Source organism: Paenalicyclobacillus ferrooxydans, assembly GCF_001399675.1.
Classification (GTDB): domain Bacteria; phylum Bacillota; class Bacilli; order Alicyclobacillales; family Alicyclobacillaceae; genus Alicyclobacillus_B; species Alicyclobacillus_B ferrooxydans.
Genome location: NZ_LJCO01000014.1, coordinates 1 through 115,343, shown reverse-complemented (window position 1 = coordinate 115,343; position 115,343 = coordinate 1). Strand labels below are relative to the sequence as shown.

The following is a 115,343-nucleotide window of genomic DNA, read 5'->3' as shown; positions in this document are numbered from 1 at the left end:
AAAGCGCGATCGACGTAGTAAAATTGCAGGATTTGAATATAATTGCGACCGCGTTCGGCCCAGTACTCAGAACCCCATTGAGCCATTTTTTGTGCGTTTCTGTACTGCCAGTTGGCACTATCCCGGTATCCAGCCCGATAATTCAGCTCAATAATGCTGCCATCAGGCATTGTAAAAGCCTGATTCCGAATCGCGTCGACGGCTTGGTTTGTTTCGGGCTGTCCTGACAGGTAGCGGAACGCCTGGAAGTTCGTCGTGTTGTCGACGTCAAACGTAAAACCGTCAATCGTGACAGGGTGCAGATGGTGATACCATGCAAACATCTTGACGGCCATAGCGCCTGCTTTGAGTGACTCAGGACTCCACGATGGCATCCACTCGTTCGGCAAAACATCTTTGCAATAGGTTTCGAATGGGACGGTCTGAACCCAGACGATTCTGCCGCGGGGATCCGGTTCCCCATTCGGATTGTTCTCGCGGATAGCCACGCGAACGGCCCCCGGTATTGCAGTGTTGAAAATGGTTTGTGCAGCCTGTGCGTGTACCGGGTGTTCAACGAAGACACCGGCCGCAATGGCTGCCGCTGTGAGAAGGATTCTTTTCATGGAGACCTCCCCCTGTACTGTCGAGTATGTCCTTGTGTTACCATTCCCTGATTTCCATGTCGCATGCATAAAGCAGTGGCCCAAGGCCAAGCGCCGCATACCGCACCAAACCGCGTCAGCAAGTCGTGTGCACCGGTGTCACGCCACAGCCACAGCCACGCCACACCACACGTATCGCACATGAGTCACCTTGCGCTTTTATCCCGTGTGACATCTACCAGAGCTCGCGGTACAATATGGATGATTCGTTTACAGGAGGCGGTGTCGTGGAAAAACTGAAACTTACAGGCAAGTCGAACCATAGTACAGACGATGCGATGAAGGGCCTGTCCGCAGTGTTTATCGATGGGGATCGCGTGTATATAGACAACGGTGCCATTCACGGGAAGAGCCATCTTGAGCAGGGGATGCAGTGGGTCAAAACCAAAGAGGAAGTGCCTACGCCGCGGGAGATCTGGGTGGTCTGGGTCACACTAAAACGGAATTCCGACATGAAGCAGGGTTATCATGGCGTCATGCCCTTTCAATTATGGATTGACCAACAGGCTAAAGTAGGGTACAAATCTCTTGCAGATCAGGTTAATAAGATGGACAAAGCGGTCAAAGGTCAAATTGACGTGACGAACGTACCAGGTGAAGTACTTGAAAAGCTGACGCGGTTCCTCAAAGGTGTACGTGATGATTTGTGGGAACAGGCGTGGCCAACCTTTAAGGACATTTTCGGAGAGCCGCAAGGGTAGTCCTCGAACAGTGCAGGGGGTAGATCATTGAACCAGTCGGATACACCACTTTTCCAAACACTACTACAACACGCTGCCCGCAAGCCGGTGCAGTTTCACATCCCAAGTCACAAGCGCGGACGCGGGATGGATACAGAGTTTTCTTCTTTTATTGGAGAGAACGCATTGTCCTTGGATCTCATTAACATCGCTCCACTCGACGACCTTCATCACCCGACTGGCGCCATTAAGGCAGCTCAGGAGCTGGCAGCCGAGGCCTTCGGGGCCGAACACACCTTTTTCTCTGTACAGGGGACAAGCACAGCCATCATGACCATGGTGCTCGCAACCGTGGGACCTGGGGACAAGATTTTGCTCCCGAGAAACGTGCACAAATCCGTTCTGACGGCCGTCATGCTCGCCGATGCACGGCCTGTCTTTCTGCACCCGGAAATGGATACGACCCTTGGCATTATGCACGGTCTCTCGGTTGAAACCGTAACTGAAGCCTTGGAGCGGCATCCCGACGCAAAGGCACTCGTTGTCATCAACCCAACCTACTTTGGGATCTCGGCGGATCTCAAGCGGATCGTCGAATTGGCCCATGCGAAAAGAGTCCCCGTACTGGTCGATGAGGCCCATGGCGTGCTCACCGGATTTCATCAAGGACTGCCCATGTCGGCTATGGACGCGGGGGCCGATATGGCTGCGACGAGTGTGCATAAGCTTGGCGGATCGATGACACAATCGAGCATTCTGAACGTCCAGGGAGACCTGGTGAATGCCCGTCACGTGCAGGTCGTTATGAGTATGTTGACCACCACTTCAACGTCCTATCTGTTGCTCGCGTCACTCGACGTCGCGAGAAAGCAGCTGGCTCTTCATGGGAATGAGAATGTAGAGCGGGCGATCGCGCTTGCGAACGAGGCGCGTGCGGAGATTAACGAGATCGCCGGACTCTACTGCCCAGGCGAGGAGATTCTGCACAGCAGTGCGACGTTTGCGCTCGATCCGACGAAGCTGACCGTCAGTGTCAAGGACCTTGGCGTGACAGGCTACGACGTGGAGCGGATGCTGCGGGAAGAGTTCAACATCGAGGTCGAGCTGAGCGATTTGTACAACATCCTCTGTCTGGTCTCGTGGGGGGATACTAAGGAGGATGTCGATAGGCTCATCGACGGGCTGAGGAGGATCTCGGAGGCGCATCAGCACCAGATCGACAAGCGTCACCCACAGGTGCGCGTGCCGACCATGCCACGCCTTGAAATGTCACCTCGGGCGGCCTTTTACGCCCCGACAGAGACGGTCCCGCTGAAGAGTTCGGTCGGACGCATCATCGCGGAAATGATCATGGTCTACCCGCCAGGCATCCCCATTTTGCTGCCAGGAGAAGAGGTCGATCAGTCGAACATTGATTACATCGAAGAAAACCTCCGCGCCGGCCTGCCTGTCCAAGGTACGGACGATCCGGAGATCCGGTTTGTCAAAGTCGTCTCACGGTGACGGAAGTTGCATCAAGGGCAAACGCGAGAGTCGTATCCCGGTGATGGTAGCCGCATTACGGGCAACGCGAGGCGCATCGCGCTTGGGGTGGGCCGGAAGCGGCTTGAGCGCCTGGTTAAGTCGGTGAGACCGACTTAATGTCAGCCGGAACTGCCCTGAGCGCCCGGTTAAGTCGGTGAGACTGACTTAAGCCATCGGATCGGGGGGAGCTAAGTCGGTTTCAGCCTACTAATGGTGTCCGGAAGGGCATTTAAGTCGGTGAGACCGACTTAATGTCAGCCGGAACCGCTCTGAGCGCCTGGTTAAGTCGGTGAGACCGACTTAAGCCATCGGATCGTGGGGAGCTAAGTCGGTTTCAGCCTACTAATGGTGTCCGGGAGGGCATTTAAGTCGGTGAGACCGACTTAATGTCAGCCGGAACCGCTCTGAGCGCCCGGTTAAGTCGGTGAGACCGACTTAAGCCATCGGATCGGGGGGAGCTAAGTCGGTTTCAGCCCACTAATGGTGTCCGGGAGGGCATTTAAGTCGGTGAGACCGACTTAATGTCAGCCGGAACCGCTCTGAGCGCCCGGTTAAGTCGGTGAGACCGACTTAAGCCATCGGATCGTGGGGAGCTAAGTCGGTTTCAGCCTACTAATGGTGTCCGGGAGGGCATTTAAGTCGGTGAGACCGACTTAATGTCAGCCGGAACCGCTCTGAGCGCCCGGTTAAGTCGGTGAGACCGACTTAAGCCATCGGATCGTGGGGAGCTAAGTCGGTTTCAGCCTACTAATGGTGTCCGTGAGGGCATTTAAGTCGGTGAGACCGACTTAAGCCAGCGGATCGCCGCCACATAAGTCGGTTTCAGCCTAAAATGACGAATGGAGGGACCAAAATGCCGGAAGAAGGAACTATGGCACCAGATTTCACACTGGAGAATCAAGATGGACAACCCATCCACCTTGCAGATTACCGAGGGAAGGTTGTCGTGCTCTACTTTTACCCGAAAGACAACACGCCAGGATGTACGAAGGAAGCGTGTTCGTTTCGCGATGCGAGTTCTGAGTTGACCGATGCAGGCGCAGTGGTTCTCGGTGTATCGAGAGACACAGCCAGCTCACACCGCCGCTTTGCGGACAAGTTTGAGTTGCCGTTTCCGCTCCTCGCAGACACAGAGGAAGAGGTCTGCAACGCCTATGGCGTTCTGCAGGAGAAGAACATGTACGGAAAGAAGAGCATCGGGATTGTGCGGTCCACCTTCGTCATTGATAAGGATGGCAAGATCGTGAAGGTGTTCCCAAAGGTCAAGGTCGACGGTCACGTGGACGAGGTCCTCGAAGTCGTCCGTCAACTCGGCTGACCCTGCCTGGCCCGTAGACCCTGGGGCGTTCAACTCGGCTGCCCCTGCCTGGCCCGTAGACCCTGGGGCGTTCAACTCGGCTGCCCCTGCCTGGCCCGCAGACCCCGGGGCGTTCGACTCGGCTGCCCCTGCCTGGCCACCAGCCCCCGGGCGTTCGACCCGGCTCAATGTCACTCGTCGGTCGTCAAGTCCGGCTGTATCCGTTATAATGAATAAAGAAGAAAGGGGTTGATCCGATGGTGACACTCACAGACAGCGCTGCGGAGAAGATCGCAGAGCTCATCAAGCAGAACGACGATAAGGTAGAAGGCCTTCGCATTTACACAAAGCCAGGTGGATGTTCAGGGTTCAGTTACGGTATGGCCCTTGATAACGCTCAGGCATCCGATAAGATTCTTACCATCAAAGGCGTGCAGGTGGCTCTCGAAACGGACAGCCTCGAACTCATTGAGGGTTCTGAGATTGACTACGTCAGTGATTTCTCTGGTGAAGGGTTCCGTATTTGGAATCCAAACGCTGTGTCGACTTGCGGCTGCGGCTCAAGCTTTCGTACCGCTGCTAACGCAGGCCAACCTGGCTCTTGTGAATAATTGAAAGCACCGAGGTCCCGAAGGTGATACTGCCTTTCGGGACCTTTTTGTAAATCATGATGTTTTTATCCTCTGGATTTATACGGACGGAGTGGTGGAATGTCGTTCTTTCAAAAGGTGTTAAAGGATCCGGTGCACGACGAAATCGTCGTCGATGACCCCTGGATCTGGCGGATCATCAACACCTCCGCTATGCAGCGCCTGCGCAGAATCAGACAGCTTGGCACCTCGTACTTGACCTTTCACGGAGCTGAACACAGCCGCTTTACGCATTCATTAGGCGTATATGAGACGATGCGCCGCGTACTGTCCTACCTCGAAAAGGAATTTGGCTGGCCGAGGGATGACCGCGAGAGGAAGCTCGCCCTTGCAGCAGCTCTGTTGCACGATGTCGGGCATGGCCCCTTCTCACACACGTTCGAAACCGTCTACCCCGTGCATCATGAGGAGTGGACCAAGCGGATCATGCTCGAAGATGACGAAATGGCCACCCTGCTGGCTGAAATTGATGACGAGTTCGGACCAGATCTTGTCGGGATATTGAACAAAAACGGCAAGCATCGCACGATTGAGCAACTGATCACCAGTCAGCTTGACGTGGATAGAATGGACTATCTTCTGCGCGACGCCATGAACACAGGCGTCAATTATGGCCGGTTTGAATTGGGGCGTCTGATCCGATCGCTCGCCCTAGCCGACGGATCGATCATGCTAAAGGCAAGTGGAGTGCACACTGCAGAACAATACATACTCGCGCGGTACTTCATGTACACGCAGGTGTACCTTCACCCTGTCACGATTGGCAGCGATGTGCTGGTGGGCAACATTTTGCGTCGGGCTGGAGAGTTGTGGAGCGCAGGCAAACTTCAGGATATGCCGCACTTTCTCAAGGCCTTTTTCGTCGAGCAAAGCACCGTTTCCGTCAAGGACTATTTGGCCATCGACGAGTCGACCTTGTTGTACGCGTTTCGGATGTGGGCATCGACCGACGACGTGGTGTTGTCCGATCTCGCTGAGCGTTTCCTCAACCGCCGCCTGCTGGCGCCGATTGTGCGTGCGGAACCAACGTCGGAAGAGTGGGCAGCGCTGAGGACGTCTGCTCGGGCGATGGGCTTTCACCCGGAATACTACATTAGCGGCCGGACGTCGGAGATTTCGGCCTATGTGTACCGGGGCAGCGGCATCCCTGTCCTGCGGCAGGATGGCAGCAAGTCCGAGTTGAGCATGGAGTCGAGGATTGTGCGATCGCTGATTCCAGATACCGAGTATCGCCTGTTTTTGCCGAAGGAAATGGTGGAGGGCGATCATGCGGTTGCAGAGCGCGTCCGATCAATCATTTACCAGGAAGGCTGAAACCAAAGCGAAAAGCGAAATCAAAAGCGAAACCAAAGCGAAAAGCGCAATCAAAAGCGCAATCAAAAGCGAAATCAAAAGGGCTGCCCAGCGTCGTGCTGGTCAGCCCTGTGTTTCATCACTTGTTGGTGGACGACTGTTTGCTGTCCGCTCTGCGGCGAGCAAACCAGAACCACAGTACCGCAATCACGAAGAGCACAATGCCGATGTCAGTAATGGGCTTGACATGCTTGTCAATCGTACTCCAGTGTGCGCCGAGCTGATAGCCGGCAATCATGAGGACCAGGTTCCAGGGAATCGATCCGAGAAATGAGTAGGTCAGGAACCGACCAAGCGGCATCCGGGCTACGCCAGCAGGCAGTGAAATGAAAGTCCGGAATGCAGGCAGCAGTCGAGCGACGAATACGGTGACCTCGCCTCTCCGTGCGAACCATGCATCAGCACGCTCAAGATGGTGCGGATTCAAGAGGATGTAGCGGCCATATCGCCGTATAAAGGCGCGTCCGCCGGTACTGCCGACCAGGTAGGCGATCCAGCCGCCAAACACGTTCGCTGCTATGGTCACGACGAGACCCGCCCAGAACGGGATGCTGTGTTGGAAGGCCAGATAGCCGGCCAGCGGTACAACGACCTCACTGGGGATTGGGATGCAGGCGCTCTCGAGGGTCATGAGAATGAAGATGGCCAGCAATCCGTAGTGGGATACGAACGTCGTAAGATGAGCGGACAAGGCTTTGTCTCCTTCCTTCGCCACATTGTGGCAAGTGCGTGATACCTCGGTGTTTTTCTCACATCATGGACATGAAATCATCATGGCATGTAGAGACAGTTTGTCAAGGTCTTGTTGTTTGATGATGGTTAGTTTTGTGAAATACGAGGTCTTCGTTTCGTTGGTGCTCTAAAGGGGAACTGTTAGAATGGAGAGAGGAACAGCTTGTCCCAGCTGCACCGCAGACGCAATTTTATCAGAAAGTCGGGGGATTCTGTCGATGTCCCTTGTTCATCTTTGCATCAATATTCTGTTCCTTGTCATGCAGGTTTTCACGGGTGTTCTTGGTTTGTACCAGGTTGCGGTTGCCTTGTTTGGCATTTGGCATCTGCGCCAGCCGATCCGATACGATCCGCAGAAACGCTTTGCCGTCGTCATCGCTGCTCACAATGAAGAGCGTGTCATCGGTCCCTTGATTGACAGCATCATGGCGCAGGAATACCCACGGGCAATGTTTGACGTGCACGTCATTGCGGACAACTGTACAGATCACACCCGTGAAGTTACAGAACACCACGGCGCCATCGCACATCCTCGGTTTGACGAGGAACAGCGAGGAAAGGGCTACGCAATTGAGTGGATGATTGATAAACTAGAGCGGTGGCCGGCCAAATACGATGCAGTGGTCATGTTCGACGCAGATAACCTTGTGGCGCAGGACTTCCTGCGGATCATGAACGATAAATTATGCGAAGGTCACCAGGTGATTCAGGGTTATCTCGACGTGAAAAACCCGTTCGATACCTGGATCAGTGTATCGATGGCCATCTCGTATTGGTTCAGTAATCGCATGTGGCAGAATGCGCGTCAAAACCTGCGACTCTCGAGCTCACTCGGCGGCACAGGGTTGTGTGTGGATATGGGGCTTCTGCACGATATCGGCTGGGAAGCAACCGGGCTGACAGAAGACCTTGAGTTTGGCGTGCGCTGCGTAGAGCGCGGCATCATCCCCATCTGGGCACACGATGCGAAAGTCTACGACGAGAAACCCATGACCCTGCTCGCTTCCATGCGGCAGCGTCTGCGCTGGATGCAGGGGCACTTTCACTGTGCGCATCACCATATGATCCCGCTCATCAAGGCAGGCATCGTGGAGCGCAACTTCGTTAAGTTTGACGCCGGCGTCTATCTCTTTCAGCCGGTGCGCTTTTTGATTCTATTTCTGACGTCACTGATGATGGTTTTGCAGGTCTCAAAGCCGCATGACACCATCATGTCGCACATCGTCGGCTTCTTGCCGACAGACTTTTGGGTCGTCGTCAACGTGCTTCTCTATCTGCAGATGCCACTTGCATTGTTTTTGGAACGCGTGAACTGGCGGGCGTACTTTGGGCTCATCTTACTGCCATTCTTTCTGTGGACCTGGGGCCCGTTGGTATTTCAGGCCTACTTCACCAAGACAAATCGCGAGTGGGCGCATACAGTGCACAAACGTTCCATTCGCCTAGACGAATTGCGCAGCCGTTAACAAATGATGTTCTGCCGTGTGACCACTGCGAGCGAATCCGTCACTACGGGTGAATCCGCCACTACGAGCGGACTCGTTCGGCCTCGATCATTTTGGTCAGCGCATCCTGCACAGCCATGCCGGCATGAATGCCAATGGCTTCCGCCGCTTGCGTGCAGGACTCAATCGTGCCGTTCCACAAGTCGTCCATTGTCCGCACACCAACGGCACGCGCTGCAATAACGCCGCGCTCACGTAGTTTGGTGCGAAGCAGACCAATGTCCAATGCGCCGCACATCACGTAGCCGGTTTGCGTCGAGAAAACGAGCAGGTTGGTTTTTGGCAGCTTGACTTCGATGGAAAGTACGGTGTCTTCACCGAGTTTTCGCGGTTCCACTTTCACCATCATGCATCGACTCCTTTCATACGCTTAGAATATGGTCTATTGTTTGAATGGTGCACGGCCCATCTGTTCGTAACGCGGCGAAACGTCCGCAGCAATAACGTGGGCAAGTGTGGAGGGGTTGCCGCAGAATACAGTGAGACACTGCGCGTGCTGCGCGTACTGAGCACACTGAGCACACTTGGGACAAACTGTGCACCTGACAGTTCACATTACAACAAGGGAGATGGCGGGTTTTGAGTAAATCTCGAGTCGAGATCATCAAGGAACTCTGTGAAGCATACGGGGTATCCGGGCAAGAGGCGGAGGTTCGCAAGCTGTACGAAACCTACCTTGCACCGGTCTCGGAGGAGTTGGAACACGACAACTTCGGCGGCGTTGTCGGAAAGAAAACGGGCGATGCCAACGGTCCACGCGTACTCATTTCAGGACACCTCGACGAAATTGGCATGATGGTCACATACATAACGGATGAGGGCTTCATCTACTTCCAGACCGTCGGCGGCTGGTGGAACCAGGTCATGTTGGCACAGCGCGTTGTCATCCAGACCCGGAAGGGGAACATCACCGGGATCATCGGATCGAAACCACCCCATGTCCTGCCTGCCGAAGAGCGCAAAAAGACCGTGCCGTTTACGAGCATGTTCATTGATATCGGCGTGACGAGCAAGGCGGAGGCAGAAGAGGTTGGAGTTCGCCCGGGCGATCCGATTCTCCCATGGAGCCCCTTCGTCCAACTGGCCAACCCGAAGTTTTACATGGGCAAGGCACTCGATAATCGTCTCGGCTGTGCAACCGCTCTAGAGGTATTGCGTTCCTTGCAGGGTGTGTCCCACCCGAACATCCTTTACGCTGGCGCAACCACGCAAGAAGAAGTCGGACTGCGGGGTGCACAGACGATGGTGCAGCACGTGAAACCGGACATCGCCATCGCGCTCGACGTCGGCATTGCAGGAGATACGCCGGAAATGAAGAAATCAGAAGCGCTCAGTAAGTGCGGAGACGGGCCGATCCTTCTGTTGTATGATAGCAGCATGATCCCGAACCCGAAATTCCGCGACTTCGTCATGGACACGGCTTCTGACGCCGGAATTCCGCTGCAGGTAGAGGTTGTCGCTGGCGGGGGAACGGATGCAGGGCGCTTCCAGACTTTTGGATCCGGTGTGCCATCTGTCGCGATCGGCTACCCAACGCGTTACATTCACAGCCACGCCGCCGTTTATCACCAAGACGACTTCGATAACGGGGTTGCGCTGTTAACCGAACTCGTGAAGCGGCTCGACTTCGCAACTGTGCGAGATATTCAGGCACACTAAAGCGTAACGCGCGTCGCATTGGCGGGGCCCGGAGAGGCTTCGCGACGTTGTGTAGCAGGGAAGCGGCAGCCGGCAGTTCGGAGATGCAGCGCGGACGTTGTGCAGCACGGAAGGGCAGCCAGAAATAGCAATGCGCAAAGGCTGCGCGGAAGTCCGGAGAGGCAGCTAGAAATAGCAATGCGCAAAGGCTGCGCGGAAGTCCGGAGAGGCAGCCAGAAATAGCAATGCGCAGAGGCTGCGCGACGTTGTGCAACACCAAAGGTGAATATTGATGTACACTGAAGCGTGACATTTAGAAACACTGAAGTAAAATGGTAGTTGGGTAATTTGCGGATGAGGTCTGTCTTTCGGCTGGTTCGCTGATATGGCGATCCAAAGACCCGCCGAAGGACAGGCTTGTGTGGTACCTGCAATGACTGAGGATAGTGGAGGCACAAATGAATACCGTCTTTATTCATTTTTTGATTGGGTTATGGCATAACGTCCCGTTGATTGCGGCACTCTGTGCGATCGGGGTTACACAAGTGCTCAAGATCCCGTTTCATTTTGCGTCGCACAAAAACTGGGATTTCCATAAGGTTATCGATGCTGGCGGTATGCCCAGTTCCCATGCAGCAGGCGTAATAGCGTTGGTGGTCGCCCTGCTGTTTGAAACAGGGACAAGGTCTCCAACATTCGCGACGGCGGTGGTGTTCGCTGCCATCGTATTGTATGACGCAGGCGGTATTCGCCGACATGCTGGGGAGCATGCGGTGTTGCTCAATCGTATTGCCATGGAAATCAACCGTATGAATATGAGTATGGACCTTGAGACTTCCGCCACAACGGAAGAAGGTGAGCGTCTGAAGGAGATTCTAGGGCACGAACCACGGGAGATCCTGATTGGCGCCATCATCGGCCTGGTAGTGGGCGTTGTGTTTGGCAAGTGGTGGCCGTAAGGTGGTAGGACGTCGGCGGCAGGCGACCGTCGGGGGGCCTAGGTGGGCCTTTGGTGGTTGGCGTAGGGCTTAGGTGGCTTAGGTGGCTTAGGTGGCTTAGTGGCTTAGTGGCTTAGTGGCTTAGTGGCTTAGTGGCTTAGGTGGGCCTTGAGGTTAGAGCATGAAGGGCAGCAGACCTGGGTTTTAGGTTTTGGCCTGCCCGTGCAGCCCCGCCGCCGCAATTCCTAGTGAGTATGGAGTAGGAGAAGGGAGGCCTGGGCCTCCCTTTTTGATAGGCGCGCCGTAGGGCGCGCTCCATTTGATGAGATTTTCTGCTTTGGTCTGTGGTCTCCGTGTTGTACAGTCCAGCTCGAGACGACGATAACGGTAAATTGTTCCCTTGTTGCCTCACGTTCGAGAATCCCGCCTCAAACAACGTACAAAAGTTCCGCAATGGGGCCAGTCAGGCTACATTCAGCGATGAAATTGGGGCACAGCGGACAAATTTTCCCTTATACAAGCCCGGTAACCTCGGAAACCGGGCATAGAGGACAAAACTTCCCTTGTTGGCCCGGGACGGCCAGCCATTTGGCACCTCAGCCCAGCCACCCCTGCACCTCAGCCCAGCCACCCCTGCACCTCAGCCCAGCCACCCCTGCACCTCGGCCAGCCACCCCTGCACCTCGGCCCAGCCACCCCTGCACCTCAGCCCAGCCACCCCTGCACCTCGGCCCGGCCAGCCCTACCACCTAGCCGGCGCCTCAGCTTGGCACCCCAGCTCCCCCCCAGCCCACACCCTTACTTGTCTTCATCGTCAGCTATCAGGCCTTCTTCGTCTTCCGCCTCTTCCGTAGACTCATCTTCCACGGCAGGAGGCGTCGGGTCTCCGAATAGCTGGTCCATGCCCTCCCGCCGGATCTTGTCCACCAGAGCCTGCAACGCGTGCTGAGCCGATGGCAACACACTCGATCCATACACCACAAGCCGCTCACTATCCTGCGGCACCGCGATAGCGTACCACGTGTCATCTGCGTTTTGGAACAACTCCACGCTATATGCATACCCAGGGGTTACATAGTCAAAGGTCTCCTTGCGGCGCAAGCTGCAACCTTCCGGCATACGCAGTTGTGCCATCACAGCAGCCATGTTCGTGTGGTTCGGTGAGTCAGACATTTCGCTCCACTCCTTTTACTCCGTAGTATTTTTGTATGGACGATCCGGCGCTTACGATCCGCTGTGGCGAACTGCCGTTCACCGGCCGCTTTACGCCGCCACCGGGTACGTCCATCGGGCACGCTCACCAGGCACGCTCAGCAGGTACGCCCACCGGGTACGCCCCGGGGCTGGCAGTCTACCGCTCCCGGTCGTTGCACCCGGCCCCATCCTCGGCCGCTGCCTACCCTGACCGAACCGCCAGCTCCCGCGTCTGCAAGCCCTCAGGAGCACAGGCGAGGCGGTAGCGTCACCGTTCCCGCGTCTGCACGGCTGGAGCATCGCCCTTGTTACCTCGTCAGGCGAGGCGGTAGCGTCACCGTTCCCGCGTCTGCACGGCTGGAGCATCGCCCTTGTTACCTCGTCAGGCGAAGCGGTAGCGTCACCGCCATCGATATCAGCACCAAGAACGCGCAGACCATCATAATGAGGTCGAACAGCATCGAGATCCCATGCCACATACCGAACTTCTGCACCATCGCCGCGGACGCCGATTGGATCGGGCCCATGACTCGCTCAATCCGCTGAATATGCGGTAACATGTAGAGTAGGTTGATAAGCGCAAACACAGCGCCGACAATCGCGCTGCCCATTCCGAACTTTGCAGACTTACGACTCAGCGGCAGTACATCCCGCAGCCATACATACAGCACCACAGTCAGGACGCTGAAAATACCCGAGAGCAAAAAGTAGGTCGGGAACAAGGCTCCAACAGCTGCAGCCGCCGCGTTCTCGGACAGCTGTGCAAACAGCTCGTTCGCCGCGAAGGCAGAAAAGTAAATCGATGAGCCTAACCAGAGAGACTCAACCAGCAGTAACAAAAACAGTACGAAGCGGGACATGCACCAGGGTCTCCCTTCTGTCAATCGTGATCATCGTATAACAGATTGTACCATAGACATGCTGGCCGAACCTGTACTCAAAGCCAGAGCTGCATAAATCGCCAACGTGGGAGGAATCCAACTTGACCGTCAGCATCGTTCGCACCGAGCCATCCAACGAGAAACCTTTCGCCGTTCTGGTGTTTCCTATCTTCGACGATCACGTTATCTGGGTCCAACATCCCCGCCGAGGGTGGGAGGCCCCTGGTGGCAAGGTCGAGCCGGATGAAACCCCGATTGAGGCCGCCCATCGCGAGGTATTTGAAGAGTCGGGCGCGCTCATTGAGAACCTCGAGTGGGTGGGGGAGTACCACATGGACAACGGGAACCTGAAGTGGATTTACTTTGCCGACGTTGTTGACGTCAAAGCCCGCCCCGCCGATTCGGAGACCACCGATGTGATGGTACCTAGGCCTATGTGGGATCCGGATGTTGCCCGCGCCCGATCCGATGTTAGTTACATCATGAAAGACGGCGTGTATCAGACCATTTGGCCGCTCTTGCAGGATCGGATCAAGAAGGGAGAGAGCTGACCCAGGCTGTCCCAAGCAGGCTCCCAGTTGAGCCAACGTGCTCTTCGCGGCACGATGCTCAAGCGGTCAAGCTATGATAGGCCAAGGTTTGCCGCCAGTCGTCCAGTCGTCCAGTCGTCCGTGAGCCGTGAGCCGTGAGCCGTCCGCAGTCCAACGCGATGCCCCAAGTCGCCTCCAAAATGGCCATTCTCACGAAGGAATGGAGCCCACAATCATGCCCGACTCAGCTCACCAATCGCTGACGGTCGGGCTTCAGAAAAACATTGCGGAAAATTCAAATAATTTAACAAAAAATACACACGGATTTTATATGATGGATCTAAGCTTGTGGTGAGGACGACAGAGTCGTCATAGCTCAGGATCGCCGGTAGGAGTACTGAGCAGCAAGCAAGCGAGGTGATCCTAAATGACCATCATCATGGTCTGTATCATGCTTGTGGCAACCCCGTTCGCCGTGTATTGGAATTACCGGATGAGCATGAAAGAGCCGGGAACCAGTGACGATTTCCTGTGGACGTTTCACGATGACTATTTTTCCGTGTTCCCCGTCAACGACGACATGTTTTAGCCTGCTTGCCGCTCCTCTGTTTGCAGCAGCAACAATCTCTCATGACAATAAAGCAGCGTGCCAAGTCGAAAGACCAGGCACGCTGCGTGGTTCCTTACATATTGGGATGGGATTGCCCACCTCACGAGGTTGCATATGCAGTGCACTACAATCCCATTCTGTGGCGCCCTTACGGGATCGCCTAGATAACCTTCAGCGATAGACGACAGACGACCGCCCACGCAGTACTCCTGCGGATTCACCCTGCTTCAGGCCTAGACTAGGCTTTGACTCAGGCCTAGACTCAATCCTTGACTCTGGTTTACGCTTACGCGTACTCCCGGAGCGCTGCCGTGAAGATGTCGTCGCTTACCTGCAGGTCTGCCTGGGAAATCGGGGTTTCCTGATAACCCGGGATTTGATCCTCATAAGCCACCTTGTTGTCGTTCCGGTAGATGAGGCCAGTTACGAGACCATCGTGCTCGGTGATGGCGCGTTGTGCTGCCAAGAAGTCAGTTGGGTCATAGCCTTCAACCTTATCCAGGTTGAAGATGTTGTCGCGGAAGTAGTCATAGGTGTTGATCTTGTTGTACGTCACACATGGGCTGTAGACGTTGACCAGTGAGAAGCCCTTATACTGAATGGCCTGCTCAATCAACCCTACCAATTGATTGACATCACTTGAGAACCCTTGTGCCAAGAAGCCAATACCTGCGGAGAGGGCGACCTGCGTTGGTACAAGACCTTCTTCAATGTTGCCGGACGGAGTGGTCTTGGCTGTGAAGCCATGTGCACTCGTCGGAGAAGTTTGGCCCTTGGTGAGTCCATAAATACGGTTGTCCATCACGATGTAGGTGATGTCCATGTTACGGCGAACCGCGTGCATGAAGTGGTTGAGACCGATACCAAAGCCATCTCCGTCACCACCGGAAGCGAGAACCGTCAGATCACGGTTGGCCAGCTTTACACCCTGAGCTGTTGGCAGGGCGCGGCCGTGTACGCCGTGGAAACCGTAGGTGTTGACATATCCAGAAATACGACCCGAGCATCCGATACCAGAAATGAGCGCAACCTCGTGCGGCTCTTTTCCGAGCGAAGCAAGTGCACGTTGGATGGAAGCTTGTACGGAGAAGTCTCCGCAGCCAGGGCACCAGTTAGGGCGGATATCATTCCGAAAATCTTTTACCGTTGCCATGATTAGAACATCCCCTTGATCTTTGCATGAATTTCAGACGGCAGGAATGGCTGTCCATCATACTTCAAGAGACTTTGAACGTCCGGGTGGCTGACACCAAAGAAGTTCATCAGGTGTTTGATTTGGCCGGTTGCGTTGTTTTCGACAACGACAACCTTCTTGCCATCATGAATCGCGTCTTGCAACATTTGTACCGGGAACGGGAGAATTGCATGCAGTTGAGCGTGTGCCACTTTGTAGCCGTCTGCACGAAGCATCTCGCTCGCTTCTGTGATTGCACCGACATTTGCGCCGATACCCACAATCACAACATCCGGGTTCTCGTCGCCAGTGCGAACAACACTGCCTTCGAGTTCCACGTGTGCGAGCTTGCCGAGGCGCTTATCCATCATCTTTTGACGATTGCCTGCTGGCTCAGCCGGACGGCCATTTTCAAAGTGCTCGTTACCTGTCACTTTGTGAATGCCGCCTGGTGTACCTGGGAAGATACGGGGCGATACACCGGACTCGGTGAACGCGTAGCGCTTGAATTCGCCTGAAGCCTGGTTCGCTGCAGCCTCTTCGCTTGTTGCAATGAGACCTCTATCAATCTTAACGGCCTTGTTATCAAGTGCATCAGTGGATTGCTTACTAAGGGATAATTGCAAGTCTGTCATGATAATAACTGGGCACTGATATTGTTCCGCCAAGTTGAATGCGTCGCCGACAACGTAGAAGCACTCTTCCGGAGTTGCAGGAGTCAGGACAATCTTCGGAATCTCACCGTGCGTTCCAAACAGAGCTGCAAGGTAATCAGACTGCTCTTGCTTCGTCGGGAGACCGGTCGAAGGACCGCCGCGCTGTGTATCGATGATGACCGTCGGGGTTTCCGTCATACCGGAAAGACCGATGGCTTCCATCATCAGCGAGAGTCCCGGGCCAGACGTACAGGTCAGTGCGCGAGCACCGCCGTAGTTGGCACCAATCGTCATCGTCATGGCTGCGATTTCATCCTCAGTCTGCACGACAACGCCGCCGACCTTCGGCAGTTTCTTGATGAGGTATTCCATCACGTCGGACGCTGGTGTGATGGGGTATGCCGGCATCACGCGGACACCTGCTGCAAGTGCGCCAAGACCGAGGGCATCGTTACCCATCATGAAGTAGCGCCGAGTTCCATCCGCCGGTTTCAGGGCCAGCTCTGGATCGGCTCCACCGAGATCCTTCATATAATCGTATCCACGCTGGATGGCTTCCATGTTCTGGTCGACCACTTTCTGTCCCTTGCGGCGAAAGCGCTCTTCGATGACTTCGGTGAAGATGTCAACAGGCAGTCCCAGTGCACACGCTGAGGCTCCGAGGGACACCATGTTTTTCATAATGGCCGATCCGGACTCCTCCGCAATCTTGGTCAGCGGAACCACGAACAGTCGAACATGGTCCGGTGCGGTGGGTTTGAACTTTTCATCTGCGATGACGATACCGCCTTGCCGTACTTCTCCTACATTCAAATCGATGGATTCCTGATCAAATGCAAGGAGCACATCTGTGTAGTCGTTGCTCGCCCGAAAACGCTTCAGGCTTACACGAACCTTGTCGTTTGAGTGCCCGCCCTTGATCCGGGACGAAAAGTGGCGGAATGAGTACACATAGTACCCTTGACGGTTCAGAGCGACAGCAAAGGTTTCACCCGTACTCTCGACACCTTCGCCCTGTTGACCGCCCACTTTCCATGAAAGCTGATCTAGCATGGTGTTTCCCACTCCTCTGATTTCCTCTGCCTCTCCTACTCTCAGAGGATGTCTCTGCGTCACAACTGGTGCCGACTTTCTGGCAGAAGTCTCGCACAAACATCTCTGACGCCAGGGTTGCGTGTACGTACACGTAAACCTAAGCAGATACGTCATACATACGTGGCCAAATAGGCACGAGTGTAAACCGTGTGTACATCGCCGCGTACGTATTCCATACGACACTTGCTCACGATTGGGTAGAGGTTGTAGTTGGCGGCGTTTGTTTGACCCGCTTATCTTTAATTATACTGTAGTCAATTGAGTCATGGAAACGCTCTTTTCTGATTCATCATCAATGTTTGTCCATTCTTTGTCTAAAAATACGTTTATGGAAGGTGCTAACACTGTGTTTGTAACTACGGAATTGCGCGCGGCTGTGCAGAAAAACCTGTTGAAGGTGGATGAATACGCTTTCTGGCTGGAGGATTATGAGACTCATCTGGGTGAAAGCGGGATCGGCCAAAACACAGCCTCAAATGGGGGAAATGCAGGCGGGGAAGACGTCCTGACCGGTAAACTTGCCGCCGAGCGGGCCCTGCACGTGGCGATTGAATGTACGACTGACGCAGCCAACCTCGTCATCGATCAGCTCGTCATGCGCGAACCCGGAGGCTACGCAGACATCCTCCGGGTTCTCATGGAAGAAAACGTGGTCACGAAGAATTGGTTCGCCAAATTCGAAGGTGCACTTGCCTTTCGCGACCGTCTCGTGCATCACTACGCCGAGCTCACGGCTGACGAAGTCAACCAGGCGGTAGAAGCCTATGCAGGCCTCTTGCCCGAGTACACGGCCGCACTTCGGAGTTATCTCGACATCGTGTAAACCTTGACTCCGTGCTTGATACCAAACTTGAGCGCCTTGCTGTCAGACGGCAGCAAGAGGTCAATGTGGTGGCCCTTAATCGCACCTCCCGTATCTTCTGCCAGTCGCCAGCCGACGCCGGGAAGGTCGATGAAGATGAGCGATCCGATGGGAATCACCGTCGGATCGACCGCCACCGTGCGACCCACGTGTGCGTGGCTGCCACTCGCCGTAATGCCAAAACCGGGCATACCGGGGCTCTTGCCGGTGGATTGCACCGTCAGTGCGTAAGCAGTCACTGTGAAATGCCCGAGCGGCTCCAAGTCGGCTGAGCTGTCGGACTCTTTCTGCACCGTCTCAAAAGCTGCCACCGCCTCCGGACGCAGGACAAGCCCGTGCGACGGACGGTACGTCACCGGTTTGGATGAAGAAATGCTGTGGTGGACGACCGGGTGCACCTTGGCCGTTGCCGGTCGTGCCGGCAGTTGCTGGATGTGCGCGTGCTGTACACCGAGCGCTCGTGCTCCGTGTACGGTTGACCGGGCGTCATGCGTCACCGACCCAATTGTGTCCACGACCGCCTTGGGGTCGCGGATACTACTAAGGGGCGTCGCTTGCCGTGATGCGTTCTGCTGCTGGACTGCCGTTAAATCCTGCAGTCCAACTTTTGAAACTTTATTGTCACCTGCCTGTATAGGTTGTTGGTTCACGTCTTTTTGATTTCCATTTTGATTTCCATTTTGAGTTCCATCTTGATTGACATCCAATTGATTTACATCAGTTCTGATTCGTACTTCGGTGTTGCGATTCAGTTGTGGTTGCACAAACGGGGCATCCCCAAGTTGTGCCTCTTCCAAGGTTGGCAGTGCTGCCGGCCCAAGCGATTGCAACGGTCTGTCCTTCGCTGGACTCTCCGCGAAAGCCAGGTAACAGACGGCCAATGCGGCAACAGAGCCAATCCACAGACTTCTAGGGTATGGTTTCATGGCGTATATCTTTTTCAGCATGGCTTCGGTCTATACTTACAACCTCACAAACTCGTGAAAACTGAGAGCAGCGCGGATTTGAACACGGCATGCGTATAACCGATTGGTGCATGATTTGAACTGATTCAGCGAAGTATGGTAAAGTGGGTACACGCGAGCCATTAGCTCAGTTGGTAGAGCACCTGACTTTTAATCAGGGTGTCGCTGGTTCGAGTCCAGCATGGCTCATTTTCTATGCATTTTTTTGGACATGCATTGTTGTGAAAACGCGCTGTCCATGTATCTGTCGCGCGGGTCTTCATTACAGTTGTTGATCTCACTGATTTCTACGTGATGAGATCGTCTGGGGGAGGGTTGTTGCAACATGGAACAAAAAACGGTCTATGAAATGATTGGTGGGGCGGATACCATTGGTGATCTCGTTGACGCCTTTTACGCCCGAGTCGGGGCACATCCTGGACTCATTCCACTCTTTCCAGAGGACCTCACACCGGTTCGCAACAGACAGTTCAAGTTCCTGACCCAGTTGTTCGGGGGACCACGACTGTATTCCGACCTATACGGTGCACCCATGCTGCGTGCCAAACACCTGCCGCATCCCATCACACCGCAGCGCGCCGTCGAGTGGCTCGAATGCATGCGGGGCGCAATGGATGAGATTGGCCTCCAAGGACCGGTTCGCGACTTCATGTATGAGAGATTACAGCAGACCGCGTATCACATGGTGAACAGCGAAGATTGATGGCGCTTGTGGTTGCCGCTGCGGCACAAACGACATTAAGGCAGCAGAGAACATCAACCTCTAAACATCTTGACAGAATGTCCGAGCCGTAATACAATGGCCTTCGTCGCCGCTCATCTCAGGGCTTCGAAAATAAAGTGCGGAAGTGGCTCAGGGGTAGAGCATCGCCTTGCCAAGGCGAGGGTCGCGGGTTCGAATCCCGTCTTCCGCTCCATACTTTATGTTTCTGACGAAGGTCAGACAGATGTCTGACCATTTGTTGGAACCACCACCGTGGAGAGGTGGTCGAGTGGTTTAAGGCAGCGGTCTTGAAAACCGCCGAGTTCGCAAGGGCTCCGTGGGTTCGAATCCCACCCTCTCCGCCAAGAAGAAGTCCGCCAATAGTGCGGGCTTTTACGTTTTATCGACTTTTTTACCACTCTTGTATAAGGACTTTACAGATCGCACCAAATGCCAGCCTTTGTGATAGTTTGCCGGGACACCCGGTCTACAGCGCAGACGAGTTAGCCTGGGGCGCATCGGGTACATAATGATGTTCACTTCGTGGTCCTTCCGTCTATCGGTATTGGGAGGAACTTTAACAAGGACAAAAGAGTGGACAACTCAAAGCGGAGAAAATGTAAGTTTTAGTATTCTGGTATGGTTTGCGTTATTACTTCGTTTGTGCCATAGAGGCGACGGGATTTCATGAATATCTGGTGGATCCGCTTGCTGATGCGCTTGCGCCGCTATTCAATCGCTGACTCTCAGGTCGCTACGCCATGCATAATTGCCGCTCCGAGATACACCCAGGACTTCGCACATCTTCTCAACCGAAAAGTTGGGGCGGTGTCTGTCGATGAATGGGTACCTTACTTTCGGTCGTTTGTGAAGATGAGCAGAGCTTTTTTTAGATTGCATTCTCCTCTAGCAGTTCTCGAATTTCCCGTTCCAGATCCCGTAGTGCTTTGGCATCCGCCTGAGATTTCCGCTCCCCACAAAGGGGGGAGACTGTGCAGCAGAAAGGTGTTCAGTGGCTGGAACCGACACTCTGCTGCCGAGTACAGTATCTTGAACGAACGGAGAATCAACATCTACGTACAGTCTCATTTAAGGGATTCTAATTCAAAAAAGCTCCAGAGGAAGCTCATGTGTTAGTTGGATCATCGCTACTCTTTCGGATCTTCAGCGGAAGATTTTTCAGTTAATATTTATTCTCAGACTCTCTATTGACAAATTCCTCCCCCGGTAGAATGTGCATTGCATAAGTCGCTAAACTTTGGGCTTTCACCACTTCGTTTAGCTCCTCGTAATAGTCAATAGCCCACTGAATCATATCTACGAGCGCCCGTTCAACAACCCACCAGTAGGCTAAAATGGGATGATAGTCTAGTGAGGAGAGTAGCAGTGGGGTGGGGAGTCCGGTAATGATGGATTCAATTTTCTCGGCTCGGGTAATTCCCGTTAAGGCAAGTAATCCACGTAGCTCACGTCGCAGTTCCACTACATCGCATCGGATGTTACCCATCAGGTAAACGTGTTCATGATCTGTCACAATTAGACTTGCAGATGATGCCTTTGTGGACAACAATGAACGAAGATAATTGAGCGACACTCGAAGACGGTTTTTCGCACGAGTCGCATCTAACTCTGGCCAGAGTAACTCGCACAATTCATCGCGTGTTGCCCCCTCATGCAGCGTCATGTACATCAGAAGTGCTTTTGCATTACGTTGATTCCAACCGTCTATGACCGCTTCACCCTGCACCCAAACGCGAAAGTCGCCAAGACAACGGATTTCCACATCAGGAACTAGGCGGCGGGTAGGATTCATGATGTGCTTTATGTAGTTTTTAGCCTCTGAAAAGTGGGGGTCCTCGTTTTTCATGCGAAATGATTGGATGAATTCAATGACAGTTCGTGCGGTAACAAGTGGCTGATCTATCTGCACGCAGTTTGCCGCGTTGTGAAAGGGAATAATTTGTACGTTGGGCAGCTGTTCCCTGATGTATTCAGCAGCTTCAAAGGGCGTCAATGGGTCTCTTGTTCCCAACAATATCTGAGTGGGCGTTTTACTCACGCGGACGTCTTGTAACGACGCCGTATTCCTCACTAATTGCATCAGTCTTAAGTAGACTGATGCTGTGAGTCTTTGGTACATGTCTTCTATCTGATCCATCTGGTAGTCGGAGGGGGTGAAGCACAGAATTCTCTTCAGGACTCGTCCAATCGGACCGGCGTTTCCATGCTTCCGAATCTCCGTAAATAAATCCTCTGTATTCGGGGTTGCACTCGCGTAAAACGTGGCGTGCGGCGATATAATAGTCAACGTTTTTGCAAGATCCGGATACCTTTTAGCGAGTTGCAATACCAGTGCCCCGCCGAAACCGTGGGTCACAAAGTGAACGGTCGGTTCATTTGCAGTACGTCCCACCAAGGTATAGAGAACTTTTTCAAGGTAGTTCCATGTGAGTTCAACGGTTGGGTCCTCACTTAAACCATGACCAGGTAAATCGTAGCGAAGAATGTGGAATGATTTAGTGATATACGGTAACAGTTCATCCCAGACGGTCGAATCCATACCAAGACCATGTATAAGTACGATGGTTTGGTCAGTCGGATTAGGACATTTTAGATACTGGTAATGGATATGGTCCAATGATTCCATGGTAGATAATATCTCCCTAATATTTTCTAGTTATGTTGATAGTTTAATGGCCTCCTCAACAAATCTCAAATATTGTGTATTTCGGCGTTCATTGACGTGGGAACCTTGTTTTGTAACGATTGCGTAATGCTACACACGTAAAGTAAACATGGATTACGAGATATTCCGGATGTCGGATGTTTTAGGTTCGCATATTGGGGGTGTCACGATGAATTCGAGTCAGTTACGTGAGTTTTTGTATCGTTCTCGTGATTGGTCAAGGGTAAACCGTGGAATTGATTTGTTGCGGTCGGCAGCGAACGTCTTGATGGAAGTAGCACAGATAGACTCTGGCTTCTTTGTATATAAGAAAAGACTACCCTCAACTGAAACGTCCCGATTAAGCGTGTACCATCCTTGGGGTGAGTTTAATGGGCGAGAGACACAATTACAGCTACTTGCAGATGTCATTGTCGATCAACTAAAGGATTTCCCGCAGCTTGGCCAAAGATGGTTTCCAGAATCCCAAGCACCGTCCTTCGCTAAAATCCTATTTGGGAATTCTGGCTTTGGTGAATATGGTATCTGGCCACTCGTATCGAACGAGGAGATAATTGGGGCGATTGTGGTGTCGACGACACGCCTGGTATCTGAAAGCCGGTCCGACGACATGAGTGTTGCTCTGCTCGACGTGTGTGCTGCCCAGATTTCATTAGCGTTGGATTTAGTATTGACGTGCCGAGTCGCTGAACAAAAAAGTGAACAGGACGCTTTAACCGGGTTGCTAAACAGGCGTGGCATAGAAGCGCGAGTTGCGAGGTTTATAGAGAAAACGCAGAATGCAGGAAAACACGTTGTGTTCGGTTTGATCGACATAGACGAGTTGAAGGCTGTAAACGACACTCATGGTCATCCGATGGGAGATCAAGCCTTGCGCGAGGTGGCTAACGTCATCAGGCACAATGTTCGCTCCATTGACCTCGTAGCTCGGTTCGGAGGCGATGAATTCTGCGTGGTAATTGAGGCGGACAAGCCAGATGTTCTTCAAGTTATGGAACGAATAAGACAGACTGTTCAATTGCAATCGGGATACTCTGTCAGCGTGGGTGGCGCTATTTGGGGGATTGATGGAGAGTCGTTGGAACGGTGTTATGAGGTTGCTGACATGCGCTTATACGAATGCAAGCGATATACGAAGAGTATTTCACCATAACACGATCACTTTCGTTTTACCTTCTGGGACTTTAGAAGGTACGTCGCGTCGAAGCAGGATACAAAGCATATCGACGAAACAGACCAGCAGGCCGATGTGGAGTATGACTGCTTCCCGGGCATAACGGCGGATCGCGTGTTCGCTACCTTCCACTGTCCAGCTAATCGGATTTCTATACTACTATCTCCTAACCACCAAATGCCCTTGGCACAAACTCAAGATGACTTCACATATGCGTTTCGTCCAGCCCCAATGCCTGTTATCAGCATGAGGACAACGGAGGCCACTAAGACAATCAGTGGAACTTGCCAGGCACCCGTTAGGTCATGCAAGAAACCGATTAAAATGGGGCCGATGGCTGCCAGCAGATAACCGATGGATTGCGCCATGCCGGACAACTTGGCGGCCTCGTCGACGGTTTGTGAACGCAGTCCGAAGAGTGCCAGGGCGAGGCTAATGGATCCACCACCTGCGAGGCCGATGAACACGACCCACAACCAGTCGAGCGTGTTGATACCGCTGAGAAGACCTATGTAACCAATGAGAAATAAGATGACAATGGAAACGATGAGTCCACGCTGGTCGCGCAGTTTGTCTGCAACGACGGGCACGATAAAAGATGCAGCGAGACTGACAATCTGCATCAGCGACAGCATAAATCCTGCCATTACCACGGACATCCCCCGGCTTTGCAATAGGGAAGGCAACCAGGCTACGTTCACATAGAAAAGGAATGACTGCAGGCCCATAAAGAACGTCACCTGCCAAGCAAGGAGGGATTTCCACAGCGTGCCGACACCCTTTGCCTGCCTTGGAACGTGGCGTTTACGGAGTTGTGGTAACCACACGAGCAAGCCAATGACGGATAAAATTGCCCAACATGCTAATGAGCCTTGCCATCCGATGCCTTGAATTTTGGCTAACGGCACGCTGATACCAGATGAAACAGCAGCCCAACCACTCATAAATAACGTATACATGCCGGTCATGAGCCCGACTTGACTTGGAAAATCACGTTTAATGAGCCCCGGCAACAGTACGTTCCCCATCGCAATGCCAACCCCGGCTAAAAGCATCCCCGTGAGGAGTGTCAGTTGCAAAGGGATATAGCGCAACAAGATACCGATGGTCAGCACCAGCAGGCTGGCGCCTAAGGTCCGTTCGATACCAATCTTCCGTGCAATCATCGGAGCTAGCGGAGAAAAGGCGGCGAATGCCAACAACGGCAGTGTCGTGAGCAACCCTTCCATGGTAAAGGATAAGCCTGTTCCTTTAGATATCATATCCATCAAAGGGCCTACGCCCGTTATGGCCGTACGGAGATTCGCGGCGACGAGCATTATGCCCGCGAACAACAGGACTTTACTCATCGTAGACGCGCTCTGGCTCAGTTCTATGTTCTGACTGCTCATGAAGCCCCACACCTGCCTTACACGGATTGTTCCGTCGATTACGTCAATATAAGGTTATACTGACTGTCAAGTTTATCGACAGACTTCCTAACCTGCATGCAGGTAGTGCAGTGAAATGGCGACCTGCTAGGTCAGCATACCATCACGTGGGAGCTGGGTAGGTGGGCTGCAGCTGAACTCAATCTGCCGTTACTTTGGCTGCACCAACGGGCGGTTTGGACTTCGGTCAAAATGCAACTCTATTTGTAAATTAGGAATAGGAGGAATATATTGTTTAGTGTGCGTGTTTACTGATATGTTTCGTGGTTACTGATATGTTTATTGAAAGGACTGTCCCGCTCTAATATTGGGCACTTATTGGGCACTGAGGCTGCAACATCTGCTGTGCCATCCAGTGTTCAGAACCTGTCTCAGGGAATAATGATGTGTACTTAATGAATATTGGCCAATACCTGAAGATTCGAAAGCGGCAGATTGTAATCAGCGATTTATCTCACTGCAATCTACAATTGACCGAGATAGTCATCTCGCCTACATCCGGGCATTGGACAGCTAGAGGAGCGTGAACAGCATGAAACCTCTTGAAGGTATTCAAGTCATTGAATTAGGTGCATTTATCGCAGGGCCATTTGCAACTCGGATTCTGGCCGATTTTGGAGCCCAGGTCATCAAAGTTGAATCGCCGAACGGTGACCAGATCCGCACGTGGGGTCTGAGCCAAGACGGCGGTGACTCATACTGGAGCCGAGTACAGATGCGAAACAAGCGCTCCATCGCGATTGATTTGCATCAGGAAGCAGGGAGAGAGGTCGTTCGCAAACTCATTCGCTCTGCGGATGTGGTTATCGAGAACTTCAAGCCTGGGACCCTGGAGAAATGGAATCTTTCGCACGATGAGATGAAGGCGTTGAACCCACGCTTGATTGTAACGAGCGTAACGGGATATGGACAAACAGGACCCTACAGAGAACGCCCCGGCTTTGGCAATATTGCAGAATCCATGGGAGGACTGAGGGCTGTAACCGGCTTTCCAGACAGGCCCCCGGTGCGCGTTGGTCTATCCATTGGCGACTCGGTCGCCGCACTTTACGCAGTCATTGGGACACTGATGGCGCTCTACCACCGAGACGTGAAGGATGCGAAGGCGGGTCAAGTCGTTGACGTGGCACTGTATGAATCCGTTTTCAGCTTGATGGAGGGATTGTTGCCAGAATACGTCCACGAGGGTTCGATTCGGGAGCGGCAGGGCAATACCTTAAAAGCGGCAGCGCCATCCAATGTCTACCCGACTTTGGATGAGAAATGGTTGGCGATTGGTGCGAACAGCCATACGTTGTTTCAAAAACTGATGCGGTTAATGAACCGCGACGATTTGGCTGCTGACCCTGCTCTTAGCGACAATCCGGGACGCGTAGCGAACGTGGATCGCTTGGATGCAGCTATCTCTGAGTGGACGAAACAGCACACATGTGCCGAGCTCGTTGACGCGCTTGCCGAGGCGGGGATACCAGGCGGCCCCATATATGACATGGCAGACATCTACGCAGACCCGCACTTTCGGGCGCGCGAGATGTTTGTTTCCGTTTCAGGGCAAAACGGGAAAGAGCTGGTGATGCCAGGTGTCGTGCCGAAGCTGACACAGACACCGGGGGGGATTACGTGGGCAGGTCCCGACTGCGGAGCTGACACGCATGCCATTATGGGTCAGCTTGGCTACTCAGACGAACAGATCGACGAACTTGACAAGCTGGGGGCGATTCACTGTGCAGTTTCCTAAACATGTCGAACTTCGTGACGTAACGCTTCGCGATGGTCTGCAAAATGAGTCTGTTTTTGTTCCTACCGAAGAGAAACTCCGTCTGGTATCTGAGCTTGTTCAAGCGGGTTTCAAGTCACTAGAGGTCACATCATTCGTGCGTTCTGACCGGATCCCGCCGCTTCGAGACGCGGACGAGTTTTGCAAACTGCTGCCAGAACTTGAAGGCATCGAATATCGGGCTTTAGTGCCAAACCAGACGGGTCTGAGTCGTCTCCTCGAGACACCTGTCCGTACAGCAGTCGTGTTTCTCTCTGCCAGCACTGCCCACAATGAAGAAAATGTGCAGCGAACAACGGACGAATCGCTCGCGATTGTCACGGATGTCGCACACCGTGCGCAGTCGCACGGTGTGAAAGTCGTCGGAGCCATTGCAACCTCTTTTGTTTGTCCTTTTATCGGTGAGGTTCCATTTGAAGAGGTCCGCCGTGTCGCCGCAAAACTGGTGGAAGCCGGGGTGAGCGAACTGTCCATCGCTGACACCATCGGCCGTGCAACGCCTCGCATGGTCTATGAACGCTGTGAAGCGCTGAAGTTGCTGTTTCCAGACGTGCGGCTCGCTTTACATTTACATGACCCGCGCGGGTATGGGCTCGCCAATGTCTACGCGGGCATCCAAGCCGGCGTGTACGACTTTGATGTCGCCCAGGCTGGCCTTGGCGGCTGTCCGTATGCGCCTTTGGCTCCTGGGAATCTGCGGGCGAGCCTTGTTCAGGCCTTCCTCGAAGACCAGCACATCGATACAGCTCTGGACGCCGAGCGGCTTGTTCAACTCGATGCATCTTTTCAAAAGGCGGTCCGTGAAGGGCAACCGTTGTCATCTCACTCGTAAGCGGACTTGGCGTACTTGGCGGACTTAGATTCCCTTGAAAGGGGGGATGCTCGGACAGGTTGGAGGCATCGAAGGAAAGGTCAGTTGAAACACCGTTTTGCAACTGGGAGGAGGGCTCTTACGTGAACAAGAAATGGATTATGCTTTTTCTAGTCTGGTTAATGATGTTTGTGGCCTATTTGGACCGGATCAACATTTCGATAGCCGGCCCAACGATTCAGAAGGCACTGCACATTAGCCCGGTGGCCTTCGGCGCAGTCTTATCGGCGTTTACGTTCGGTTACGCCATCTTACAGATTCCGGGCGGAATTCTCGCAGATAGGATTGGTGCTAAGAAACTGCTTGTGATTGCCCTTGTTTGGTGGTCCATCTTCACCGGTATGACCGGTATGGCCATGTCCATTGGCTTTCTGATTGTGGCTCGTGTCCTGTTTGGCGTTGGGGAAGGATTGGAAAACGGCGCTCAGTTCAAGCTGATTGGCGACTTTTTCCCATCGAAACAGCGATCGGCTGCAAACGGGCTGTTCTTGACATCGATTGCCCTTGGCCCGGCGATTGTGGCACCGTTGGCCGTGTGGTTGCTCAAAATCGCTGGTTGGCACGGCATGTTCTACTGGTTTATTATTCCTGGCGTCATCATGGCCGTCTTGATTGGCTTCCTCATTCCGCACAAGCCTATCGAAGGTGTTGTTCATACCGAGATCACAAATCGTAAAGGGCTGCGTGCAACATGGTCCGATGTCTTGGCACATCCAATGATTTGGCTCGCCTTCTTTGCCTATTTATTCTTTAATATCGCATTCTGGGGATTCCTTGGTTGGATGCCATCCTACCTGAGTCAGGCACGCCATATTACGCTCAGCGCGCTCGGCATGGACGCCTCTTTGCCCTATTGGTTTGGCTTTTTAGGACTCGTCATTCTTGGCTTCCTTGGCAACAAACTTTTATACCGCTTCCGTGCGAGCTTGATTGCCATCAGCTATTTATTAGCGGGCGTGTCACTGTACATTGCGTATACAACCGGTACTGTTGCCGGAAGTGTCGCTGGCCTCTGTGCTGCTGCGTTCTTCCTGTACGGTGGTTTTGGCCCAATCTGGGGTGTCGCACTTGACCTGTTGCCGGACAATTTGCGCGGTACATTTACCGGCTTTGTGAACTTCGGCGGTCAGATTGGAGGATTTATCGCACCACTTATCATTGGCGGCATTGTTTCCGCGACCCATTCGTACAACGACGGTTTTCTGTTCATGATCGGCGGTGTTGTGCTTGCGGCCATTGCACTGTTCTGGCTCCAGGGCGTGTGGCTTAGGACGCGACAAGCGACGGCCGAGAATACCATGTCAGCAGGTGCCTGATTGGTTACAACACAGAAAGACTCCGACCGGTTGCTATCGACCGGCCGGAGTCGTTTTCATGAGGAGGAGAGAGCATCCATGGAGAGCGCAAGTGTTGGAAGCGCAAGTGTTGGAAGCGCAAGTGTTGGAAGTGCAAGTGTTGAAAGTGCAAGTGTTGAAAGTGCAAGTGTTGAAAGTGCAAGTGTTGAAAGTGCAAGTGCTAAAAGTGCAATGGTTGATACAGTGCTTGAACAGATCGTCGATTATGTCCTGTACGCAGACGCAGCGACGGACGGCGCACTGGCTACGGCGCGCTATGATTTGCTGGACGCGCTCGGCTGCGCCATGCAAGCGCTCAATTACTCCGCCTGTACAAAACTGATGGGTCCGCTTGTACCAGGAACTGTCGTTCCAGGTGGTGCACGCGTACCAGGAACGGCGTACGTGCTCGATCCGGTTCAAGCTGCCTTCAACACCAGCCTCGCGATTCGGTGGCTGGATTACAGTGACACTTGGCTCGCGGCGGAGTGGGGCCACCCTTCGGATAATATAGGGGGTATTTTGGCGGTTGCGGATTATGTGAGTCAAAGGCGGTGGCAGCAGGGGGAACCGCCTCTTGTGATGCGGGACGTGTTGATTGCCATGATTAAGGCGCACGAAATTCAAGGTGTGCTGTCGCTCTCGAACAGTCTCAATCGCAACGGCTTTGACCATGTCCTGTTTGTCAAAATTGCGACCGCTGCCGTAACCTCACGGCTGCTCGGGGCAACGAGAGAGCAGGTTCTATCAGCATGTTCGAACGCGTTTATAGACGGTGTCAGTCTGCGCACCTACCGACATGCGCCGAACACCGGATCGCGCAAGTCATGGGCAGCAGGCGACGCATCGAGTCGCGGCGTTCAGCTGGCATTTCTCGCCATGCGCGGCGAGATGGGGTATGAACATGCACTCACGACACCGAACTGGGGCGCGGCCGATGTGATTTTTGGCGGCCAGGACATCACACTCACACGTCCGCTTGGTGCCTACGTAATGGAACATGTTCTGTTTAAAGTGTCGTACCCAGCGGAGTTCCACGCGCAGACGGCGTTAGAAGCTGCCGTTCAGCTTCATCCACAAGTTACGAGCAGACTGGATGAGATTTCTGAAATCCGCATCGAAACCCATGAGTCGGCAATGCGCATTATCAACAAGGAGGAGCGAAGCACTGCCGCTGCTTAAGGCCAAGGCTCGCCAGAACCTGCGAGCCCAGTTTTCAGAGGCACGCACTGCGCAATTGATGGAGATGCTGTTGGACGAGCATCAGTTGGACAATCTGCCCGTGCATCAATTCATGGAACAATGGAGCAAATAAAAATTTGATCCATTTAAGCACGAAACCGGCGTTCAGCGCAGTGGGCTGCAAGACTCCTGTGTCCACCTGAGGCACCGGGAGCCAGAGAAGGTAAGAAAGTAACCGCCTCTCCTCGGTACCTGCCAGGTTACCCCGGCGGGCAGATGACCTCTAGGACCTCTAGTTGCCAAATGGTTCAGGTTTCGAAGTTGTTCACTTATTTGTACAATGGGGAGGACAAATATCTGATTCCGGGTGGCTGAGTGATGCAAAACCTGTTCGACGTCGTATCCCCGAACCTCTTTTCTATCCTGGCAGCACCGAACCGAGTCATCTATTTCCGGGCGCTCATGGTGCTGCGGAGGTGTTACCAACGAGAGCTGACGATTCATAGGTCGGCCCTTGTGACGTATCTCGTCAGTGAGATGGAGCGCGATCTCTACGATTTTACAGACGAAGACGCCCTCGTTGAGGCGGGGGAAGAGGCGTCGGAGGAGACCGACTTTGGCTCCCTGTCCGGGCGGGCGCATGCCTTGATTCGGCGCTTTATCGAGACGGGGTGGTTGCAGCCATCGACGGACGCCGTTGAACTCGATGAAACACTGATTGTTCCGCCGTACGCCAGTACCCTTCTCGATGCGTTTCAGAGCATTGTCGATCCGGTCCAACAACGCTACAACGGCTTTGTCTACAGTGTCTATTCCAACCTGCGCACAGCGAATGATGATCGAGATGAGTTCATGTTCCAGGGCCTCGAGGCAGCGTACGAGAATACCATTTCACTGCGGGAGAGTCTTAGGTCACTCTTACATAATATCCGCTCCTACTACCAAAACCTCCATCACCGTCAGGAGATTCGTGAGCTCCTGGCTGAACACTTTGACAGCTACCAGTTATCGGTAGCGATTGCGGCCTATCATCCCTTAAAGACCTTTGACAGTGTGTACCGGTTTCGGCCCCGGATCCTTGAGGTCTTGCGGAACTGGTTGACCATGCCCTCCTTGCTGACCCAGATGGCGAAATCTATCAGGCAGCAGCGTAGCGATCTCGATGAGTCCGCGGCGCGGGGTGAGGTGGTGCAGCGGATCACCTTTATCACCGACACCTTTGAGTCTCTCGATGACCTGTTAAAGGAAATTGATAAGCGTCACACGAGCTACAACCGAGCCTCTGTGGAGCGGCTGCAGTACCTGCTGAACACAGACAGGGACATCAAAGGGAAGCTCGTCCAACTGATGCGTGCACTGCCTAAGGCGCAAGACAGCTCGACCTCTCGTTTATTGGAAGAGATGCGGACGTTGCCCGTCTATCAGGTGAAGTACCTCGACCCGGAGGCCCTTTACACCGAACCCAAGAAGCGTGTGCGCGGTACACCGCAGCCCATCGTGCGGCAAAAGACTGATGACGCCCTGTTTCGTGCCGAGGCGCGTGAGCTGATGGAGCGAATGAATGCGCTCTATTCACAGAAGCAGATTGGTGAGTTTATTCTCAAGCAAATGAAAGACCGCGAGCGCCTCGACTCAGGGGAGATGACCCTTCAGGAATTTGACGACTTTCTGCGCGTGATTGTCGCCGTCGTCAAGGGTGATGAGCCAGAGATGCCGTATGACATCGTTTGGAGCGAAGACAGGTCGAGTGTGACGGTAGCAGGATACCAGATTCCACTGATGACGTTTGTGAAGAAGGGGGCCGCAAGATGAGTGGGGACGAGCAGTACACAACCTTAACAGAACGGGACAAGGAGGACTTCTCTCGTCTCGTGAGCCTCCTCTATGAACAAACGTTTCTCGTGCGAGATGTCTGGGATCTGAAGGAGCACCGCATGACAGGCAACCGCGATTACCGGTTTGCTGAGCGAAACATGGCCCTTTTGAAGGGATACCTCTCGGTCAGCGGGTTCGAGATTCAAGTCGACGGACGCCGCGGCGTGATAGCCATCTATAACAAGCACAACCGCAATCGCATGAAGGTGGACAAGTTTACCACATATATGCTGTACGCCCTGCGGCTGGTCTACGAGGAACAGATGGAAACAGCATCCATGCGCCGTGAAGTCGTGGTGCCGCTGCGGGAGATTATCGGCAAACTCTATACCATCGGGGTGATGGATAAGCGCATTGCGCTGACCCATCTCCAATCCACCCTCAACCGCCTCCGGAAGCTGTCCATCATCGCGCGGGTGGAAGGCACCAGTCAGGACATGGAAAGCCGGTGGATGATTTACCCCACCATCACCATCGCCGTGTCGGATGACCGCATTAACGACCTATACGCGCGGCTCATCTCCGGAGAGCTGAAAGGCGGCGTCTTTGACGAGGATGAGCAGAGCGGGACAGGCACGGACAACGGCGGGGCGGATGAGAACGGAGACGGCGGCCTGGCAGACGACGGGGCTGAAGATGATGGAACGGACGACGATGAGACGAACCTGGCAGCGGACGACTTGGTAGAGGATGACTTGGAAGAGGATGACTTGGAAGAGGATGACTTGGAAGAGGAGGAGACCGAATGAAGCTCTTACGGCGAGCGCTGCTTGTGAAATGGCACTACATTGAACACGAGCTGATTGACTTTGCGCCGGTGACGTTCCTGACAGGAAAGAATGCGGCAGGTAAGTCAACTATCCTCGACGCGTTGCAACTGGTTCTCCTTGGCGACACGACGGGTCACTTCTTTAACAAGGCAGCGAATGACAGCTCAAGGCGGACCTTGAAAGGATACCTGCGCGGTGAGGTGGCCGAAGACGAAGGTGTCGGGGTCATCAACCTGCGGGACGGTCAGTTTTCCTCTTACATCGTGCTCGAGTTCGCAGATGAACGAGGACACAAGCCGTTCTGTATGGGCGTTGTGTTTGACTGTTCACCGGACGGATCGGTTGAATGGCGGTTTTTCTCGCTGGCAGAGGGCATCCCCGACTTCCACTTTATCCGCGATGGTGTGCCGCTTGACATCAAAGGATTACGGTCCTGGGGACAGACGCGCAAAAACCGCTTTGAGATGTTTGAGAGCAACAAACGGTACCAGGAAGTCTTTCTCGCGCGCATGGGAAACATCAACCAGAAGTTCCTGCGGCTGTTCCGGAAGGCGGTGCCGTTCTCGCCCATTATGGACATCGCCGGCTTCATCTCGGAGTTCGTCTGTGACGTGAAGGTCCATCTCGACATCGATGACATGCGCGAGAACATTCGTCACTACCGTCGGATGGAGGAAGAACTGCACGGCGTCGAGTCACGCGTCGAGGCCTTACGTGAGATGGATGGCACCTACGATGCCATGGAATCTGCAGCGGATAAGGTCAAGCTCTATGAATACCTGCTCGACAGGGCAGAGTTGACCGCCAAGGAGCAAAGCGTGGCGGCCGCGAAGACGCAGGCTGACGAACTTGAGTCGGAAACGAAGCGGATCGACGGGCAGATTTCCGTCCACACAGACACACAGAACCAGGTTCGGGCAGAGCGGGATGCGCTGGTCGAGGAGCGGGCCAACTCGGACGCCTATCAGCGCCAGCAGATGCTCGAGCAAAACAAACGGCTCCTCGAGAGTGAGTTCAGCCATATGCGGCGGGATGGGGAGCGGCACGATAGGATGCTGGCAGACAACGGTGAGCGCTGGCGTGCCGTTTCCCGCAGTCTCGGGGAAACGGACATCTGGTGGACAGACCTAGCGGGACGCGACGGCACAGGGCATGGGGCCGCGGAGCGGACCTCGGCGGGTGGCATGGGGTATGCTACGGCGGGCGGTAGGGCGGATGCTGCTACGGCTGGCACGGCCAATGCTACGGCGGGCGGCACCACGGATGCTGCTACGGCTGGCACGACCGATGCCGGCTTCGCCAAGGCGGATACGCCGGAGTGGAAACTGGCGCAATCGGCACCCTTGTACAATGATGCCATTCGCGCCATTAACGAGGGTCTGTCAAAGTGGTCGCGACCGGCCGGTTGGCAGTCGCACCGGCTGCTCGATGAGGAGTTAGCAGTTTCGACGGACCTCGATGCCCTTCGTGGTTCAGCCGATGCCCTGAAACAGGCCTCTGAGCTGCTTCGTGAAGGCCACGTGATTATGCGTGATGCCATCGGATCGTGGGAAGAAGAATCGAAGTCCCTCGAGCGGGCCATCAGTGAGCTGAAACGGGGCATTAAGCAGTACGATCCGAAGGTGCTGACCCTGAAACAGGCGCTTGAACAAGGGTTGTCTGCGGACGTCAACATCTTTGCCGAACTGCTCGACATTCGCGATCCTATGTGGCAAAAGGCGATTGAAGGGTACCTGCATACACAACGATTCTATCTGCTGGTTCCACCAGAGGCGTTTTCGCAGGCCTTGCGCATCTACGACGACACAAAGCAGTCCCAGCGGCTGTTTGACGTCGGCCTGGTCGACATCGCGAAGATCATGGAGGAGAAGCCGAGGGCGATGAGCGGATCGCTCGCAGAGGAAGTCATCACAGATAACCCTTATGCACGCGCGTATGCCGACTATCTGCTCGGGCACGTGATGAAGTGCCATCATGTGGATGAACTTCGCAACCACCGCACGAGCATCACAAAGGACGGCATGCTGTATCAGAACTATGTGGCGAGACAGATCAATCCGGCCCGTTATGCGACACTCTACATCGGGAAGATGGCGATTCAGCATCAGCTGGCGCAAAAGAGCCTTCGGTTCGACCGGGTGCAGACCTTGTTGCATGCTTTCCGGCCACGTCTGGCGCAAGTGGCAGAGTGGGCGGCGCAGCCGTACCCAACCTCATCCGATCTGACCGCCGCAGAAGAGTTCCTCCAGGTGCTGACAGGACTTCCGAAGCTGCGGGCGGATTACAAGGCCATCCTCGACGACATGGGACGCCTCGACTTTACCCGGTTGGACGAGATCAAGAAGGAGATTGCCCGCTGTGACGCGGTGTTGGCTGATGTGGCCCACCAGATTCGCGAGCTGACCAGCAGGCAGGGAGCCCTCAAGGGACAGCGAGATCGACTGGTGGAGCAGGACATCCCACATCTCGAGGCGGAGGCGAGGGATAAGAAGCATGCCATCTCCTCCCGTTACAATCCACTTGAGGCAGCCGACATGAGTGGCCGCTATGAGCAAGAGTTGCAGCGCCTTGGCGCACCCGAAACCGTCACGGCCAACTTTGGGCGTCAGCTCTCGACGGAGAGAAACCGGGTCATCGAATCGTGGGACAAGCTGGTCCGCCAGCGAGAGACGTACAACCGGACCTTTGGGGCTGGGTTTGACATCCAGCGCCGGGACAACGATGCCTACAGGGCGGAGTTGACGGCATTAGAGCAGTCGGGGCTGACGGACTACGCCGCCCAGATTAAAGACGCCAAGGAACGGGCGCAGATTCAGTTCCAGGAAGACTTCATCAACAAACTGCGCAGCAACATTGACACGGTCGAGCAGCAGATTAAGGCGCTCAACTTCGCTTTGCGGGAAGTCTCCTTCGGCGGCCGGGAGCGCTATCAGTTCAAGGTCTCCCCGAACGCACAGTATCAGCCGTTTTACACCATGATCATGGACGACATGCTGCTTGAGGGGCGCAGTCTCTTTTCGGACGCCTTTATGGACAAGCATGGCGCGGTGATTGACGAGTTGTTCCGGCAGATTGTCGATGTTGACGAGCGTGACCCTGCCGTCCAAGCCGAACTCGAGAAAAACCTGCAGACCTTTACCGATTACCGCACCTATTTGGATTTCGATCTCGTTGTCAAAGACGAAGAAGGCCGCGAATCGAGACTGTCTCGGGTGATTGCGAAGAAGTCAGGCGGCGAGACGCAGACGCCATTTTACATCGCTGTGTTGGCATCGTTTGCGCAGACCTATCGGATCAACCAACCCGGGTTTAACAACACCCTCCGCTTGATGATGTTTGATGAGGCGTACAGCAAGATGGACCATCAGCGGATTCGAGACAGCATCAAACTCGTCCGCGACATGGGACTGCAGGTCATTTTGTCGGCGCCGACGGAGAAGATTGCCGACATCGTGCCCCTGGTCGACAAGACCATTGTCGTGCAGCGGATTAAGTCGCAGACCCGTGTGGCCCCATTTGAACCGGACCCGGTGGGGGTGAACTGAGGTGGGCGGAGTTGGCAGGGACGTGAAGACTGGCATGGGCGGAGAGTCACTGGCACGAGGCGTCTTGTCCGCGCTCCTCGACAAGTACGAGAACAGCGAGGCCTTCCGCAAAGGAGAGCCTACGCAGGCACGCATCCAACTGCGGTTTACGGATTCACTCGTGCCAGGGTACGCAAGTGGCCGGCTCGATCCCGATGATCGGTCTGCCCTCCACACTGCCCTGGTGACCATGGCTGACGGCGGTTTTATCGACCTGAAGTGGGTGAAGTTCGAAGAGGGTAACATCCTCGAGCGGGTGTATTTGAAGTGGGAGCAGATTAACGATATCTATGAGTACCTTGGTCGCACATCCCAGCGCCAGAAATTGTCCGCGTTCACGGTGGAGATGGAGCAGTGGCTGAGAGGTCTGGTGGGCGTGGGACTGGTGGACAGCGGCCTGCTTGGAGAAGGCGCGGGCGGCAAAGTCCGACTTGGAGCAGGCGAGGCCCTGCTGGATGAGGGTCTGGCTCCCGGGGGCGAGGGCATGCCTAACGGCAGTTTGCCGGAGGCGTGGCGCTTCTTACTGAATTGGGCGGACGATATACTTTCGTTTGTCCATGAACGCGGACGCATTCCAAGCAGCCTGATTCCCGATGAGGACGGGACCCGAGCGTTGCTCCTTCGGGCCTTGGCAGGTTTGGTTCGGGCGCGAGGGCAATCGCTGCCGGTTCGCCTGTTCTCAAAACGGGAACTTGGGAACAGCAAGGTGTTTGAAAGGCAGGTTCAAAGCCATGTGATTCGACTGGTTCGCCGCTATTGGTCTATCGGACATCCACTCGACGTCGAAGCCCCGGACGATAACGCGACCCTCCTGCGCGAGCTTGGCATCGAGTCCGGACACGAGGACATCACGTTCTGTGGACCAATTCGGTTTCGCTACCAGGGAACTGTGGCGGCAGAGGATATTGACGCGAGTGTCTTTCCATACGGACTGGCTATCGACGCCAGCGATGTGCATCGAATTGCAATCACAGAAGCATCCATCTCGCGCATTTTAACCATTGAAAACAAAGCAAACTACCGTGCTTACGTGCGTGGCCATCGTCAATCAGACGAGCTAGTCGTCTATCTTGGTGGATTCGCGAGTCCAGCACAGAGGGCGTTCCTACGGTTGCTGCGAAATTTCTTGCGGGGGACGGCAAGCGAGGTGGGCGAAAAGTCGGCCACTTCAGACATGGCGAGTATACGTGAGTTAGATAAGGCTGGATTGGACAAAGGCGTGTCCAGAGCGGATGTGAGTGACCAGCCTACGGTTTTTCATCACTGGGGAGATCTGGACTACGGTGGCATTCTGATTCTGCAAAACTTGCGGAATAGCTGCTGGCCAGAGGCCATGCCCTGGCGCATGGAACCAGAGGTACTCGATGAATACATAGATTACGCAGAACCGATAGATGATGCTTACCGTACCAAACTTACGCGTCTCCTCGAATCCGATGTCTACGCCTGGGCGCATCCTTTGATACAACGGATTCTGACGCTTGGTGCAACGTTGGAGCAGGAGGCATTGTTGCTGGGTGATTGATAAAGCCTTGGCAGTCCTAGAAAGCTAATGCTTACAACAGGTCATCTGTTGTCAGTTAAGACTCCAAAACTGAAGAATGGGCGTTTGTAGTTGATTTTTGGCAAACCCGGGGATGACATTGTTGTAGACTTGATTAAACATGCTTTCAAGTTTGTCTTGTGGAGTATAGTTCTCGTTAATATTCTGTATAAAGATTGAGTTGATAGCTAACACCATTGTCTTGGCTTCTTGTTGGGTGATTGTGTATTTTGTTCCGTCCTGCATATTATATACAGCATTCTCGTTGATTAACGAACGGGATAGAAAAGATAAAAAGTTTGCGATGGATTCCGCGTTGGGTGGGTAACCAACGATTGACGTTTGGTTGTTGACCATTTGCTCATACTGCGCGAGGGCATTTAATTCACTGCCAGCTGCGGCAATCTGAGCAGATGCTTTCTGATAATCCATTTGAGCATTGTGGTAACCGAGTGAAGTCGCTGCATCGAACACATAAAACTTAAATTGACGAACCATAGATTGTACATACTGATTCTCTCGCTGAACTCTCCTGTGGTAGTTGTAGTTGAAAACGAGTGAAATCAACAACACAATCGTCAGAATTCCTACGACACCTTGGTAAATACGTTTACGAGTAATCATAAAACACCTCGGTTTCCTAATCCTTCTAATTATGACTATTGTACTTCATGAGACTGAGATGATGTTCAAATTAGTAAAGGAAGGCGATCACGCGCGAATATGCGGAGTTAAAGTACGTAACTGGGGCCCCTCGAAAAAACGCCCCACCAAAGAATAGTTGCTGACGGAAATCTTTGAAAACGCTTGCAAAACATTCTATACTTTGGATAGGTTCTCTTTCTGGAGAGTGCCTGACGAGAAGTCGGCCCGTGGCCATAGGAGGTCGGGATGACAATGGTAAGAGTCATTGACGGGAAAAGGTATGATACGAGCAAAGCAACGGAAGTAGCAACCTGGACAAACGGCTTTGACCCAACGGCTTTCAAGTATCGAGAACAGACCCTGTACCGTACGTCAAAAGGCAATTGGTTCGTTTCTTATGACAGTGGACCAATCTTTGACTCCACCTACCATTCTGAGAGAAACCTCCATTTTGACCATAGCAATATCGAGGTCATTGATGCAGACACGGCTCGCAACCTTCTGGAAAAATGGAATGAAGTAAATCAACTCGAAGAATACTTCCCAAACTATATTGAGGAAGCTTAACACCTGAAGTTTTGTGATCGTGAAACGTACCAGAATCGACCAAGAAGCTTCTTGGGAAATGTGTCACTGGTTCCGTTCTAAAGTGTCAAATAAGGTATTTTGCAAAGGGAATGGCGTCCGAATGGTAATCAATTTGGCACGCCATTTTCATTGGATAAAACTGCCCCGAAACCATTCTCCGCTGGCTGCTTCGCCGCAGATCTCAATCATGGGGCACAGGCCCTATCCTTGTTGGACTCACTATTGGCAAGCGGACGATTTGACATGAACGACTTTTGATTGAAGATCTCATCAACAGTCTGTCGTCACGCACGGCCACGTCACGAATCAGGTCTGTTGCGCGCTCTACTGCCTGTGGGCCCGCCAACTCGGGCAGGTGTTGGCACTGAGTAAACTTTTTAGAACCAGTAACGAACTAGATTGGAAAGACGAAGAGGGTGTGGTGGGGGCCAATCCTGTTGGCACTGGCGAGACCACTCAGCCGCTGGCTGACTGACGTCCAAACCCGCAGGGGGTTCGGGTTTGTCCACACCTATAGTCTGACGGAGCATACACTAAACTATGCCACATCAAAGGGGTGAGAAAATGGATGTGATGAGCATCTTAAGAACCCTTACTCCAGGTTCGCCAGTCTCTGTATGGTTTAGTAATTCAAACTTCCTCGACACCAACTTTCAGTTCTATAAAGATAATCAGGTTGCCTTTTCAGGCGGAGACTTGAGTGGTTTAACCTACATCAATGTGGGGCAGATCAAGGCCATCCGGGTTCGCTAACCAAACGAAAGGGATCCAAGTGGTCTGGATCCCTTCTTATCGAGACTAACTTGTTGCTCCCCTGTCACAGTTGCTCGCTGTAATCCGTGATTTCACCAGGGGGGGGCTTACTGCTCGAGCACTTGCTTCATCAGTTCCAACCCTTTGCGGATGTTCTCACGCGAAGTCGCATAGGAGAGTCGGAGGTACTCTTCTTGCTCTCCTTCGTTTTTCGATCCGAACGCGGTTCGAGGCAACACAGCCACACCTTCGTGCAACAGATGCTGCTGCAGTTCCTTCGCGGTTGTAAACCCAAGATTCCTGCAGGCCTCGGTCACGTTTGGGAATACGTAAAAAGCCCCGCTTGGCTCCCTGCACGTGACTCCGCGCATGTTTCTCAACGCTGAGACTACGATGTCTCTTCGGGCGCGAAACTCCTCGACCATCTCATGGACAAAGTCCTGCGAACCTGTTAATGCTGAAATTCCTCCGTACTGTACAAACGTGGTCGTACAGGAGTTTGAGTTTGTAACGAGGCGCGCGGTAAGGTCAGCAAGTCCACGGTTCATGACACCATACCCAAGTCTCCACCCGGTCATAGCGTAGGTCTTCGAGAAGCCGTCGAGGATGATGGTCCTTTCCTTCATACCCGGAATCGAGGCAATACTGTGGAACGCCCCGTTGTAGATAATGCGACTGTAAATCTCATCCGTCAGCACCCACAGGTCGTGTTCGATGGCGAGCCGGGAGACTTCAATGAGATCGGCCTCCGTCAGTACACCACCTGTTGGGTTTTGCGGTGAGTTCAGAATGATGAGTTTCGTTTTATTAGAGATCAAAGTGCTTAAGTGATCTACATCAAACCGGAAGTCCTTCGCCTCGAGCAAAGGAGCGGGAACCGGAACCGGTTCAGCTCCCACCTTCCCTATTGGTGGCAAAAAATATACGGCTTTGCTGGTTTGCCACGAGACGCATCTTGGGGTGGCGTTAGTGGTAGGAATGAATAGCTTTTGTTTGACTTCGTTCTTTACAACGAACGTCTAGTATATTATTCAGTTAACTGGGGACTGTGCCGGAATTAACATTCACATTGGGCCATTCATACTGAATGTCAGCACTAAGGCGGGGGGAACGGTTGTGCTAAGCACCTCCTAAGCCGGTGTGCTTGGCAGTGGACCCCCAAGGCCATAACCGGAACGTGTATTCAGTGACGTGGCTTGTCACTGGCGGATGTCATCACATAGCCAAGATGGAGAAGTCGCTGTATGGGTGATCCACCACTTTTAATTACAGAAGGCGATGTGTACGGCAAGGCAACCAGGATCAACTGCCAACGGGTACGGGCGAACTGCAGGTATTGGGGCGGGAGAAGGGACATCAACTGCACGGCAACCGTCTTTAAGGTCTTGCTTGGTATTAAGCCAGGCGGCCATTAGGCAATCGCATGCTTATTGAGGAAACGTGGTTTCCAATAGACGACTATCTCGCATGACAAGTGAGTGATTAGGTTGTCAAAGTACGGTGAACGGATCGACACTGGGTGTTTCACAAGTTGCATTTACCATGGTGAATGTTTGTGAAACCGTGTTAATGTTGCGTGTATGTGCAATATGCTGTATAATCTGATTCGCACGGGTGAATCCGAGAGAAACAATGAGAAAGGTTGTGGATAATGTGGTGTGGACGGCAGACGATTCAGTTAACCTACAACGAATCGCCATCGCACTTGAACGTCTGGTGAGTGCTTATGTAGACGGTCAGCCATCGACAGCTTCGATTGTGGAAGACCTGCAAATTCGAGCCAAGACACTCGAGGCAGAATTGTTTACGCGGGTGTTGCAGGTTTATTTCGAGGAAGAACAATTGGTGCTAGAGCGGGGGGGCGGTAAGAAATCGTCGATTCGGGTATCTAACAATCTCGCTCGGGTCTTCACTGAATTCTTTTCGGATCAGGTACCCGATGTTGAAATAAATGTGGAAAAGGGCAACATGCTCGTTTTTTGGAGAGATGAGAGACCTCTTTGTGCTCTTAAGGTATATACGGACTTAGGTTACGGAAGCCGTGGTGAGCGTTGGTATGGCAGCATCGACGAATTCGTAAGAGAAGCACAGGGCTACGGGATCAAGCCCAGAAATGTTTTCTTTTTAGTTATGTCAATGCGCAACGGCTTGGATAATGAACACGTGCAACAGCTTCTTGGACGTGAAATGTCCAACAAAGAACTGCTTGATCCGAAAAACCGCTCGTACCTTGAGGAGTTCCTCAGAGAATACGTTTCCAAAGCTAGAGGACACGTCCCCGACCCACGCAGTCAGTTGTATTTTCTGGCTGCTGCGTTACATCCAAATGTCTTGGAAGAAGCGCTTGCGGAGGACATCGAAGGCTATGATTGGCTTCAACCTTCCGTTTCACAGCTAGTACATCAGATACAAAATCTATAGTTTTTCGGCTAAATGGTACAAATAGTCAGTTTAACAAGTCCTCTCGGAAGAACGTTTCCAAAGTGCGTAGTGAATGGGGTGTAGCCTAAGATGTCTAGAAGTCCAATGGTTGTAAAGTTCTATCATCCAGGTTCTGAATGGACCCCTGTCCGAGATCCTCAGTCTCCATCGATGTGGACACCACTTTCCCGAGAACACACGCGGAAATACTTCCACACTCAAGGCAGGGCGATATCCTCCGTTCGTAACCCAGTCGTTCATGATGGGCCTATTGGCTTTTGGGGTGAGTGGGAAGCCGAAACGGAGTTCTGGATGAGCAAAAACACGAAACCTATCGCCCAACGAAGTCGCAATCAACTGCCTAGCCGCGTGCATGTACCAATCAGACCGTGTATGCCACCCACAGGTGAACTTCAGAACACAGATCCTTGTGTGTTTGGAAACGAATTCATCTACTCATTATGCAAACAGCGAAGAAAGAATGGCTCCGAGACATACCTGTCCCGGTTGATACCTGGTGATGTAGTTTTGTTTGGCTCTTATTTCAAAGACGAATCGAGGCATGGTCGTTTTATGCTCGATACTGTTTTTGTAGTTGGAGGCAAGATACCGTATCGTCGGGACCACAGCCATCAAGATAAAGGAGTAGTGGAGAGAGTACCAGACTGGTATTTTCCGTTAACTATTGACCGCATCCTCGATGAGGACTTGGAGTTCACTCTGTACACTGGTGCCACATATGAGAATCCAGTGAATGGGATGTTTAGTTTTTTTCCGTGCCTCACCGAAGGCAGTCGTGCAAAATATCACGGATTTCGGCGCCCTTCGTTCTTGTCGCCATCGCTATCGTCCCTTTTTGACTCGTCGCAAAACCAGGGTAGCAAAGGGTACTACAACAGTGTGAGCCCATACAAAGTATGGACGGAAATTACCGCTGATTTGACCGAACGCAGTGAGCCGTTGTCTCTGGGGATTAATGCCTTCGTCTAAATATCACTTGTTAGATTCAGTTTCTTAATAGGGGAGGAAGGACTATGACTTATTTGGATAACGTGATTTACCGAAGATTAAACATGACACCTCCTGAGAACTGCACGGTTGTTCCTCGGAGTACTCCGGTCATTGCCTTTGGACGATACAAAACAGCTCCCATCGCTACTGTCAGCTTGAATCCGAGTTATCGAGAGTTCCAGCTGGTGGGCGGCCAGCATCGGTTTCAGACACTAGATACCTTAGACGTTTGCGATTATGGTCAGCTTCAAAAGGGAGACTGTAAGAAGATCCTGGACTACTGCGAACGGTATTTTGAACGTCCCGGTATTCCTCTCGATTGGTTCAAGCGGTTGGGGGACCTTTTAGGGTCCATCACCGGTAAGTCATATGCCGACGGCATAGCGTGTCACCTTGACATTTCTCAGTGGGCTACTCGCGAAGTCTGGGCAAACCTGAACGAAGACCAGAAACAGGCGTTGCTTGAACACGATCTAGAGGTACTGAAGGACTTAATTGTACACGGGCCGTATCGGGCGATTCTTCTCAATGGATGGAAGACCGCAAAAGAGGTTTTCCGAATTTTGAACCTTCGTCCAACGCGGGTTAGTTTGCGAAAAACTTACACCACCGATGAAGGAACACGGAAGCCTAAGGTGGATGGTTACTACGTCGAGGTTGACTCTCTGCTTGGCGCTCCACTCAACCGAAGGCTCCAGGTATTTGGTTGGAATGTCTATGCGAAATACGCAGGCAAGGACAGTCTGGAACTCATTGCAAACTGGATTCGCGAGCAACTACACGACCTCAACCATGTGGAGGCGGAGGCTAACTGAGGTAGTAAGTTTGGGATACCTCTGAATGTTTAGCACTGCAGCATAAATATAAACAGTCATAGCCTTCGCATCGATATAAGCCGAGCCGTTGATTGGAACTGCAGGGGTACGGTATGCACTGAGCCTGTTATGTGGACGGGGGGTATTTTAATGGGAGAGATAGGATATGGATACGGCAGTGAGTGGCACCTGTTGAGGTTTATGGGACGTCACAGGGACTTCCTTGACCGTGAAGTTCTGAAGAGTGTTGGGACTAATGGCCGAATTGATTGGGTGGATTTCTGTTTCAAGACGAACGAGCGTTGGCCTGATAGAGAGCGTAGAGGATTCGATTTTCTCGACCCTGAGTCTGAGACGGCGCGGAGATATAACGTCAAGTGGCCGCAGAGCGGAACACCGCCAACGTGGGATGCGATTGCTTGGCTAAATCGGCATGATGGAACTCGTGAGTTACTACTTTTCGAGGCCAAGTCACATCCAGGAGAACTGAAGGGGCAGGTTCGCGCAAAAGGCGAAGGGCTATCGCAAATTACGAAGGCTGTCGATTGTTTGAAGAGCGCATTGGGTGCAGATCCGGCTTCAGACTGGCTGCACACGTATTATCAGTACGCCAATCGCCTGTTCATGCTTTGGTTAGCAAATAAGACGGGAACACCCGCTCGTTTGGTAAATATCTATTTTCTCAATGACACCTTTTATAAGTGTAAAGATTGTCAATACACGAAGCAGCCTGGTGTCGAGACCGTTCACTCGATAGGTGTTTGGAAAGATGCCATCGAAACGAGACTTGCGCACCTGAGCCTGAGCGAGGACCACTACCTGTCCGACCGGGTTCCTAGCGTGTTCATTGATGTTCGGGGTTAAGATATCCCATTTGATAACTGGTCTTGAGTGCAAGAGAAAGAGGTATCAGAGGCTCATTTACGTCTATCGATGAGTCGTGACACGGCACCTAGACCAAGGTATAAGCACAAGCTCGCACAACCTGCCAGTCCGTGTGAACTGCTTAATGGGGCGACTGAGACCTTGTCCCTTTTATAGGTCAGGTCTCGGTCTGTTGCGGTCGCAGCAAGGTTCGTTAAGGTATCAGTCCTTGTCTTTAAGATAGCTTCCGTCTTCCCTGATTTACACCATACATATGGTTTTTCTAGTTTGCTACGAGAGGTGAACCGGGTTTAGCGAGCTGTCAGTCCGAGGATGGTTGCGAATCTCTTTGTTTCTTATAACGAACAAGTCGGATATCATTAAAGTACTGTTGGACTGCTGGGACGGTGCAGAGCATCGCTGGAGCCAGTTGTGTCACGGGGGTCTATGAGTCTCGGCGGGTGGTGTGAGAGTATTCTCAGAAACCTGAAACCTGATGCTGAAACTGAAAGCTGGGGGTAGCAGCAGAACACCTGTTCCGTGACGTAATTTGTCATGGGCATATGTCACGATATAGGCACAGACAACTTTTCTATCGAGAACGATTGGGATAGCAGCAGACTGGAGGTTGAACATGCGGATACTTCACACGGCGGATTGGCACTTTGGCAAGACACTTGAGGGTCGGGACAGGATGGCAGAGCAAGCTGCGTTTGTCGATGAACTGGTTCAAATTTGTGAGCGGGAAGACGTCGATCTTGTACTCATGGCGGGGGACGTCTATCAGACGGTGAATCCGAGTGCAGAGGCTGAAGCGCTCTTTTACCGGGCATTGGATGGCCTGTCAGCAGGAGGGATGAGAGGCATCGTTGTAATCGCCGGGAACCACGATAATGCGGAGCGGATTAAGGCGGCAAGACCACTTGCAGACAAACTTGGTATCACGCTCATCGGGCTACCAAAGGACGTCGTCGAGCCCGCTGAGGTGGGCGAGGGGAAGGTTCAGCGGATCGACGCGGGAATGGGATACGTCGAACTGAGAATCCCAGGATGTTCAGAGCATGCAGTTATTGCCGCAGTGCCATATCCATCGGAAGCCCGCCTCAATGAGGTGTTGGTCAAGACGCTCGATGACGAGCAAGAGATGCAAAGAAACTACAGCCAGCGAATTGGAGAGTTGCTGAATTCGCTTGCATCTCATTTTCGATCCGATACGGTCAATCTCGTGATGAGCCATGTGTACGTGCAGGGTGGGCTCGAGTCGGATTCTGAGATCCAGATCCAAATCGGCGGTACCTACGCGGTTCATCCGGATGTCTTTCCAGAGACAGCGCAGTATGTGGCGCTCGGCCACCTTCATCGACCTCAAGACGTCAAGGGTGCGAAGGTCCCAACCCGGTATGCCGGTTCACCCATTGCCTACAGTTTTTCCGAAGCCGGACAGACAAAGAGCGTAACCATTATCGATGCTCAGCCTGGGCAGCCAGTTTCTTTTCGGGAGGTGCCCTTGAATCAGGGGAAGCCACTCGTGAAGTGGACAGCGACCGGAGGCATCACACAGGTGGAGGCGTGGATTGCGGAGGGGAGAGATGCGGATGCCTGGATTGATCTCACTGTCCACGTGCAGACAGGTCTGGACCTTGAGGAGGTGCGTCACCTCCGGGCCCTGAACCCTGCGTTTGTGCACATTCATCCCGTGATTCCTGCTGCTACAGTGGAGGCAGAGGAGAGCACGGCGGAAGCAGGTGGTTCGTTACCTATTGAAGACATCTTCCGAAAGTTCTTCGCGGAAAAGAACGGCGGTGCTGAGGCTGACGATGATTTAGTGGAGCTGTTTCTAAAGCTGGTAGCCGATGCAGAGACTAATCTGACTCTACCGCAGTTCAATGAAGAAACGGAACCGGAAGAACCAGGGGAGGCGCGCGCGTGAAACCGATTAGGTTAAGTATTGCAGGCCTAAACAGCTTTCGTGATAAGCAGGAAATCGACTTCACCAAGTTAACTGAACTTGGCATGTTCGGTATCTTCGGGCCGACAGGGAGTGGGAAGTCCACTATCCTTGATGCCCTCACGCTTGCACTCTACAACAACGTGGTCCGGGCGGGCCGCAACACCCAAGGCATTCTCAATCAGGCAGAGAAGAAAATCGACATTGCGCTCGACTTTGAGATCGGCAGTGCTGCCACTCGAAAACGCTACCGGGTAGAGCGCGTTTATAAAAAAGGCAGCGGAGAATTCTCTGTTTCAAACCAGTCAAGCCGACTGTTGCTGTTGGAACCGATGGCAGAGGGGAGCGACTATGGACTCGTCATCGTTGCTGAAGGTCAGCGGGAGGTCAACCAGGCCATCCACGGAATTGTTGGTCTGACACAGGAGGATTTTACGAGAGCGGTGGTCCTGCCCCAGGGTAAGTTTGCGGAGTTTCTGCAACTGACTGGGAGGAGTCGCAACGAGATGACGGAGCGGTTATTTGGGCTGCAGAAGTACGGGCAACTGCTTGTCAGCCGTGCGAGTGATTGGGCGAACCAAGCCTTGGCTCAAAGGAACCAGCTTGTTGCGCAACAAGGCGAGCTTGGGGATGCTTCCGAGCAGGCCGTGCGTGATGCGGAACAGACACTGGAGGAAGCGAAGGAGCGATTGGACCGGGCCGACAAGGAGCGAGCAGCGGTTCAGACGCGTTTTAAACAGCTCGAACAGATCCATGACCTCATAACCCAGCTGAACTCGGCGACGGCGGAGATGCAGGAATGGCAGGGTAAGGCTGGTGAGATGGACGTCATCCGGCAGGCGTTGGAGAGACACGGACAGGCCGCGACTGTGTGGCCCTTGGTCAAGACTTGGAGGGAGGCGGACGCTGCAGTGCGCGAAGCGGAAGTTACGCTTCAGGCAGCACAAGCCGCCGAAGAAGAGGCCAAAGCTGCGCTTGACGTAGCCGTCGAGGCGCGCAACAGGGCCAGAGCACAAAAAGCAGACTTAGAGCCAGACCTGACGGTGAAGAAGAGTCAACTGCGTGAGGCGCAGACGGTTGAATCTGAGCTTACAAAGCTAACTGGAGAGTTGGAAACTGCAACATCCGAGCTCAAGACAGCTCGTGAACGATACAGCGATTCGGTCGCCAAACGAGATGTACTTCAGGGTGAAATTCAGAGACTTGACCAAGACAGGGACGCAGCCCAGCGGGATCTTGCTAGGCATACTGTCTTGCCACAGACGCGGCAGCATCTGTCTGAACTTGGGACTGCCTATCAAGCGTGGAAGGCTGCAACAAAAGATGTGAACAGCGAACAGGGAAAGCTGACTGAGCGCGAGAAACAGCTTCAATTTGAAGATGCTGAAGTAGAGAAGTGGCAAAAGAAAGAGCAAGGCTTCACTGCTGAGGTGCAAGCCCTTGGCACGCAGGTAGAGGAGTGGAACGCCAACTCACCAACGGTGACATCTGACACGCTTGTGTCCCTGGAGCAATGGCAGGTTCGAATTGAGGCCAAGACGGATTCGTTGCGAGCCTTGGAGCGGGAAGTCGTCACAGGAAGCAAGCGAATTCAGGAAGCGGAGAATGCGGTCAGAGGCCAGAACACGCTGCTCAGTGCACTACGTGTATCTGCCGCAGAAGCTGAACAGGCGTGGAGAAACCTTGAGAACGAGTATCAGCGGTATCTAGAAACGAATGAATCCGGGTGGATTGCGAGGCTTCAGCTGCGTCTGCAGGATGGAGAACCATGCCCTGTCTGCGGTTCAGTTCACCACCCGAGTGTGGTCGAGGAATTGGTTCAAGATAGCACCGCATCTGCTGAGTCACAGTGGTCCACTGAGAGAATGGAAGCTCTGCGCCAAGCACAGGACACTTTGCAAGCTCAGAGGGACCAAGTTCATGCAGCAGAAGTAACCCTGGGCCAAGCCAAGACCAGGCTTGATTTGGTTTGTCAGGATACGGCCGAGAAGCAGCAACAGCTGGAGGAAGGTCTGAAGGAACTCGCCGAAGTTTGGGTCGAGGAAGTTACCCTCCTCGTGTCCGCATCAGTACCGAGCACCTATGAGGAGTGGAAGTCGTTTGTACACGACTTTAAGAAGGCGCTCGGTGCAGCGAAACAGCGGCAACAGAAATGGGATCAGGGCCTGAGAGAGCTTCAGGATAAGTCAGCTGAACTCGCTGAAAAACTGCGTGACGCGAAGCAACAGCTGAGTCTTGTGCTAAGCAGCAGGCAGACGTCTGAGGCCGAGGTGACACGTCAGCAGACTGAGCTTGATAGCGCAGTAAGGGCGAAAGGAGAAGTAGATAGGGGCCTTCGCCAGACCATATTCGAACTTGGACTGGCGGTGGAAGCCGCAACAACAGATGTCGAGATGGAATCCATCATTCAAGCAAGACTGGAGCAAGCCAAAGAGGATGACAGACTCGCCAGTGAGGCACAGATGGCTTTGACAGACCTGGATGGCAAACTGGCAACAGCACGAAGCCAATGGACGAACGTTGACGAAGTGGTCCGGCAGGCCGACCAGGATATGACGAAGCTTGAATTGCAATTGGAACACATCACGAAGGATGTCAACACGCGCAAGGCTCAGCTCGAAGGCCATACTGGCGGGCTTTCGGTAGCGGCTGCCATGCAGCAGGTAGAACAAAAACTGGCAGAACTGACGAATGAGGCCGAGCGAACCGAAAAGGATGCTGAGACGGCATCGGATCGTCATCAGAAAGGGCGGCAAGCGTATGTGAAGGCGGAGACAACGCTCGGGGAAAAGACAAGGGCTGCAGAGGGACACCATGCGAAGTTAACAGAGTCTCTGGCTGATACCCGGTTTGCCACTGTGGAAGCCGTTGAGGATGCACTGCTTGACGATAATGAGGTGGAAGAAAAGCAGAAAACAGTCACCGAATACGCTGAGGCGGTCACGAGATGTCAGAACCGCTGTGCCGACCTGAAAAACCGTCTTGGCGGCAGGTCTGTGGACGAAGAGACTATGGAGCACATCAGGCAAGAGGTCAAAGATGCCGAGGCCGAACACCAATTGGCTGCCGAGACGCAAGTGATTGCGAAGATGAAGCATGAAGAACTTCTCGACCGGAAAGAGCGGTGGGAGGCGTTGGAGAAAGAGCGGATGGCTGCGGAAGCATTAGCGACTCGACTCGGGGCGATTACGTCTGCATTAAGGGGTAACGCCTTCGTGCGGTACGTCGCCAAAGAGCAAATGGAGGTGGTCGCACGCCAGGCATCTGACAGGCTGGCAGGTCTCACCCGAGGTCGCTATGCGCTCACCTTTGATAAGAACGGTGAGTTTCTGATGCGGGATGATCACAACGGAGGCACAACAAGGCCCGTCAACACCTTGTCAGGAGGCGAAACTTTCCTTACATCCTTATCACTCGCCCTGGCTTTGTCTGCTCACATCCAGCTTCGCGGCCAGCATCCGCTGGAGTTCTTCTTTCTAGACGAAGGGTTTGGCACGCTCGATCCCGATCTGCTCGACGTTGTGGTTTCTTCACTCGAACGGTTGAATCTGGATAGGACGTCGATTGGGCTTATCAGCCACGTGCCAGAGTTGCGCCAGAGGATGCAGCGTCGGTTGATTGTGGAACCTGCGCTCCCGGCAGGTCGAGGAACGCAGGTGCGGGTGGAGATGGCCTAGGAGCAACGCTGGCTTCTGAGGGCTGCTTTTGCTGCACCTGTTTTCACCAAGATATAGGCATCGTCTTGTCAGGGCAGCCACCGTTTTGTGGGTATTATTCGGCACCGACTGGTGGCTGCCCAGCTGGGTTTGTAACCACAGTCTTCAGCCTTTCTTTCAGTTAAAAATCAAAATGAATATTACATATTGACGCACATAAAATAAAGATGTAGAGTGAAATCAAGTTAGAGACGGCAAGGCAAATGGAGGGGATTGGGTTTGTTAAACCTATCGGATCGGATTCAAGGTGGAATGTGGGGATTGTTGGTCGGCGATGCGCTGGGCGTACCGTATGAATTTCATCCTGCGAAGCGGATACCGGCTTATGAGGCCATTGAGATGGATCCACCCGCAGGGTACGACCGGACATACCCATGGCTAAAGGCAGGTACGTGGTCAGACGATGGGGCACAGGCCCTGTGCTTGTTGGACTCACTATTGGCAAACGGACAGTTTAATCTGAATGACTTCGCCAATCGCATTGTGTCTTGGAAAGACAATGGACTCTGGGCTGTCGATAGACACGTGTTCGACTGCGGCATACAGACGGCGTCGGCGATTGATAAGCTTCGCTCAGGGAGTTCCCCAACACGGTCAGGATTCGTGAACCCAGACGGCAAAGGGAATGGCTCCTTAATGCGGGTGCTGCCGCTCGCCCTGTGGCATCAGGGACAGGATGAAGAACTGATTGAAGACGCCCATCTGCAGTCTGTCGTCACGCATGGCCACGTCACGAATCAGGTCTGCTGTGCGCTCTATTGCCTGTGGGCCAGGAGACTGCTTCAAGGTGAGGGTACAGAGGCGGCCTATCAGAATGCGGTCACCGTACTTCGCGAGCACTACAGGGATAGGCCTGAGTATCACAATGCCCTTGAGACGGAGATTTGTCCCGATAAAGAACCGGAGAGTAACGGCAGTGGGTACGTCGTCTCAACCCTGCACGCAGCCCGTGTGGCCTTGAGGGAGCAAAGCTACGAAGCCGTGGTGAAGAAAGCCATCAGCCTTGGCAACGACACGGATACGAATTCGGCTGTCGCCGGTGGATTGGCCGGGATTCGAGAAGGAATGGAGGCCATTCCGAGTCGCTGGATCGGCATGATGAGAGGTAAGGATCTGGCCGAACCGTTGATTGCAAGATTGCTCGACGGCCGGGTGTAGGTGGGCGCATCGAGTTCGACTGGTCACAAACCTAGATGGTAGAGCTTACTCCGCCCCCCAAAATGCTCAGCCTCACTCGACGAATGCTCATTCAATTCCGTGGCGACGCTAATCCTCTCCAGCCGCCAACAGCCTGTTCCATCTCCTCTGCCAAATCAAGGAGATAGTCGTCTTCCCCGGAGAGGCCAACCAGTTGAATGCCAACGGGCATGCCGGTGGAATCAAAGTCACCCGGAAGTGAAATGGCCGGAAAGCCGAGGACATTCCACGGCGTCGTTAGATACGTGAGGGCTTCCCAAACGGGCAGTGTGCCATTCGCAAGCTCTACGTTTACCACACCTGCCTCCGGTATCGGGCAGAGCAGTGTTGGCATCAGCAGTCCATCAAACCCGGCCAACTTTGCGGCGTATTCCTGTATCTTCCGAAGACGGGTTTGCTGAGCCGTCACATAATCCAAGGCCGAAAACTGTTTTCCAGGATCTAGCCGTGCCGCGAGGTCGCCTTTCAACAGCGAACGACCGGGACCCTCAAGGACATCTTGGTGAAACGCGTAGGCTTCCGGCAGGCGGATGTGCAACTGCAGGGACTTCCAGAGTGAAAATGGATCAAGGTCAATCTCCGAGATGTCCCATCCCTGTGCCCTGAGCTTATCCACCGCAGCCTGAAACACAGACATGGTTTCCGGACGAATTGTCTCCCGGAAATATGACCAAGGGATGGCCAGTCTCCGCTCTCCAGGCGGCTTTTCACGAAAGCGAGCGACTCCACTCGTGGTCAACTCGTTTGCATCAAAGCCCTGGAGCAGGTTGTACAGGAGCCTTGCGTCGGCAACGGATCGGGTGAGGACGCCAACGTGATCGAACGTTGTACTCAATGGCATGACCCCGTGTTTGGAGATGCGTCCCACACTCGGCTTGAACCCTACGATATTGCAGCAGGCCGCCGGGATGCGCACAGAACCCCCGGTGTCGGTGCCAAGTGCCGCAAAGGTCATTCCGGCAGCGACAGCAGCAGCGGATCCACCGCTCGATCCACCCGGGATATGGCTCAGTCCCCAAGGGTTCCGGGTGGGCTCGGTGACGACGCCAAACGCCAACTCCTGCGTGTTCGTCTTGCCGGTGATGAACGCACCCGCCGCACGGAGCTTTGCAACGACGGTTGCGTCTTCAGAGGGGATATACCGATATGCGTCCGATCCGCCAGTGGTCGGCATCCCGGCCACGTCAATCATGTCTTTGACGCCAATTGGCACACCGGAGAGCGGGCGCTCCGGGTGCCAGGGCTGTGGCGTGACGTCGGTCTCTTCCAAGAACCCTAGGTCGTGGTGTAAAAAGGCTGCCACTTGTGGTTCAGAGGCCTCAAACCTCTGTGCAGCGAACTGGCGTAATGCCGTCGTGGTCAATTCACCAGATCGGACCATTTTCAGCAAATCAACGAGCGAAGACTGTTGTAACAGTTGTTCCTCCAGGGTAGCCCCCATCGCTGATACCCCCTCTCAGTAGCATGGATGAAATTATAGGGCTGGGATGAACGTCCCTAGACCGAACACGACAAGACCGATGAAGAATGCCACGACGGTGAACCCCATCATGTCGCGAACCCCGAGTTTTCCGGTTTCGACAAGGACATGGGCTTGTCGATTGTCGACATGGTATCCCTAGGGAAATTATTAATATATTTAATATTTCTGTCAATAAGTAAGTGATTTGAATTATATAAACAGATAAATTAATGTGCTGTTCGTTTTGTTCCGATGGTGACGTCGACGGATGATAAAGGTTGGCAATGTTCCGTAGCCGTAACCGTGAGATCTCCCGCTCATGTGGGGCGCTTGGCAAATGGCCGGTAATCTACGGTCTTCGCCACAATTCGGCTGTTTTTGATGAGATGTTTATCTGACACTTTCCACGTATGACCAATGTTGTTTTGTCTTCTTACGCTCACGAAGTTGTACCGACTCGTGGAGTAAACCTTAAATCCATGCGCTCTGCACCGTTGTTGGAAGCGAATATCTTCACCGACGGAGGCATTCGGGAATTTGGCGAACTGAAACACTGACTTCTTGAATGTGATTGTGGCGCCTGCAACACGATTGATATATCGGTTTTCCCTTTTGGGATACAGCCGCAGCAACAGTTTGCGGTGTTGCAGATAGGTATATATCGCCATTTTGCCGACTACGTCAGCGTTGGTACGTCGAAAAGCCCGCATGATCTCTGAGAGGTATCGCGGCGCATAGTAGTCGTCATCATCAAACTTCGAAACATACTTGTACTTTGTTTTATTGACGGCAAAATTGAGGCACTTGCCAAGTGACCAGTCCTGCGGTACTTGATAGACGGAGACATTCTTGTAGAGTTTTGCTGTTCGTCTATATTGAGCTAGACTTAATTGGTCATTGTTTAAAATAACGATGAGTTCTCGTTTTGGCCACATTTGCCTGTTGTAGTTATCGAGTAAATTTCCTAAATAACCAGGTCTCTTTGTACAAGTAATAATGGAAACCCCGTCGGAAAGCAGCCCATTATTCTTCATGTTTTTCCTCCTGCGCTCACTTGTGCCTGTGACGTGGTCTTGTTGCATAAGGTACGTAATCTAAAGTTGACCCAATAACTTTGCCGGTACGGATTAAATATTGATCGGTCGTAATCCAGGTGTGATTCTTTGGGTCTTTCCTTCTGTTGACAACAAAGTTATAACGGTCGGATGAGTAAATCCTGAACCCCCTCGAACGGCATGCGTGCAAGAATCGCAGGTCCTCTCCCAAGGAGACATCGGCAAAAGGTACGGTTTGAAACACCTTTCTCTTTGCAAAGATTGTGCCTCCTGCAATCAGTTGGACAAATTGGTTCTCCCGATTGGGAAACCGCAACACGAGCAAATGTCTGTGTTCCAAATACGTATAAATCGTGCGCTTCCCAACGACATCCGCGTTGGTCTTTGCAAATTCGCGCATCGTGTCCCTTACGTATCGAGGGGCATAATAGTCGTCATCATCAAATTTAGCTATAAATGGATATTTGGTCTTCTTGACGGCGAAGTTTAGGCACTTGCCCAAGGATACCTTTTCAGGCAGACGGTACACGGACACACCTGTGTAACGGCTTGCACGGCGGAGATAAGGAGCGAGGTTCACATTATCCTTGTTGACAACAATAACGAGCTCCTTGGCCTTCCAAATCTGTCGGTTGTAATTGGCGAAGATATTGTCTATGAACTGAGGCTTGTTCGTACACGTTATGATGGAGACTCCTAAATCGTTAGACGTTTTCCTCATTGTCCCGACCTCTGTCCCTCCGTTATCTGCCGTTATCTACGGTTATCTGCAAAACAATACGTCGTTCAAATCGTTCTGATGGTGTTTTGGCACGCCTTAGTTTATGGCTGTACACATGAAGCGTACCGGCACACACCTTGTGTTCACGTCTAGTTGTTATGTATGAAGGCGTGATGTGCTTTCGTCAAATGGGCAGATGGGGCGCAGAGAAGAGATCCATCGGCTTACTCATGGAGCGGCGGGGAGAGAATCAGCTCACGAGCAGGGGGCCTTGCTTGACCGGCAACGAGCTCATGAGCAGGCTGCCCTTGCTTCACGGACACCAAATCACGGCCCATACTCCTGTTGGATTTGCTTCAAATCGTTCATTAAGCGAGAGCCAAACTGAGATGCATACTCACTGTAAACGGGTTGTAGTGCCGTCAGCCATGTCTGCTTTTCAGATGATGTCAGTGTTAGAATCTCCATGTGGGTTTGTGTGTTTTCCAAGGCTTGTAATTGTTCCTGGTTGACCTGGAGCGCTTTCTGGCGTTCCCAAACGGTGGTTTCGTTCATGGCCTGCTGAATCTCCTGGCGAATATCTGGAGGCAACTGGGCCCAAAACTGTTTGTTCATCAACACTGCATAGCCGAGGTATGAGATGTTGGCAATGGTCATGTACTGCTGTACTTGGTAGAGTTTCTGCGTGTAAATATTGGAAGCTGAATTTTCTTCCCCATCTGCAGCGTGCGTGGCCAATGCACTATACAGCTGGTTGAACGGTAGTGCTGAAGCCGTCGCCCCGAGTTGACGAAACTCTGCTTCACTCACGTCACTGGTTTCCGTTCGGAATTTTAGCCCCGCGAGGTCTGTCGGTTGGACAAGCGGGCGTTTGTCGTTTGTGAGCTGTCTGAACCCGTTTTTCCACAAGGCGAGTCCCACCATGTTGCGTGATGACAATGTTTGCAGAAGCTGTTTTCCAATGTCTCCATTGAATGCAGCGGAGACAGCGTTTTCGTTGGCGAATGCGAAAGGGAGGTCCATGATGGACCACTGCGGGATTTGAGCCGACACGATGGAGAAGGAGGGAGCGCACATCTGGATGTTCCCGCGCTCCAACGCGTCAATCTCGTCAAACTCGTTGTAGAGTGATCCGTCGGGGAACAGTTCCACCTTCACGCGACCGTGCGTGTTCTGACTGACGAGTTGTGCGAACTTCTGGGCAGCGAGGCCCTTCGGTGTATTTTCGGTTGTGACATAAGCGAATTTGATGATAATTTGACGGTCTAGCCCTTGCTGCTCGTAATCGTAAGGTAATGCTGCCGGTGACAACACATTTGGAAATGCGACGATGACCGCCGTCAGCAGGCCGAAGACGACAAACGCGATGATACCGAGAATTGACTTCATGGAAGAACTCCCTATTGAGAGAATTGATGTGTATGATGGTAGAGAGTCATGTTGGTAGAATGTAAGAGCGATTCCAATGTTTTGATGTAAATCTTTTTATGGATGTCAAAATATAAAGTAAATCAGTTACGTCATCAGCGCAAGCTGTATTTTCACCTCTGTTGGTAAGGGGTTTTCATAGGGTATGCTGCGCAGAGTGTCCATTAAATGGAAAATTACGCTGCTCTCGTTCGGGATCGTGCTGTTTTGTGCCATGATCGGAGAAATTCTGTTCATGGGTACGTTGCGACGTATCTCCGACGACGAGTTGGGTCAGCAGCTTCTGACGACGGCCCGCACTGTGGCCCAAATGCCGGCCATCATCGAGGAGTTAGAGAACCCACAGACGAATGGGCAGTTTGAACGGGCGGTCGAAGACATTCAGGTCGTCGATGGGGTGGACTATATCGTCGTCATGGACATGCATCGAAGGATCCTGACCGATCCGCTGCAACAAACCATCGGCACGATTTCGAGGACTTCAGATGAAGGTCCGGCGTTTGCTGAACATACGTACCTTTCCAAGGCCCAGGGCGATCTCGGTGTTGCCATGCGGGCGTTTGTCCCCATCATGAGCAACAGCAACAGCACGCAAGTCGGCGTGGTTCTTGTTGGGAAGGTACTGCCCAGCCTGTGGGAAATCGTACTGACCAACCGCACGCAGATTCTCGTTACGCTCTTGTTGTCATCCTTCTTCGGGGTTCTCGGTTCATTCTTTTTGGCGCGTCAGATGAAAAAGGAAATGTTCGATATGGAGCCGTTCGAAATTGCGAGACTGCTGCTCGAACGCACCGCCACTGTGAACGCTATGCACGAGGGTATCATTGCTGTGGACACACGTGGACGCATCACCATCATTAATGACAAATCCAGGGAGATTCTCGAGATTGCGGACAGAGACGACCTGATTGGCACGCAGATTGGTGAAACCGGCATTGACGACCGGATCATCGACATTCTGACGTTCCCAGAGGACGTGTTTAATCAGGAACTTCACGTCGGCACCGTTACGATTTTATACAGCAGGGTAGCTGTGCGACTGGATGGGCGTGTGGTTGGCTCAATCATGATTTTCCAGGACCGGACTGATGTGGCGAAACTGGCTGAGGAGTTGACCGGTGTCCAGGCCTTCGTCGATGCGCTTCGGGTCCAGAACCACGAATTCCTGAACAAGCTTCATACCATCGGCGGCCTGGTAGAACTGGACGATCGGGAGAAGGTCCTCGAGTATATCTGGGAGATAAGTGAGCAACGGGAAGAACTGACTCGGTTCTTAAGCAGCCGCATCCACGATCCACACATAACGGGATTGTTGTTGGCGAAGGTGAACCGCGGGTACGAATTGGGCGTAGATGTGATGATTGACCAGAACACCAAGCTTTCCCAACTGCCGGGTGTACTCGACCGGCATGACCTAGTCACACTTATTGGCAACCTGATAGAAAACGGGTTTGATGCGCTGAAAGATATCGAGAGAAAACAGCTGTTTTTTAAACTCGTCCAGGATGACGAGGCCTTTACATTGATGGTGCAGGACAACGGTTGTGGGATGAGCGAAAACGTAAAGGAGCAGATCTTTGTCCGAGGGTTCACGACGAAACCGGGGGCTGCGCATGGCTATGGCATGTCACTGGTGCAATCCATTGTCGACAAGTCGATGGGTCATATTCATCTTGAGTCAGTGTCTGGCAGGGGGACCCGGATTACCATTACCATCCCGATGGCTATGAGTTCCAGTTCGCAAGTGAGCGGAATTTAGGGTGACAGCGAGACAAGGGGGATTTAGATGGCAGGGAGACGGGACCTTAGCGTGATAGTCGTCGAGGATGATTTTCGAATCAATCAAATCCATCAGCGGTACGTCAGTTCCGTTGACGGCTTTACCGTCGTTGGCACGGCCAAAACGGCTGCGGAGACGCTCCGGTTGTTACAGCAGTGCGAGCCGTACACGCCAGACTTGCTCCTGTTGGACGTGTATTTGCCGGACCATTCCGGCGTCGAACTTTTGAGTGAGATCCGCTCGCTGAAGTATTCCTGCGATGTCATCATGGTTACTGCTGCAAAGGAACTTGACGTGGTGGAGACGGGGTTCCGGCAAGGGATCTTCGATTATCTGGTCAAGCCTTTCACACTGGATACCCTTGGTGTTACTCTGCGAAAGTATGCGCAGTACAAGGCCCAGTTGGAGGCGAGCGGCCCTGTCGATCAGGCCGTCATCGACAGCCTGAAGAAAATTCGAGCTACACAATTGGTGAAGCACCCGAGTCAGGAGTCAGGGATTGATGAACGGACGCTCGAGCGCATCGCACAAACTCTGTCCGCACTCGAATCTGCCCGCACGGCAGACGAGATCGCACGGGAAGCGGGGGTCAGCCGGTCGACAGCCCGCACATATCTCGACTACATGGTCGAAAAGGGCCTAGCCGAAGAGTGGCTCTCTTACGGCAGTGTGGGGCGCCCTCGGAGAATGTTTCAAAAACCATCGAGGCTCTAGTGATCTGAAAATGTGACTAACTCTTGTTGTCAATATCGCCAAAAAGAACTAAATAAACAAAATCGTCAGTTTCATCACAAACCTATCATCCCCGCTGGTTTTCAGTATCATCGAAAATATCGAACTATGGCAGTGGTTCAGAGTTATGACAGAGATGCTAGAAAACGCTGTCATCGATTCTAGAGGGGGTTGTTATGGATATGAAAAACAAAGTTCTTGTCAGCGTTGTTTCAGCAGTGGGACTCGCAGCCCTAGTGGCAGGCTGTGGTACAGTCAGCGGCGCTTCAGGGAGCAACGGGTCATCATCGAGTAATGTAATTACAATCGGTACACTTTACGCGTCGACAGGATCTTATGCTACCTCGTCGATGCCGGAATACGCTGGTTTAACATTTTGGGCCAACCAAGTGAATGCACAGGGCGGCGTGACGCTCTCGAATGGAAAAAAGGAAAAAGTAAAGATTGTTTCGATGGATGACCAGAGCAACGCAACAACCGCAACGACTGAATACAATCAGCTTATCACACAAGATAAGGTAAACGTCCTTGTCACGGACTTTGGCTCGGTCTTGACCGCACCTGCTGTGCCGATAGCCCAGGAACACAAGGTGGTCCTGTTTGACCAATCCGGGACGGGTTCAAACTTCTTCACACCTACGAACAAGTACATCGTCTTGACGTCCTTGCAAGAATCCACCCTCTGGGCAGATTCGCTCGCTCAGGATTTGATTAAAAACAACACGAAAAATATCGCGATTGTCTACGCCGATAACGACTTCGACGGCACGCAGAATAACACCGTCGTTTCGCAATTGGCAAAGGCGGGAATTAAGCCGATGATAGACGAATCAGTACCAACGAGCACCTCGAACTACACCACGATCGTTCATAACATCGATCAGAAAAATCCAGGTGCCATCATTGAACTTGGCTATCAGCCGAACGACACGGCGTTCTTGCAAGCTTATAAGGCTTCTGGCGTGAAAGTGCCGATTGTGTTCACCATTTTCCCAGGTCAGCTGCCTGCCATCTTTGAAAGTCAGTTTGGCGCCTCTGGACTTGCGGGCGTATCGACTTATCCGACGCCGCCGTTCATTAACGTGCAAAATGTGAATTACGGCATGAACCTGACACAGTTTGAATCCGCCTTTAAGTCAGCAGAAAGTTCACTGCCAGGTCATCCTACGGGTCCCATTAACTTCCTCGACGTGGCAGGTTACAATACCGGGCTTATCATTCAACACACACTTGAGAGTGCAAAGAGTTTGAGTCAGTCAAACCTCCGTGCCGCGGTGGATACCTTCTCTGGCAAGATTACAACGCTCGACGGCAACTTCCAAATTAATTCGGAAGGTGCACAAGTTGGCGAAGCACTTCCGACCGGTCACTTTGTTTACCAAAACGGAAAACTCAGTATGGTCGTTGACGCCAACTAAGCTCACTTTTCTACCGACGGTGGCTGTCTAAAGCAGCCACCGTTTTTTAAGGGAGGGATTCAACATTTTATACGCGATCATTGCAGGCATCTTGATTGGGCTGTTCTACGCGTTGGTAGGGCTTGGTCTAAATCTGATCTTTGGTGTCATGAAGGTCGTCAACTTGGCACATGGCGACTTTTTGATGCTTGGTGCTTTCGGTGCCTATGTTTCCTATCAGTTATGGCACATTAACCCAATCGTTTCGGTCCTGATTGAATTTGTGGTTTTTGCGCTTCTTGGCATGCTCATTTATTTTGGATTCGTACCGCGATTGGTGCAATCCAAAGACCCTGAGATGTTGTCGCTCATCTTGTTTTTTGGCGTTTCACAAGTTATCGAAGCACTTGCAACAATGGCATTTGGTGTAAATCCTGTGTCATTTAACGTGAATATGTTTGGTCCGAGCCTGGAACTGTTCCATCAAGCATACCCATCCTATCTATTCGTGCCGTTCGTTGTAAGCCTAGTGCTGCTCGCGTTGATGTTTTTCTTCATTTACAAAACGAAACCCGGCACCGCCATTCGTGCCATCATGGGCAGCCGCGATGAAGCTGCAGCTAACGGCATTTCCATCCATCGCTATTCTTCCCTTGCCTTTGGTATTGGCATTGGACTCGCCGCGGTGGCGGGTGTATTTGCGCCGTTCGTTGTTGGAGGCGTAGACCCCACAACCGGCACAGACCTAACGACGATTTCCTTTGCCATCATTGTTATTGGATCGCTAGGCAACCCCATTGGTACCATTTTCGGGGGCCTGGTGTACGGGATTTCGATGATGCTGATGCAAACCTATCTGCCTTCTTGGGCGAGCATTGCGCCTTATGTGCTGTTGATTTTAATTTTATTGATTCGACCCAGTGGTATTTTAGGAAGAGGGGTAAGGCATGCGTAAACAGACCACTATCGACCTTTCCATCAGTTTGGTATTGGTGCTCGCGTTTGTGGCGTTGCCCCATTTTTACTCCAATCTGACCATATTGTTCATGATGGCGATGTACATGGTTTTGTCACAAGGCGTGAACTTGCTGTACGGTTTAACAGGGTACATGCCCTTTGGTTACGTCGGTTTTTTCGGAGCAGGGGCATATGGATTTTCAATCGCGCTGCAACATTTGCATTTCCCGATTGTACTAGCCTTGATTTTTGGGGTCTTGTTTACCTCCCTCGTCGGTGTAATTTTGTCGCCGCTCCTGCGTCTGTCGGGTGCCTATTTCGCAATCGGCAATCTGGCGACCTCGCAGGTCATCTACGGGATCGTCGCGAACTCGCACTTACAAGGTATTACCGGCGGCGGCGATGGTGTCGATATCAGCCAGTACTTTAATCAAACGGCCAGTTATTACGTGATGCTCGCGGTGCTGTTGGTTGTCATGGTCGGAATCATCTGGGTCAAGCGTTCCAGCTTTGGTCTGTCATTGCAGGCCATGCGTGACGACTCTGTCAGTGTAGCGATGTCCGGGGTCAATGTTGTGCGCAACCGTATGCTCGTGTGGCTTGCTAGTGCGGCTATCGCCGGACTTTGCGGGGCCATTTACGCTTGGTTCATTTCCTTTTTTTATCCGAGTTCCGTTTTCGATGTGAGCATCGGAATTTTTGCGATTGTCTTTATGCTCTTTGGCGGACAGGGCACAATTTTCGGTCCTGTCATCGGAACAATTATCCTTTACGGCATTTACAACGTGATTGGGGTCTCTACGCCGCAATACTTCCAATTGGCCTATGGCGTCTTGATCGTGATCTTGGTGATGTTCCTGCCAAACGGTGTGTTGTCATTGTTCAAAAGAGGGAGGCGAGCGCATGGGCGCGTTCTTGAAAGTCGACCAAATTTCTAAGCGGTTTGGTGGGTTTTACGCCGTGAACGGTCTCTCTTTTGAATTGAAGCAGGGAGAAATTTTGGGGCTCGTAGGCCCAAATGGTTCCGGAAAAACGACATGTATCAATGTACTTTCTGGGATTTACGCTGCTGATGGCGGAACGGTCGAATTTGACGGCAAAATGATTCATACAATGCCTTCCTATAAGATTTCAAACATCGGCATCAATCGAACGTACCAAATACCGAAGTGTTTTCATTCACTGACGGTTAAAGAAAACATTGACGTTGCGTTGGCCCATGCAAAGCACAAGCCGCAAGTTGATCCGGTAGAATTTTTGGAACTTCAAGGCATCATGGGGCGAAACGCAGGAACGCTCAACACTGCTCAACAAAAGACGCTTGACTTAGCTCGTGCACTTGCGACAGGTCCGAAGTTGCTGCTTGTGGATGAATTGGCCGCCGGGTTAAACCCTGAAGAAACCGAATCCATGACGACGAAGTTGTTGCATTTAAGCGAGCAAGGCGTTTCCATTATCGTGGTTGAGCATTTGCTCAGCTTTGTGCATGCACTCACCAAACGCGTCATTGTCATGAACGCAGGAAAGCAAATTTTTGAAGGAGATCTCGAGAGTGCTTCAAAAGACCCGCTCGTCAATCAAGTTTACTTGGGAGGTGACGCGGTATGAGTGAAATTTTATCTATTCAAAGCCTCTCTTCCGGCTACGAAGGGATGCAGGTTTTGAATCGTGTGTCTTTGTCCGTGGACCAGGGGGTCACCGCTGTCCTGTTGGGGGCAAATGGTGCGGGAAAAACAACACTGCTGAAGTCCACACTCGGTATCATTTCTCCAATGAGCGGGGAAGTCTTCATCGACGGGAACAATGTTACAAAAGATAAACCTGAAGCGAAGATTCGCAAAGGTATTGCCTATTTTTCCGAGTTCGGCGTTCTACCAAACTTGAGTATCCACGAAAATCTAAAGCTCGGTGGATTCTTTCTGCATCACAGTGACTTGAAAGATAAAGTGGCCTACATGTATGAAAAATTCCCTGATCTCAAAGAAAAGAGGAAGGAACTCGCAGGCAGTCTCAGCGGTGGACAACGAAAGATGCTGGGCATGGCGCGGGCGCTCATCAGTCAGCCGAAGTTGGTGCTAATGGATGAACCCTCCGCAGGGCTGTCACCACTTTTTGTGAATCAGGTCATCTCGCTGGTCAAGGAATTTAAAAAGGAGTTTGGCTCCGCGTTCTTAATCGCTGAGCAAAACGTGAAATTTCTCGACATCGCGGATCACGTTTTCGTCCTGGATGGCGGAGAAATCACCTTCACCGGTACGGTAGCGGAACTTCAAGAGAGTGACGCCATCAGCAAAGCGTATTTCGGTGTACATTGACGGAGCAGAAAGTAAAACGAGGAGCGGTATAAACGCCAAGTGGTTGCTGGTGTTTACGTATCATTTGCAGGTGTGCCGCATCCGTCTTACAGACAACGGTGTCATTCGACGCTTCCAAGAGGTGCCCGCAGTTGCGGGCACCTTGCCATTTGTGCGCCTTGCATACGCGTTGCCAGTAGGACTCGGCTGGGTATGCGTAACCTTGGCATTCTCAGCTCAGGTGGGACGCTCCGCGAATGGTCGGTAATCTGTGGTCTTCGCGACGATTCTGCTGTTTGCCATGAGCTGTCTATCGGACACTTTCCATGTATGACCACTGTTGTTCTGTCTTCTTACGCCCACGAAGTTATACCGGCTCGTTGAGTAAATCTTACATCCGTTCGCTCTACACCGTTGTTGGAAGCCAACATCTTCACCTAGGGAGACATCCGGAAACTTGGCGAATTGAAACACCGACTTCTTGAATGCGATTGTTCCACCTCCAATACGATGGACATATCGGTTTTCCTTGTTTGGATACCGTAGAAGCAACAGTTTGCGATGTTGCAGATACGTATATATCGTAAGTTTGCCTACTACCGCAGCTTTGGCGCGTCGAAAAGCTCGCATGGTCTCTGAGATGTATCGCGGGGCATAGTAGTCGTCATCATCAAACTTCGCAACATAATTGTACTTTGATTTACGAACCGCGAAGTTGAGGCACCTGCCAAGGGACCAGCCCTGCGGCAATTGATAGATGGAAACATTCTTGTACCGTTTAGCTGCTCGTCTATATCGATTTAGACTTAGTTGGTCATTGTTTAAAATAACGATGAGTTCTTTTTGGGGCCACATCTGTCTACTGTAATTATTCAACAGATGTTGGATATAACCGGCTCTCTTTGTGCAAGTCATAATGGAAACACCTTGTGAAAGTAGTCCATTATTCTCCATGTTTGTCCTCCAGCGCTCAATTGTGCCTCTTACGAGGTCTTCGGGTTTTTCCTTCGGTGGCAAACTATCCCTCAGTTATCCGGAGTTATCTGCGAAAGGGTATGATTTTCAACGAGTTCTTGTATTGTTTCGGCACGCCTTAGTTTATGACCGCACAGTAAACCCGTAGCGGCACATACCTTGTGTGAACGTCCCGTTGATATGTACGGAAGACAGATGTGCCTTCGTGGACTGGGCAGATGGGCTATGACAAGGTGTCCACGTTTTGGGTGATTTGTGCGGTTAAAGTACTAGGCAAATCTAGAATCAAGTCACTTTTTATGCGTGAATGTTCTAAAAAGTTTGATTTGTAATTTATTTTTCGGTTACAATTTGACATCAAGATAAATGCCTAAGAAGTTGGAGTTGAGATGGTGTGAGAATTGGTATACCGAAAGAAAGCCTATCTGGCGAAACAAGGGTTGCAGCAACCCCAAAAACCGTCGACCAGTTGAGGAAACTGGGATTCGAAGTTGCGGTTGAATCTGGTGCGGGTGCGCTGGCGAGTTTCACTGATGCGATGTACGCTGCAGCAGGAGCAGAAGTCGTGAACGACAGTGTGGTTTGGGAATCGGATCTCATCTACAAGGTGAATCCGCCAAGTGAAACAGAAGTCACGAAGATTCAAGACGGATGTACGTTCGTAAGTTTCTTGTATCCAGCACAGAATCCAGAGTTAGTGAAACGACTTTCTGAAAAGAACATCAACGTCTTGGCGATGGATATGGTGCCAAGGATTTCGCGAGCGCAGTCGATGGATGCGCTCTCCTCGATGGCGAACATTGGGGGCTACAGAGCGGTTGTGGAAGCAACGCATCTGTTTGGCCGTTTCTTTGCAGGGCAGATTACGGCCGCCGGGAAAGTACCTCCCGCAAAGGTTCTGGTCATTGGTGCTGGGGTCGCTGGTTTGGCTGCGATTGGAACTGCCAATTCACTGGGGGCAATGGTTCGTGCATTCGATACACGTCTTGAAGTGGCCGAACAAATCGAATCCATGGGTGGTCAATTCCTGAAGCTGAATTTTGAAAGTGATGAAGACGGCTCGACGTCTGGCGGTTATGCCAAGGTCATGTCGGATGAGTTTATTAAAGCTGAGATGGCGCTGTTTGCACAACAGGCGAAAGAAGTCGACATCATCATCACGACGGCACTCATCCCTGGAAGACCGGCACCGAAGCTGATTACCAAAGACATGGTAGACAGTATGAAACCAGGTTCTGTGATTATTGATATGGCCGCTGCGGCTGGCGGAAACTGTGAGTACACGGTGCCTGGGGAACTCCACGTGACAGACTCGGGCGTAAAGGTTGTTGGTTATACCGACCTTCCTGCACGACTGCCTGGTCAATCGTCAGAAATGTATGCGACAAATCTACTGAATCTGGCGAAATTGCTTTGCAAAGAAAAGGATGGGAACATCGACATCAATTTTGATGACGTGGTCCTGCGTAATATGAGTGTGATTCACAACGGTGACATCACGTTTCCTCCTCCGCCGATTAGCGTCTCGGCTGCCCCGAAAACATCGGCAAATGAGAAAGTGGAGACGTCTGACTCAACAGCGAAGGCAGAGAAAAAGCCTTCGAATCTTAAATACATCTTTGGAGTTGCCGGAATTCTGCTGTTTGGGCTTATCAGTTATGTATCTCCGCCAGAGTTCTTAGCTCACTTCACCGTGTTTGCACTGGCTGTGGTGGTGGGCTACTACGTGGTCTGGAATGTCACGCATTCCTTGCATACGCCGCTCATGTCTGTGACAAATGCCATCTCGGGGATTATCTTGACCGGTGCATTGTTACAGGTCGGCAGTCCTATCATGTCAGTCAAAATTATCTCCTTCGTTGGTATCTTAATCGCATCTGTGAACATTTTCGGCGGCTTTACGGTCACCCAACGGATGTTAAAAATGTTTAGCAAAGAACAGGGGGGGCGCTAAGTGTCTACAGGTTTAGTAACAGCTGCATACGTGATTGCAGCACTCTTGTTTATCTTGAGTCTAGCGAATCTGTCAAAACAAGAAACGGCTAGAAACGGAAATAAATTTGGCATGGTTGGGATGGGAATCGCCTTAGTGGCCACCATTCTCAGCGTTAATGTCCACAGTTATATTTACATCGCTGTTGCGCTGCTGATTGGAGCCTTCATTGGCATTCGGTTGGCGCTGAAAGTAGAAATGACACAAATGCCTGAGTTGGTAGCCATTCTGCACAGCTTTGTCGGACTGGCAGCAGTCCTTGTCGGTTATAACAACTTCATTCGGATTTACACCGGTGTCGAGGCAACAACACGCGGGGCTGTCTTGAATATTCAGTTGACTGAAATTGTCCTCGGGATTTTCATCGGGGCAGTTACGTTTACCGGGTCAGTTGTGGCGTTTGGGAAGCTGCATGGCTTAATCAACTCCAGGGCACTTTCGCTTCCGCACAAGCACAAGCTGAACCTGGCAGCTGTGATTGCATCCGTTGTCTTGATGGTGTTGTTTATCGTAACGGGTGGAACCGGCAGTGCGTTGATTTACCTGTCTGTCATGACGGTTATCGCTTTATTCTTTGGCTTACACCTGGTTGCATCCATTGGTGGAGCGGATATGCCCGTCGTGATCTCGATGTTGAACTCGTATTCAGGCTGGGCAGCCGCTGCGGCCGGCTTTATGCTATCCAATAATCTGCTCATTGTTACCGGAGCTTTAGTAGGGTCTTCTGGGGCCATCCTTTCCTATATTATGTGTAAAGCGATGAACCGCTCCTTTATTTCCGTGATACTTGGCGGGTTTGGCAATGAAGGCGCCGCTCTCACAAGTGATGACGAGATGGGTGAGTACCGCGAAATCAGTCCGGAAGACGTTGCAGAAATGCTGAAACAATCCACTTCCGTGATTATTACGCCGGGTTATGGAATGGCTGTGGCGCAGGCTCAGTACCCAGTCGCTGAAATCACGAGAGCACTTCGCGGCATGGGGATCAATGTCCGCTTTGGCATTCATCCGGTTGCAGGTCGTTTGCCGGGTCATATGAACGTTCTTTTGGCCGAGGCAAAGGTTCCATATGATATTGTGCTGGAAATGGATGAAATTAATGATGACTTCCCGGAGACAGATACCGTGCTTGTGATCGGCGCGAATGACACCGTGAACCCTTCTGCGCAAGAGGTTCCCTCGAGTCCAATTGCCGGTATGCCTGTGCTTGAAGTATGGAAGGCACAAAATGTAGTCGTCTTCAAGCGTTCGATGAATACCGGGTATTCCGGTGTTCAAAACCCACTCTTCTTCAAAGAGAATACATCCATGTGCTTCGGCGATGCAAAAACGTCCGTTCAGGCTGTTCTGAATGCGATTGGCGCGGAGGCAGCAGCCAAGATATCGTAACGTCCTCGTGAGCTGTTACGAGCGCTGGTGTATATTTGATTGAGGAAACCAAGGCGCACAGTCCCAGAGGGTTATTTGCTTCTGGCACTGTGCGTTCCTTAGGAGTCGGGTCATTCGCGACATAACAAAGGAGGAAAAACTGTGCGAGCGATACAAATGTCTAGTTTTGGTGAGGCAGACGTTTTACAGGTAGTAGATTTGCCTGTTCCTGAACCAGGTCTGAACGAAGTACGGGTTCGTCTCCATGCGGCAGGCATTAACCCTGCGGAGACCTATATCCGCACAGGCACCTACGCGTTTTTAAAACCGGACCTGCCCTATACCCCTGGTTTTGACGGTGCGGGGATTGTGGACAAGGTGGGGGACGGGGTCACAAGGTTGCGCCCCGGTGACAGAATCTTTGTGGCTGCGATATTGGCGAAGAGAAATACGGGTACATACGCAGACATGGTTGTTTGTGACGCCGATGCAGTGCACCCGCTTCCTGAATCATTATCTTTCAGTCAAGGTGCTGCCATTGGAGTGCCAAGTCTGACTGCCTACCGGGCACTGTTTCAGCGAGCTCGAATCCAGCCTGGGGAGACGGTGCTCGTACACGGGGCAAGCGGGGGCGTCGGACTATTGACGGTTCAGCTTGCACGTGCCTACGGTGCTCATGTGATTGGAACGGCAGGGTCCGCGGATGGGTTGGCATTGATTCGCCAAAACGGTGCGCACGAGGTGTTGAATCATTCGAGCGAAGGCTATCTCGACAAAATTCCGGCCCTCACGAATGGACACGGAGTGGATGTAATCGTCGAGATGCTGGCGAATGCAAACCTGGAAGAGGACTTGAAGGTCCTGGCACAGTACGGGCGAGTCGTGGTTGTTGGGAGCCGGGGAAGTGTCGAGTTAACGCCAAGACTGGCCATGATTAAAGAGGCAGACGTCCTTGGCACGGCGCTCTGGAATGCACCTGATTGTGAGTACACGGCAAGTATCTACGGGGTTGCTGCGGCGCTCGAGGCTGGAACAATTACGCCTGTTATCGCCGAGGAGTATCCACTTGAGAAGGCGGCTCAGGCCCATATTGATATCATCAACCAAAAGGGTGCACACGGGAAAATCGTGTTGCGAAACGACTTGGGAGCCAAATAGGGCACTGAATCGGGGCTAGCACTATGCCGAACATCCCTCTATTCACATTTGTATAAATACGCTATATTCAACATTATCAGACATGTTTGTTTAAATTCCGACTCTCTGTGTGGAGGCTGTGCTGTGAACATCCAATCCGCCCTATCTTCCGATACGTTCTTCTCCATCGTAGATAGCCTGAGCGATGCTGTTGTCGTGGTTGATTCGGGAGAGCACATTCTGTATTGGAACCAAAGTGCGGAAACGATTTTTGGGTACTCAGATACCGAGATGTTGGGTCAGCCCGTCTCTCGAGTGATTAGCGTGACCAAATTAGGTGGTCATAAGGCGCAGATCGAAACGGTTGCATATGACAGAGACAAACGCAAGTTCCCCGTTCTTGTTTCACTGATGCCGTTAGATGGTGCCCAAACTGCGCTCGTTATCCGAGACATCAGGGATAGAAAGACGAGTGAGTATCGGCTGGAGCGTTCACAACAGTTAGGACAGGTGGGTACTTGGGAACGAGATATTCGGAGTGGAAGGCTTTACTGGTCGGAAGAGATGTTCCGCATCTGCGGCCTTGAACCTCGGGAATATCTCCTCGTTCGCGAGTTTCTTGATAAATGTGTTCATCCAGGAGACGTCGAAAAGGTGCGACAGTCGATGAACAATGCTGACTCTGGAACTGTCTATGATGTCCAGTATCGAGTGGTAAGACCGGATGGAGAGGTTCGATGGGTTCATGCCCGTGGCGAACTAGAAGTGGAAGGAGATACACTGCGGAGCGTTTTAGGTTGTATCAAGGACATTACGGCGTACACCCAATCACTAGAGGATCTGAAACGCAGCAAAGATAATCTCAAATTAGCACAGAGGCTCGCCAAGCTGGGCCACTGGGATTGGGATGTTGCCAAAAACGATCTGTTTTGGTCTGACGAAACATGTACCATTATGGGACGGCATCCTTCAGATTTTGGTGGAACGTATGAAGGTTTCCTTTCTTTAGTCCATCCTGACGATCGCGCCGCAGTGCATCAGTCCATTCTTCGCGCTTTACAGGGCCTTGAATTGGATTTTGAATATCGTATTCTCCGGCCAGATGGCGAGTCTTGCACTTTACATGTGGTGGGACAGGCATACTTTGATTCGGCTGGTGAACCGCTCCGGTTGTTCGGAACGTGTCAGGATATCACTGAGAAGCAGAAGACGGACGAGATGCTGATCCGCTCTGAAAAGTTAGCTGTTTTAGGACAACTAGCCGCAGGCTTCGCGCACGAGATACGGAATGCCTTAACCGTTGTGCAGGGTTTCATGCAGCTATTGAATTACAAAGCTGGAGACACAGAAAGGCGATATTGCGGCATCATGATGACCGAGTTATACCGTATTTCTAATATCGTTGACGAGTTGCTTGTGTTAGCCAAGCCTCAAGTTTACGTTACCAAACCGATTGTCATTGAAGGTTTGATTCATGAGGTACTAGCCCTTTTGGGTGCACAAACGCTGTTGCACAACGTGGAATTTCGCAGTGAGCTGCATTACGAAACGGTGGTAAACTGCGAGCCAAATCAACTCAAGCAAGTTTTAGTAAATGTCGTTAAGAATGCCATCGAGGCGATGACAAATGGCGGTACCATCACATTACGGACGGAACAGACAGGAGAATTTGCTGAAATCCAAGTGGTTGATCAAGGGGTTGGCATTTCCCAGGATACAATTAACCGATTGGGAGAGCCTTTTTACACCACAAAAGATGGTGGTACAGGATTAGGGCTCATGGTGAGCCAGAAGATCATCCAAGCGCACCGTGGGCGCATTGATATATCTAGCGAAGTGGGGGTCGGTACGACCGTTACGATTATCTTACCCATGCAACCGAACCCTGTCTAAATCGTTACACGCTAACGGACTGAGATACGGGCGTCTAACGTTTCTCTCTAGAATTTCTCCCAAGCGGCTCCAATATCGACGAAGTTTCGCACGAGCGCGGAAGAATCCCCAGTCCGCCACGCAATACCCATGGCGGCCATCGGCGCTACATCCTCCACTGTCCGGTACACGACATCACGGGCGTGCAGGTTTTGCGAGGACGGCGGGACAAATGCAATCCCGATACCCGCGGCCACAAGCCCAATTACGGTCTGAAACTCGAGTGCTTCCTGAGCGATATTTGGTGCAAAGCCGCTCTGGTTACAGAGGCTCACGATATCGTCGTATAGTCCTGCCCATGTCTTCCGCGACAGGAGCACGTACGGAACCGTGGCCGTGTCGTGGAGCGAAATCGTATCTGATTGCGCAAGCGGATGCCCTTGCGGGATGGCGAGCACACAGCGTGCAGACTGCACTGTGAGGGCTTCGAGGCCGCTTGAAACCGGCGGGCGCAGGACGCCAATGTCAATATCTCCGCGTGCCAATGACTCGACTTGAAGCGGTGTGGACATCTCCGTCAGGGACAGATGCACGCCTGGATAACGTCTCTGATATTCACGTACGACGACGGGTAGGACGTCGTAGGTGGCCGATCCGACGAAGCCGATCGAGAGTTCCCCGATCTCGCCGGAATCCGCGCGGCGAGCAAGGTCTGCAGCGTGGTCGACCCGTTTTAGGATAGCCCGTGCCTCCACGAGAAACACTGCACCCGCCGCAGTCAACTCAACCTTTCGTTTGGTGCGAAAGAACAACTGGACGCCAAGTTCCCGTTCGAGTTGAAGGATTTGCTGGCTGAGCGGCGGTTGCGTCATCTGCAGTCGCAAAGCGGCTTTCGCGAAATTCAACTCTTCTGCTACCGCCACGAAGTATTCCAGGTGTCGAAGTTCCGTAACGACACACCTCCTATATGCCCATCCCCACATTAAGTCGCCTTACGACTTAGTTGCGTATGAATTATATATTGGACTCTTCATTTCATCAAACATACCCTAATGAGTGAACTTAAAAATCATGTAAACCGTGAGGTAATGAAATGCTGCGGAAACTTATTCAGTTCCGTCCATTAGGGTCAAATCGGTATTTTAACTGGCTAAAGATTGTGGTTCAAGTCGCATTATTGTGGGGGATCTCCGCCGCAACAAACGCGGTTGCAAATATCGTGCACTCTCCGATTCCGGGCAGCATCATCGGATTTGTGGCACTCTTCCTGCTCCTGAAGTTCAAGGTCATCAAGTTGTCGTGGGTGGAAAAAGGCGGGGACTTTCTGCTCTCCAACTTGCTGTTGTTTTTTATCCCGGCCGCTGTCGGGATTGTCCAGTACGGGCACATGGTTCGTGTTGACGGCGTACGCCTCGTTGGGCTGATTCTCATCAGCATCGTGATGGTGATGGGCTGGACCGGATTTCTCGCGGAGCGGCTGGCAAAACGGCAGCACCGGATCCAGACCGCCTCGTTGGACGCTGACGTCGCTAGCGCATCCGCACAGCGGGTAGCATCTTTACAAAAGAGTCTATCCCCACAGTTGGGCGATTCCCACCGTCCGGTTGAGTCTTCGCGACAGGGCGCCTCTCACCGCGAGAGTGCACGTCCGATGGTTGGGAGGGAGGCGGAGTGATGGCACTTTTGTGTTTCCTTGGGACTATCCTGGTTTTCCTGCTCAGCCAACGTGTCTATCGCCGTTGGCGGTTTGTGTTGCTGCAACCGATGTTGACCAGCTTCCTGGCTGTTGTCATTATTCTGCTCCTGACGCACATCCCCTACAACACTTACATGAAAGGCAGCCAGTACCTGACTGATGCACTGCAACCTGCCACCGTTGCTTTCGCGATCCCGTTCTACCGCAACTTTGCTCTGTTTCGACGGCACGTGAAGAACATTCTGCTGAGCATCGCATCGGGATCGCTCATCGCCATCATCACGTCCGTGGAACTGGCCCGATGGTTTGACCTCGGCGGTACCATCGCGCATAGTATTGCACCGAGATCGGTCACTACGCCGATTGCGATGGAGATCTCGCAGAACATCGGCGGCGTACCGGTCTTGACCGCGACGTTTGTCCTCATGACCGGCATCATCGGCATCTTGGTCGGCCCGCAACTGATTCGCTGGCTGGGGATTCGCTCCCCGATTGGGCAAGGCACCTTGATGGGCATGGGTGCGCACGGGATTGGTACGGCCCGAGCATTTGAAGAAAGCCACGAGGCTGGCACCATCGCGAGCCTCTCGATGATTTTAGCAGGATGCATGACCGTCGTGTTGATGCCGCTGCTCAGTCATGTGCTCCTGCACTAAGTTTCAGAGACGTAAAATCGAGTGTTTGAACGAATCCTTTTTGGCATATAGGTTTTATCGCAGAAGATGATCTATTTTCGCTATACACGGAGGTCAGCATGAGGGTCGTTTTCAAGATTGTGTTTGCGAGTGCGATTGCCTTTGCCGTATTGCTGGTCTGTGGAGCGGTTGTCTTCTCAAGGTACATCAAGAGCCAAACGCTCAATACCGCCGCTTTCACCGACCCGCCAGGTCAGACTGTTGTGTACGATGGTTCTGGCCAAGTCTACATGAAAATCGGTACCGTTCCTTCTAACCTGACGTACAGCGAGCTCCCACAGAACCTGGTGAATGCCATTGTGGCGACGGAGGATCACAGTTTTTGGAACGGATCGCCCCTCGATATCCGTGCCCTCTTCCGTGCGGCCTTGGTTGACGTTACGTCCGGTCGAGCATCACAGGGTGCGAGCACCATCCCTGAACAGTTGGCGAAGATCCTATATCTCAGCGACAACAGGACGGTTTCCTACAAAGTGAAGGAAATCGAGATGGGGATTGAGTTGCAAAGGTACCTGACGAAGCAGCAGATTGTGGCCATGTATCTGAACAAGGTGTACCTCGGCGAAAGTACCATCGGCGCCGAACAAGCGGCCCTTCGCTACTTTGGTGTCAACATCAAGCAAAACCCGAACAAGCTAACCCTGAGCGAAGCTGCCTTGTTGGCCGGTTTGCCGCAAGCTCCAACCGCGTACGATCCGATTGTGCATCCCAAAGCGGCGCTCGAACGCCGTAACGAAGTTTTGCAGAACATGGTCAAATACGGTTACATCAGCCAAACCGTGGCGAGTGCCGCGGAAAAGCAACCGCTTGGAGTCACATTTCACTCCATCTCGAGTGATTCTTGGAACACGCATCCTCTGTTCACCAACTTCTTGCTCGATTACGCAGCCAAACAGGGGATCTCCGAGGAACAGATTCTTCGCGGCGGCTTAAGCATCTACACAACCATTGATCCGCGGGTGCAAAAGGCGGTCCACCAGGTCTTTTGGAGTACGAACTACCGCGGCGATTTCCCGGGACCGACGACGGGAACGGTGGTGCAAGGGTCGGCTGTGTTCGTCGATCCGAAAACGGGCGGCATCCTTGGCGCAGCGGGATCGCGCAAACAGGGGTTTACACCGCTTGGAATGGACAGGATATACAGCAACAGTTCACCCGGGTCCTCCATTAAACCGATTATGGAGTATGCACCGGCGATTCAAAGCGGGAAATGGAAACCGAGTTCGGTTCTTGACAACAAGCCGCACAATTTTGGGGATGGGTACACTCCGCAGAACTGGGAAGGACCATCTGGGCCGGCAAAGGTGACCTTGCAGTACGGACTCCAGTGGTCACAAAACGTGGCCTCCGTCTGGCTGCTGCAACAAATTGGCATCAATACAGGGGCAAACTTTGCTGAAAACGATGGTATCCCAATCACCGCGAAGGACCGAGAGCATCTCGGCATTGCGATTGGCGGCATGCAAAACGGTGTGAATCCGCTCGAAATGGCGCAGGCCTACGAGGGATTTGACAACCATGGAACGCAGATTGGAGCACACCTGATTACGAGAGTGGTCAATCAAGACGGAACCGTTATATACAACTACACGCCGGTCGTCAAACAAGTGATGACGCAACGAACAGCAACCACCATGACCCGCCTGCTGCAGGATGTGGTCGATTACGGAACAGGCACGTCCGCGAAGATTCCCGGGGTTGGAGTAGCGGGGAAGACCGGAACGGTACAGTACAGCTCTGGCTTGACCGGATACAACAACTGGGTGCGAAATGCGTGGTTCGATGGGTACACGCCGAGTCTCGTCGGATCCGTCTATATCGGCTACGACAATGCAACTCCGGCTTATCACTTAACGATGTCGCCGCTCGATCCGTCTGCGAACGCCGCTATGATCTTTCAAAGCATCACAAGTCTCGCCATCCAAAATGGGTATCCTGGCGGACAATTTGCTGTTGGACCCTATCCCGCGAGCGGGGCCAGAGCGGTCACGACTCCGCCGCCAAGACAAAAACCGAGTCCGCGGAGGCATCAGGCGCATCATCTACGGCTTCCGGGTCTTCCACATCTTCCGATCTTCGGACCGCATCCGCCGGGGCCGCCTCGCCACCACGGGCCGGGAAGAAAAGGCGGTTGAGCGTGACGCATTGAAAACAGGCTCTGCCTCGCGGCAGAGCCTGTTGGTTACTCTGGCACTTAGGAACCTGAGTTTGAAGTTGAATTTGAAGTTGAGTTTGCCGTCGAGCTGGAAGCTGGAAGTGTGACCTTAATGTTGGCCTGCTTCTCGGTCTGATTCACCAGGTTGCTAAACGCGTATTTAGATGTAGGATCTGAGAGCATTTGGTTCTTTACTTGAGATGCAACGGAACTGAGTGGTTGTACCTTACGGTTTAGGACCTCCACAACGAACCATCCATACGTCGTATTGAAAGGGAGTCCAACCTTTCCAATCGGCTGCGTAGTAACGGCTTGAGCATACTGCGGGACCCAGTTACTTGCAGGCTGGTTGGAATAGAGCCCGCCGTTGTCTTTGGAGCCAGGGTCTTGTGAGTACTGCTTAGCCAGCTTGTCCCAGTTCGCCGTACTATGATCCGCCTGAAGCATCTTGTAAATCGATTCCGCCTGCGTTTTTGATTTGACGAGAATGCCGCGTTGCGTCGTGGTTGTAAAACTGGTTAGGTGTTGGTTGTAATATGTGCTCACCGCACTCGTTGGAATGAGGCTCGCTACATAATCTTCGACGGCGAGTTCGCTGCTGATGGTTTGCGTGACGTAGGCGTCAGTCAGGTTCAGGCTTTGCATTTTCTGGTTGAACGATTGTGTGGAGTTGTTATAAGCCTGTTGGACGACCTGAGTTTTAAACTGTGAGGTTTCGTTTTGAACCGTGGTCGAGGTCGACTTGAATCCAGCTTGGGCAGCCTTTTTGGCAAGGATCCTATCGATGGCGATGTACTGTTGCAAGACCTGTGTCTTGACGGTATTCGTGCTTGTATTCGCCTGAGGATTGACCAGAGAAAGCACGTTTAGATACTGGTTCATATCGGTTTCGGTCACCGTTCCGCCACTGTACGTCGCGACAACAACGGGCTTGTTTGCAGTACTCTGACCGCATCCTGACAAGGGCAGGGCAATCAAAATAGGGACGATGCTCATGGCTATGTAACGTGGCATTTTGATGCGCATAGAAGAGTCCTCCAGGGTTCGACAAAGATTACACAAGATGTGTTAGGTGCATTATACCATTGAAGGTTTAGAACTGTTTAAAGTCGAACCCCGTTCGGACTCTCGTCCAATGCGTAACGCTATTGGCCTGCTTTTTTTATTGATTCTCCCTGCTCCGTGTTCCTGCATAGTCGATGTCGGTCCTGTCTGTTATTGCTCCTGCCACAGGATGCGGGAGATACCTTGGATGGTCGCAATCCCGTATGCTTCTGACGGGTTGTTCCGCGTCAGGACGGCCACGACGTAGTTCCGACCGTCTCCTACAATGTAACCAATACTGTTGATCTCCCATCCTTGCGATTCGATGGGCAGCCAACCATTCTTGAGGGCCACTGTCGCAGTGTCAGGTACACCCCCAGACACACCCCAATCCTCGTAGTTCACAACATGCTCCATTAAATAAAGTCCATAATTGCGCTCTTGTGCATCTAGCAACGGGTTTGGATAAGCGTAATCGCGGATTAGTTTGACCTGATCGAGTGCAGAGGTCTGGGTCAATCCCCAGTATCCGTATGCACCGGGTGTGGTCTGATCCATTCCTGCTACGCGCAGGAATTGGCCAATTCCAGTGGCTCCTCCGGACAAATTCCATAAGGCGGAAGCGTCATTGTTGTTGCTGTACTCAATCATCGGGGGCATTAGGGACTTTTCTTCCGCGGTGAGCAGCGTGTGGTGAATTTCGGACTGATGCAACAGGTTCGCCATGATGGTGGCTTTCACAATACTCGCGGTGTCGAACCGCAGATTCGGATTGAACAAATACGTCTGTCCATTATTGGCATCGTAGACGGCCACCGAAACTGTACTGGCGCGGGACCTGACGAAATTCTCAAACTCAGTACCAAAGATAGGGGTGTTCCACAAATCCCAGTTGGTTCCGTTCCAGTTGCTTCGTATCTCCATGCGATTCAGGACCTGCATGACGTACCAGATTGGCATGTAGGTGGTTGGCTTGCCAGAAGCGGGATCAACATACGTGATTCCAGATACATTTTGGACCAGTGTTCCATTAATCACGATGTTCATGTTGCCATGACCGGGATGGATTCCATCGAGATCGACTGGGGCATTCGCAGGGGTTGTGAGTTGCAACGAGGTGCCATTCCAGGTGTTGTGAATTCCAACTCGGCTTAGAGCGTCAGTCAAGTACCAGATGGGCATGTAGGTCGTTCCATTGGTAACGAGGCCATAAGGGAGGCTGACCGACTCACCATCCAGCGTTATCCTGTCTCGTTTGACAGGATAAGTCAGCGAGGCTTGTGCCGTCGAGACGTGAAGACCAACTCCTCCTACCAACACGGCCGCAGCAACGAGTGAAGAAATTAGTCCTTTGTTCACGAACTTCACCTCTTGAAATTTTCAATCAAGAAATGATATGCGCGGTACTGGAGGCATTGAACTGGAATGGAAAATTAGAATCGTTTTATGGGGAATCTAGCAGATGTGGTTAGAGAGAGGGTAGTCAGCTGAGCGGGCCGACTTATGCGTCAGCCCGCTCAGGTGCAGTGACCTTGTCTACAGCAAGGTCTCGAAGCCTGAACTTCTGTATCTTCCCGGTTCCTGTCATGGGCCAGTCGACTGGTTCCATAAACCAAATGTGTCGGGGTACCTTGAACTTGGCGAGGCAAGCGTTGCACCAATCTATCAGTTCGCGCCGTGTGAGACTTTGATTTGGCCTAAGCTCTACAAAAGCCGCCCCGATTTCCGTTGTGCGAGCGTCCGGTACACCGACGACGTAGGCTTGTCGTACTGCCGGGTGCGAGGTAATCACATCTTCGACTTCTTTTGGTGACACGTTCTCTCCCGAAACCTTGTACATATCTTTGGAACGACCCAACAGTTCGATATACCCCTGTTCATCAATACGCCCCAGGTCTCCACTGCGAAACCAGCCGTCTTCATCAATCGCACGTCCTGTTTCATCGGGACTTTTATAGTATCCGCGTGTGACGATGTTTCCACGTACGGTGAGTTCGCCTATCGATCCGATAGGTAAATCCTCACCGGTATCTGGGTCTATGACCTTGTACTGTACATTCGCTCCGCCATATTCGGGAAGTCCTGATGCACCAGCTGGCTTAATGCGGCCAACACGGGTGGAAACGAGTTCCACCGGATCGCCCACTTCATTATGGGTCGTAGACGCGGTTACTTCGGTGCCACCGTAACCGGTAGCGAGCTCCGTAAGCCCGAACACGGTCACGGCCCGCTTCCACAACGGAACCGGTGCGGGCGCCGCCGCGCACATGAGGGCGTGCATATTGGACCAGTCGTATTTTGAGATGTCTGGGTGGTCCAAAAGCGCCACGAGCATGGACGGAACACACAGGAAGTCATTGGCTTGATGGTAATACATCATTTCAAGTGTTTGCTTTGGTGAAAATGTTGGCGCAGTAATGACTGTGCCACCGACGAAAGAACAGGCAAGCAATCCTTCCTCCAGCGCAAACACATGGTATAGGGGCAACGCTGTACACACGCGTCGTCCGTCCTCAAAGGCGCGACTCAAGCACGTGGAGTAGGCACAACGGAGGAAGTTGTCATGGGTGAGCATGACGCCCTTTGGCTTTCCGGTAGAACCAGACGTATAGATGATAAATGCCGTTTCGTCAGGGTATTTGCTGTCTCGCCATCTTCGTTCCACCGCAGAATCCGGGATAGATTGCCCTTGTATGACGAAATCGTCCCATGGTATCAGATTGTCGGGAATCGGTTCTTGTCCTGTTGGAATGCAGACGACGTGTTGGAGCGACCAATCAGATGGCGTTTCTGCTGAGCGCAGCTGTTCGGATGCGGTTCTGGCATGGGAGAGACCTGCAGCGGACTGATGCATCAGCAAAAAGCGGGAATCCGACTGACGCAGGACAAAGTTGAGCTCATCGGGGCGAAGCATCGTATTAATCGGGATTCCGACAGCTCCCACAAGGGATAGGGCAATGATAGTAAATACGAACTCCGGTTCGTTGGCCATGAGGATGGCGACGTGATCGCGGCGACGGACACCCAAGGCTAGCAGTGATTTGCTCACTTCCCACGATTTCATCCACACGTCTTCATATGTGTACTGAGTAGTAGGCGTAATAAGCAAGCTTCTGTCACTGTGCTTGTTGCAATATTCTGCAAAATGATCTCCTAGTGTGCGGCGTTCCCATGCTGGTACAAGTGCATTGAGAGCGGCGCGACGTTCCTCGACTGATGGCAGCATCACTGTGGCCATCACAGTTCGGACAGCGTCTGTGAGTTTAGGAAGAATTCCTTATGTATGCGTGATCCGGACTGTGGCCTTCACCTCCTATGAGTTCGATTTTATCACATGTGAACTTCAGTTTTGGCAGAGAGAGTGGAAGAGACAAATAGGCTCCGGTACCGTTCATCGACCGCGCCTATTTTGGCACATCCATATCGCACCAAGCACAAGCCTCACAGTTAAATATATTTGAAGGCAACGTTATATATCTTTGAATGTAACCATCCGATTGGTCTTATTATTTTATCTCTTCTGTATTAACTGTGAATTATCTTTCTCATAGTATTTCATCAATGAAGCCTAAACTGCACGAGTAGTTCATTCTGAAGCGCACAGAACATGTTGTAGTACAAAAAGGACACGAGAGAAGGTTGCAGAGCGTCCGCGAGTGGAAACTTGATTGGGCGCCATCCTTGACACCTCCGGTTTGAGGTTCACTAGCCTTGAGGCTCACCCCCCATGTTCCGGAGTTGCGTACCATGCTCAGTGATGATCTTGAATTTGTGATGTGGAAGGGGATGTCATGACAATCGTGATGAGGAGTTGAGCAGCTTCAATGCAAACCTTAAATGCCCGCATTCAAGAACAGTTTTCAAGTCTGTCAAAGGGGCAACAAGACGTTGCTCGATTCGTCCTGAGTGAATCCAAGCTAATTGCGCTCTATCCAGCCAAGAAAGTTGGAGAACTGACAGGTACAAGTGAAACAACCGTGATCCGGTTCTGCTATTCGTTGGGGTATTCGGGTTACAGCGAAATGCAAAACGATATCAGAAAAGAACTGTTGTTTTCCAAACCTGATGCGGACCCAATGAAACAGTACCATACGACAACCAAGGACATTATCGAAGACGCAGACCACATCCGCATGGTCATTCAACAGGACGTCATGGACTTGCAGATGGCGCTTGAAAGAATCGACCTCACGGTGTTTGATAGAGCAGCCGATGCCGTCGTAGGTGCAGAGAAGGTCTTCGTAGCTGGTGTGCGCTTTTCATTTTCTCCAGCGTATTGGCTATGGTACTCCCTCAATTTTTTGCTTGGAAATGTCAACCTGTTTCGAGGTCAGCTCGACGACACCGTTCAACTGATTTCGAAGATCAACCAGGATTCTGTCGTACTCGTCGTATCGCTCCCACGGTATAACGAAGAGACACTGGCGTTTGCAAAAGTTGCAAAGTCAAAAGGAGCCACAGTCATTGCGTTCACAGATTCTGAGATTTCACCGGCGGGACTGCTCGCAGACGTGTGTGTGTTGGCGCCGCAGCCGTCCGTATTCAAGGGAATGGCTGCTGTTTTTTCACTCATGAACGCTTTCGTTACTCATGTAGCCGCTAAAGATTGGCCGCAGGTGCAGCAAAAGTTACTGATTTACGATGAAAATTGGGACTTGTGGCTGGAGCATCGGGAAATGTCGCGAGCTGGAGCGAGCAAAGGGGCCACAGGGCGTCAGCGGCAAAATCAAGACGAAGACGTGGATGCGCCAGACGGAGCCTTCTATGAATAAGAGTTTAACAAGAAGGAGGCCGACAACACGTCAATGCAAAAAGGACAATACGCCGCCTCATCCTCCATTGGAGAGGGGATATATACAGTGGAGTTTCGATGGCTCTGAACCTGTGTATCTGCTGGACGCGAATGGTTTGGAACGAGATTAGCATCTGTGAGAGGGAGGTAACCAGGTGAAGTTAGAACGCGTGATTGTGCGTCATCTCGAAATGAATATGAAATTTCCCTTTACGACCAGCTTTGGAACCCAGCAGCGTAAAGAACTGCTATTGGTAGAGGCTGTCGATGAGGACGGACTCTGTGGATGGGGCGAGTCGGTTGCCATGCTCATTCCTTGGTACAACGAAGAAACCGTTAAAACCAACTGGAATATGCTCGAGGACTACATGATTCCGAAACTAATACAGGACTCCATCGAGCACCCGGACGATGTCTCGGCCAAGCTCTCCTTCATTCGCAAGAACCATATGGCCAAGGCCGCAATAGAAGGCGCAATCTGGGATCTCTACGCGAAAAAACAGCAGGTTCCTCTGGCTCGGGCACTAGGCGGGAGCCGGGACAACATCGAAGTTGGCGTCAGCATTGGCATTCACAAGGACGTGAAGGCACTCATTCAGACCATCCAAGACCACCTCGAGCAAGGCTACAAACGCGTGAAACTCAAAGTGATGCCAGGCAGGGATGTTGAAGTCATCCGCGAGGTTCGCCGACACTTTCCTGATGTACCCTTGATGGTCGACGCCAATTCTGCATACCGCCTCGAAGACACGGACCACTTGAAACAGCTGGATGAATTCAACCTGATGATGATTGAACAGCCACTTGCATCGGACGACATCATCGACCATGCGAAGCTCCAGGCGCAACTTCAAACGCCGATTTGTCTCGATGAGAGCATTCATTCCGTCGATGATGCGCGAAAAGCCATAGATTTGGGCAGCTGCGGCATCATCAACATTAAAATCGGACGCGTCGGGGGGCTCACGGAAGCGAAGAAGATCCATGACTTATGTGCCGAACGCCAGATTCCTGTCTGGTGTGGCGGGATGCTCGAGGCTGGAGTTGGACGTGCGCACAACGTGGCGATTACAACCTTGTCCAACTTTCTGCTGCCAGGCGATACGGCCGCATCATCGCGATACTGGGACGAGGATATCATCGAACCTGAAGTCACTGTGTCAGATGGGTTCATTGCAGTCCCTGATGCACCAGGTATTGGGTACGAGGTCAATCGGGAGAAAGTGGACCGATACACGCTGTCGAGCAAGGTTTACAGACGACCGGCTGATTTCTCATGAAGAGATGGCGGCTTGGCAGGAAGGCCGAGCTGTGACAGAACGCTGAGTCGTTTGGCCGGGAAAGTCAGCAGCACCGGGAAGAAGCAGTTTGAGGAGGGATTTAATGGACAGGCCGGATTTAACGCAGATTGTCATGGATCTGCACTCAGACATTCCGCTCGACATTGTCGTTCGGCGACAGCACGGGGAGCGCCAAGTGTTTCGCAATCGCCATTACACTCGACTGTGGACCAGTGGTACCAGAGTGATGGTTGCAGCCCTTTGGACGGAGCCCGAGTATCGGGACACGAGCGGCATCCGACTGATGCAACAGCTGACCTCGCTCTTAGCGGATGTTCGAGAATGCAGCGATGTCGTTCAACTTGTCACGAATCGGGATGAACTGGAAAGTGCACTCGCATCACGGAAAGTCGCTTTGTGTTTGGCTGTGGAAGGGATGACGTTCGTTGAGACCTGGCCCTTGTCAGACCTCTCACCATGCTCACAGCCAGGAGGACTCAGCGAAGATGGACTGTTACGTGAAAAGTACGACCAGTCGATGGCGTTGCTAGAGGCTGTCGGATCAAGGGATGCGATTCTTGTCTGGGGAGACGCGAATGCCCTCGCAACTGGGCCCGATCCGCTGTCCGGAAAGATGCAGGAGAACAAGGGCCTGACATCGTTTGGGAGGTTTGTGGTCAAAGACCTCGAATCGCGGGGGATGGTTGTCGACATCTCGCATTTGGATGATGAATCGGCGGATGGAGTGTTGGAATCCACTTCAGGGTGTGTTATCGCCTCTCACTCCAATGCTCGCGCCCTTTGCGACGTTCCGAGAAATCTTCCAGACAGACACATCCGAGCGATTGGCCAGCGCGGGGGCATTGTTGGGATCAACGCGTATGCAGGCTTTTTGACGGGGAATGAAGCTGCCGTTGATAACTTCGTCGACCACATTGTTCACGTAGCTAATTTAATAGGAACGAATGGTGTTGGATTTGGGTTTGACTTCCTCGATTACCTGGATGAGTCTCCGAGTCATCTCGTCACCCAGGGCCTCGAGGGTGTACACGACGTTCCACGTCTCTTGGAGCGCATGCAACAACGCGGGTTCACAGATGTTGAAATAGACCAGATAGCCTATCAAAATGCGCTACGTATCATGTTTTAACAAATACATTCACTATGGAGGAATAAAGATGGCTCAAAACTTAGTAGACTTTGAAGCAGCAGCTCAGAAAGTCCTGGCCGCTTATGACGTGCCGGGGGTAATCGTGGCAGTCGCAAGAGATGGGGAACCGGTATCTTTTCAGCCGTTTGGTTACCGGGATCGGGAACAGCAACTTGAACTGGACAAGGACACGGTATTTGGCATCGGATCGGTCACAAAATCCTTCACCGCGGTTGCAATCATGCAGTTGGAGGAAGCAGGACTGTTGTCCGTCGATGACCCCGTGGTGAAGCACCTGCCGGAGTTTCGCCTCGCGAATACCGATGTGTCAGGCATCACCATTCACCACTTACTGACTCATTCAGCAGGCCTGCCGCCACTGGGAACGTTGTACGCAGCGATGCTGGATTCGATACGGGAAGACCCGGATACCCCCAAAGAGCCGTTCGAAAAGTTAGAGCCGATTCGAACCTATGGTGAGTTCTTTGAGTTTGTCGCTGCACAGGACGTGAAGCTGCTTGGGGAGCCAGGACGTTACTTCAGTTACTCCAATGACGGGTTTGCCGTTTTGGGTGCTGTCGTTGAAAAGGTCTCTGGGAAACCCTATGAAACATTTGTAGAGGAAAATATCTTGCAACCGGCAGGAATGCTGAACAGTGGGTTTGACCATCGGGTGTTGCAAGAACGAACGAACGTCGCGATGATTTATGGGGTCCGGGAAGATGGAGAGGAAGTCTATGCATCTCCAACGTGGTGGGAGTCGAAGGTCATGAGTGCCGCAGGCTTCCTGAAGTCAACGGCCTCGGATATGCTGCGATATGCGGAACTATTCCGCACCGGAGGACTCGTAGGGGACGTGCGACTGCTTTCTGAGGACAGTGTGACACAAATCCTGACACCACACGTTGAATGTGGCCCTGATTGGTTCTACGGTTACGGGATGATGATTACCCCGGACTTTCACGGTGTGCTGGTGGCTGAGCATGGCGGTAACATCAAAGGGGCATCTGCTTATCTGACAGTGATTCCTGAACATGCGCTAACCAGTGTGATGCTCTCGAACCTGGTAACCACGCCGTGCGGTGATGTCCTGCGGGATGCTCTCAATCTCGAAATGGGCCTGCCGCTGGGAACCAAACGGGTGGACCTCACACCACGGCCGACAGATGGCGTGGATTTGCAGGAGTACGCTGGACAATACGTTTCCGAGGAAGGGGCCGCTGTGACCTTCCGCGTGGAGGACAACGCACTCGTTGCTGAGTTTCAGGGGAAGACATACCCTGTCTCCGCAGTCGGGGAGGCGGACACATTTACGTTCCGCGTGAAAGAGATGGATTTGACACATAAGTTCTTGCGTGATGCGAGTGACGAGGTCAATGCGGTACATCTTGGATTCCGCGTTATCAGGAAGGTCCCTGCCGCAGAACCCTCCGCTGCGGAAGATTCCGGAGAGTTCGCCGCGGGGGTTTAACTCTGGTAAACCCAATAAGACAGCTACCTGAGACGACGGGTAACCCGTTTCACAGGTAGCTGTTTACTGTTTTTCTGGTTACTTGTTCGAAGCGCCTATGGGTTCCCAATAATACAAAAATCAAACAAAATCAATGGATTGTTTTGAAGATTTTATCTCATGTCAATATATGCTATCGAATGAACAGTTGAATTTGTGTTAAAGTGCATGTCACAATCAGAATACAAAAGCAGTTTAAGGGGGGGGAGAAAAGTCTTCTCGGCTGTCTCAGATGCAGAGGTCATGACAAATCCACGATTCTAAAATTCGCTAGCACGAGGAGGAAGACAATGCAAAATCAAGACGGCCTTCTGAAAAAACGGATGGGCTTTTGGTCTCTTACCGCTGCGTCTCTCGGTGGCGTTATCGGATCCGGCTGGTTGTTTGGATCTATGTATGCTGCTCAAGCTGCAGGCCCTGAGTCCATTGTGACCTGGATCATCGGAGGCATCACACTGGCTTTGGTTGCGTTGGTCTTTATTGAAATGGCTATCGTCAAACCGGAATCTGGCGGTTTAGTGCGGTATCCCATGTATACGAACGGCTCACTGGTCGCATCGATGGTCGGCTGGGGGATTTGGCTCGGCTACGCGGCAAACCCGCCAACAGAGGCTTCCGGCATTATTCAATATCTGAGTAAGTTTCTGCCAGGAGTTTACGCGAACTCACATTTGACAGGTCTCGGCATGGTTTTTGCCATTATACTCATGATTGTGTTTGTCGGAGTGAACTACTTTGGCGTTCATATTTTTGCAAAGGCAAACTTGATTGTGACGACCTTGAAGTTTGTGGTCCCGACCTTGACGCTCGTAATGTTTTTCATGTCCGGTTTTCATCCTTCAAATTTTACGAGCCATGGTTTTGCGCCAAACGGCTGGGCGGCGGGGTTATCGGCCATTGCGACAGCAGGTATTGTGTTCGCTTACACGGGCTTCCGTGCAGCAATTGACCTCGCTGGTGAAGCTACGAATCCTGTGCGCGATGTGCCGCGTGCAGTGATTACAGCTATCATCATTGCCATGATTCTCTACATCGGTCTGGAAGTCGCGTTTGTCGGCGGCGTGCCTGCAAGCGCCCTGAAAAACGGCTGGCACGGAGTCAACTTCAACTCTCCGTACGCGGACCTTGCCTTAACCATGAACCTCACTTGGTTGTACTGGATGATTATTGCGGACTCGGTTGTGTCTCCGGCGGGATCGAGCTTTGTGTACACAGCAAGTAACTCTCGCGTGGTGTACGGTCTTGCGAAGAACCGGTTTTTCCCAACGTATTTCGCGAAGGTTAACGAGAAATGGGGCATCCCGACCCGTGCCTTGATGCTGAACTTCGTGGTTGGTCTGTTATTCCTGGTTCCGCTGAAAAGTTGGCATAGTATCATTGAAATCACAGGCGCCCTTGGCATTTACACCTATTCCGCGGGGGCAGTGTCCGTGCTCGTGTTCCGCAGACTCGGCATCACGACAGATGACAAGAAGATTAAGGGCATGAATGTGATTGCGCCGCTTGGGTTTGTCATCGGATCGCTCATCGTGTACTGGGCTGGCTGGAACACATTGAAAGCGACCATCCCACTGCTTGCGGTTGGTTTTGTCCTCTATTTGATTAGCTACTTTGTCAACCGGGATTCTGTCCGTTCCATTTTCGGCGGTCTCTGGCTGCTGGTTTATCTAGTAGCGATGTTTGTGCTTTCGTATATCGGGACGTTTGGCGGAATCAAGGCGATTCCTGCACCGTGGGATTCGATTGTTGTGGCAGTGGTATGTCTTGTGATTTACTACTGGGCCGTCAAGTCCGGAGAGAACTATATGAGAAAAGCTGAACCGGGTACTGAAGTGCATACTGCAAATGGGGAGTCATTCTATGTGTGAAATGCTGTATCTCAGAAAAAATGAACCATTTATGCTGGCGGAAGTCCTTCCTTACGCGCTGGTACTCGATCGCTTTGGGTTGACCGGTTTCGGCTGGGGCGTTGCATGGGTAAAGGATGGGCAGATGACGCACTACCGAAGTGAACTGAGCTTGGCAGAAGACCGCCACGGTCAGATTCAACTTGGAGACGTCGAAGCGGATGCGTGCTTATTCCACCTTCGTCGGCCATCGTTTTTGTCCACTATTGCTGTCCGCAACACCCAGCCCTATTTGAAAGACGAAGCATTCGCATTCGGCCACAATGGCTACTTGGCTGACAGCACGAAGTGGAGAGACGAACTGAAGGAACTCCTGGTGGGTGAGTCTGACAGTGAGATTGGCTTTGTCAAGTACCAGGGGTATCTCGCTGCCGGGTACTCGCGAGTGGATGCGCTGAAAAAGACCGTGGATGACACTCTCGGGGATGGGACCGCGAACGTGATCGCGATGCATAAAGACGGCAGCGCAGTCGCGACGGGGAGAAACCATATGAACCGGTTGTGGCAATTTCGCGGGCTCGGGTTTGAAGGGGTTGTCACAGAGGTTCACAGCCCGGATGGAACGCTGTTTCAGAAGTTTTTCCCGTGGATGGATGGCCTAAAGCAGATTACAGGTGCGGTAGAAGTCGCCAGCCAACCAATGGTTGCCACAAATACAGACTGACAACAGATGAACCCGTTGCACGGGGGCCGCACTCATCTTCATGTGTGGTCCCCGTTTCATTTCAAGGGAAGTCAGTCGGTCTCGTGTGCGTCATGGTCTGCACCTTTGCACTTCTGCATCCGGTTGCGCCAAGTTGCTCTTTTAGGAGTTCGCAAAATGCGCAATCAGTTTTTCCCACACGACTTCCGGTTTCTCAATGTGTGGCGAATGGCCGGTTCCCTCGACAACAAATTCCTCGTAACGGCCTCCGTTGTTTCGGTATTGATCGAGTACGTGTCGTGTTTGTGAGACCATCGGCTGCGGCGGAAATACATCGACTCCCGGCCACTCTGGTACGAATCCGAACTGCCCCAAGGTTCCGAGGTCCATCAGGGAGGTGTCGGACACCATCTGAGGGCGGGGTTATTGCAACACATCGAGCAAAATCTTGCCTGTACTTTGGCGACTTTCCATCCATCGATGTGCTTTAGCAGCATCGTGCAGGGCAAATCGTTCGCCGATGTTCATCTTTACGGTTCCCTGCGCAAGCAGGCGAAGGACATCCTGTGCAGTATCTTGAAGGGCCTGAGGGCGCTTTCGGAGGGTGGTGCCAAGACTGTATCCAAGTACCGAACGGCACGAGGAGTGAAGGTCGGTGGTCAGGATTTTTCCGCCTTCTCCGCTTGGGTTGCTGAAATTGACGAGTCTGCCGTAGTCGGCGAGGCAGTTCATACTCTTTTCTGACACCCAGCTGCCGATAGAGTCGAGAACGAGATCGACACCCTGTCCATTCGTCAACTCACGCACCGATTCATCAAACGTATCGCTGTAACAAATGACGACATCGGCACCGGCTTCACGTGCTGCGGTGATTTTTTCGGGGCTGCTCACCGTTCCAATGATGCGCCCCGCTCCGAGGGCTTTGGCCATTTGGATGACTGTTGTTCCAATCCCGCCTGCTGCCGCGTGCACGAGCACTGTTTCCGAAGGAGCGAGCCGACCGACTTCTGTTAAAAGCTTGTACGAGGTGAAGGCCACCGTCGGGCATGCGGCTGCTTCGCTAAAGTTCAGACTATCCGGCAGTGCAAAGGTTAACTGCTCGGATGCAACGGCATACTCGGCGTACGATCCGCTGTTCGGAAACGCAATGACCCTTTGACCCACAGTAAAACCTGTTACATCCGATCCGATGGCTTCGACGGTTCCTGCCACATCAAGACCTGGTATAAAGGGCGGCTTTGCCCCGTTGTGGTAGTTGCCGTACCTTGCCTTAATATCGGCGAAATTGACGCTCGTGGACTTGACGCGAATCAGGACCTCGCGGGCTCCTGCAGCAGGTATCGACACATCCTGATACTGCAGCACCTCAGGTGCCCCGAACTCAGAAACGACGATGGCTTTCATCATGAACCTCCTTGCTTACAGCTTCGTTGTTTCTTGATTCAAGGTAGATGACAAAACCGGAGATAACAAAACCGGAACAAAATAGATAAAAGAGACTCGAAAGCGTTTTCAAATATCACTTGTCTAGATGCAGAGCTTTTGTGTATCTTTGTATTTGCATTAAGTATAGCAAAGAGTCTGTTTACTTAAGCAGTAAACCGACGACAGCAATCTGGATGTGTACCAGGGACAGCCCCAAGCAGTTGCTGAAATAGGTGCGCAGCGCGTCGAGAATTTTGGGGGCCACTTCCTGGATTGGATAACCCATTTTTGTCTTGAGACGAAGCTGGACAGATGGAATGTCGCCAATATCAACTGTGACCTTCTCTACCTGGACCGGGTAATCCTGTTCCGCCAAAAGATACAAAATGGAGTCACGAATGGCGCGCGGATGAATATGAATGGCCCCACCTGCAAAAGGCGGGTTGACAATCGTCCGTGCGAGGGAACCCTGTAACTCGACAGGAACACCTCGCTTTGAAGCACCCTGTTCTGTACGGCCCCGTCCGGAGTGGTGTTCAGTTTTCGCTGGACTCGCTTGTACTTTTTCAGATTCCAGCCACCTGTCTCTGTGAAAGCGAATGCGTGCAAGCAAACGGCCCATCGGTGTTTCTTCGATTTTGGTTTCGTTGATAGGGATGGCGTGCATGCCGTATTGACGCAGATTTTGGGCCAGGTTGATCTCTTCTGCGCCTATCATCTCTTCGATGGGAATAAAGGTAACATTCGCCCCATCAAGTTCTAGGTTCTCACAGATTATCCGGATCATCTTCTTGGACGTTCCGATGATTAAAAGCCGACTCTCTCGAGGCAATCGGCTAAGTGCCTGACTGACTTGGGCCTTGTGAGCCGGGTCTGTGAAAATCGCGCGTTTGACTGCAGCCATTTTGGTTTTTTCGAATTTCGCCGATTCACCTGCAATAATATGACCATGCCAAATCAGCAAGCCGTCATCGATAATCCAGTCTGCGTCGACTTCCTCTGCAATATACTGAGCCATATAGCTTTTTCCTGATCCGCTTGGGCCAAATAAGCCGTATATCTGCATGAGCAAGCCTCCAAGACCTTGACTGTAGAATCATCGGATATGGCATTTGGTTATCACCGTGCGCGTGACGTCAACGAGAGCATTATAACATTTGGACCTCGTGGGTGGTCGGAGCGGTCAGAAGGATTTTGATAGACTGAATCGAATGTAACTCACTTGCAGATGGACCCACAATGTCGTGAAAGGGTGAATCAGATGGCGTTTCGCGAGTTTCCATCGCTCTTTGAACAACCCGAGTTTGGTCAGTCGTTGCCTGTGCAAATCTCCGAGCAAATTGCGCGTCAGATTTTTGAAGGTGAGTATGTCACAGGTCAGCGTCTGAAGGAAGAAGAGTTGGCAAAGGTGTTCCATACCAGCCGTGCTCCGGTACGGGAGGCTCTTTACCTGTTACAACTCGAAGGCCTGGTCGAACGGCTGCCTCGACGAGGGACAGTGGTCCGTGCCTATGAGGAAAAGGAAGTCCATGAATTGTACGACGTTCGGATTGGCCTTGAGTGTCTGGCCATAGACCAGTTGCAAAAGGCTTGGAATGACACTTGCAGCCAAAAGTTTCGGCGTGTGCTGGAACGGATGGAAGTGGCCTTGAGTGAGGCGAATTCGGATGAGTACGCAGAACTGAATGACGTGTTCCATCAGTTGCTGTTTGAACTGGGTAAAAACCAGATTTTGTGGCGGATTTACCATCAGTTGAACAACGTCTTTATCATCCTGCTCCAGGCTTCGACCCAAGAAGCGCACGATATGCGTACATCATACGAAGAGCACAAGGGAATCGTCGATGCAATGGAAGTGGGGGACTTTGTTCTGGCCAAAGAGCGTTTGGTCAACAATGTAACGCACGGGAAGGACCGAGCTTTGCAAGCCCGCGAGCAGACAAGCGACGGAGCATGATGCACCGTGGCAACCGAGTCTGTCATGACCTTATCACCTGCGGATAAAGGGCAAGCACATGAATGACAGAGCTTGCGTAAAGATACCGATAAAATCAATGTTCAGAGTATTGACGCTAAAATATAACATTGAGATAATGTCTACGTTGATTGTCGACAATCTACATGGAGGTGATGAAATGCGAGTCGTGGTGAGTCGCTTGGAAGAGAGCAGCATGCGTTTGCAAACCTCGGGACGGATTGGGATTGTCACTTTCGACAGACCGGATCGACGAAATGCGTTGACGCAAAGCATGTGGAAGCAACTGGAGGACTGGTGCACCAATCTGCCTGCAAAAGTGGAATTATTCATTCTGCGTGGAAGTGGACGGGATTTTACAGCAGGGAGTGACATCAAGGAATTTGCAACCCTGACCGGACCACAGGCCAACCTGGCGTTTGAGCAGATGGAACGGGCCATTCATGCAGTGGAAAGCCTCAAGATTCCTACGATTGCTGTCGTCAACGGACCTGCGTTTGGAGCTGGCTTCGTACTCACGCTGGCATGCGATCTACGGATAGGGTCGGAGCACGCCAGTTTCGGGATGCCCGTCGGTAAACTCGGCATTACACTGCAACCGCCGTTCATCCGGCGCATGATCAATCACCTTGGTCCAAGCCGTACCAAGGAAATGGTCTACACGGCAAAACGGTATGACGCTGAGACTGCGCTTCGCCTCGGGTTGCTCAATGAGCTTGTGACTGAAGATGAACTGGACGAAAGGGCTTTCGCGATTGCGCGGTCAATCCTCGGCCAGTCAAAAGCATCGATGTCGGCGGTCAAAGAGAGTGTACGGTCAGTGCTCACAGAGACCCATCCGAAAGTTGGAGATTGGGTAGACGAAGCTGATTTTGTGGAAGGTGTCAGTGCCTTTAATGAAAAGCGCATCGCGCGCTTCCGATAGAAACCCTATTGACTGAACGGACTTTTTTGGTAACAATGATTGAATGTTTCTATTAGTCTGTATGTATGCGTTTACAATTTTGCTTGGGCAGTTGTGACGGTGACGCGCTTTATGTACGAGACACCAGGGGAAGGAGTGTATCACTCTGAAACATCTTAGCGACTTGGTCATTGTGGATTTGACGAGGATTTTGAGTGGACCTTACTGCACCATGTACTTTGCAGACATGGGAGCAAATGTGATTAAAGTCGAGCCGCCTGGGGGCGACGATACTAGGACTTGGGGACCGCCGTTTATCAATGGGGAGAGCAGCTATTTCCTCAGTGTGAACCGAAACAAGCGCAGTATCGTGCTCGACCTGAAGTCAGAGGAAGGAAAAACAGCGTTACGAGGGTTGATTGAAAAAGCCGATGTGGTGGTTGAAAATTTCAAACCCGGAACGCTGGACAGGCTTGGGTTTAGTTTTGCGGAACTGCAGAAAATCAAGTCGGATATTATCCTGGCATCGATCTCTGGTTTTGGCCAAACTGGCCCCTATCGAACCACACCGGGATATGACTTGATAGCACAGGGCATGAGCGGCTTTATGTCTGTCACGGGGGATCCCGGTGGACATCCACTGAAGGGCGGGTATTCGCTGGCCGATGTCGGTACCGGTATGTGGGCTATCATTGGTATTTTGACGGCGCTGCATCAGCGGGCACTCACCGGAAAAGGGCAGTGGGTTGACGTATCGTTGCTTGAAACGATGCTCTCGTGGCAGACCTACCAGGCAGGGAACTTCTTTGCGACAGGAAACAACCCGAGACCGCTCGGAAACATGCACCCCAACATTTGCCCCTATCAATCTTTCCCGGCCATGGATGGACACTTTAACCTCGCTGTCGGAAATGACAAGCTATGGGCCAAGTGCTGTGACGTGATTGGAAGAGCGGAGCTTACGAACGACCCACGATTTGCAACCAATCCAGACAGAGTCTCAAATCGAGACGAGCTGATTCCGATTCTGGAGTCTGAGTTTTCCAAGCATACTGTCCGCGAATGGGTTGTACGATTTACTGAAGCGAATATCCCCTGCGGACCCATCAATCGCTTTTCTGATATCTATGCCGACCCCGCGATTCAGGAGCGGCAGATGGTCATCGAGGCGGAGCATCCTCGAGCTGATGTGATCCAGATGGTAGCAACGCCCATAAAATACCACGGCGTCTCTGACGATGACGAGTCAGTATCGCCGCCGCCTTTGCTTGGGGAACACAGTGAAGAAATACTCCATGAGTTTCAACTCGACGCAACCGCATTGACCAAATCTGTAAAAATTCACACTGCGGATTGACGAAGGTCACATGAAGTTTTCCTGAAGGAGGTGACCGTACCTGGTTGTATGACAACCAAGCAGGACCAGGTTTTACCACATGCAGCAAGATACCCAAATGTGATTTGAATATTTTCAATAGCGCTTGAAGAGTTAATAAAAGGAGATGAAAAAATAGTATGAGTGTTCCGATGTCTACACGGACGGATTTCCAACCGAAATCCAAACTGAACCGTCACCAAATCAATGGATTTTGGGCGGCGTGGTTTGGATGGATGCTTGACGGTATGGACTCTGTCATTTACGCGTTAGTTCTCGCCCCGGCGATGAAAGAGTTATTGCCGCGCTCCGGCATTGCAGCTACGGCTGGAAACATTGGTTTTGGTGGATCCATCATGTTTGCCTTATTCCTCATCGGGTGGGGCTTATCATTCCTGTGGGGACCGATTGCAGACAAGTTTGGTCGTGCGAAAGCTCTGATGGCAACGATTCTTGTTTACGCACTCTTTACATTCCTTAGTGCTTTTGCTCAGAACATCTGGGAGTTGGCTGTATTCCGCCTCCTTGCCGGCGTCGGTATTGGCGGTGAATGGTCCATGGCAGGAACCTTTGTTTCGGAATCATGGCCAGAGGACAGGCGGAAAATGGGTGCCGGTTACCTGCAAACAGGTTACTACGCTGGATTCTTTCTCGCTGCTGCACTCAATTACACGGTGGGTGCGCACTTCGGTTGGCGCCCGATGTTCATGTTCGGACTCGTTCCTGCCCTTGTGTCATTCTGGGTGTTAGTGGGTGTCAAAGAGCCGGATAAGTGGAAGAAAGCTGTGAAGGCTGCAGAGCGTAAAGCGCAAAAACGCAAGACATTGGCTGCATTGTTTACACCCGAGTACCGTAAACGTACCTGGATCAACTCGATTCTCCTGACAGTTGCCATCATTGGGTTGTGGGCTGGTACAGTGTATGAGCCGACTGCAATTATTGACCTGGCAAAGAAGGCTGGCATGTCAGCGACCGGAGCCGTTCATATGTCTTCGATTGGAACTGGTATCCTGTCGATAGGTACTATCCTTGGTTGTATTGCACTCCCGCCGCTTGCTGAGCGCATCGGACGGAAGAAAGCGCTTGCTGTTTACTTTGCGATTATGGTCGTCGCCATTGTGCTGTCGTTTGGTTGGGCGTTCTACCTGTCCCACGGTTTGGCACCGTTCATTGTGGTCCTGTTCTTCCTTGGTTTTGGCGGTGGAAACTTTGCAATGTTTAGCCTTTGGCTGCCAGAGCAATACCGCACTGAGGTGCGCGCATCCGCCTTTGCATTTACAACATCAATTGGCCGCTTCGTCGGTGCTGCCGTCACATTCCTGATTGGAGCGATGGTAAAGGGCATGGGAACGCTGGGTACGCCGGTGGCGTTAACCGCAATTGCCTTTATCATTGGACTGCTGGTCATTCCTGCAGCGCTTGAGACAAAGGGCGACGTCTTGCCAGACTAATCCGTTCTCTTCGAGCTGACAAAGAACGCAGGGACCCGTTCCCCCTGCGTTCTTTTGGCTGTTTCGCCACCCTCCATACGAGGGACGGTGAGCGATTCTTAAGGAACTGCTGGTGTGCATAAAGCGGCATTCTAGACAGGCGGTACAATCTGTTGTTCATTGACAGGCATTACAATTTATACAACCAACTTATACAACCAACTTATAGAACCAACTGATACAAGACTTATACAACCAACGGAAGGTGTGAATCTCATGTCTGTGAAACGTTACTTTCCCTACTGTAATGACCTGAGAGATTCTTTTTTTGACCGGTACGCAAAACTGACACAAGAGCAATTGGAGTGGCAAGCGACAGGTTCAAAAAACTCCATCGGTTTCTCACTGCGCCACGTTGCGCAATCAGAAGACTGGTTCATACATTATGTGATTCAGAATGTTGAGGTTCCCCTGAAACGGAAAGCAGAACTGCCAACAATTCAAGAGATCCTTGACTACCTCCATTACACACGCAGTCAGACGCTGCAACTTCTAGATACCATGGACGAGGCACAGCTAGAGTCCGTTCGCACGCTGGGGGAGGGGTTTCGCGGTAAGCCGCGCACAACGACGGTTCACTGGATCCTTCACCGTGTGTTTGAACACGAGGCTTACCACTATGGTCAAGTAAACTTGCTCATGCGTCAGATGGGGTTGGAACCTCCGCAAATGTAACGTGATTTGGTTTGCTACATTCTCCCCGGCCGGTGGCCAGTCGAGAGATTCAACGAAACCAAAGTGACGTCCCTGGTGTGCGGTGCGAGCAGTGCACATCATGCGAGGAACGTCCTTTTTTGTTGTGCACACCTGTGGGACTTTCAAAAATGCTAAATGATGGATTCGGTCGACGAATAGGTGCAAACTGGGAACAAGCACACCCAATTAACTACACTTGATGTATAAGTGTGAATAATTTAAATAATTTAATTATCTAATGACTGGGATAATGTCCTGTGATATAGTACGTAATAGGTATGACCACTTGGGTAGGTTAGGCACGAATTTGATGACGTTTCCGTGACTTCCGCTCCACATCGCAAGACTGGTAAGTGGCCATTTGTTGTTGCAAAGGAGGTGGTTTGTCCCGTCTGTCACAGTTGGGCCGTGGGGTAACGCCGCTGTACCATACTGAAAACGCCTTCAGTGAGATGAAGGGAGGTATTTTTGTGAAAAGGTCTATCACTGCCTGGGTAGTTACGGTCATTGTCATCCTCTTGCTCTATCTTGGAGCAGTAGCACTGTTCGCCAATCGGATCCATCCGACGATCCTTGGGATGCCATTCTTGTACGCTTGGTACGTGCTCGTTCCGCTCTTAAATCCCGTAGCGTTGGGGTTACTGTACATCTACGACCGACGGCATAATCCGCAAAACGATCCGATTCACTGGACGGAGGGGAGCTAAATGAATACCGCTTTAGTTCTTGGTGTCAGTTTGGTTGTTGTTTTCCTTGTGGCGTTGCTAGGGGTGTTTCTTGGCAGGGGAAGGAATAAGGACATCGAGGGCTGGTTGGTCAGTGGACGAAAGATGGGTTCCTTTCTCGTTTGGTTTCTCCTCGGCAGCGAAATCTACACGGCGTTTACATTCGAAGGACTGGCGGGGTATGCCTACAAGAACGGATCGGCTGCCTTTTATAATGTCGCATTGAATGACGTTGCGTACGCAATCGGCTTCCTCGTCTTGCCGACCATTTGGATCATTGGCAAGCGCTTTGGTTATGTCACGCAGTCAGACTTTGTTGCAGGTCGCTATCAAAGTAAGCCGCTCGGCGTGTTTGTTGCTTTGACAAGTGCCATCATTATGATTGCGTACATTGATTTGAACATCACTGGTCTTGAGGCCGTCATCAAGGTGATAGGTCATGGTGCGATTAGCACCACCTGGTCTGAAGTCCTTGGCTTCCTGATTCTGGCCTTGGCTGTGTTCTTCGGTGGTATTCAGGGCAATGCCATTCAGGCTGCCATTAAGGATATCCTGATGTTTATCGCAATTGGTGTCATGTTTTTCGTGATCCCGTTCCATTACTTCGGGTCTTTCGGACACATGTACGGCAGTTTCATCAAGCAGATTCCAAGCCATCTGACGTTGCCAGGCGTTTCAAAGCACCTTGGCGTGATGTGGCTCATCACGACGGTCCTCTTGAACGGGGTTGGGCAGTGGATGTGGCCGCAGTGGTTCGGTGTTGCCTTTACCGCTAAAAATCCCCGCACACTCAAACTGCAGTCTGTCTTTATGCCGTTCTATCAGTTAGTGAAAGTCGCCGTCATCACAATTGGCCTGAGTGCTGTCGTTATCCTCGGCTTCTCGAAACATATCAATGGGAACAACGTGGTGATGATGCTCGCGGTGAAGACGTTCCCTGAATGGTTTGTGGTTCTCTTTACCATCGCTGCGATGCTCTCCGCAATCATCCCTGCCGGGCCGATCATTATGACCTCTAGCAGCTTGATTGCGAAAAACGTGGTGCAAGCGCTTAAACCTACCACAACGGAGAAGTCTATGTACACATTGACGCGGGTGCTGGTCTTTCCGCTCACGATTATTGCATTGTTTCTGACCATCGTCGCACCGTCACTCATCGTGCAGATTCTTCTTGTAGCGTACGACTTTATATCCCAGTTGTTCCCGGCTGTCATCGTTGGGGGGTTATTCTGGCGTCGTGCCACCAAACAAGGGGTCCTTACAGGCATCATCACGGGGTGGGTGATAGCCGCCGTCTTGGTGTTGACCAAGAACGATCCGTTCCATGGTATCAATGCTGGCTTGGTGGCTTTGGTTGCGAACCTCATCGTCTTTACGGTAGTAAGCTACTTGACCCAGCCAGTTTCGGCAGATTACCTGGATACATTCTTTGAACATGCTTTTCCACGAACCAAACTGCCTCGAGGTAATAGAGGTCCACAGTTGCCGATATCAGAATAAATGAAAATAAGAGAATGATTTGTATTGATCTTCAATCTGGGCTGGCATACAATGAAATCAAGTGGTAATACCACATACTTATTACTTCTATTTCGGAGGGGTGTCGCATGCATAAGTTCCTCATCCATAAGCAAGGGGACTTTGTCGGAGTCGCCACGCGGGACATCGAAGCAAATGAAACGGTGACAGGCGTTTTCATGGATGACAATTCAACTGTTGAAGTGGTTGCAAGGCAGGGCGTTCCGCTTGGACACAAGATTGCTTTGCAAAACCTCAACTACGGTGCGGACGTGGTTGAATACGGTCAGGTCATCGGTTACGCAAGCACTGACTGGGCACGCGGCGACTATGTTCATACACACAATCTGAAGAGTAAGAGGTGGTAAGCATGCAGAAAACGGTGATGGGTTATCGGCGCCCAAACGGCGCAGTAGGGATTCGCAATCACGTCGTGGTTATTCCGGTCGATGATATCTCAAACGCCGCGGTAGAAGCCGTTGCCAGCAAAATCCCAGGAACGCTTGCACTGCCTCATCCTTACGGCCGTTTACAATATGGCAAAGACTTGGAACTGCATTTTCGCACACTCATTGGAACAGGATGCAATGCAAACGTCGCTGCTGCCATCGTGATCGGTATCGAAGCCAATTGGACGAAGAAAATTGCGGATGGCATCGCAGAGACGGGCAAACCCGTTGCGTGGTTCAGCATCGAGGGTCAGGGCGAGTTAGAGACGGTTCGGCAAGCGTGCTGGAAGGCGCAGGAGTTCGTCCAATACGCGACTGAACTACAGCGCGAACCAGTTCCCGTTTCCGACATGATTATCAGCATCAAATGCGGTGAGTCAGACACCACCACAGGTCTTGCCTCCTGTCCGACGGTAGGAAGGGTCGTTGACGAGCTGATTGAGATGGGCGCAACCGTCCTGTTTGGTGAAACCTCCGAACTGACAGGCGGCGAACACTTGATTGCGGAGCGCTGTGCAACGCCTGACGTTCGTGAACGGTTCCTGAAAACCTATCACGACTATGTATCTTTTATCGAGAAACAGGATGCAGATCTTCTCGGTTCGCAGCCAACGCAAGGGAATATAGCAGGCGGGCTGAGCACGATTGAAGAAAAGGCCATGGGGAACATCGAGAAAACCGGTACGAAGCCAGTGGTCGATGTGCTCGAACCTGCGCAGGCACCGACCGTTAAAGGCTTAAACTTTATGGATACATCTTCTGCAGCAGCGGAGTGCGTGACGCTGATGGCTGCAGCGGGTGCAGTCCTTCACTTCTTCCCGACTGGACAAGGGAACATTGTCGGAAACCCGATTGAACCGGTCGTGAAATTAACAGGCAATCCAAAAACGGCACATTCTATGAAGGAACACATCGACGTCGATGTGAGTGGCTTGTTGTCTTACGAAATTAATCTCTCGCAAGCTTCGGAGCAGCTTGCCGAGGTCATGGTTCGCACCATGAACGGCCGCGCTACGATGGCGGAGGCGCTCGGTCACCGTGAGTTTGTCTTAACAAAGCTGTATCCCAGTGCGTAAGAAGACAGGTTTCGGATCGGGGAGGGCTTGTGATGTCAGGCGTCATGTATTCAGTAGACGACTTGCTCCAGCTGGCGACGGCGTGTTTCCAAGCGGCCGGAGTTCCCGATGAGGACGCGAGATGGACTGCACAGGTACTCGTTCGTGCAGACTTGCAGGGGACAGCCACACACGGGCTGTCCCGGCTCTCCGCCTATGTGTCAGGCATTTGCAACGGGAAGATCAAACCGCGGACAGAGATGAAAATCGATGAGACGGGCCCTGTGACGGCTGTCATTGACGCAGATCAGGGACTCGGACCTGTCGTTGCAAAGGCGGCTATGGAAACGGCCCTGGATAAAGCCAAGGTTGCGGGAGTCGGTATTACAGCTGTACGGAATGGAAATCACGCGGGTGCGATGTCGACGTACACGGAACTCGCTGCCAGCCGCGGATGTATCGGCTTCGCGATGACAAACGCGCAACCTGCAATTCCACCTTGGGGTGGACGGAAAGCCTATTTTGGAACGAATCCAATTGCACTCGCCGCACCACAGAAAGACGGCCAACCTGTATCCATTGATTTAGCAACCAGTGTTGCTGCCCGCGGGAATATCATTATGGCCGCCAAGAAGAACGAGCCCATTCCGGAAGGATGGGCAATTGATGCAAACGGTGCCCCTACAACCGATCCGTCAGCCGCTCTCAAGGGCGCGGTGCTTCCGATGGCAGGACCGAAAGGATACAGTTTGGCTTTGATGGTAGAAATTCTCAGCGGGCTTTTGTCGGGGGGGAATTTTGGGTATAATGTGGGTTCAATCTATGACGAAGGAACGGCCCCTCCAGGAACGGCCATGTTCTTCATGGCACTGAATCCGGAGTTCTTCATTGGGCAAGGCACTTTTGAGACCCGCGTCTCTCAGTTAGTTGCGGAAGTCACCTCAGTGCCGCTTGCGTCCGGATATGAACGGATCCGCATACCCGGGGAACGGCGACAAGAGCTGGAAAATGAACGAAGGTTGCATGGGGTTCCTATCACATCTGAGACCGAAGAGGAATTGCGGCAAATCTGCAAGAAATATGCTATAGCTATGCCAAAGTCTTTTAAACCAACATCATCGGTTGCATACTAGATGATAGAGTGACGTACGGGACTTGCCCTTTACTCTAACGGGTTCGAGAAAGGTGGGTGCGCGCCGTGTTTGAACCAATTTCAGATAATGTCGCATTAAGTCAAAAAATCGTCGCGAAAGTGACAGATGCGATTACCCGCGGAGAGCTGCGCCCTGGGGACAGGCTGCCAACGGAACGGGAGATGGCAGCCCAGTTTCAAGTGAGCCGCACCTCTATTCGAGATGCGATTAAAATTCTGACCGGTCGGGGTCTGTTAACGGTAAAACACGGGGTCGGGATTTTTGTTGCAGACCCTAACAAGTCTATTGAGGACTCGTGGGCGCATGATGCGCAGAGTGCCAACCTGCGTGACCTCTTTGAAATTCGCAAGATGCTCGAAACAGAAGCGAGCTTTTATGCTGCCGAGCGAGCCTCAGACGAGGATATCAAACGAATTTCAGAGATTTTGGATGAGGCACTTGTCCATGAATCGGATCTTCAGTCTTTGAGCTTGTATGATGCGCGGTTTCATGTCGCGATTGCAGAGGCGTCAAAAAACTTGCTCTTGGTAAAAGTCATGTGGTCTTTACTCGAGTCTCTCGAAGAAGGCAGACGGAGCAGCTTGGAAATTCCGGGACGTGCTGCAATCTCTATTCGAGAGCATCAGGCGATTCTAAAGGCGATTACCGAGCACGACTCAAACCGGGCACGAAACGCTATGTTGGCCCATCTGACCAGTGTAGAAGGGTCTGTTCAATCCCGTCCTGTGGCGATAAACACGGAGAAGTAGTCGGGCTTTCCTATTGATCTGCCGCGTGGTATGCACCCACGCATCTCACCACTCAGTTTGTATGATACGAACATCCGGGATAAATGTTCTGAATATATTGATATAATCTGCAGGAGGCACAACGACAATGAGAGTGGTCGATGCTATTGCTCGCTCACTGTATGACGCGGGGGTGCGGTACGCGTTTGGCATCCCGGGTGGAGAAGTCTTACACCTGCTTGAGGCGTTTCGAGATGTTGGTATTCAATTTATCTTGACGCGCCATGAGATGGGGGCAGGGTTTATGGCGGACGCGGTCAGTCGATTATCCGACGGCCCAAGCGTTCTCGTGGCGACACTCGGGCCAGGATTAACGAATACAGTCACTCCAGTGGCTCAAGCATATCTCGACCGTTCCCCACTGGTTGTGATTACTGGAGCCATCGCAACCAACCTGGAAAACATTTATACGCACCAGATTATTGATCAAACGGCGATACTCAAGCCCATCACAAAGTTCTCAGTCACCGTGAGAGCAGCAGATGCGGGGAAAGTCACTGCGAAAGCACTCAGCATCGCATTTGAAGGCAGACCAGGGCCTGTGCATTTAAACCTCCCTACCGATGTTGCACAAATGGACGTTGCGACGTCGGTCCGTCAACAGAAGACCATCGCAGTGCCCCAGCAGGCAAGCGTCCCGATAGATGTGCAAAGGAGCCTCCAAACTGCACAGCGGCCGATTGCACTCGTCGGCCTTGGAGTATCCACTGCAGATACAGCGTCGGCCACGAAGGCGTTTCTCGAGAACTGGAGAATCCCGGCCATGACGACCTACAAAGCCAAAGGTGTGATCCCGGAGAATCAGCTCCTTAGTTTAGGGGCCATTGGTTTATCTCCCGTTATTGATCAGATTCAGCAATCTCTTTTAAGAACGGCGGACCTCGTCGTGACGATTGGGTTCGATCCGGTGGAGTTACGCAGCGACTGGATACTTCCTCTCCAATCGCTCGCTTCTATCATCAACGTTGACGTTGTCTCGGCAACGCACCATATCTTTTTGGCACAATTCGAGTTGATCGGCGATATCGGCAGCAACTTACACAGGATGTCTGAGAATACCGCGGAGTTCGCAGCGGATCGCTGGCCTGAGACTCATCTGTCAAACCACCGCGGGGCGCTGAAGCGGGCTGTACGGGTGACGGGCTCCGAGGGTCTTCATCCTTACGATGTGCTGGAGATTCTACGCGAGGAACTTCCTCCTACGACAGTGGCGTGCGTGGATACCGGATCCCATCGTATTTTGACAAACCATGTTTGGGAGTGCTATGAGCCAAACGGACTTTTGCAGTCAAATGGACTCGGAAGCATGGCATACGCGTTGCCTGCTGCTATCGCGGCACAGTTGCTGTATCCCGACCGCACAGTGATATGCCTCACAGGAGATGCTGGGCTCGATATGATTACGGGTGAAATGGCACTCTTAGCAGCGCACAAACTCAAACCTATTATTGTCGTGTTTACAGACCGTGCTCTCTCACTTATCAAGCTGAAGCAAGAACGGATGAACTTACCGACGTACGGGGTCGACTTTGATGTTCCCAGTTATACGACGCTCGCCAGGGCATACGGGGGGCAAGCTTACACGGTGAACAGCGCGAAGGAGCTGAGGAATACCATTCGGGACATCGAGGGGGCGTCCAGAGAGACATTTGTATTGATAGAGGCCCGCATTAACCCTGCAGATTACCGACAACAAATGTAAGCTGATTACCAAGTACCATCTTGTTGAACTAGGCTTTCTATGGGTCAGTTGCTCCGAAATCACCCTGGAGTCCCCAAATCAGAACACGATACCAGCGTGAAAGGGCTGTTGACATGTCAATTGTCATTTCTGAGCACTTGTGGTGGCCGTTGCCGGATTGGTTTGATGAAAGCTATCCTGTCACGTACGATACGACTCTGGTTGAGAATAGGGATGTCCTCCTTCGTCAGGTGCGAGAAGCAAAAGCTATCATTGTGAGGAACAAGACACGGGTAGACAGAGAACTTTTGGAAGCCGCTCCACAGTTAAAAGTGGTTGGAAGGCTCGGGGTCGGTTTGGATAATATCGATGTTCCGGCCTGCCGGGACCATGGCGTAAAAGTGGTTGCTGCACGTGGCTGTAACGCCACGTCCGTTGCTGAATACGTAATGGCATGTTTGTTGCATCATACCCGCTTTCTGGATCGGTGCAGTCAGAGTGTCAAGTCTGGTGTATGGGATCGCAGTCTTGGCACTGGCACAGAACTTTACCGCAAAACGTTAGGTCTCGTCGGTATTGGAGACATCGGCCAACGTGTGGCCAGTCGTGCCAAGGCTTTTGGCATGCGGATACTCGCCTTTGATCCATTCGTGTTATCAGCGAGCGCAGTTGTTCAAGACGTCGGAGTTGAGTTGGTGAGCCTAAAAGAGGTCCTAACATTCTCTCACTTCATTTCTATCCACGTTCCATTAACTCACGACACGAAATCCCTGATTGGGATGGAAGAGTTACATATGATGCGGGAAGACAGTGTGCTCATCAACACGTCTCGCGGCGGGATCATTGATGAGAAATCCCTCTCTGAAGTTTTAGCACAGAGCCCAACGATGGCAGCCTACTTAGATGTTCGTGAGCAGGAACCACCGCACCCGGACGATCCCTTGTACCAACTGCCTAATGTTACCTTAACACCGCATATTGCTGGTATCACGGTAGAATCCTCGGGTCGTGTCGCCGAGTTCGTTTTGAGACAGGTTGCAAACGCTCTGTCTGGAAGTCCCGTACAGGGACTGGTTTAGAGGGGTTTCAATGAGTGAAACTCGACTGCGTCCACCGACTTCCAGTCTATTGAGGAAGAACGGTTGCATCGCAAGCAACGTCTCGCTGGTGCATTTCGTCTGTTCTCAAAGTTTGGTTTTGATGAAGGTGTCGCTGGACACATTATCGCGTGCGATCCGGAACGCTAGGACTGCTTTTAAGTGAAACAGAATGGTGTCGCGATGCTCCTATAGCCCCTGATTCTGGCTTCGTGGCTTTGTTTGGAATGCTTTGTGGATTTGTGGCTTTGTTGGGAAGGGCATGCCAGACGGCATGCCCCTGACTTTAGGACGGAATCGCATGCGAGACGCGTTTTTCTCCTCGCTCGTCACTTACATAGCGATGATATTTGTAGAGAAGCAGGAACGAAACGAAAAGCAGTATCACGGGGAGTCCCCCGATTAAGAAGCGCAGCCCGAGAATGGCAGCGTGGGGCTGCGTACGCAGGTTCGAGTTGAACTTGGTCACTGTAAAGAAGATACCCATGATGGCGTATTGAAGTGACAGGCCAATGCGAACGACGAACCCATTCATCCCGTAGTACATACCCTCGCGACGTTTGCCTGTTTTTTCGGCATCGTAGTCGATAACATCTGCCAGAAGCAGATTCATCAGGACCATAAACCCTGCGATCCCGATGCCAAGGACAGCCCCCGTCAGAATCACCGCTAGGGGAGTTGTGTCAAAACAAAATACGAGCGAAATGAGCGCAAACAGCACCACTACCGCAAGGGTCGTCCTGCTGTTTCCGAGCTTAAGGGCCACTCGGGACCAAAGAAATGAAACAGGGATGGCCACGATAAACATCAGACCCAGAAACAGAGCACTTTGGGTTGCATTCAGGGAAACGACATAGGTTGAGTAGAACGAAGAGATTGTGACGAACATCGTCGTCGTCAGTTGCACAAACAAGCTTGCAAATACATATACCAAAAATCGTTTATTACTGAAGGTTTCACGAACGGCTTCTCGAAAATGCAACGGTTCTTCGCGATAAGCTGGGTTTTCGAAAGAACCGTACAAAGAAAGGTAAACGCTTACAAATGTGATGGCCGCAAAAATCAGTGCCATCGTTGTCCAACCTAGTGATTGTCCAAGGGACTTGGACAAAGCCACCCCGGCGATGAGCCCAATAATGCCAAAAAACTGCTGCAACGCAACGACACTTGATCGGTTTGAGGCATTCGGGTACATCTCGGGGAAAAGGGCACTGATGTTCAGCGCAACGAAAGTGAAACTGATATCAAATAAAAAGGTCACCACGAGAAAGTATGCCAAAAGCGCATGCGGGCCAGAGACGAGCGGATGAAACAAGAGATAGAACAACACCACAAACGGGACGCCGCCGTAAACGATGTAAGGAATGCGCCGCCCCATTCTACTGTTCGTTCTGTCACTCAGATAGCCTGCAAACAGGTTTAAAAATGCGTTCACCACTCCGTACACAATCATACCCACGGAGACACCCGTGGTAGAGACGTGTAAAACGGTTACATAGTAAAACACTGCGACGGTGTTGAAGGCTTGCCAGAGCAGATTCACACCGATTTGGTTGACGGTGTACGCCAACCGTTTCGAAAACGGGATCATTCGGGATGCTCCTTTAGGTTGTATTCTTGAAAATATTTTCAGCTGTACAGGGTGCTCGGTATCGAGTGCAGTTGCAGGTGGGATAGGACTTTAAGCGGCTCTGCATAACCTTCAGAAGAGACGCTGTCGTCCTTGTGTACAACTTGGTAGGCCTCTTTTGCAGCGACTGCGAAATATTGCTGTATAAACGGCCACATCTCATTGTCGAATTGGCTGCGGTGGGTCAAAATCGCATTCAACTTGTGCTGAAAATCTTCTTCTGTCAGTTCCACAAACCGGTTTGGATAGCTTGTTGCATAAAATGCAATTTGCGGAACCTGAAACGGTGCGGCAGACACAACGGGATGTAAGATAGCATTGTTCGCAAATAACACAGCTTGTGAGACTGCTTGGCCAACTTTGACGTGGTCGGGATGGGCTTCATATGGCATCCACGGATCCACGGAAAAAACGAGATCAGGCTTCTCTTCCCGAAATACAGCAACCAATTTCGCTGTGACGTCAGACACTGCGTACTCTCCTCCATCAGGAAAGCCCAAGGTAATGTGTTTATGAACGCCAAGCAGTTTACCGGCTTCGATACGCTCGGTTTCTCGGATCCGTACAATTTCGTCTGCATCCTGAACGTCTCCCCAAGCCCCCGCACGTCCATCCGTCACCGTAACGAAAACGATTTCACAGCCGGTGCGATGCAACTGGAGCAGTGTTCCTGCAATGTTTACCTCGATGTCGTCGGGGTGCGGTTGTACAGCGACGACTTTCTTCACCGTAAGGACATCAGGAAGACCCAACAAAGACTGAATATTCATATTCGATCACCTCAGATATTTCTGTTCTCGAAGCGTATGGAAGCTCTTTTGTTATCTTAAAACTAGTTCGTGAAATTTACCACAACCGTGTTTTCTTGCACAAGGCAGAGAGGTATATAATGGAATCGTTTCAGTGAATAGAGTCTTGATTTCCTAATAGGGGATGTAGAGGCAGCTAGTAGGAGATGCAGGGCATCTAGTCACGGTGAGGAGGATTCGTATGGCATTCCGAGAACTGAGTTTTCCATCATTTAATCAAAATGACACGATTCAAGCTTGGATTTATACGCCAATCCGAAAACCACGTGGAATTGTTCAACTCGTACACGGATTTGGTGAGCATTCGCGCCGCTACCTGCACATGATCCTGAAGCTGAATGAAGCAGGTTTCGTGGTTGCAGCAGACGATCACGTTGGGCATGGCAAAACAGCTAGGGAATCCGGCAACTGGAGTGACTGGGGAGATAAAGGCCATCTGACGATGGCAGAGGATGAACACACGCTTCGTAAAATTGTGCAGGAAGCGTATCCCGGCTTACCTTACTTTATGTATGGCCATAGTATGGGATCGATGATCGCCAGGCAATATGCTGCTGTTTACGGAGATGGAGTAGATGGTGTGATTCTATGCGGCACTTCGGGTGTGTTCCCAAGGGCCGAAGAAATTGTGCCAGCACTGGAGGCCCTTGTTGCCGAAGGGAAAGGTGAGCTAGTGGATCCTTCCTATCTCGTCAACTTGATGGGATGGATGACGGAGCGGTACGAAAACCCGGTTACCCCAAACGACTGGATTTCCGGTGATCCTGACGTGGTGGCTGATCATGCGAGTGACCCATTCAACAACTTTACAGCACCGCCGAACCTTCGTTCCTTGTACTATTTCGTGCTCATGATGCAAACAATTGTGGGCAAGCAGTGGGCAGAAAAAGTGCCGACGGCGATTCCGTTCTACAATATTGCAGGCGATCAGGATCCCGTTGGCCAGTATGGCGAAGGTGTTTATGCGGTATCAAATTGGCTTGCGGAGACGGGGCACAAGGTCAAGACAAAGCTCTATTCGGGCTATCGGCATGAGATCCATAACGATCGAGATATCCGGGATGAAGTTGAGGACGGGATGATCGATTTTCTGAACAGTGTGATGGAGAAGGTCAATAAGTAAGATCCTTGAAGCGGGGCAGGGCGGACTCCCGTCAAAGGCTGCTTGAGTAAGAGCCATTTTAGACGGGAGTCAATACAAACGCAAAATTACGGGATCACCGACCCATGCACTTGGTGTCCGACCAGTCATTCGCTTTTTTCGCGAAATGTTTTTTCACGAAGTAGGAATGCGAGAAAGACAAAATACGCAATGGCGACATCGATGAGTGCCCAGGTTACATCGATGCCAACGGTGGCGTCATAAAGCCCGTGGAAACATGCAGCAAGCAGCCACATCGCGACAGCAATCCACCACGCCTCGCGGCCTTTCTCTGCTGCGAGTCCGAGTCCGTAAGCTACGATGCCGGCAAAGACAGCATGCAAGAAAGGGGTATACAGTGCCCGACTGAGTGCTGTAACCAAACCAAGTCCGACCGTGTGATGGACAACCTCGTTCATCAACCCCTTTTGTACGTATGAGACATTTTCCACCGCCGAAAATCCGAGCCCCGAACTGATACCCATCATCATGAAGTCAAACGGTTTGATCCGTTTATGCCGCACGCGGACGTACACTACACCGAGCAGAACGACGATCTGCTTTGCGAATTCCTCTGTCAGACCAACCACAACGACATACGTTGGAATTGTGATCGAGAGAATATGAGACTGTAATAAGGGTCCTGCACCGATGGACACCCAGAAATTTTCCACGTAAAATGCAACGGCTGTACCGATGATTGCTGTAAATAAGTACGCAAGGATATCAGCGATGATAGTCCGGCGTAACGGGGTCGTCTTAACCAGGGAACGAAATATAAAGAACCAGAAGACGGAAAAGTACACCAGCATCCCAGAGACAACGTTGATACCCAGTGTTTCAAGGAGTATTGGGATAATGGCAAAGACTAAGATACCCCAATAAAAACGCGATCGTAGAACACGTAACAAGTGCCAGCCGATGCTTTTGCTGGACGTTTTCGATTCCGTATGGACGGATTCGGAACTTTCCTGCGTACCACTTTGTGGCATCAAGTAACCCACCTTCATACCGTGAATATCTTTGGGCTGGCTGCTGCATGAGGAACCAGCCCTGTTCGTCTAACACGGTCTCTCATATCAGTATGGCGCAATCTCAAATTTTTATAATATCAGCAGAGATAAGAGAATGTCATTGTTGCTCCTCTGCCAAGCTTTCATCACCTCTCTCTGTAGCCGCCTTTTTGTACATCATAGTTCTTTTGTACTATTCCATGTGGTGAGTGAACTTTTGAAAATAGTCTCTTTTGGTCTGTGATCTTATGCGCAAATCACTAAAAATCTGTGTTGAAGTTCCAAATACCTGTAAGGGTATGGATCATCAGGCGTAGCAAATGAATATGAGCAACTCGACGTTGTTGGGTACTTCAGAGACGTTGTGCCGCACTGCAGGGAGGTTGTTCCGTACTACAGAAAGGAAGTGGCGAATCATGACATCAACGACGACACCATTCCAAAGTCTTCAGTTGAACCGTCTGGAAATGGAAGAAATCGCACGAAAACTGAAACCCATTGACGCTAAAAAACTCGATATCATCAACGCGACACTCCCAGTGGTTGCAGAACACGCAGAGGCTATCACCACACATTTTTACCAGAGAATGTTTGCCAACCACCCAGAGTTAAAAAACATCTTTAATCAAACCCACCAGATTACCGGGCGACAGCCCAGAGCTCTTGCGGCCGCAGTATACGCAGCAGCTGCGCATCTTGAGGATATGACGACTATCCTCCCGGCCTTGGAACGGATCGCGCAGAAACATCGAAGCCTGCAGATTAAACCTGACCAATACCCGATTGTTGGCGAGAACCTGTTGGGCGCGATTCAAGAAGTGCTTGGCAACGCGGCCACAGACGAAATTATTGATGCCTGGGCAGAAGCATACGGTGTCATTGCGGATGCACTCATCCGCATGGAGGAAACACTCTACCGCGATACCGAGTTGCAACCTGCTGGGTGGAACGGATTCCGGAATTTTGTCGTGGATAGAAAAGTAAAAGAGAGCGACGTGATTACATCGTTTTACCTGAAACCGGAAGATCAGGGTTCGATACCAGATTTCCTGCCTGGCCAATACATCACCGTTAAGTTGGATGTTGAGGGCCAACCTTATACACACTTGCGACAATACAGCCTATCTGACAGACCAGGGACAGGGTATTACCGAATCAGTGTAAAGCGGGAGGATGCCCCAAATTCAGACATTCCAGCGGGGATTGTATCGAGTTACCTGCACTCCCAACTTGAAGAAGGGGACGTTCTACCCATTACGGCTCCTGCAGGTGACTTTTACCTCGATATGGCCGCGGATACACCGGTTGCGCTGATCAGCGGGGGAGTCGGCCTAACGCCGCTCATCAGCATGTTAAACACCCTTGTTGCCGAACAGTCAAAGCGCGAAGTCTCGTTTGTGCACGCAGCCCTCAGCGGAAACGTTCACGCGTTTAAGAACCATGTTCAGGAAATCGCAAAACAAGCGGTGAACGTTCGTTCTTTCGTCATCTATGAGAAGCCGTCAGCACAGGATATACAAGAACAAGCCTTTGTGAAAGACGGGTTCATTACACTGGAGTGGATCAAAGAGAACCTTCCCAAAGATGCAGACTTTTATTTCTGCGGACCAACGCCATTTATGAAGGCCGTGAACAAGGCACTGAAACAGTGGGGGATTCCTGCGGAAAAAGTTCACTATGAGTTCTTCGGATCATTTGGTGATATCGAGTCCGAAAACTGAACCCACATTTGGATATTTGATTGGATATTTGATTGGATATTTGATTGGAAAAGCCGGGCGAGGGTGCCCGGTTTTTTTGTTTCCTCTACCAGCAATGAAATCAATTTCGTGGATTCCTTGCTAGAGGATGGATATTTAAAGATGGTCGAAATATTTTTCAACTAAACTTTGAACTCAACAGATCCTTTTCCGGTCTGTTACTATAGAAGAGTTATCGACAGGGTGGGCTTGAACCTCACGCCGTGTGATATGGTTTATGGTTTCTCAAAAAAAATAAAAGAGATCTGAGAGCGAGAAAAAAGCGACGAGGAAGGGTGAATACCATCAAATATCAATCACGAACATTGTACCGGGTTACGTATGCATTGGCGATTCTGACACTCATTGGATTGTTTGCAGTGAATATCATAGGTTTTGTGGATACAGAGACGGGTTCTGCACTTGGATGCGGGCATGATTGGCCGCTCTGCAACGGCGCTGTCATCCCGCATGTGTGGGGACTCCAGACTCTGATTGAATTTACTCATAGAGCACTGGTCGGTGTGGTGACAGTGTTGTTGCTGGTGACGTCTGCGTTTGCCTGGGTAATCTATCGTTCTTGGACAGAGGTCAAAGCAACAGTTGGCATCGCAGTTGGATTTGTGTTTGTTCAGGCGGCATTGGGCGCACTTGGGGTCATTTACGGCGATCCAGCCTGGTTCCTGGCGTTTCACTTTGGCTGCTCATTGCTAGCTTTCGTAGGGCTGTTGCTCCTTGTGGTTGTACTTCGGCAGATTGGTCGACAAGTACAAGGCGGAGCAGAACGCGGTGAGTTGATTCGTCGACGCGTTGAAAAGACATCGTTCACTCGTGCGGTGTGGTTTACCTTAGTTTACATGTATGGTGCGATGTACTTTGGGGCTTACGTATCGAGTACCGGTGATGGGTCATCTTTCCGTGGTTGGCCATTTCCAACAGAAGTACATTCTGGATCCGCCTTTGTGGTAGACATTATCCACCGCACCGTTGCCATTGGACTGGCAGCTCTTGTTGTGTATTTATTCGTGATGGCGGCCCGTATGCGCAAAGAACACCGGGATTTGTACGTGGGCAGCTTTGTAGCGCTCGTGTTCACCATTTTGGTCGCGTTCAGTGGTGCGGGATTGGTATGGACACATGTGGTTCTGTGGGCGTTTCTGCTGCACGTGAGTTTTATCACCGTATTATTTGGCGCGCTGTCATATCTTGGACTGCAAACCTTCCCGGCCTCACAGGCACGCCTCCCGAAGCCGCTCAGGAATCAACAGGCATTTCCTATGTCGAACATCGGTGGGAAGTAAGTGTCTGAACCCAGAACACAAACTTAACCTCTGGGAGGGTTATTGATTTGAAACAAGGGCTCCGTTGGTTGAAAGATTGGGCTGTTCCCATTGCAATTGGTTTTGTGGTCGCGTTTGGATTGAAGACCTGGGTCGCGAGTGTTGCCATGGTGCCATCCTCGTCCATGTATCCAACAATTCCCGCCACGTCAAGGCACCATGTGTACATTGTCGTCAATAAACTGGAGACCGAGTTTGGTCAGAAAATCTTTCGCGGGGAAGTCGTTGTTTTTCACTTTCCTGACAATCCCAAGGAGCTGTTCGTGAAACGGGTTATCGGCCTTCCTGGCGATACAGTCAAGGTTACCGCTCATGCGGTATACATCAACGGACATAAGCTGAACGAATCGAATCCGGATATTGCCACTTACAACGGGACCAAGTTAGGGACGTATCATGTACCTCAAGGACATTACTTTATGTTGGGGGATAATCGCCCCGTTTCGTTGGATAGTCGTTATTGGGTGCATAAGTATGTGGCACGCTCGGCAATTGTGGGTGAAGCTGACATGATTATCGGTCCGATCGCCAATATTGGACCAATTTCGCAAAGCTTGTCTACCTAAGCGGATGAGTACGTGTGTCAAACGGTTGGATTCATCCAGTTGGTTTCAACCAATCGGATTCAACCAATCGGATTCAACCAATCGGATTCAACCAGTTGGTTTCATCTACAGAAGGCGAACGGTTTGTGATTTATCGACGATACGAAACGGATTTGGCGTGCCCCCCGGCACGCCAATTGTCGTCTAGCCTGCAAATATGTTGGCCAGGCTGTTTAAGATGAACATGACAATCACCCCGCCTAGGAACCAACGACGTGTTAAGCCGGGATGCGTCGATTCACGAAGAGCCGGCAGAAGTTCGGCAAAGGCAATGTACAGCATGGCACCAGCAACAAAACCCGTTGCAACATTGATGACCCCTGAGGATGCTTTGTTAGCGAGAAAGATCCCGGATAATACGCCAATGATTGTGCAGATGGCAGGTACCAGCAGAATCTGTTTTATCTTTGACAGATCGCGTGGAAACACAGTAGCAAGTGCAAGTCCCCAAAGTACGCCCTCAGGCAGCTTGTGAAGAATAATCGCCAATGAAAATCCGACGGTTGCAAAGCCAAAGTGATGAAAGGCTAGAGATACGGCAGCACCCTCCAAAAATGTGTGAAAGGACAGAGCTGCGGCTAACACGATGGCACTCACGCGCGTGAATCTAAGATTCATGTTTGGTACGGGAATACTGTCACGTAAGCCTTCTGAGTTGAGGTAATCAGCCTCAGTTGATGCTGCGATAGCCTGGTGTTGTTCGCGTTCAAACAGACCGTCCGAAACGTGTGTCGCGACCCACATGACCAGAGCTCCAATGAAGATCCACAGCGATGCCTTGGTGCCGTTACCTGACCATGCGTCCGGAAGGAAGTCGAGGCAAACGGCAGAGAAAAAGGCACCTGTGCCAAATCCGAAAACTCGACTCAGTGTGACACCTTGCTTTGTGTCCTTCGCAGGCTTTAGTGTAATGTGTGCACCGATAACGATCGAGGCTGCAGCCAGCAGACCGACAAGAATGGGCCCCCACTGCTCCATGGACAGTTCCGTCACTGTTTCCGATCCGACGATTTGTTGCTCGGTTTCGGGCGAGCAACCGGATCGACCGGTCGATGAGTGATGGCGTGCGGCAAACCACAGTGCTCACGAAAATGTTCCACGGACTACACCTCCTCTGGAATTGTGGTATTTCTGAGACCACACTTGATCTCTATGCATTAGGACACATGCTCAAGCCCACTTCACGAAATCGACACGGAATCGGTCAAGGATCCTGTCGCTCATTTTTCTTGTAGAATAGATGGGCGACGCATTGCGCCGGATGGGCGCGACTACATAGGAGGAATTCACAACATGCACGCCTGTCTATCTTGCTTTTCAGTGTTTAAGCCAGAAATCGCTGCTCAAATTGCCAAGGAATCCGTGGGAGGGTCAGTTGAAGGGGAAGAACAGCCACATGCGATCCCTTGTCCCACGGCTGATTGTCTAGGACAGGTGATAGAGCTTGATGAACTGATTCTGCCTGCCATCTTCATCCTGAACTTCAAAGGATACCTTACGAGAAACTGTTGTTCTGGGCACGTTCAGAGCCGCATCGCCGAAACGTACGTGATGTTTGACGCCAATGTCGATCTGCCGGATATGCCGCATGAGTTTCACATGGATGAACTGGATGCACTCGATGCGCCCCATGCACTTGTGGGAGACACGGGGTCGGTACCCAACTACCCTACGATTAGAAAACTGCACTACTCCGGGGATCGGGTGGGGTCAATTCTTCTTGCAAACAAGAAACTCTATGAGTGGGCCCGCGGCCTGCCAGACCTGAATGAGGAGTATAACGAGCAAACAACGGAAATCGAACGGCGGCAAAACGAACTCCGCGTGATGCGTATGCTTGCAATGGGATTCTCGCCATACAAACAGAACATAGCGCCGCTGATGAAGAAAAGGGCAAAACAAGGCCCCGTATAAAACGAGGACTCAGATTGCTGACAAAGCCCCCGTTTATTGGGGGCGTCAACGGTCCTTTAGCAGTTGTGTTTTGAGTTTTTGGCGATCCGTTAAGTCGCTCCGAGCGACTTAACTCCTCAATTTTTGCGGTTTAAGTCGGTGTCGCCGACTAAGCCCGGGCAACTGGGGCCCAATCAGGCAGGCTAAGTCGCTGTGACCGACTTAGGTGGGGGTTTGGGGATCCGTTAAGTCGCTCTCAGCGACTTAACTCCTCAATTTTTGCGGTTTAAGTCGGTGTCGCCGACTAAGCCTAGGCCACTCAAGGCTCATCGGGCAGGCTAAGTCGCTGCGACCCACTAGCGTTGCATTAACTTTTTAGTGGTTTGTCAACGGGTACCCGTTGACAAATTAAATATTTTAAACCTTATGAAGATTCATGATTCTGTAACCCCTATACATATAAAGATTCCTTAGAATAGATGTACAGGTAGCCCTGTCCAAATCTAATCTAAGGAACCCAAGCATGAATAAGGGTATCATGAAATCCACTTTGGCGGAATACCTAGTTTCTCTAGATACGAAATTAATGTTGAAACAAATTCAGTTACTACACCTGGACAAGTACACAAAAAAGCTGGATTCTATCAAGCTCACTCAACTACTGCTCTTTGCCCAGGTCAATCAGATTTCGTCACTGACATCACTCAGCCGTAAGTTGAATGAGACAAAGGAACTCCAGTCGGAAATCGGAATTCAGTCCATCAGTGCATCACAGTTGTCACGAAAGCTGCGTCATTTGGAACAGCCATTTTTAGACGCTGTTCTTCAACACTGCATTGCGCAACTTGTTCGCAGGATTGGACTGAAAAAGGCCACGAAGCAATTAGGTCGCATTAACCTAGTCGACTCTTCCACCATAACGCTGTGTTTGTCCCAATACCCTTGGGCCCTGTATCTTCCGACCCATGCTGGTGTCAAATTAC

The 115,343-nt window shown here is 51.9% G+C and carries 98 protein-coding genes, 3 tRNA genes and 1 pseudogene (1 of these 102 running past the window's edge); 73 read left to right on the top strand and 29 right to left on the bottom strand.

Translation table 11 applies throughout. From position 1 onward, the window contains the following. Positions 1-605, bottom strand: partial view of a SpoIID/LytB domain-containing protein gene (locus AN477_RS04005; RefSeq protein ID WP_054967886.1) — the 5' portion only. Its footprint begins 13 nt before the window's first position; only the first 605 of its 618 coding nucleotides appear in the window; its start codon is at positions 603-605; its stop codon lies beyond the left edge, outside the window. A gap of 266 nt (positions 606-871) precedes the next feature. On the opposite strand from AN477_RS04005, the gene AN477_RS04000 reads away from it, so the two are divergent. From AN477_RS04000 to AN477_RS03980, 5 genes are all read left to right on the top strand, one after another. Further along, a complete protein-coding gene (locus AN477_RS04000) occupies positions 872-1,345 on the top strand; it encodes a YwhD family protein (protein WP_054967885.1) in 474 nt (157 codons plus the stop codon). A gap of 27 nt (positions 1,346-1,372) precedes the next feature. Further along, entirely contained in the window at positions 1,373-2,827 is a 1,455-nt protein-coding gene (locus AN477_RS03995; RefSeq protein WP_054967884.1) for an aminotransferase class I/II-fold pyridoxal phosphate-dependent enzyme, read from the top strand. A gap of 874 nt (positions 2,828-3,701) precedes the next feature. Then, positions 3,702-4,166 (top strand): thioredoxin-dependent thiol peroxidase, encoded by a 465-nt coding sequence (bcp, locus tag AN477_RS03990; RefSeq protein ID WP_054967883.1) that lies wholly within the window; start codon positions 3,702-3,704, stop codon positions 4,164-4,166. 236 nt (positions 4,167-4,402) lie between these two features. Beyond that, positions 4,403-4,756, top strand: a complete 354-nt coding sequence (locus tag AN477_RS03985; RefSeq protein WP_054967882.1) for a HesB/IscA family protein — start codon at positions 4,403-4,405, stop codon at positions 4,754-4,756. Positions 4,757-4,855: 99 nt separating this feature from the next. Next, complete coding sequence (locus AN477_RS03980; RefSeq protein WP_054967881.1) at positions 4,856-6,109, top strand: HD domain-containing protein; 1,254 nt, start codon at positions 4,856-4,858, stop codon at positions 6,107-6,109. 118 nt (positions 6,110-6,227) lie between these two features. On the opposite strand, the gene AN477_RS03975 is transcribed toward AN477_RS03980, so the two are convergent. Further along, the gene (locus AN477_RS03975; RefSeq protein WP_245631710.1) at positions 6,228-6,839 is read right to left on the bottom strand and encodes a DedA family protein; all 612 of its coding nucleotides are present in this window, start codon (positions 6,837-6,839) and stop codon (positions 6,228-6,230) included. A 259-nt stretch (positions 6,840-7,098) separates the two neighbouring features. On the opposite strand from AN477_RS03975, the gene AN477_RS03970 reads away from it, so the two are divergent. Next, a complete protein-coding gene (locus AN477_RS03970; protein ID WP_054967900.1) occupies positions 7,099-8,346 on the top strand; it encodes a glycosyltransferase family 2 protein in 1,248 nt (415 codons plus the stop codon). A 61-nt stretch (positions 8,347-8,407) separates the two neighbouring features. Here AN477_RS03970 and AN477_RS03965 read toward each other — a convergent pair whose 3' ends face one another. Continuing rightward, positions 8,408-8,734 carry a YunC family protein gene (locus AN477_RS03965; RefSeq protein ID WP_342668538.1) on the bottom strand — a complete coding sequence of 109 codons (327 nt, stop codon included), beginning with the start codon at positions 8,732-8,734 and terminating at the stop codon, positions 8,408-8,410. A gap of 230 nt (positions 8,735-8,964) precedes the next feature. On the opposite strand from AN477_RS03965, the gene AN477_RS03960 reads away from it, so the two are divergent. Next, positions 8,965-10,044 (top strand): M42 family metallopeptidase, encoded by a 1,080-nt coding sequence (locus AN477_RS03960; protein WP_054967880.1) that lies wholly within the window; start codon positions 8,965-8,967, stop codon positions 10,042-10,044. A 437-nt stretch (positions 10,045-10,481) separates the two neighbouring features. Continuing rightward, entirely contained in the window at positions 10,482-10,982 is a 501-nt protein-coding gene (locus tag AN477_RS03955; protein ID WP_054967879.1) for a divergent PAP2 family protein, read from the top strand. 777 nt (positions 10,983-11,759) lie between these two features. On the opposite strand, the gene AN477_RS03950 is transcribed toward AN477_RS03955, so the two are convergent. The 3 genes from AN477_RS03950 to AN477_RS03945 form a co-directional block, all read right to left on the bottom strand. Beyond that, on the bottom strand, positions 11,760-12,134 hold the full coding sequence (locus AN477_RS03950) for a hypothetical protein (protein WP_054967878.1): 375 nt from the start codon (positions 12,132-12,134) through the stop codon (positions 11,760-11,762). After that, complete coding sequence (locus AN477_RS25640) at positions 12,127-12,249, bottom strand: hypothetical protein (protein WP_281176312.1); 123 nt, start codon at positions 12,247-12,249, stop codon at positions 12,127-12,129. The genes AN477_RS03950 and AN477_RS25640 overlap by 8 nt, the downstream gene beginning before the upstream one ends. Positions 12,250-12,529: 280 nt before the next feature. Beyond that, entirely contained in the window at positions 12,530-13,015 is a 486-nt protein-coding gene (locus tag AN477_RS03945) for a DUF4149 domain-containing protein (RefSeq protein ID WP_054967877.1), read from the bottom strand. Between the two features lie 122 nt (positions 13,016-13,137). Between AN477_RS03945 and AN477_RS03940 the strand changes: the two genes are divergently transcribed. Continuing rightward, positions 13,138-13,587: an NUDIX domain-containing protein gene (locus tag AN477_RS03940; RefSeq protein ID WP_054967876.1), complete on the top strand. Its 450-nt coding sequence runs from the start codon at positions 13,138-13,140 to the stop codon at positions 13,585-13,587. Positions 13,588-13,993: 406 nt separating this feature from the next. Then, positions 13,994-14,155, top strand: a complete 162-nt coding sequence (locus AN477_RS24245; RefSeq protein WP_157061805.1) for a hypothetical protein — start codon at positions 13,994-13,996, stop codon at positions 14,153-14,155. Positions 14,156-14,462: 307 nt separating this feature from the next. Here the strand turns inward: AN477_RS24245 and AN477_RS03935 are convergent, their stop codons facing one another. Together AN477_RS03935 and AN477_RS03930 are read right to left on the bottom strand one after the other, a co-directional pair. Continuing rightward, the gene (locus tag AN477_RS03935) at positions 14,463-15,329 is read right to left on the bottom strand and encodes a 2-oxoacid:ferredoxin oxidoreductase subunit beta (protein ID WP_054967875.1); all 867 of its coding nucleotides are present in this window, start codon (positions 15,327-15,329) and stop codon (positions 14,463-14,465) included. A 2-nt stretch (positions 15,330-15,331) separates the two neighbouring features. Then, entirely contained in the window at positions 15,332-17,059 is a 1,728-nt protein-coding gene (locus tag AN477_RS03930; protein ID WP_054967874.1) for a 2-oxoacid:acceptor oxidoreductase subunit alpha, read from the bottom strand. A 388-nt stretch (positions 17,060-17,447) separates the two neighbouring features. Between AN477_RS03930 and AN477_RS03925 the strand changes: the two genes are divergently transcribed. Then, a complete protein-coding gene (locus AN477_RS03925; protein WP_054967873.1) occupies positions 17,448-17,924 on the top strand; it encodes a DUF86 domain-containing protein in 477 nt (158 codons plus the stop codon). Here AN477_RS03925 and AN477_RS25185 read toward each other — a convergent pair. Next, positions 17,906-18,889, bottom strand: coding sequence for a 3D domain-containing protein (locus AN477_RS25185; RefSeq protein WP_245631709.1), 984 nt, complete (start codon positions 18,887-18,889; stop codon positions 17,906-17,908). The two genes, AN477_RS03925 and AN477_RS25185, sit on opposite strands and share 19 nt — an antisense overlap. Positions 18,890-19,044: 155 nt before the next feature. Here AN477_RS25185 and AN477_RS03915 point away from each other — a divergent pair. The 4 genes from AN477_RS03915 (at position 19,045) to AN477_RS03900 (ending at position 19,996) form a co-directional block, all read left to right on the top strand. Further along, a tRNA-Lys gene (locus tag AN477_RS03915) sits at positions 19,045-19,117 on the top strand. Between the two features lie 136 nt (positions 19,118-19,253). Next, complete coding sequence (locus AN477_RS03910) at positions 19,254-19,631, top strand: globin domain-containing protein (protein WP_054967871.1); 378 nt, start codon at positions 19,254-19,256, stop codon at positions 19,629-19,631. A 139-nt stretch (positions 19,632-19,770) separates the two neighbouring features. Then, a tRNA-Gly gene (locus tag AN477_RS03905) sits at positions 19,771-19,845 on the top strand. Positions 19,846-19,906: 61 nt separating this feature from the next. Further along, positions 19,907-19,996 (top strand) — tRNA-Ser (locus AN477_RS03900). 818 nt (positions 19,997-20,814) lie between these two features. Here AN477_RS03900 and AN477_RS03890 read toward each other — a convergent pair. Further along, the gene (locus AN477_RS03890) at positions 20,815-22,278 is read right to left on the bottom strand and encodes an alpha/beta hydrolase (protein WP_054967869.1); all 1,464 of its coding nucleotides are present in this window, start codon (positions 22,276-22,278) and stop codon (positions 20,815-20,817) included. A gap of 208 nt (positions 22,279-22,486) precedes the next feature. Here AN477_RS03890 and AN477_RS03885 point away from each other — a divergent pair, with 208 nt between their 5' ends. Next, positions 22,487-23,470: a GGDEF domain-containing protein gene (locus tag AN477_RS03885; protein WP_054967868.1), complete on the top strand. Its 984-nt coding sequence runs from the start codon at positions 22,487-22,489 to the stop codon at positions 23,468-23,470. A gap of 215 nt (positions 23,471-23,685) precedes the next feature. Here the strand turns inward: AN477_RS03885 and AN477_RS03880 are convergent, their stop codons facing one another. Beyond that, positions 23,686-24,882, bottom strand: a complete 1,197-nt coding sequence (locus AN477_RS03880; protein WP_054967867.1) for a CynX/NimT family MFS transporter — start codon at positions 24,880-24,882, stop codon at positions 23,686-23,688. A gap of 571 nt (positions 24,883-25,453) precedes the next feature. Here AN477_RS03880 and AN477_RS03875 point away from each other — a divergent pair. From AN477_RS03875 to AN477_RS03840, 8 genes and pseudogenes are all read left to right on the top strand, one after another. Next, positions 25,454-26,659 carry a CaiB/BaiF CoA transferase family protein gene (locus AN477_RS03875; RefSeq protein WP_054967866.1) on the top strand — a complete coding sequence of 402 codons (1,206 nt, stop codon included), beginning with the start codon at positions 25,454-25,456 and terminating at the stop codon, positions 26,657-26,659. Continuing rightward, the gene (locus AN477_RS03870) at positions 26,646-27,530 is read left to right on the top strand and encodes a hydroxymethylglutaryl-CoA lyase (RefSeq protein ID WP_054967865.1); all 885 of its coding nucleotides are present in this window, start codon (positions 26,646-26,648) and stop codon (positions 27,528-27,530) included. Before AN477_RS03875 ends, AN477_RS03870 begins: the two co-directional genes overlap by 14 nt. 122 nt (positions 27,531-27,652) lie before the next feature. After that, on the top strand, positions 27,653-28,885 hold the full coding sequence (locus AN477_RS03865; RefSeq protein ID WP_054967864.1) for an MFS transporter: 1,233 nt from the start codon (positions 27,653-27,655) through the stop codon (positions 28,883-28,885). A 210-nt stretch (positions 28,886-29,095) separates the two neighbouring features. Then, positions 29,096-30,058: pseudogene (prpD, locus tag AN477_RS03860) on the top strand (2-methylcitrate dehydratase); the annotation flags it as partial. Positions 30,059-30,463: 405 nt separating this feature from the next. Then, positions 30,464-31,897, top strand: a complete 1,434-nt coding sequence (locus tag AN477_RS03855) for a Wadjet anti-phage system protein JetA family protein (RefSeq protein ID WP_054967862.1) — start codon at positions 30,464-30,466, stop codon at positions 31,895-31,897. Next, positions 31,894-32,709 (top strand): DUF4194 domain-containing protein, encoded by an 816-nt coding sequence (locus AN477_RS03850; RefSeq protein ID WP_054967861.1) that lies wholly within the window; start codon positions 31,894-31,896, stop codon positions 32,707-32,709. Before AN477_RS03855 ends, AN477_RS03850 begins: the two co-directional genes overlap by 4 nt. Beyond that, positions 32,706-36,275 carry an ATP-binding protein gene (locus AN477_RS03845; RefSeq protein WP_054967860.1) on the top strand — a complete coding sequence of 1,190 codons (3,570 nt, stop codon included), beginning with the start codon at positions 32,706-32,708 and terminating at the stop codon, positions 36,273-36,275. Before AN477_RS03850 ends, AN477_RS03845 begins: the two co-directional genes overlap by 4 nt. Before the next feature lies 1 nt (position 36,276). After that, positions 36,277-37,839, top strand: coding sequence for a Wadjet anti-phage system protein JetD domain-containing protein (locus tag AN477_RS03840; protein ID WP_054967859.1), 1,563 nt, complete (start codon positions 36,277-36,279; stop codon positions 37,837-37,839). A 51-nt stretch (positions 37,840-37,890) separates the two neighbouring features. On the opposite strand, the gene AN477_RS03835 is transcribed toward AN477_RS03840, so the two are convergent. Then, positions 37,891-38,481, bottom strand: a complete 591-nt coding sequence (locus AN477_RS03835; RefSeq protein ID WP_054967858.1) for a hypothetical protein — start codon at positions 38,479-38,481, stop codon at positions 37,891-37,893. A gap of 267 nt (positions 38,482-38,748) precedes the next feature. Here AN477_RS03835 and AN477_RS03830 point away from each other — a divergent pair, with 267 nt between their 5' ends. Next, entirely contained in the window at positions 38,749-39,069 is a 321-nt protein-coding gene (locus tag AN477_RS03830; RefSeq protein ID WP_157061803.1) for a hypothetical protein, read from the top strand. Between the two features lie 585 nt (positions 39,070-39,654). Beyond that, positions 39,655-39,843 (top strand): hypothetical protein, encoded by a 189-nt coding sequence (locus tag AN477_RS03825; protein WP_054967856.1) that lies wholly within the window; start codon positions 39,655-39,657, stop codon positions 39,841-39,843. 107 nt (positions 39,844-39,950) lie between these two features. On the opposite strand, the gene AN477_RS03820 is transcribed toward AN477_RS03825, so the two are convergent. Continuing rightward, entirely contained in the window at positions 39,951-40,742 is a 792-nt protein-coding gene (locus AN477_RS03820; RefSeq protein ID WP_211265949.1) for an aminotransferase class I/II-fold pyridoxal phosphate-dependent enzyme, read from the bottom strand. A 345-nt stretch (positions 40,743-41,087) separates the two neighbouring features. On the opposite strand from AN477_RS03820, the gene AN477_RS24240 reads away from it, so the two are divergent. The 8 genes from AN477_RS24240 (at position 41,088) to AN477_RS03785 (ending at position 51,776) form a co-directional block, all read left to right on the top strand. Further along, positions 41,088-41,258: a hypothetical protein gene (locus AN477_RS24240; RefSeq protein WP_157061802.1), complete on the top strand. Its 171-nt coding sequence runs from the start codon at positions 41,088-41,090 to the stop codon at positions 41,256-41,258. Between the two features lie 229 nt (positions 41,259-41,487). After that, a complete protein-coding gene (locus AN477_RS03815; RefSeq protein WP_054967854.1) occupies positions 41,488-42,264 on the top strand; it encodes a hypothetical protein in 777 nt (258 codons plus the stop codon). A 528-nt stretch (positions 42,265-42,792) separates the two neighbouring features. Further along, positions 42,793-43,254: a hypothetical protein gene (locus AN477_RS24235; RefSeq protein WP_169787839.1), complete on the top strand. Its 462-nt coding sequence runs from the start codon at positions 42,793-42,795 to the stop codon at positions 43,252-43,254. A gap of 44 nt (positions 43,255-43,298) precedes the next feature. Further along, positions 43,299-44,090, top strand: coding sequence for a hypothetical protein (locus AN477_RS03805; protein WP_054967852.1), 792 nt, complete (start codon positions 43,299-43,301; stop codon positions 44,088-44,090). A 150-nt stretch (positions 44,091-44,240) separates the two neighbouring features. Then, positions 44,241-44,954: a hypothetical protein gene (locus AN477_RS03800; RefSeq protein WP_054967851.1), complete on the top strand. Its 714-nt coding sequence runs from the start codon at positions 44,241-44,243 to the stop codon at positions 44,952-44,954. 634 nt (positions 44,955-45,588) lie between these two features. Further along, entirely contained in the window at positions 45,589-46,884 is a 1,296-nt protein-coding gene (locus tag AN477_RS03795) for a metallophosphoesterase family protein (protein ID WP_054967850.1), read from the top strand. Continuing rightward, entirely contained in the window at positions 46,881-50,579 is a 3,699-nt protein-coding gene (locus AN477_RS03790; RefSeq protein WP_054967849.1) for an AAA family ATPase, read from the top strand. The genes AN477_RS03795 and AN477_RS03790 overlap by 4 nt, the downstream gene beginning before the upstream one ends. 258 nt (positions 50,580-50,837) lie before the next feature. Further along, positions 50,838-51,776, top strand: coding sequence for an ADP-ribosylglycohydrolase family protein (locus tag AN477_RS03785; RefSeq protein WP_054967848.1), 939 nt, complete (start codon positions 50,838-50,840; stop codon positions 51,774-51,776). A 91-nt stretch (positions 51,777-51,867) separates the two neighbouring features. Here the strand turns inward: AN477_RS03785 and AN477_RS03780 are convergent, their stop codons facing one another. From AN477_RS03780 to AN477_RS03765, 4 genes are all read right to left on the bottom strand, one after another. Continuing rightward, positions 51,868-53,256: an amidase gene (locus AN477_RS03780; RefSeq protein WP_054967847.1), complete on the bottom strand. Its 1,389-nt coding sequence runs from the start codon at positions 53,254-53,256 to the stop codon at positions 51,868-51,870. Positions 53,257-53,594: 338 nt separating this feature from the next. After that, positions 53,595-54,311 (bottom strand): glycosyltransferase family 2 protein, encoded by a 717-nt coding sequence (locus AN477_RS03775; RefSeq protein WP_054967846.1) that lies wholly within the window; start codon positions 54,309-54,311, stop codon positions 53,595-53,597. Between the two features lie 16 nt (positions 54,312-54,327). Continuing rightward, positions 54,328-55,053, bottom strand: a complete 726-nt coding sequence (locus tag AN477_RS03770; protein WP_054967845.1) for a glycosyltransferase family 2 protein — start codon at positions 55,051-55,053, stop codon at positions 54,328-54,330. A gap of 327 nt (positions 55,054-55,380) precedes the next feature. Next, positions 55,381-56,442, bottom strand: a complete 1,062-nt coding sequence (locus tag AN477_RS03765; RefSeq protein ID WP_054967844.1) for a DctP family TRAP transporter solute-binding subunit — start codon at positions 56,440-56,442, stop codon at positions 55,381-55,383. 184 nt (positions 56,443-56,626) lie between these two features. Here AN477_RS03765 and AN477_RS03760 point away from each other — a divergent pair, with 184 nt between their 5' ends. The 7 genes from AN477_RS03760 (at position 56,627) to AN477_RS03730 (ending at position 63,662) form a co-directional block, all read left to right on the top strand. Next, complete coding sequence (locus AN477_RS03760; RefSeq protein WP_054967843.1) at positions 56,627-58,240, top strand: ATP-binding protein; 1,614 nt, start codon at positions 56,627-56,629, stop codon at positions 58,238-58,240. 27 nt (positions 58,241-58,267) lie between these two features. Continuing rightward, positions 58,268-58,975 carry a response regulator gene (locus AN477_RS03755; RefSeq protein WP_054967842.1) on the top strand — a complete coding sequence of 236 codons (708 nt, stop codon included), beginning with the start codon at positions 58,268-58,270 and terminating at the stop codon, positions 58,973-58,975. Positions 58,976-59,175: 200 nt separating this feature from the next. Continuing rightward, positions 59,176-60,411, top strand: a complete 1,236-nt coding sequence (locus AN477_RS03750; RefSeq protein WP_211265948.1) for an ABC transporter substrate-binding protein — start codon at positions 59,176-59,178, stop codon at positions 60,409-60,411. Positions 60,412-60,502: 91 nt separating this feature from the next. Then, on the top strand, positions 60,503-61,345 hold the full coding sequence (locus AN477_RS03745) for a branched-chain amino acid ABC transporter permease (protein WP_211265947.1): 843 nt from the start codon (positions 60,503-60,505) through the stop codon (positions 61,343-61,345). After that, a complete protein-coding gene (locus tag AN477_RS03740) occupies positions 61,338-62,285 on the top strand; it encodes a branched-chain amino acid ABC transporter permease (protein WP_054967840.1) in 948 nt (315 codons plus the stop codon). Before AN477_RS03745 ends, AN477_RS03740 begins: the two co-directional genes overlap by 8 nt. After that, the gene (locus AN477_RS03735) at positions 62,251-62,955 is read left to right on the top strand and encodes an ABC transporter ATP-binding protein (RefSeq protein WP_054967839.1); all 705 of its coding nucleotides are present in this window, start codon (positions 62,251-62,253) and stop codon (positions 62,953-62,955) included. Before AN477_RS03740 ends, AN477_RS03735 begins: the two co-directional genes overlap by 35 nt. Next, positions 62,952-63,662 (top strand): ABC transporter ATP-binding protein, encoded by a 711-nt coding sequence (locus AN477_RS03730; protein ID WP_054967838.1) that lies wholly within the window; start codon positions 62,952-62,954, stop codon positions 63,660-63,662. The genes AN477_RS03735 and AN477_RS03730 overlap by 4 nt, the downstream gene beginning before the upstream one ends. Positions 63,663-63,878: 216 nt before the next feature. Here AN477_RS03730 and AN477_RS03725 read toward each other — a convergent pair whose 3' ends face one another. Beyond that, complete coding sequence (locus AN477_RS03725) at positions 63,879-64,595, bottom strand: glycosyltransferase family 2 protein (RefSeq protein WP_054967837.1); 717 nt, start codon at positions 64,593-64,595, stop codon at positions 63,879-63,881. 415 nt (positions 64,596-65,010) lie between these two features. On the opposite strand from AN477_RS03725, the gene AN477_RS03720 reads away from it, so the two are divergent. The 4 genes from AN477_RS03720 to AN477_RS03705 all read left to right on the top strand — a co-directional run bounded on the left by AN477_RS03720 (position 65,011) and on the right by AN477_RS03705 (position 71,007). After that, positions 65,011-66,570 (top strand): Re/Si-specific NAD(P)(+) transhydrogenase subunit alpha, encoded by a 1,560-nt coding sequence (locus AN477_RS03720; RefSeq protein WP_054967836.1) that lies wholly within the window; start codon positions 65,011-65,013, stop codon positions 66,568-66,570. After that, the gene (gene pntB / locus AN477_RS03715; protein WP_054967835.1) at positions 66,571-67,998 is read left to right on the top strand and encodes a Re/Si-specific NAD(P)(+) transhydrogenase subunit beta; all 1,428 of its coding nucleotides are present in this window, start codon (positions 66,571-66,573) and stop codon (positions 67,996-67,998) included. 141 nt (positions 67,999-68,139) lie between these two features. After that, positions 68,140-69,135: an NADPH:quinone reductase gene (locus AN477_RS03710; protein ID WP_054967834.1), complete on the top strand. Its 996-nt coding sequence runs from the start codon at positions 68,140-68,142 to the stop codon at positions 69,133-69,135. 123 nt (positions 69,136-69,258) lie between these two features. Beyond that, complete coding sequence (locus AN477_RS03705; protein ID WP_054967833.1) at positions 69,259-71,007, top strand: PAS domain-containing protein; 1,749 nt, start codon at positions 69,259-69,261, stop codon at positions 71,005-71,007. Between the two features lie 47 nt (positions 71,008-71,054). Here the strand turns inward: AN477_RS03705 and AN477_RS03700 are convergent, their stop codons facing one another. Then, positions 71,055-71,969 (bottom strand): LysR family transcriptional regulator, encoded by a 915-nt coding sequence (locus AN477_RS03700; protein WP_054967832.1) that lies wholly within the window; start codon positions 71,967-71,969, stop codon positions 71,055-71,057. A 110-nt stretch (positions 71,970-72,079) separates the two neighbouring features. On the opposite strand from AN477_RS03700, the gene AN477_RS03695 reads away from it, so the two are divergent. The 3 genes from AN477_RS03695 to AN477_RS03685 all read left to right on the top strand — a co-directional run bounded on the left by AN477_RS03695 (position 72,080) and on the right by AN477_RS03685 (position 75,512). Beyond that, a complete protein-coding gene (locus tag AN477_RS03695; protein WP_054967831.1) occupies positions 72,080-72,661 on the top strand; it encodes a CidA/LrgA family holin-like protein in 582 nt (193 codons plus the stop codon). Next, on the top strand, positions 72,661-73,338 hold the full coding sequence (locus AN477_RS03690) for an LrgB family protein (RefSeq protein ID WP_054967830.1): 678 nt from the start codon (positions 72,661-72,663) through the stop codon (positions 73,336-73,338). Before AN477_RS03695 ends, AN477_RS03690 begins: the two co-directional genes overlap by 1 nt. Positions 73,339-73,436: 98 nt before the next feature. Continuing rightward, positions 73,437-75,512 (top strand): transglycosylase domain-containing protein, encoded by a 2,076-nt coding sequence (locus tag AN477_RS03685; RefSeq protein ID WP_054967829.1) that lies wholly within the window; start codon positions 73,437-73,439, stop codon positions 75,510-75,512. Between the two features lie 59 nt (positions 75,513-75,571). Here AN477_RS03685 and AN477_RS03680 read toward each other — a convergent pair whose 3' ends face one another. The 3 genes from AN477_RS03680 to AN477_RS03670 form a co-directional block, all read right to left on the bottom strand. Beyond that, on the bottom strand, positions 75,572-76,558 hold the full coding sequence (locus AN477_RS03680; RefSeq protein ID WP_054967828.1) for a peptidylprolyl isomerase: 987 nt from the start codon (positions 76,556-76,558) through the stop codon (positions 75,572-75,574). Between the two features lie 189 nt (positions 76,559-76,747). After that, the gene (locus AN477_RS03675; RefSeq protein ID WP_054967827.1) at positions 76,748-77,935 is read right to left on the bottom strand and encodes a serine hydrolase; all 1,188 of its coding nucleotides are present in this window, start codon (positions 77,933-77,935) and stop codon (positions 76,748-76,750) included. A gap of 142 nt (positions 77,936-78,077) precedes the next feature. Continuing rightward, the gene (locus AN477_RS03670) at positions 78,078-79,802 is read right to left on the bottom strand and encodes a class I adenylate-forming enzyme family protein (RefSeq protein ID WP_083485925.1); all 1,725 of its coding nucleotides are present in this window, start codon (positions 79,800-79,802) and stop codon (positions 78,078-78,080) included. 598 nt (positions 79,803-80,400) lie between these two features. On the opposite strand from AN477_RS03670, the gene AN477_RS03665 reads away from it, so the two are divergent. The 6 genes from AN477_RS03665 (at position 80,401) to AN477_RS03640 (ending at position 87,879) form a co-directional block, all read left to right on the top strand. Further along, on the top strand, positions 80,401-81,348 hold the full coding sequence (locus tag AN477_RS03665) for a MurR/RpiR family transcriptional regulator (protein WP_054967825.1): 948 nt from the start codon (positions 80,401-80,403) through the stop codon (positions 81,346-81,348). Positions 81,349-81,523: 175 nt separating this feature from the next. Beyond that, complete coding sequence (menC, locus tag AN477_RS03660; protein ID WP_083485924.1) at positions 81,524-82,648, top strand: o-succinylbenzoate synthase; 1,125 nt, start codon at positions 81,524-81,526, stop codon at positions 82,646-82,648. Between the two features lie 103 nt (positions 82,649-82,751). After that, positions 82,752-83,798 (top strand): dipeptidase, encoded by a 1,047-nt coding sequence (locus AN477_RS03655; RefSeq protein WP_054967824.1) that lies wholly within the window; start codon positions 82,752-82,754, stop codon positions 83,796-83,798. A 28-nt stretch (positions 83,799-83,826) separates the two neighbouring features. After that, complete coding sequence (locus tag AN477_RS03650) at positions 83,827-85,269, top strand: serine hydrolase domain-containing protein (protein WP_054967823.1); 1,443 nt, start codon at positions 83,827-83,829, stop codon at positions 85,267-85,269. 329 nt (positions 85,270-85,598) lie between these two features. Next, positions 85,599-87,176: an APC family permease gene (locus AN477_RS03645; protein ID WP_054967822.1), complete on the top strand. Its 1,578-nt coding sequence runs from the start codon at positions 85,599-85,601 to the stop codon at positions 87,174-87,176. Beyond that, the gene (locus tag AN477_RS03640; RefSeq protein ID WP_054967821.1) at positions 87,169-87,879 is read left to right on the top strand and encodes a class II glutamine amidotransferase; all 711 of its coding nucleotides are present in this window, start codon (positions 87,169-87,171) and stop codon (positions 87,877-87,879) included. The genes AN477_RS03645 and AN477_RS03640 overlap by 8 nt, the downstream gene beginning before the upstream one ends. A gap of 141 nt (positions 87,880-88,020) precedes the next feature. Here AN477_RS03640 and AN477_RS03635 read toward each other — a convergent pair whose 3' ends face one another. The 3 genes from AN477_RS03635 to AN477_RS03625 all read right to left on the bottom strand — a co-directional run bounded on the left by AN477_RS03635 (position 88,021) and on the right by AN477_RS03625 (position 90,349). Continuing rightward, the gene (locus AN477_RS03635) at positions 88,021-88,248 is read right to left on the bottom strand and encodes an alpha/beta fold hydrolase (RefSeq protein WP_054967820.1); all 228 of its coding nucleotides are present in this window, start codon (positions 88,246-88,248) and stop codon (positions 88,021-88,023) included. A 33-nt stretch (positions 88,249-88,281) separates the two neighbouring features. After that, positions 88,282-89,262: a quinone oxidoreductase family protein gene (locus AN477_RS03630; RefSeq protein ID WP_054967819.1), complete on the bottom strand. Its 981-nt coding sequence runs from the start codon at positions 89,260-89,262 to the stop codon at positions 88,282-88,284. Between the two features lie 181 nt (positions 89,263-89,443). Continuing rightward, positions 89,444-90,349, bottom strand: a complete 906-nt coding sequence (locus AN477_RS03625; RefSeq protein ID WP_054967818.1) for an ATP-binding protein — start codon at positions 90,347-90,349, stop codon at positions 89,444-89,446. A gap of 195 nt (positions 90,350-90,544) precedes the next feature. Here AN477_RS03625 and AN477_RS03620 point away from each other — a divergent pair, with 195 nt between their 5' ends. The 13 genes from AN477_RS03620 to AN477_RS03560 all read left to right on the top strand — a co-directional run bounded on the left by AN477_RS03620 (position 90,545) and on the right by AN477_RS03560 (position 104,172). After that, positions 90,545-91,240 (top strand): GntR family transcriptional regulator, encoded by a 696-nt coding sequence (locus AN477_RS03620; RefSeq protein ID WP_054967817.1) that lies wholly within the window; start codon positions 90,545-90,547, stop codon positions 91,238-91,240. 178 nt (positions 91,241-91,418) lie between these two features. After that, a complete protein-coding gene (locus AN477_RS03615) occupies positions 91,419-92,183 on the top strand; it encodes an enoyl-CoA hydratase/isomerase family protein (protein WP_054967816.1) in 765 nt (254 codons plus the stop codon). Between the two features lie 163 nt (positions 92,184-92,346). Continuing rightward, positions 92,347-93,519, top strand: a complete 1,173-nt coding sequence (locus AN477_RS03610) for a CaiB/BaiF CoA transferase family protein (protein WP_281176311.1) — start codon at positions 92,347-92,349, stop codon at positions 93,517-93,519. 158 nt (positions 93,520-93,677) lie between these two features. Further along, complete coding sequence (locus tag AN477_RS03605; protein WP_211265946.1) at positions 93,678-94,988, top strand: MFS transporter; 1,311 nt, start codon at positions 93,678-93,680, stop codon at positions 94,986-94,988. 255 nt (positions 94,989-95,243) lie between these two features. Then, positions 95,244-95,702: a DinB family protein gene (locus AN477_RS03600; RefSeq protein ID WP_054967814.1), complete on the top strand. Its 459-nt coding sequence runs from the start codon at positions 95,244-95,246 to the stop codon at positions 95,700-95,702. A 491-nt stretch (positions 95,703-96,193) separates the two neighbouring features. After that, entirely contained in the window at positions 96,194-96,430 is a 237-nt protein-coding gene (locus tag AN477_RS03595; protein WP_211265945.1) for a DUF3311 domain-containing protein, read from the top strand. Beyond that, entirely contained in the window at positions 96,431-97,948 is a 1,518-nt protein-coding gene (locus AN477_RS03590; RefSeq protein ID WP_054967813.1) for a sodium:solute symporter family protein, read from the top strand. Between the two features lie 107 nt (positions 97,949-98,055). Further along, positions 98,056-98,334, top strand: coding sequence for a UxaA family hydrolase (locus AN477_RS03585; protein ID WP_054967812.1), 279 nt, complete (start codon positions 98,056-98,058; stop codon positions 98,332-98,334). Between the two features lie 2 nt (positions 98,335-98,336). After that, positions 98,337-99,491, top strand: a complete 1,155-nt coding sequence (locus AN477_RS03580) for a UxaA family hydrolase (protein ID WP_054967811.1) — start codon at positions 98,337-98,339, stop codon at positions 99,489-99,491. Positions 99,492-99,523: 32 nt separating this feature from the next. Further along, positions 99,524-100,603, top strand: a complete 1,080-nt coding sequence (locus AN477_RS03575; protein WP_054967810.1) for an Ldh family oxidoreductase — start codon at positions 99,524-99,526, stop codon at positions 100,601-100,603. Positions 100,604-100,668: 65 nt separating this feature from the next. After that, positions 100,669-101,373 carry a FadR/GntR family transcriptional regulator gene (locus AN477_RS03570; RefSeq protein ID WP_054967809.1) on the top strand — a complete coding sequence of 235 codons (705 nt, stop codon included), beginning with the start codon at positions 100,669-100,671 and terminating at the stop codon, positions 101,371-101,373. Between the two features lie 127 nt (positions 101,374-101,500). Next, positions 101,501-103,114 (top strand): thiamine pyrophosphate-binding protein, encoded by a 1,614-nt coding sequence (locus tag AN477_RS03565; protein ID WP_054967808.1) that lies wholly within the window; start codon positions 101,501-101,503, stop codon positions 103,112-103,114. Positions 103,115-103,227: 113 nt separating this feature from the next. Beyond that, entirely contained in the window at positions 103,228-104,172 is a 945-nt protein-coding gene (locus tag AN477_RS03560) for a hydroxyacid dehydrogenase (RefSeq protein WP_054967807.1), read from the top strand. A gap of 304 nt (positions 104,173-104,476) precedes the next feature. On the opposite strand, the gene AN477_RS03555 is transcribed toward AN477_RS03560, so the two are convergent. Then, a complete protein-coding gene (locus tag AN477_RS03555) occupies positions 104,477-105,781 on the bottom strand; it encodes an MFS transporter (protein WP_054967806.1) in 1,305 nt (434 codons plus the stop codon). A gap of 38 nt (positions 105,782-105,819) precedes the next feature. Then, entirely contained in the window at positions 105,820-106,590 is a 771-nt protein-coding gene (locus AN477_RS03550) for a PIG-L deacetylase family protein (protein WP_054967805.1), read from the bottom strand. A 220-nt stretch (positions 106,591-106,810) separates the two neighbouring features. On the opposite strand from AN477_RS03550, the gene AN477_RS03545 reads away from it, so the two are divergent. Beyond that, a complete protein-coding gene (locus AN477_RS03545; protein WP_054967804.1) occupies positions 106,811-107,752 on the top strand; it encodes an alpha/beta fold hydrolase in 942 nt (313 codons plus the stop codon). Between the two features lie 125 nt (positions 107,753-107,877). Here AN477_RS03545 and AN477_RS03540 read toward each other — a convergent pair whose 3' ends face one another. Continuing rightward, positions 107,878-108,762, bottom strand: a complete 885-nt coding sequence (locus AN477_RS03540; RefSeq protein WP_054967803.1) for a PrsW family intramembrane metalloprotease — start codon at positions 108,760-108,762, stop codon at positions 107,878-107,880. 488 nt (positions 108,763-109,250) lie between these two features. Between AN477_RS03540 and hmpA the strand changes: the two genes are divergently transcribed. The 3 genes from hmpA to lepB all read left to right on the top strand — a co-directional run bounded on the left by hmpA (position 109,251) and on the right by lepB (position 112,428). Beyond that, positions 109,251-110,504, top strand: coding sequence for an NO-inducible flavohemoprotein (hmpA, locus tag AN477_RS03535; RefSeq protein WP_054967894.1), 1,254 nt, complete (start codon positions 109,251-109,253; stop codon positions 110,502-110,504). 314 nt (positions 110,505-110,818) lie between these two features. Beyond that, positions 110,819-111,823 (top strand): COX15/CtaA family protein, encoded by a 1,005-nt coding sequence (locus AN477_RS03530; protein ID WP_054967802.1) that lies wholly within the window; start codon positions 110,819-110,821, stop codon positions 111,821-111,823. A 47-nt stretch (positions 111,824-111,870) separates the two neighbouring features. Beyond that, positions 111,871-112,428, top strand: a complete 558-nt coding sequence (lepB, locus tag AN477_RS03525; RefSeq protein WP_245631706.1) for a signal peptidase I — start codon at positions 111,871-111,873, stop codon at positions 112,426-112,428. Positions 112,429-112,611: 183 nt separating this feature from the next. Here lepB and AN477_RS03520 read toward each other — a convergent pair whose 3' ends face one another. Continuing rightward, positions 112,612-113,460, bottom strand: a complete 849-nt coding sequence (locus AN477_RS03520) for a ZIP family metal transporter (RefSeq protein WP_054967800.1) — start codon at positions 113,458-113,460, stop codon at positions 112,612-112,614. Positions 113,461-113,760: 300 nt separating this feature from the next. Between AN477_RS03520 and AN477_RS03515 the strand changes: the two genes are divergently transcribed. Then, positions 113,761-114,381, top strand: coding sequence for a hypothetical protein (locus tag AN477_RS03515; RefSeq protein WP_054967799.1), 621 nt, complete (start codon positions 113,761-113,763; stop codon positions 114,379-114,381). 502 nt (positions 114,382-114,883) lie between these two features. Further along, positions 114,884-115,343, top strand: a 460-nt coding sequence (locus AN477_RS03510) for a DUF4372 domain-containing protein (protein ID WP_157061798.1), incomplete at its 3' end; no start/stop codon positions are given.

Bases quoted from the DNA above. Each gene is read 5' to 3' on its own strand.
- AN477_RS03630 (WP_054967819.1), bottom strand. From the start codon at position 89,262: ATGAAAGCCATCGTCGTTTCTGAGTTCGGGGCACCTGAGGTGCTGCAG.
- AN477_RS03965 (WP_342668538.1), bottom strand. From the start codon at position 8,734: ATGATGGTGAAAGTGGAACCGCGAAAACTCGGTGAAGACACCGTACTT.
- AN477_RS03825 (WP_054967856.1), top strand. From the start codon at position 39,655: ATGGATGTGATGAGCATCTTAAGAACCCTTACTCCAGGTTCGCCAGTC.
- AN477_RS03560 (WP_054967807.1), top strand. From the start codon at position 103,228: ATGTCAATTGTCATTTCTGAGCACTTGTGGTGGCCGTTGCCGGATTGG.
- AN477_RS03890 (WP_054967869.1), bottom strand. From the start codon at position 22,278: ATGGAATCATTGGACCATATCCATTACCAGTATCTAAAATGTCCTAAT.
- AN477_RS03640 (WP_054967821.1), top strand. From the start codon at position 87,169: ATGTGTGAAATGCTGTATCTCAGAAAAAATGAACCATTTATGCTGGCG.
- AN477_RS03845 (WP_054967860.1), top strand. From the start codon at position 32,706: ATGAAGCTCTTACGGCGAGCGCTGCTTGTGAAATGGCACTACATTGAA.
- AN477_RS03635 (WP_054967820.1), bottom strand. From the start codon at position 88,248: ATGGACCTCGGAACCTTGGGGCAGTTCGGATTCGTACCAGAGTGGCCG.
- AN477_RS03695 (WP_054967831.1), top strand. From the start codon at position 72,080: ATGCTGCGGAAACTTATTCAGTTCCGTCCATTAGGGTCAAATCGGTAT.
- AN477_RS03850 (WP_054967861.1), top strand. From the start codon at position 31,894: ATGAGTGGGGACGAGCAGTACACAACCTTAACAGAACGGGACAAGGAG.
- AN477_RS03565 (WP_054967808.1), top strand. From the start codon at position 101,501: ATGAGAGTGGTCGATGCTATTGCTCGCTCACTGTATGACGCGGGGGTG.
- AN477_RS03855 (WP_054967862.1), top strand. From the start codon at position 30,464: ATGCAAAACCTGTTCGACGTCGTATCCCCGAACCTCTTTTCTATCCTG.
- AN477_RS03600 (WP_054967814.1), top strand. From the start codon at position 95,244: ATGTCTGTGAAACGTTACTTTCCCTACTGTAATGACCTGAGAGATTCT.
- AN477_RS03725 (WP_054967837.1), bottom strand. From the start codon at position 64,595: ATGGAGAATAATGGACTACTTTCACAAGGTGTTTCCATTATGACTTGC.
- AN477_RS03575 (WP_054967810.1), top strand. From the start codon at position 99,524: ATGTCAGGCGTCATGTATTCAGTAGACGACTTGCTCCAGCTGGCGACG.
- AN477_RS03585 (WP_054967812.1), top strand. From the start codon at position 98,056: ATGCATAAGTTCCTCATCCATAAGCAAGGGGACTTTGTCGGAGTCGCC.
- AN477_RS03515 (WP_054967799.1), top strand. From the start codon at position 113,761: ATGCACGCCTGTCTATCTTGCTTTTCAGTGTTTAAGCCAGAAATCGCT.
- AN477_RS03910 (WP_054967871.1), top strand. From the start codon at position 19,254: ATGGAACAAAAAACGGTCTATGAAATGATTGGTGGGGCGGATACCATT.
- AN477_RS03620 (WP_054967817.1), top strand. From the start codon at position 90,545: ATGGCGTTTCGCGAGTTTCCATCGCTCTTTGAACAACCCGAGTTTGGT.
- AN477_RS03545 (WP_054967804.1), top strand. From the start codon at position 106,811: ATGGCATTCCGAGAACTGAGTTTTCCATCATTTAATCAAAATGACACG.
- AN477_RS03540 (WP_054967803.1), bottom strand. From the start codon at position 108,762: ATGCCACAAAGTGGTACGCAGGAAAGTTCCGAATCCGTCCATACGGAA.
- AN477_RS03980 (WP_054967881.1), top strand. From the start codon at position 4,856: ATGTCGTTCTTTCAAAAGGTGTTAAAGGATCCGGTGCACGACGAAATC.
- AN477_RS24240 (WP_157061802.1), top strand. From the start codon at position 41,088: ATGGGTGATCCACCACTTTTAATTACAGAAGGCGATGTGTACGGCAAG.
- AN477_RS03930 (WP_054967874.1), bottom strand. From the start codon at position 17,059: ATGCTAGATCAGCTTTCATGGAAAGTGGGCGGTCAACAGGGCGAAGGT.
- AN477_RS03875 (WP_054967866.1), top strand. From the start codon at position 25,454: ATGAAACCTCTTGAAGGTATTCAAGTCATTGAATTAGGTGCATTTATC.
- AN477_RS03735 (WP_054967839.1), top strand. From the start codon at position 62,251: ATGGGCGCGTTCTTGAAAGTCGACCAAATTTCTAAGCGGTTTGGTGGG.
- AN477_RS03740 (WP_054967840.1), top strand. From the start codon at position 61,338: ATGCGTAAACAGACCACTATCGACCTTTCCATCAGTTTGGTATTGGTG.
- AN477_RS03775 (WP_054967846.1), bottom strand. From the start codon at position 54,311: ATGAAGAATAATGGGCTGCTTTCCGACGGGGTTTCCATTATTACTTGT.
- AN477_RS03750 (WP_211265948.1), top strand. From the start codon at position 59,176: ATGAAAAACAAAGTTCTTGTCAGCGTTGTTTCAGCAGTGGGACTCGCA.
- AN477_RS24245 (WP_157061805.1), top strand. From the start codon at position 13,994: ATGACCATCATCATGGTCTGTATCATGCTTGTGGCAACCCCGTTCGCC.
- AN477_RS03765 (WP_054967844.1), bottom strand. From the start codon at position 56,442: ATGAAGTCAATTCTCGGTATCATCGCGTTTGTCGTCTTCGGCCTGCTG.
- AN477_RS03760 (WP_054967843.1), top strand. From the start codon at position 56,627: ATGCTGCGCAGAGTGTCCATTAAATGGAAAATTACGCTGCTCTCGTTC.
- AN477_RS03625 (WP_054967818.1), bottom strand. From the start codon at position 90,349: ATGCAGATATACGGCTTATTTGGCCCAAGCGGATCAGGAAAAAGCTAT.
- AN477_RS03955 (WP_054967879.1), top strand. From the start codon at position 10,482: ATGAATACCGTCTTTATTCATTTTTTGATTGGGTTATGGCATAACGTC.
- AN477_RS03655 (WP_054967824.1), top strand. From the start codon at position 82,752: ATGGACAGGCCGGATTTAACGCAGATTGTCATGGATCTGCACTCAGAC.
- AN477_RS03755 (WP_054967842.1), top strand. From the start codon at position 58,268: ATGGCAGGGAGACGGGACCTTAGCGTGATAGTCGTCGAGGATGATTTT.
- AN477_RS03780 (WP_054967847.1), bottom strand. From the start codon at position 53,256: ATGGGGGCTACCCTGGAGGAACAACTGTTACAACAGTCTTCGCTCGTT.
- AN477_RS03800 (WP_054967851.1), top strand. From the start codon at position 44,241: ATGGGAGAGATAGGATATGGATACGGCAGTGAGTGGCACCTGTTGAGG.
- bcp (WP_054967883.1), top strand. From the start codon at position 3,702: ATGCCGGAAGAAGGAACTATGGCACCAGATTTCACACTGGAGAATCAA.
- AN477_RS03685 (WP_054967829.1), top strand. From the start codon at position 73,437: ATGAGGGTCGTTTTCAAGATTGTGTTTGCGAGTGCGATTGCCTTTGCC.
- AN477_RS03935 (WP_054967875.1), bottom strand. From the start codon at position 15,329: ATGGCAACGGTAAAAGATTTTCGGAATGATATCCGCCCTAACTGGTGC.
- AN477_RS03970 (WP_054967900.1), top strand. From the start codon at position 7,099: ATGTCCCTTGTTCATCTTTGCATCAATATTCTGTTCCTTGTCATGCAG.
- hmpA (WP_054967894.1), top strand. From the start codon at position 109,251: ATGGAAGAAATCGCACGAAAACTGAAACCCATTGACGCTAAAAAACTC.
- AN477_RS03880 (WP_054967867.1), bottom strand. From the start codon at position 24,882: ATGAGCAGTCAGAACATAGAACTGAGCCAGAGCGCGTCTACGATGAGT.
- AN477_RS03950 (WP_054967878.1), bottom strand. From the start codon at position 12,134: ATGTCTGACTCACCGAACCACACGAACATGGCTGCTGTGATGGCACAA.
- AN477_RS03605 (WP_211265946.1), top strand. From the start codon at position 93,678: ATGAGTGTTCCGATGTCTACACGGACGGATTTCCAACCGAAATCCAAA.
- AN477_RS03805 (WP_054967852.1), top strand. From the start codon at position 43,299: ATGACTTATTTGGATAACGTGATTTACCGAAGATTAAACATGACACCT.
- AN477_RS03680 (WP_054967828.1), bottom strand. From the start codon at position 76,558: ATGCGCATCAAAATGCCACGTTACATAGCCATGAGCATCGTCCCTATT.
- AN477_RS03615 (WP_054967816.1), top strand. From the start codon at position 91,419: ATGCGAGTCGTGGTGAGTCGCTTGGAAGAGAGCAGCATGCGTTTGCAA.
- AN477_RS03690 (WP_054967830.1), top strand. From the start codon at position 72,661: ATGGCACTTTTGTGTTTCCTTGGGACTATCCTGGTTTTCCTGCTCAGC.
- AN477_RS03945 (WP_054967877.1), bottom strand. From the start codon at position 13,015: ATGTCCCGCTTCGTACTGTTTTTGTTACTGCTGGTTGAGTCTCTCTGG.
- AN477_RS03795 (WP_054967850.1), top strand. From the start codon at position 45,589: ATGCGGATACTTCACACGGCGGATTGGCACTTTGGCAAGACACTTGAG.
- AN477_RS03830 (WP_157061803.1), top strand. From the start codon at position 38,749: ATGACAATGGTAAGAGTCATTGACGGGAAAAGGTATGATACGAGCAAA.
- AN477_RS03550 (WP_054967805.1), bottom strand. From the start codon at position 106,590: ATGAATATTCAGTCTTTGTTGGGTCTTCCTGATGTCCTTACGGTGAAG.
- AN477_RS03730 (WP_054967838.1), top strand. From the start codon at position 62,952: ATGAGTGAAATTTTATCTATTCAAAGCCTCTCTTCCGGCTACGAAGGG.
- AN477_RS03835 (WP_054967858.1), bottom strand. From the start codon at position 38,481: ATGATTACTCGTAAACGTATTTACCAAGGTGTCGTAGGAATTCTGACG.
- AN477_RS03885 (WP_054967868.1), top strand. From the start codon at position 22,487: ATGAATTCGAGTCAGTTACGTGAGTTTTTGTATCGTTCTCGTGATTGG.
- AN477_RS03650 (WP_054967823.1), top strand. From the start codon at position 83,827: ATGGCTCAAAACTTAGTAGACTTTGAAGCAGCAGCTCAGAAAGTCCTG.
- AN477_RS03770 (WP_054967845.1), bottom strand. From the start codon at position 55,053: ATGAGGAAAACGTCTAACGATTTAGGAGTCTCCATCATAACGTGTACG.
- AN477_RS25640 (WP_281176312.1), bottom strand. From the start codon at position 12,249: ATGGACGTACCCGGTGGCGGCGTAAAGCGGCCGGTGAACGGCAGTTCG.
- AN477_RS03665 (WP_054967825.1), top strand. From the start codon at position 80,401: ATGCAAACCTTAAATGCCCGCATTCAAGAACAGTTTTCAAGTCTGTCA.
- AN477_RS03985 (WP_054967882.1), top strand. From the start codon at position 4,403: ATGGTGACACTCACAGACAGCGCTGCGGAGAAGATCGCAGAGCTCATC.
- AN477_RS03670 (WP_083485925.1), bottom strand. From the start codon at position 79,802: ATGCTGCCATCAGTCGAGGAACGTCGCGCCGCTCTCAATGCACTTGTA.
- AN477_RS25185 (WP_245631709.1), bottom strand. From the start codon at position 18,889: ATGAAACCATACCCTAGAAGTCTGTGGATTGGCTCTGTTGCCGCATTG.
- AN477_RS03590 (WP_054967813.1), top strand. From the start codon at position 96,431: ATGAATACCGCTTTAGTTCTTGGTGTCAGTTTGGTTGTTGTTTTCCTT.
- AN477_RS03555 (WP_054967806.1), bottom strand. From the start codon at position 105,781: ATGATCCCGTTTTCGAAACGGTTGGCGTACACCGTCAACCAAATCGGT.
- AN477_RS03580 (WP_054967811.1), top strand. From the start codon at position 98,337: ATGCAGAAAACGGTGATGGGTTATCGGCGCCCAAACGGCGCAGTAGGG.
- AN477_RS03700 (WP_054967832.1), bottom strand. From the start codon at position 71,969: ATGTGGGGATGGGCATATAGGAGGTGTGTCGTTACGGAACTTCGACAC.
- AN477_RS03645 (WP_054967822.1), top strand. From the start codon at position 85,599: ATGCAAAATCAAGACGGCCTTCTGAAAAAACGGATGGGCTTTTGGTCT.